Annotated in this window: 137 protein-coding genes, 3 pseudogenes and 3 riboswitches (1 of these 143 running past the window's edge); of the genes and pseudogenes, 34 read left to right on the top strand and 106 right to left on the bottom strand. The window is 35.9% G+C overall.

Features of this window, described 5'->3' with window-relative positions; translation table 11 throughout:
- The 4 genes from BAU27_RS18540 to rnz all read right to left on the bottom strand — a co-directional run.
- Positions 1–517 (bottom strand): L-serine ammonia-lyase, iron-sulfur-dependent, subunit alpha (locus BAU27_RS18540; RefSeq protein ID WP_175546550.1); only part of this gene is annotated, 517 nt, incomplete at its 3' end.
- 18 nt (positions 518–535) lie between these two features.
- Entirely contained in the window at positions 536–1,195 is a 660-nt protein-coding gene (gene sdaAB / locus BAU27_RS18545) for an L-serine ammonia-lyase, iron-sulfur-dependent subunit beta (RefSeq protein WP_002088527.1), read from the bottom strand.
- Positions 1,196–1,235: 40 nt separating this feature from the next.
- Complete coding sequence (locus BAU27_RS18550) at positions 1,236–1,559, bottom strand: hypothetical protein (RefSeq protein WP_071747049.1); 324 nt, start codon at positions 1,557–1,559, stop codon at positions 1,236–1,238.
- Positions 1,560–1,937: 378 nt separating this feature from the next.
- The gene (rnz, locus tag BAU27_RS18555; RefSeq protein ID WP_071747050.1) at positions 1,938–2,861 is read right to left on the bottom strand and encodes a ribonuclease Z; all 924 of its coding nucleotides are present in this window, start codon (positions 2,859–2,861) and stop codon (positions 1,938–1,940) included.
- A 189-nt stretch (positions 2,862–3,050) separates the two neighbouring features.
- On the opposite strand from rnz, the gene BAU27_RS18560 reads away from it, so the two are divergent.
- The 3 genes from BAU27_RS18560 (at position 3,051) to BAU27_RS18570 (ending at position 7,470) form a co-directional block, all read left to right on the top strand.
- Positions 3,051–3,302 (top strand): DUF3932 family protein, encoded by a 252-nt coding sequence (locus BAU27_RS18560; protein ID WP_002145851.1) that lies wholly within the window; start codon positions 3,051–3,053, stop codon positions 3,300–3,302.
- Between the two features lie 187 nt (positions 3,303–3,489).
- Positions 3,490–3,657, top strand: a riboswitch (M-box (ykoK) riboswitch).
- 330 nt (positions 3,658–3,987) lie between these two features.
- Positions 3,988–6,693: a magnesium-translocating P-type ATPase gene (gene mgtA, locus BAU27_RS18565; protein WP_071771616.1), complete on the top strand. Its 2,706-nt coding sequence runs from the start codon at positions 3,988–3,990 to the stop codon at positions 6,691–6,693.
- Positions 6,694–6,768: 75 nt separating this feature from the next.
- Entirely contained in the window at positions 6,769–7,470 is a 702-nt protein-coding gene (locus tag BAU27_RS18570) for an MgtC/SapB family protein (RefSeq protein WP_071771617.1), read from the top strand.
- Positions 7,471–7,511: 41 nt separating this feature from the next.
- Here BAU27_RS18570 and BAU27_RS18575 read toward each other — a convergent pair whose 3' ends face one another.
- Positions 7,512–8,750 carry a DNA polymerase IV gene (locus BAU27_RS18575; protein ID WP_071771618.1) on the bottom strand — a complete coding sequence of 413 codons (1,239 nt, stop codon included), beginning with the start codon at positions 8,748–8,750 and terminating at the stop codon, positions 7,512–7,514.
- 142 nt (positions 8,751–8,892) lie between these two features.
- Between BAU27_RS18575 and BAU27_RS18580 the strand changes: the two genes are divergently transcribed.
- Positions 8,893–9,099: a hypothetical protein gene (locus BAU27_RS18580; protein WP_071771619.1), complete on the top strand. Its 207-nt coding sequence runs from the start codon at positions 8,893–8,895 to the stop codon at positions 9,097–9,099.
- A 47-nt stretch (positions 9,100–9,146) separates the two neighbouring features.
- Here the strand turns inward: BAU27_RS18580 and BAU27_RS18585 are convergent, their stop codons facing one another.
- Together BAU27_RS18585 and BAU27_RS18590 are read right to left on the bottom strand one after the other, a co-directional pair.
- A complete protein-coding gene (locus BAU27_RS18585; protein ID WP_071747055.1) occupies positions 9,147–10,265 on the bottom strand; it encodes a tripeptidase T in 1,119 nt (372 codons plus the stop codon).
- Positions 10,266–10,392: 127 nt separating this feature from the next.
- On the bottom strand, positions 10,393–10,938 hold the full coding sequence (locus tag BAU27_RS18590) for a GNAT family N-acetyltransferase (protein WP_071771620.1): 546 nt from the start codon (positions 10,936–10,938) through the stop codon (positions 10,393–10,395).
- 188 nt (positions 10,939–11,126) lie between these two features.
- Between BAU27_RS18590 and prli42 the strand changes: the two genes are divergently transcribed.
- Positions 11,127–11,219 (top strand): stressosome-associated protein Prli42, encoded by a 93-nt coding sequence (gene prli42 / locus BAU27_RS32385; RefSeq protein ID WP_000549036.1) that lies wholly within the window; start codon positions 11,127–11,129, stop codon positions 11,217–11,219.
- 91 nt (positions 11,220–11,310) lie between these two features.
- Here the strand turns inward: prli42 and BAU27_RS18595 are convergent, their stop codons facing one another.
- The 19 genes from BAU27_RS18595 to BAU27_RS18690 form a co-directional block, all read right to left on the bottom strand.
- Positions 11,311–11,550: a DUF3894 domain-containing protein gene (locus BAU27_RS18595; protein ID WP_071747057.1), complete on the bottom strand. Its 240-nt coding sequence runs from the start codon at positions 11,548–11,550 to the stop codon at positions 11,311–11,313.
- Positions 11,551–11,680: 130 nt separating this feature from the next.
- Positions 11,681–12,241 carry a L,D-transpeptidase gene (locus BAU27_RS18600; protein ID WP_071747058.1) on the bottom strand — a complete coding sequence of 187 codons (561 nt, stop codon included), beginning with the start codon at positions 12,239–12,241 and terminating at the stop codon, positions 11,681–11,683.
- A 16-nt stretch (positions 12,242–12,257) separates the two neighbouring features.
- The gene (locus BAU27_RS18605; RefSeq protein WP_071771621.1) at positions 12,258–13,226 is read right to left on the bottom strand and encodes an aromatic acid exporter family protein; all 969 of its coding nucleotides are present in this window, start codon (positions 13,224–13,226) and stop codon (positions 12,258–12,260) included.
- Between the two features lie 100 nt (positions 13,227–13,326).
- On the bottom strand, positions 13,327–14,049 hold the full coding sequence (locus tag BAU27_RS18610; RefSeq protein ID WP_071771622.1) for an amino acid ABC transporter ATP-binding protein: 723 nt from the start codon (positions 14,047–14,049) through the stop codon (positions 13,327–13,329).
- Positions 14,042–14,701 carry an amino acid ABC transporter permease gene (locus BAU27_RS18615; protein WP_001046912.1) on the bottom strand — a complete coding sequence of 220 codons (660 nt, stop codon included), beginning with the start codon at positions 14,699–14,701 and terminating at the stop codon, positions 14,042–14,044. Before BAU27_RS18615 ends, BAU27_RS18610 begins: the two co-directional genes overlap by 8 nt.
- A gap of 35 nt (positions 14,702–14,736) precedes the next feature.
- Positions 14,737–15,516 (bottom strand): transporter substrate-binding domain-containing protein, encoded by a 780-nt coding sequence (locus BAU27_RS18620; RefSeq protein WP_071771623.1) that lies wholly within the window; start codon positions 15,514–15,516, stop codon positions 14,737–14,739.
- A 248-nt stretch (positions 15,517–15,764) separates the two neighbouring features.
- Entirely contained in the window at positions 15,765–16,178 is a 414-nt protein-coding gene (locus BAU27_RS18625; protein ID WP_002015097.1) for a BrxA/BrxB family bacilliredoxin, read from the bottom strand.
- A gap of 143 nt (positions 16,179–16,321) precedes the next feature.
- Complete coding sequence (locus tag BAU27_RS18630; RefSeq protein ID WP_071771624.1) at positions 16,322–16,729, bottom strand: YjdF family protein; 408 nt, start codon at positions 16,727–16,729, stop codon at positions 16,322–16,324.
- 126 nt (positions 16,730–16,855) lie between these two features.
- Positions 16,856–17,314 carry an NUDIX hydrolase gene (locus tag BAU27_RS18635; RefSeq protein ID WP_071771625.1) on the bottom strand — a complete coding sequence of 153 codons (459 nt, stop codon included), beginning with the start codon at positions 17,312–17,314 and terminating at the stop codon, positions 16,856–16,858.
- Between the two features lie 69 nt (positions 17,315–17,383).
- The gene (locus tag BAU27_RS18640; protein WP_071771626.1) at positions 17,384–18,088 is read right to left on the bottom strand and encodes a DUF421 domain-containing protein; all 705 of its coding nucleotides are present in this window, start codon (positions 18,086–18,088) and stop codon (positions 17,384–17,386) included.
- 106 nt (positions 18,089–18,194) lie between these two features.
- Positions 18,195–19,373: an FtsW/RodA/SpoVE family cell cycle protein gene (locus tag BAU27_RS18645; protein WP_071747065.1), complete on the bottom strand. Its 1,179-nt coding sequence runs from the start codon at positions 19,371–19,373 to the stop codon at positions 18,195–18,197.
- 339 nt (positions 19,374–19,712) lie between these two features.
- Positions 19,713–21,029: a dihydrolipoamide acetyltransferase family protein gene (locus BAU27_RS18650; RefSeq protein ID WP_071771627.1), complete on the bottom strand. Its 1,317-nt coding sequence runs from the start codon at positions 21,027–21,029 to the stop codon at positions 19,713–19,715.
- A 15-nt stretch (positions 21,030–21,044) separates the two neighbouring features.
- Positions 21,045–22,028, bottom strand: coding sequence for a 3-methyl-2-oxobutanoate dehydrogenase subunit beta (gene bfmBAB, locus BAU27_RS18655; protein ID WP_000290071.1), 984 nt, complete (start codon positions 22,026–22,028; stop codon positions 21,045–21,047).
- A gap of 13 nt (positions 22,029–22,041) precedes the next feature.
- A complete protein-coding gene (gene bfmBAA / locus BAU27_RS18660; protein ID WP_000852549.1) occupies positions 22,042–23,043 on the bottom strand; it encodes a 3-methyl-2-oxobutanoate dehydrogenase subunit alpha in 1,002 nt (333 codons plus the stop codon).
- Between the two features lie 27 nt (positions 23,044–23,070).
- Complete coding sequence (gene lpdA / locus BAU27_RS18665; RefSeq protein WP_000090438.1) at positions 23,071–24,492, bottom strand: dihydrolipoyl dehydrogenase; 1,422 nt, start codon at positions 24,490–24,492, stop codon at positions 23,071–23,073.
- A gap of 4 nt (positions 24,493–24,496) precedes the next feature.
- Entirely contained in the window at positions 24,497–25,600 is a 1,104-nt protein-coding gene (gene buk / locus BAU27_RS18670; RefSeq protein ID WP_060632217.1) for a butyrate kinase, read from the bottom strand.
- Between the two features lie 87 nt (positions 25,601–25,687).
- On the bottom strand, positions 25,688–26,788 hold the full coding sequence (locus BAU27_RS18675) for a leucine dehydrogenase (RefSeq protein WP_071747067.1): 1,101 nt from the start codon (positions 26,786–26,788) through the stop codon (positions 25,688–25,690).
- Between the two features lie 35 nt (positions 26,789–26,823).
- Positions 26,824–27,723: a phosphate butyryltransferase gene (gene yqiS, locus BAU27_RS18680; protein WP_071771628.1), complete on the bottom strand. Its 900-nt coding sequence runs from the start codon at positions 27,721–27,723 to the stop codon at positions 26,824–26,826.
- Between the two features lie 195 nt (positions 27,724–27,918).
- The gene (locus BAU27_RS18690) at positions 27,919–29,991 is read right to left on the bottom strand and encodes a sigma 54-interacting transcriptional regulator (protein ID WP_071747070.1); all 2,073 of its coding nucleotides are present in this window, start codon (positions 29,989–29,991) and stop codon (positions 27,919–27,921) included.
- Between the two features lie 136 nt (positions 29,992–30,127).
- Here BAU27_RS18690 and BAU27_RS18695 point away from each other — a divergent pair, with 136 nt between their 5' ends.
- Entirely contained in the window at positions 30,128–30,361 is a 234-nt protein-coding gene (locus tag BAU27_RS18695; RefSeq protein ID WP_001190193.1) for a DUF2627 domain-containing protein, read from the top strand.
- 51 nt (positions 30,362–30,412) lie between these two features.
- On the opposite strand, the gene BAU27_RS18700 is transcribed toward BAU27_RS18695, so the two are convergent.
- Positions 30,413–31,141, bottom strand: coding sequence for a glycerophosphodiester phosphodiesterase (locus tag BAU27_RS18700; RefSeq protein WP_071771630.1), 729 nt, complete (start codon positions 31,139–31,141; stop codon positions 30,413–30,415).
- A 50-nt stretch (positions 31,142–31,191) separates the two neighbouring features.
- Between BAU27_RS18700 and BAU27_RS18705 the strand changes: the two genes are divergently transcribed.
- Positions 31,192–31,338, top strand: a complete 147-nt coding sequence (locus tag BAU27_RS18705; RefSeq protein ID WP_001247671.1) for a YycC family protein — start codon at positions 31,192–31,194, stop codon at positions 31,336–31,338.
- Positions 31,339–31,486: 148 nt separating this feature from the next.
- Here BAU27_RS18705 and BAU27_RS18710 read toward each other — a convergent pair whose 3' ends face one another.
- From BAU27_RS18710 to accB, 19 genes and pseudogenes are all read right to left on the bottom strand, one after another.
- The gene (locus BAU27_RS18710) at positions 31,487–32,059 is read right to left on the bottom strand and encodes a PRK06770 family protein (RefSeq protein WP_071771631.1); all 573 of its coding nucleotides are present in this window, start codon (positions 32,057–32,059) and stop codon (positions 31,487–31,489) included.
- A 250-nt stretch (positions 32,060–32,309) separates the two neighbouring features.
- A pseudogene (locus tag BAU27_RS32940) lies at positions 32,310–32,408 on the bottom strand (sporulation transcription factor Spo0A); the annotation flags it as partial.
- A gap of 227 nt (positions 32,409–32,635) precedes the next feature.
- Entirely contained in the window at positions 32,636–32,821 is a 186-nt protein-coding gene (locus BAU27_RS32945; RefSeq protein WP_254797973.1) for an ANIS5 family metal-binding protein, read from the bottom strand.
- Positions 32,822–32,947: 126 nt separating this feature from the next.
- On the bottom strand, positions 32,948–33,517 hold the full coding sequence (locus BAU27_RS18720) for an imm11 family protein (RefSeq protein WP_071771633.1): 570 nt from the start codon (positions 33,515–33,517) through the stop codon (positions 32,948–32,950).
- A gap of 34 nt (positions 33,518–33,551) precedes the next feature.
- Positions 33,552–34,824, bottom strand: a pseudogene (locus BAU27_RS31905) (WXG100 family type VII secretion target).
- 577 nt (positions 34,825–35,401) lie between these two features.
- Positions 35,402–36,196, bottom strand: coding sequence for a sporulation transcription factor Spo0A (spo0A, locus tag BAU27_RS18730; protein ID WP_000411416.1), 795 nt, complete (start codon positions 36,194–36,196; stop codon positions 35,402–35,404).
- A 287-nt stretch (positions 36,197–36,483) separates the two neighbouring features.
- Positions 36,484–37,776 carry a SpoIVB peptidase gene (spoIVB, locus tag BAU27_RS18740; RefSeq protein WP_071747073.1) on the bottom strand — a complete coding sequence of 431 codons (1,293 nt, stop codon included), beginning with the start codon at positions 37,774–37,776 and terminating at the stop codon, positions 36,484–36,486.
- 118 nt (positions 37,777–37,894) lie between these two features.
- Complete coding sequence (gene recN, locus BAU27_RS18745) at positions 37,895–39,634, bottom strand: DNA repair protein RecN (RefSeq protein ID WP_071771634.1); 1,740 nt, start codon at positions 39,632–39,634, stop codon at positions 37,895–37,897.
- A 271-nt stretch (positions 39,635–39,905) separates the two neighbouring features.
- On the bottom strand, positions 39,906–40,355 hold the full coding sequence (gene argR / locus BAU27_RS18750) for an arginine repressor ArgR (RefSeq protein ID WP_001032581.1): 450 nt from the start codon (positions 40,353–40,355) through the stop codon (positions 39,906–39,908).
- Positions 40,356–40,497: 142 nt separating this feature from the next.
- On the bottom strand, positions 40,498–41,337 hold the full coding sequence (locus tag BAU27_RS18755; protein ID WP_071771635.1) for a TlyA family RNA methyltransferase: 840 nt from the start codon (positions 41,335–41,337) through the stop codon (positions 40,498–40,500).
- A 3-nt stretch (positions 41,338–41,340) separates the two neighbouring features.
- Positions 41,341–43,233 (bottom strand): 1-deoxy-D-xylulose-5-phosphate synthase, encoded by a 1,893-nt coding sequence (gene dxs / locus BAU27_RS18760; RefSeq protein ID WP_071747076.1) that lies wholly within the window; start codon positions 43,231–43,233, stop codon positions 41,341–41,343.
- 308 nt (positions 43,234–43,541) lie between these two features.
- Complete coding sequence (locus BAU27_RS18765) at positions 43,542–44,435, bottom strand: polyprenyl synthetase family protein (RefSeq protein WP_071747077.1); 894 nt, start codon at positions 44,433–44,435, stop codon at positions 43,542–43,544.
- Positions 44,435–44,665 (bottom strand): exodeoxyribonuclease VII small subunit, encoded by a 231-nt coding sequence (gene xseB, locus BAU27_RS18770; RefSeq protein ID WP_000428422.1) that lies wholly within the window; start codon positions 44,663–44,665, stop codon positions 44,435–44,437. Before xseB ends, BAU27_RS18765 begins: the two co-directional genes overlap by 1 nt.
- Entirely contained in the window at positions 44,655–46,013 is a 1,359-nt protein-coding gene (gene xseA, locus BAU27_RS18775; RefSeq protein WP_071747078.1) for an exodeoxyribonuclease VII large subunit, read from the bottom strand. Before xseA ends, xseB begins: the two co-directional genes overlap by 11 nt.
- A 26-nt stretch (positions 46,014–46,039) precedes the next feature.
- Positions 46,040–46,900, bottom strand: a complete 861-nt coding sequence (gene folD / locus BAU27_RS18780; RefSeq protein ID WP_071747079.1) for a bifunctional methylenetetrahydrofolate dehydrogenase/methenyltetrahydrofolate cyclohydrolase FolD — start codon at positions 46,898–46,900, stop codon at positions 46,040–46,042.
- Positions 46,901–46,923: 23 nt separating this feature from the next.
- Positions 46,924–47,316, bottom strand: a complete 393-nt coding sequence (gene nusB, locus BAU27_RS18785) for a N utilization substance protein NusB (RefSeq protein WP_000830246.1) — start codon at positions 47,314–47,316, stop codon at positions 46,924–46,926.
- A 348-nt stretch (positions 47,317–47,664) separates the two neighbouring features.
- Entirely contained in the window at positions 47,665–48,057 is a 393-nt protein-coding gene (locus BAU27_RS18790; protein WP_000807630.1) for an Asp23/Gls24 family envelope stress response protein, read from the bottom strand.
- 22 nt (positions 48,058–48,079) lie between these two features.
- Entirely contained in the window at positions 48,080–49,432 is a 1,353-nt protein-coding gene (gene accC / locus BAU27_RS18795; RefSeq protein WP_071747080.1) for an acetyl-CoA carboxylase biotin carboxylase subunit, read from the bottom strand.
- Positions 49,433–49,448: 16 nt separating this feature from the next.
- A complete protein-coding gene (accB, locus tag BAU27_RS18800; RefSeq protein WP_000472877.1) occupies positions 49,449–49,937 on the bottom strand; it encodes an acetyl-CoA carboxylase biotin carboxyl carrier protein in 489 nt (162 codons plus the stop codon).
- Between the two features lie 469 nt (positions 49,938–50,406).
- Between accB and BAU27_RS18805 the strand changes: the two genes are divergently transcribed.
- Positions 50,407–50,601, top strand: coding sequence for a DNA recombination protein RecO (locus BAU27_RS18805; protein WP_071747081.1), 195 nt, complete (start codon positions 50,407–50,409; stop codon positions 50,599–50,601).
- Between the two features lie 58 nt (positions 50,602–50,659).
- On the opposite strand, the gene BAU27_RS18810 is transcribed toward BAU27_RS18805, so the two are convergent.
- The 9 genes from BAU27_RS18810 to BAU27_RS18850 are packed head-to-tail and all read right to left on the bottom strand — an operon-like array spanning position 50,660 to position 56,181.
- Positions 50,660–51,316 (bottom strand): SpoIIIAH-like family protein, encoded by a 657-nt coding sequence (locus tag BAU27_RS18810; RefSeq protein ID WP_000914727.1) that lies wholly within the window; start codon positions 51,314–51,316, stop codon positions 50,660–50,662.
- A 15-nt stretch (positions 51,317–51,331) separates the two neighbouring features.
- Positions 51,332–51,994: a stage III sporulation protein AG gene (spoIIIAG, locus tag BAU27_RS18815; protein WP_071771636.1), complete on the bottom strand. Its 663-nt coding sequence runs from the start codon at positions 51,992–51,994 to the stop codon at positions 51,332–51,334.
- Entirely contained in the window at positions 51,984–52,616 is a 633-nt protein-coding gene (spoIIIAF, locus tag BAU27_RS18820) for a stage III sporulation protein AF (protein WP_071771637.1), read from the bottom strand. The genes spoIIIAG and spoIIIAF overlap by 11 nt, the downstream gene beginning before the upstream one ends.
- Positions 52,617–52,628: 12 nt before the next feature.
- Positions 52,629–53,801: a stage III sporulation protein AE gene (spoIIIAE, locus tag BAU27_RS18825; RefSeq protein WP_071747085.1), complete on the bottom strand. Its 1,173-nt coding sequence runs from the start codon at positions 53,799–53,801 to the stop codon at positions 52,629–52,631.
- 10 nt (positions 53,802–53,811) lie between these two features.
- Positions 53,812–54,195, bottom strand: a complete 384-nt coding sequence (spoIIIAD, locus tag BAU27_RS18830; protein ID WP_079998460.1) for a stage III sporulation protein AD — start codon at positions 54,193–54,195, stop codon at positions 53,812–53,814.
- Between the two features lie 23 nt (positions 54,196–54,218).
- Positions 54,219–54,422, bottom strand: a complete 204-nt coding sequence (gene spoIIIAC, locus BAU27_RS18835) for a stage III sporulation protein AC (RefSeq protein ID WP_000020914.1) — start codon at positions 54,420–54,422, stop codon at positions 54,219–54,221.
- A gap of 14 nt (positions 54,423–54,436) precedes the next feature.
- Complete coding sequence (spoIIIAB, locus tag BAU27_RS18840; protein ID WP_002122444.1) at positions 54,437–54,952, bottom strand: stage III sporulation protein SpoIIIAB; 516 nt, start codon at positions 54,950–54,952, stop codon at positions 54,437–54,439.
- On the bottom strand, positions 54,946–55,872 hold the full coding sequence (spoIIIAA, locus tag BAU27_RS18845; protein WP_071747087.1) for a stage III sporulation protein AA: 927 nt from the start codon (positions 55,870–55,872) through the stop codon (positions 54,946–54,948). The genes spoIIIAB and spoIIIAA overlap by 7 nt, the downstream gene beginning before the upstream one ends.
- 27 nt (positions 55,873–55,899) lie before the next feature.
- Positions 55,900–56,181 carry a YqhV family protein gene (locus BAU27_RS18850; protein WP_071771638.1) on the bottom strand — a complete coding sequence of 94 codons (282 nt, stop codon included), beginning with the start codon at positions 56,179–56,181 and terminating at the stop codon, positions 55,900–55,902.
- 189 nt (positions 56,182–56,370) lie between these two features.
- On the opposite strand from BAU27_RS18850, the gene BAU27_RS18855 reads away from it, so the two are divergent.
- Together BAU27_RS18855 and BAU27_RS18860 are read left to right on the top strand one after the other, a co-directional pair.
- The gene (locus tag BAU27_RS18855) at positions 56,371–56,949 is read left to right on the top strand and encodes a GNAT family N-acetyltransferase (RefSeq protein WP_071771639.1); all 579 of its coding nucleotides are present in this window, start codon (positions 56,371–56,373) and stop codon (positions 56,947–56,949) included.
- Positions 56,930–57,250, top strand: coding sequence for a hypothetical protein (locus tag BAU27_RS18860; protein ID WP_071747089.1), 321 nt, complete (start codon positions 56,930–56,932; stop codon positions 57,248–57,250). The genes BAU27_RS18855 and BAU27_RS18860 overlap by 20 nt, the downstream gene beginning before the upstream one ends.
- Before the next feature lie 35 nt (positions 57,251–57,285).
- Here the strand turns inward: BAU27_RS18860 and efp are convergent, their stop codons facing one another.
- From efp to BAU27_RS18880, 4 genes are read right to left on the bottom strand one after another with little or no spacing between them, the layout of a single operon-like run.
- Complete coding sequence (gene efp, locus BAU27_RS18865; RefSeq protein ID WP_000626521.1) at positions 57,286–57,843, bottom strand: elongation factor P; 558 nt, start codon at positions 57,841–57,843, stop codon at positions 57,286–57,288.
- 21 nt (positions 57,844–57,864) lie between these two features.
- Positions 57,865–58,926: a Xaa-Pro dipeptidase gene (pepQ, locus tag BAU27_RS18870; RefSeq protein ID WP_071771640.1), complete on the bottom strand. Its 1,062-nt coding sequence runs from the start codon at positions 58,924–58,926 to the stop codon at positions 57,865–57,867.
- Between the two features lie 4 nt (positions 58,927–58,930).
- Positions 58,931–59,371, bottom strand: a complete 441-nt coding sequence (aroQ, locus tag BAU27_RS18875; RefSeq protein WP_071747091.1) for a type II 3-dehydroquinate dehydratase — start codon at positions 59,369–59,371, stop codon at positions 58,931–58,933.
- 55 nt (positions 59,372–59,426) lie between these two features.
- On the bottom strand, positions 59,427–59,912 hold the full coding sequence (locus BAU27_RS18880) for a YqhR family membrane protein (RefSeq protein ID WP_071771641.1): 486 nt from the start codon (positions 59,910–59,912) through the stop codon (positions 59,427–59,429).
- Between the two features lie 244 nt (positions 59,913–60,156).
- Here BAU27_RS18880 and BAU27_RS18885 point away from each other — a divergent pair, with 244 nt between their 5' ends.
- Positions 60,157–61,077: a DUF1385 domain-containing protein gene (locus BAU27_RS18885; protein ID WP_071747093.1), complete on the top strand. Its 921-nt coding sequence runs from the start codon at positions 60,157–60,159 to the stop codon at positions 61,075–61,077.
- Between the two features lie 79 nt (positions 61,078–61,156).
- Entirely contained in the window at positions 61,157–61,558 is a 402-nt protein-coding gene (locus BAU27_RS18890) for an SA1362 family protein (protein WP_002129056.1), read from the top strand.
- Between the two features lie 79 nt (positions 61,559–61,637).
- On the opposite strand, the gene BAU27_RS18895 is transcribed toward BAU27_RS18890, so the two are convergent.
- The 3 genes from BAU27_RS18895 to splB form a co-directional block, all read right to left on the bottom strand.
- A complete protein-coding gene (locus BAU27_RS18895; RefSeq protein WP_071747094.1) occupies positions 61,638–62,285 on the bottom strand; it encodes an HAD family hydrolase in 648 nt (215 codons plus the stop codon).
- A gap of 53 nt (positions 62,286–62,338) precedes the next feature.
- On the bottom strand, positions 62,339–62,767 hold the full coding sequence (gene mntR, locus BAU27_RS18900) for a transcriptional regulator MntR (RefSeq protein WP_071747095.1): 429 nt from the start codon (positions 62,765–62,767) through the stop codon (positions 62,339–62,341).
- Between the two features lie 145 nt (positions 62,768–62,912).
- Entirely contained in the window at positions 62,913–63,938 is a 1,026-nt protein-coding gene (gene splB, locus BAU27_RS18905; protein ID WP_071771642.1) for a spore photoproduct lyase, read from the bottom strand.
- 156 nt (positions 63,939–64,094) lie between these two features.
- Here splB and BAU27_RS18910 point away from each other — a divergent pair, with 156 nt between their 5' ends.
- The 3 genes from BAU27_RS18910 to BAU27_RS18920 all read left to right on the top strand — a co-directional run bounded on the left by BAU27_RS18910 (position 64,095) and on the right by BAU27_RS18920 (position 66,132).
- Positions 64,095–64,412, top strand: a complete 318-nt coding sequence (locus BAU27_RS18910) for a PadR family transcriptional regulator (protein ID WP_000556081.1) — start codon at positions 64,095–64,097, stop codon at positions 64,410–64,412.
- 5 nt (positions 64,413–64,417) lie between these two features.
- A complete protein-coding gene (locus BAU27_RS18915) occupies positions 64,418–65,089 on the top strand; it encodes a DUF1129 family protein (RefSeq protein WP_071771643.1) in 672 nt (223 codons plus the stop codon).
- 200 nt (positions 65,090–65,289) lie between these two features.
- Positions 65,290–66,132 carry a hypothetical protein gene (locus BAU27_RS18920; protein WP_071771644.1) on the top strand — a complete coding sequence of 281 codons (843 nt, stop codon included), beginning with the start codon at positions 65,290–65,292 and terminating at the stop codon, positions 66,130–66,132.
- A gap of 28 nt (positions 66,133–66,160) precedes the next feature.
- On the opposite strand, the gene BAU27_RS18925 is transcribed toward BAU27_RS18920, so the two are convergent.
- Entirely contained in the window at positions 66,161–66,997 is an 837-nt protein-coding gene (locus BAU27_RS18925) for a lipoate--protein ligase family protein (RefSeq protein ID WP_071771645.1), read from the bottom strand.
- A 170-nt stretch (positions 66,998–67,167) separates the two neighbouring features.
- Here BAU27_RS18925 and BAU27_RS18930 point away from each other — a divergent pair, with 170 nt between their 5' ends.
- On the top strand, positions 67,168–67,551 hold the full coding sequence (locus tag BAU27_RS18930) for a rhodanese-like domain-containing protein (protein ID WP_071747101.1): 384 nt from the start codon (positions 67,168–67,170) through the stop codon (positions 67,549–67,551).
- A gap of 36 nt (positions 67,552–67,587) precedes the next feature.
- On the opposite strand, the gene BAU27_RS18935 is transcribed toward BAU27_RS18930, so the two are convergent.
- A complete protein-coding gene (locus BAU27_RS18935) occupies positions 67,588–68,124 on the bottom strand; it encodes a DNA polymerase III subunit delta (protein WP_071771674.1) in 537 nt (178 codons plus the stop codon).
- Between the two features lie 317 nt (positions 68,125–68,441).
- Between BAU27_RS18935 and BAU27_RS18940 the strand changes: the two genes are divergently transcribed.
- The 5 genes from BAU27_RS18940 (at position 68,442) to BAU27_RS18960 (ending at position 71,091) form a co-directional block, all read left to right on the top strand.
- Complete coding sequence (locus BAU27_RS18940; protein ID WP_071771646.1) at positions 68,442–69,419, top strand: LacI family DNA-binding transcriptional regulator; 978 nt, start codon at positions 68,442–68,444, stop codon at positions 69,417–69,419.
- Positions 69,420–69,516: 97 nt separating this feature from the next.
- Entirely contained in the window at positions 69,517–70,098 is a 582-nt protein-coding gene (locus BAU27_RS18945; RefSeq protein WP_071747103.1) for a TetR/AcrR family transcriptional regulator, read from the top strand.
- Positions 70,099–70,169: 71 nt separating this feature from the next.
- A complete protein-coding gene (locus BAU27_RS18950; protein WP_000312348.1) occupies positions 70,170–70,502 on the top strand; it encodes a DMT family transporter in 333 nt (110 codons plus the stop codon).
- 1 nt (position 70,503) lies between these two features.
- Positions 70,504–70,818 carry a DMT family transporter gene (locus BAU27_RS18955; protein WP_000312621.1) on the top strand — a complete coding sequence of 105 codons (315 nt, stop codon included), beginning with the start codon at positions 70,504–70,506 and terminating at the stop codon, positions 70,816–70,818.
- Positions 70,819–70,833: 15 nt separating this feature from the next.
- The gene (locus tag BAU27_RS18960; RefSeq protein ID WP_071771647.1) at positions 70,834–71,091 is read left to right on the top strand and encodes a DUF3975 family protein; all 258 of its coding nucleotides are present in this window, start codon (positions 70,834–70,836) and stop codon (positions 71,089–71,091) included.
- Between the two features lie 16 nt (positions 71,092–71,107).
- On the opposite strand, the gene BAU27_RS18965 is transcribed toward BAU27_RS18960, so the two are convergent.
- The 12 genes from BAU27_RS18965 to gcvT all read right to left on the bottom strand — a co-directional run bounded on the left by BAU27_RS18965 (position 71,108) and on the right by gcvT (position 80,144).
- Positions 71,108–71,293, bottom strand: a complete 186-nt coding sequence (locus tag BAU27_RS18965; protein WP_071771648.1) for a hypothetical protein — start codon at positions 71,291–71,293, stop codon at positions 71,108–71,110.
- A gap of 246 nt (positions 71,294–71,539) precedes the next feature.
- A complete protein-coding gene (locus tag BAU27_RS18970) occupies positions 71,540–72,133 on the bottom strand; it encodes an ABC-2 transporter permease (RefSeq protein ID WP_071771649.1) in 594 nt (197 codons plus the stop codon).
- A 13-nt stretch (positions 72,134–72,146) separates the two neighbouring features.
- On the bottom strand, positions 72,147–72,770 hold the full coding sequence (locus BAU27_RS18975; protein ID WP_071747107.1) for an ABC-2 transporter permease: 624 nt from the start codon (positions 72,768–72,770) through the stop codon (positions 72,147–72,149).
- Between the two features lie 32 nt (positions 72,771–72,802).
- Entirely contained in the window at positions 72,803–73,435 is a 633-nt protein-coding gene (locus BAU27_RS18980; RefSeq protein WP_071771650.1) for an ABC-2 transporter permease, read from the bottom strand.
- A 14-nt stretch (positions 73,436–73,449) separates the two neighbouring features.
- A complete protein-coding gene (locus BAU27_RS18985) occupies positions 73,450–74,118 on the bottom strand; it encodes an ABC-2 transporter permease (protein WP_071747109.1) in 669 nt (222 codons plus the stop codon).
- Positions 74,099–74,971, bottom strand: coding sequence for an ABC transporter ATP-binding protein (locus tag BAU27_RS18990; RefSeq protein ID WP_071771651.1), 873 nt, complete (start codon positions 74,969–74,971; stop codon positions 74,099–74,101). The genes BAU27_RS18985 and BAU27_RS18990 overlap by 20 nt, the downstream gene beginning before the upstream one ends.
- A gap of 3 nt (positions 74,972–74,974) precedes the next feature.
- Positions 74,975–75,349, bottom strand: a complete 375-nt coding sequence (locus tag BAU27_RS18995; RefSeq protein WP_071747111.1) for a GntR family transcriptional regulator — start codon at positions 75,347–75,349, stop codon at positions 74,975–74,977.
- 116 nt (positions 75,350–75,465) lie between these two features.
- The gene (locus tag BAU27_RS19000; RefSeq protein ID WP_000535934.1) at positions 75,466–75,657 is read right to left on the bottom strand and encodes a hypothetical protein; all 192 of its coding nucleotides are present in this window, start codon (positions 75,655–75,657) and stop codon (positions 75,466–75,468) included.
- Between the two features lie 70 nt (positions 75,658–75,727).
- On the bottom strand, positions 75,728–75,931 hold the full coding sequence (locus tag BAU27_RS19005) for a DUF3929 family protein (protein WP_000262494.1): 204 nt from the start codon (positions 75,929–75,931) through the stop codon (positions 75,728–75,730).
- Between the two features lie 276 nt (positions 75,932–76,207).
- A complete protein-coding gene (gene gcvPB, locus BAU27_RS19010) occupies positions 76,208–77,683 on the bottom strand; it encodes an aminomethyl-transferring glycine dehydrogenase subunit 2 (RefSeq protein ID WP_002122485.1) in 1,476 nt (491 codons plus the stop codon).
- Positions 77,680–79,023: an aminomethyl-transferring glycine dehydrogenase subunit 1 gene (gcvPA, locus tag BAU27_RS19015; RefSeq protein WP_071771652.1), complete on the bottom strand. Its 1,344-nt coding sequence runs from the start codon at positions 79,021–79,023 to the stop codon at positions 77,680–77,682. Before gcvPA ends, gcvPB begins: the two co-directional genes overlap by 4 nt.
- Positions 79,024–79,043: 20 nt before the next feature.
- Complete coding sequence (gcvT, locus tag BAU27_RS19020) at positions 79,044–80,144, bottom strand: glycine cleavage system aminomethyltransferase GcvT (RefSeq protein ID WP_071771653.1); 1,101 nt, start codon at positions 80,142–80,144, stop codon at positions 79,044–79,046.
- Positions 80,145–80,533: 389 nt separating this feature from the next.
- Between gcvT and BAU27_RS19025 the strand changes: the two genes are divergently transcribed.
- Entirely contained in the window at positions 80,534–82,216 is a 1,683-nt protein-coding gene (locus tag BAU27_RS19025) for a DEAD/DEAH box helicase (protein ID WP_071747113.1), read from the top strand.
- Positions 82,203–82,997: a YqhG family protein gene (locus BAU27_RS19030; RefSeq protein ID WP_071771654.1), complete on the top strand. Its 795-nt coding sequence runs from the start codon at positions 82,203–82,205 to the stop codon at positions 82,995–82,997. The genes BAU27_RS19025 and BAU27_RS19030 overlap by 14 nt, the downstream gene beginning before the upstream one ends.
- Before the next feature lie 50 nt (positions 82,998–83,047).
- Here the strand turns inward: BAU27_RS19030 and BAU27_RS33235 are convergent, their stop codons facing one another.
- Both BAU27_RS33235 and BAU27_RS19040 read right to left on the bottom strand, forming a co-directional pair.
- On the bottom strand, positions 83,048–83,179 hold the full coding sequence (locus BAU27_RS33235; protein ID WP_000064673.1) for a hypothetical protein: 132 nt from the start codon (positions 83,177–83,179) through the stop codon (positions 83,048–83,050).
- Positions 83,180–83,277: 98 nt separating this feature from the next.
- Entirely contained in the window at positions 83,278–83,505 is a 228-nt protein-coding gene (locus BAU27_RS19040; protein WP_071747114.1) for a hypothetical protein, read from the bottom strand.
- A gap of 72 nt (positions 83,506–83,577) precedes the next feature.
- Here BAU27_RS19040 and BAU27_RS19045 point away from each other — a divergent pair, with 72 nt between their 5' ends.
- Positions 83,578–83,694 (top strand): GTP pyrophosphokinase, encoded by a 117-nt coding sequence (locus BAU27_RS19045; RefSeq protein WP_071747169.1) that lies wholly within the window; start codon positions 83,578–83,580, stop codon positions 83,692–83,694.
- 129 nt (positions 83,695–83,823) lie between these two features.
- A complete protein-coding gene (locus BAU27_RS19050; protein WP_071771655.1) occupies positions 83,824–84,456 on the top strand; it encodes a VC0807 family protein in 633 nt (210 codons plus the stop codon).
- A 136-nt stretch (positions 84,457–84,592) separates the two neighbouring features.
- Here the strand turns inward: BAU27_RS19050 and BAU27_RS19055 are convergent, their stop codons facing one another.
- From BAU27_RS19055 to comGA, 10 genes and pseudogenes are all read right to left on the bottom strand, one after another.
- Positions 84,593–84,793, bottom strand: a complete 201-nt coding sequence (locus tag BAU27_RS19055; RefSeq protein ID WP_071747116.1) for a YqzE family protein — start codon at positions 84,791–84,793, stop codon at positions 84,593–84,595.
- 38 nt (positions 84,794–84,831) lie between these two features.
- On the bottom strand, positions 84,832–85,329 hold the full coding sequence (locus BAU27_RS19060; RefSeq protein WP_071747117.1) for a shikimate kinase: 498 nt from the start codon (positions 85,327–85,329) through the stop codon (positions 84,832–84,834).
- Positions 85,330–85,484: 155 nt separating this feature from the next.
- On the bottom strand, positions 85,485–86,135 hold the full coding sequence (locus BAU27_RS19065; RefSeq protein WP_071771656.1) for a 2OG-Fe(II) oxygenase: 651 nt from the start codon (positions 86,133–86,135) through the stop codon (positions 85,485–85,487).
- A gap of 172 nt (positions 86,136–86,307) precedes the next feature.
- Positions 86,308–86,679, bottom strand: coding sequence for a competence type IV pilus minor pilin ComGG (comGG, locus tag BAU27_RS19070; protein ID WP_071771657.1), 372 nt, complete (start codon positions 86,677–86,679; stop codon positions 86,308–86,310).
- Positions 86,676–87,137 (bottom strand): competence type IV pilus minor pilin ComGF, encoded by a 462-nt coding sequence (comGF, locus tag BAU27_RS19075; protein WP_071771658.1) that lies wholly within the window; start codon positions 87,135–87,137, stop codon positions 86,676–86,678. The genes comGG and comGF overlap by 4 nt, the downstream gene beginning before the upstream one ends.
- The gene (locus tag BAU27_RS19080; RefSeq protein WP_071747121.1) at positions 87,121–87,417 is read right to left on the bottom strand and encodes a competence protein ComG; all 297 of its coding nucleotides are present in this window, start codon (positions 87,415–87,417) and stop codon (positions 87,121–87,123) included. Before BAU27_RS19080 ends, comGF begins: the two co-directional genes overlap by 17 nt.
- Complete coding sequence (gene comGD, locus BAU27_RS19085) at positions 87,410–87,865, bottom strand: competence type IV pilus minor pilin ComGD (RefSeq protein WP_071771659.1); 456 nt, start codon at positions 87,863–87,865, stop codon at positions 87,410–87,412. Before comGD ends, BAU27_RS19080 begins: the two co-directional genes overlap by 8 nt.
- Complete coding sequence (gene comGC / locus BAU27_RS19090) at positions 87,862–88,161, bottom strand: competence type IV pilus major pilin ComGC (protein WP_002145747.1); 300 nt, start codon at positions 88,159–88,161, stop codon at positions 87,862–87,864. Before comGC ends, comGD begins: the two co-directional genes overlap by 4 nt.
- 11 nt (positions 88,162–88,172) lie before the next feature.
- A complete protein-coding gene (comGB, locus tag BAU27_RS19095; protein ID WP_071771660.1) occupies positions 88,173–89,210 on the bottom strand; it encodes a competence type IV pilus assembly protein ComGB in 1,038 nt (345 codons plus the stop codon).
- A pseudogene (gene comGA / locus BAU27_RS19100) lies at positions 89,197–90,240 on the bottom strand (competence type IV pilus ATPase ComGA). The gene comGB and the pseudogene comGA overlap by 14 nt, the downstream one beginning before the upstream one ends.
- Positions 90,241–90,445: 205 nt before the next feature.
- On the opposite strand from comGA, the gene BAU27_RS19105 reads away from it, so the two are divergent.
- From BAU27_RS19105 to BAU27_RS19115, 3 genes are all read left to right on the top strand, one after another.
- Positions 90,446–91,141 carry a helix-turn-helix transcriptional regulator gene (locus BAU27_RS19105; protein WP_071771661.1) on the top strand — a complete coding sequence of 232 codons (696 nt, stop codon included), beginning with the start codon at positions 90,446–90,448 and terminating at the stop codon, positions 91,139–91,141.
- Positions 91,142–91,272: 131 nt separating this feature from the next.
- The gene (locus tag BAU27_RS19110) at positions 91,273–91,515 is read left to right on the top strand and encodes a DUF2626 domain-containing protein (RefSeq protein ID WP_002015110.1); all 243 of its coding nucleotides are present in this window, start codon (positions 91,273–91,275) and stop codon (positions 91,513–91,515) included.
- 107 nt (positions 91,516–91,622) lie between these two features.
- Positions 91,623–93,017 (top strand): L-cystine transporter, encoded by a 1,395-nt coding sequence (locus tag BAU27_RS19115; protein WP_071747137.1) that lies wholly within the window; start codon positions 91,623–91,625, stop codon positions 93,015–93,017.
- 80 nt (positions 93,018–93,097) lie between these two features.
- Here BAU27_RS19115 and BAU27_RS19120 read toward each other — a convergent pair whose 3' ends face one another.
- Entirely contained in the window at positions 93,098–93,490 is a 393-nt protein-coding gene (locus tag BAU27_RS19120) for a hypothetical protein (RefSeq protein WP_071771662.1), read from the bottom strand.
- A gap of 88 nt (positions 93,491–93,578) precedes the next feature.
- Positions 93,579–93,794, bottom strand: a complete 216-nt coding sequence (locus BAU27_RS19125) for a DUF3912 family protein (protein ID WP_071747139.1) — start codon at positions 93,792–93,794, stop codon at positions 93,579–93,581.
- Between the two features lie 252 nt (positions 93,795–94,046).
- Between BAU27_RS19125 and BAU27_RS19130 the strand changes: the two genes are divergently transcribed.
- Positions 94,047–94,358, top strand: coding sequence for a hypothetical protein (locus BAU27_RS19130; protein WP_071771663.1), 312 nt, complete (start codon positions 94,047–94,049; stop codon positions 94,356–94,358).
- A 35-nt stretch (positions 94,359–94,393) separates the two neighbouring features.
- On the opposite strand, the gene BAU27_RS19135 is transcribed toward BAU27_RS19130, so the two are convergent.
- The 6 genes from BAU27_RS19135 to BAU27_RS19160 all read right to left on the bottom strand — a co-directional run bounded on the left by BAU27_RS19135 (position 94,394) and on the right by BAU27_RS19160 (position 102,094).
- Complete coding sequence (locus BAU27_RS19135) at positions 94,394–94,882, bottom strand: hypothetical protein (RefSeq protein ID WP_071747140.1); 489 nt, start codon at positions 94,880–94,882, stop codon at positions 94,394–94,396.
- Between the two features lie 78 nt (positions 94,883–94,960).
- A complete protein-coding gene (locus tag BAU27_RS19140) occupies positions 94,961–95,335 on the bottom strand; it encodes a nucleoside 2-deoxyribosyltransferase (protein WP_071747141.1) in 375 nt (124 codons plus the stop codon).
- 95 nt (positions 95,336–95,430) lie between these two features.
- On the bottom strand, positions 95,431–95,691 hold the full coding sequence (locus tag BAU27_RS19145; RefSeq protein ID WP_083596079.1) for a DUF3966 domain-containing protein: 261 nt from the start codon (positions 95,689–95,691) through the stop codon (positions 95,431–95,433).
- Between the two features lie 95 nt (positions 95,692–95,786).
- Positions 95,787–96,845 carry an undecaprenyldiphospho-muramoylpentapeptide beta-N-acetylglucosaminyltransferase gene (locus BAU27_RS19150; RefSeq protein WP_071747142.1) on the bottom strand — a complete coding sequence of 353 codons (1,059 nt, stop codon included), beginning with the start codon at positions 96,843–96,845 and terminating at the stop codon, positions 95,787–95,789.
- A gap of 18 nt (positions 96,846–96,863) precedes the next feature.
- On the bottom strand, positions 96,864–100,262 hold the full coding sequence (metH, locus tag BAU27_RS19155) for a methionine synthase (RefSeq protein ID WP_071771664.1): 3,399 nt from the start codon (positions 100,260–100,262) through the stop codon (positions 96,864–96,866).
- On the bottom strand, positions 100,262–102,094 hold the full coding sequence (locus tag BAU27_RS19160) for a bifunctional homocysteine S-methyltransferase/methylenetetrahydrofolate reductase (RefSeq protein ID WP_071771665.1): 1,833 nt from the start codon (positions 102,092–102,094) through the stop codon (positions 100,262–100,264). The genes metH and BAU27_RS19160 overlap by 1 nt, the downstream gene beginning before the upstream one ends.
- A 70-nt stretch (positions 102,095–102,164) precedes the next feature.
- A riboswitch (SAM riboswitch) is annotated at positions 102,165–102,274 on the bottom strand.
- A gap of 202 nt (positions 102,275–102,476) precedes the next feature.
- Positions 102,477–102,587, top strand: a riboswitch (SAM riboswitch).
- Between the two features lie 94 nt (positions 102,588–102,681).
- Between BAU27_RS19160 and metI the strand changes: the two genes are divergently transcribed.
- From metI to BAU27_RS19180, 4 genes are all read left to right on the top strand, one after another.
- The gene (gene metI, locus BAU27_RS19165; protein ID WP_071747145.1) at positions 102,682–103,794 is read left to right on the top strand and encodes a cystathionine gamma-synthase/O-acetylhomoserine thiolyase; all 1,113 of its coding nucleotides are present in this window, start codon (positions 102,682–102,684) and stop codon (positions 103,792–103,794) included.
- Positions 103,791–104,954, top strand: coding sequence for a cystathionine beta-lyase (gene metC / locus BAU27_RS19170; RefSeq protein ID WP_071771666.1), 1,164 nt, complete (start codon positions 103,791–103,793; stop codon positions 104,952–104,954). The genes metI and metC overlap by 4 nt, the downstream gene beginning before the upstream one ends.
- A 108-nt stretch (positions 104,955–105,062) precedes the next feature.
- Complete coding sequence (locus BAU27_RS19175) at positions 105,063–105,548, top strand: cysteine hydrolase family protein (RefSeq protein WP_071771667.1); 486 nt, start codon at positions 105,063–105,065, stop codon at positions 105,546–105,548.
- A 397-nt stretch (positions 105,549–105,945) separates the two neighbouring features.
- Entirely contained in the window at positions 105,946–106,236 is a 291-nt protein-coding gene (locus BAU27_RS19180) for an ArsR/SmtB family transcription factor (RefSeq protein ID WP_000894375.1), read from the top strand.
- A gap of 144 nt (positions 106,237–106,380) precedes the next feature.
- On the opposite strand, the gene BAU27_RS19185 is transcribed toward BAU27_RS19180, so the two are convergent.
- Together BAU27_RS19185 and BAU27_RS19190 are read right to left on the bottom strand one after the other, a co-directional pair.
- Entirely contained in the window at positions 106,381–107,493 is a 1,113-nt protein-coding gene (locus BAU27_RS19185) for a class I SAM-dependent methyltransferase (RefSeq protein ID WP_071771668.1), read from the bottom strand.
- Positions 107,494–107,502: 9 nt separating this feature from the next.
- A complete protein-coding gene (locus BAU27_RS19190) occupies positions 107,503–108,132 on the bottom strand; it encodes an MBL fold metallo-hydrolase (RefSeq protein WP_071771669.1) in 630 nt (209 codons plus the stop codon).
- 170 nt (positions 108,133–108,302) lie between these two features.
- On the opposite strand from BAU27_RS19190, the gene BAU27_RS19195 reads away from it, so the two are divergent.
- Positions 108,303–108,476 (top strand): DUF2759 domain-containing protein, encoded by a 174-nt coding sequence (locus BAU27_RS19195; RefSeq protein ID WP_000524846.1) that lies wholly within the window; start codon positions 108,303–108,305, stop codon positions 108,474–108,476.
- An 80-nt stretch (positions 108,477–108,556) separates the two neighbouring features.
- Here the strand turns inward: BAU27_RS19195 and glcK are convergent, their stop codons facing one another.
- The 8 genes from glcK to pstA all read right to left on the bottom strand — a co-directional run.
- Positions 108,557–109,540 (bottom strand): glucokinase, encoded by a 984-nt coding sequence (gene glcK, locus BAU27_RS19200; protein WP_071747149.1) that lies wholly within the window; start codon positions 109,538–109,540, stop codon positions 108,557–108,559.
- Positions 109,541–109,559: 19 nt separating this feature from the next.
- The gene (locus BAU27_RS19205) at positions 109,560–109,760 is read right to left on the bottom strand and encodes a YqgQ family protein (protein ID WP_000623706.1); all 201 of its coding nucleotides are present in this window, start codon (positions 109,758–109,760) and stop codon (positions 109,560–109,562) included.
- Positions 109,761–109,863: 103 nt separating this feature from the next.
- Positions 109,864–110,442, bottom strand: a complete 579-nt coding sequence (locus BAU27_RS19210) for a 5-formyltetrahydrofolate cyclo-ligase (RefSeq protein WP_071747150.1) — start codon at positions 110,440–110,442, stop codon at positions 109,864–109,866.
- 106 nt (positions 110,443–110,548) lie between these two features.
- Positions 110,549–110,698: a 50S ribosomal protein L33 gene (gene rpmG, locus BAU27_RS19215; protein ID WP_001265616.1), complete on the bottom strand. Its 150-nt coding sequence runs from the start codon at positions 110,696–110,698 to the stop codon at positions 110,549–110,551.
- 69 nt (positions 110,699–110,767) lie between these two features.
- Positions 110,768–113,119 carry a sugar phosphate nucleotidyltransferase gene (locus tag BAU27_RS19220; RefSeq protein ID WP_071771670.1) on the bottom strand — a complete coding sequence of 784 codons (2,352 nt, stop codon included), beginning with the start codon at positions 113,117–113,119 and terminating at the stop codon, positions 110,768–110,770.
- Positions 113,120–113,418: 299 nt separating this feature from the next.
- On the bottom strand, positions 113,419–114,075 hold the full coding sequence (gene phoU, locus BAU27_RS19225; RefSeq protein WP_071771671.1) for a phosphate signaling complex protein PhoU: 657 nt from the start codon (positions 114,073–114,075) through the stop codon (positions 113,419–113,421).
- A gap of 229 nt (positions 114,076–114,304) precedes the next feature.
- Entirely contained in the window at positions 114,305–115,120 is an 816-nt protein-coding gene (gene pstB / locus BAU27_RS19230) for a phosphate ABC transporter ATP-binding protein (protein WP_070144871.1), read from the bottom strand.
- A 28-nt stretch (positions 115,121–115,148) separates the two neighbouring features.
- Positions 115,149–115,343 carry the final stretch of a phosphate ABC transporter permease PstA gene (pstA, locus tag BAU27_RS19235; RefSeq protein ID WP_071771672.1) on the bottom strand. Its footprint extends 672 nt past the window's final position, so 195 of the gene's 867 nt are visible here — the last part of the coding sequence; the start codon falls outside the window, past its right edge; its stop codon occupies positions 115,149–115,151.

A 115,343-nucleotide genomic window follows, 5' to 3' on the forward strand; every position in this document is an offset into this window, starting at 1 on the left:
CTGAACCTACTTCAGCTTGGCAACCTCCTGCAGCGCCGGAAATACAAGCATTATTCGCAACAACCATACCGAAAGCTCCTGCTGTAAATAAAAATTCAATCATTTCTTCGCGTGTCGGCTGTAATTTTTCTTGCAGTGCAAAAAGTACACCTGGCACTGTTCCAGCAGATCCTGCTGTTGGTGTTGCACAAATGATTCCCATCGCCGCATTTACTTCATTTGTTGCGACAGCTTTACTCACTGCGTCCAAAATCGTATCTCCAGATAAGCCTTTTCCACTCTGCATATACGCTTGGACTTTCACAGCATCCCCGCCAGTTAAACCAGTTGGTGATTTTACACCACGAATACCGCGTTCTACTGCTTGTTCCATCACGACTAAATTCTTTTCCATTCCAGCAATTACTTCTTCACGTGTGATACTTCTTGTTTCCATTTCACATTGAATCATAATTTCTGCGATTTTTACATTTTGCTCTTTAGCTTGCGCCACTAGTTCCGCTGCGTTCCGAAACATGGTGTGTCCCCCCTGCAATTAATCCATAATAGTTACTTGACAAATATTTTGTTGCCCATTTATTTCCGCGATTACTTCATCTGCTAATAATTCATCTGTTTCAATGACCATAAGCGCTCTTCTTCCTTTTTCTTTACGAGAAACACTCATTGTACTAATGTTAATCTCATGCTTAGCAAGAATTGAAGCTACAGCTGCGATAGCACCGAAGCGATCATTATTTACAATAAGTAGTGCTGGACTCGTGCCTGTTAATTGAAGATCGAATCCGTTTAATTCTACAACTTCAATTTTACCGCCACCAATTGAGCAAGCAACAACTTCAATTTCCTCTTCACCTTTATACAGACGAATTTTCGCTGTATTTGGATGCGGAGCATTTGCATCTTCTTCAATGAATTCCACTTCAATCCCGCGTTCTTTTGCAATATCTAACGCACTTGGAATACGTAAATCATCTGTTTCAAATCCTAGTATTCCACCGATTAGCGCTACATCCGTACCGTGACCACGGTATGTTTTTGCAAATGAACCATATAATGAAATGCTAACTCTCTCTGGCTCATGCCGAAACAACTGACGAGCAACTTGCCCCATTCTTGCCGCGCCTGCTGTATGTGAACTTGATGGGCCGATCATAACTGGACCAATAATATCAAACACTGAGCGATACTTCATCATAACTCCCCCTAAACCTCTATGAAAAAATTATTTTCTACTATTCTATTAAGCTACCGAAACGGTTGCTTTTCCAGTCGTACCACAAATTTGTTCCGTTGTACGAATTGGATAGTTTTTGAATAACAATGAACCAATGTATCTTGAAATAATACCAGTTATAATAATAAATACGAAACTTAGCATTACCTTCATTTAAAAATAATATAAGATAATCCACAATAAAGTCTGGTAGCAATCCAAAGTTTAACACAGAACCCCTTACAAGCATAGCATAAACAAGTGAAACTCCCATTGCTTTCATACCTTTTGGTGCTTTAAAGCTAAAGAGTGAAAAAAGACTTAGTACAAATAATAGTAATATCCTTTTATAATCTCTATGTTGCTCTCTCTCTGCTTAGTCAACTTCACTTGTTACGACAAATGGCTAAAACGCATGTAGCCTACAATAAATTATAATCTGCCCTCATTATAGCTTGTTTTTAATAAAACGCTTACTTTTAATGAATTTTAAAAGTTCTGAATAAAAATCTTTTTTTGCTATTTGTACCACTCGTAAGTCGTCTGACTTATATAACAGTTTTTCTAGATAATCGGTATTATGTATTTTCATCCTATATCTTCACTTCTTTAAAACTTTCTGTGTCATCCAATATAAACATAAAATTATAACAGTTTTATTTTAAAATTTTTTTAGAAATAAAAAATGGCAACCTTTCGTCACCATTTTTTCACAACATTATTATCTTTCTACTGGAAATGATTTTAAATCCGTAGCTATTTCTGTATTAGAAAATAGCTCTCTTGCCTCTTTCAATAATTCCTTATATGTATCTCCTTGATAACGAGAACTAATATGAGTCAATATTAATCGTTTTGCATTTGCCTGAAGTGCAATACTCGCAGCTTGCTTAGATGTGGAATGAAAATAGTCATACGCTTGTTGTTCATCTTCTGCCGCAAAAGTTGCTTCATGAACAAGTACGTCTGCGCCTTGTGCCAGCTCTCTACTCGCTTCACAGTATCTTGTATCACCTAAAATGGTAATAATTCTTCCCTTTTGAGGTGGACCGATAAAATCTTTTCCATTTAGTATCGTACCATTTTCTAACTCAACTACTTCTCCATCTTTTAAACGTTTAAAGAGTGGACCGGGTTTCACACCCATCTCCAGCAATTTATCGACTAAAAGAGCACCTTGTATATCCTTCTCTACAATACGATATCCAAAACATTCAATACCATGTGACAATCTTTTCGTTTCCACATAAAATTCATTATCTTCAAACACAGTACCTTCTTCTGTTATCTCAACAATTTCAAGTGGATATTTTACATGTGTCGTACTTACTGATAATGCTACTTCAATAAATTGTTTAATTCCTTTTGGCCCGTATACTGTTAACGGTGTTGTTCCACCTTGAAACGAACGGCTTCCTAATAAACCTGGCAATCCAAAAATATGATCGCCATGTAAATGCGTAATAAATATTTTTTCAATGCGTCTTGGGCGCACAGATGTATGTAAAATTTGATGCTGAGTCGCTTCACCACAGTCAAATAACCAAGTCTGTCCTCGTTCTTCTAACAATTGCAAAGCAATTGCCGAAACGTTCCTTCCTTTCGAAGGAACACCTGCACCAGTTCCTAAAAATACAAATTCCACTTTCTTTCCTCCAGCTCTTTATATAATCTATCTCTCATCTTACGGAATGTTATTTCAAATGGCAAATTGAATTTGCATAACCAATCATCTAGACAACTATATAACACGAATATTATAAATAAAAAATTTAACAATTGTTCGTGTTTTGTAGTAGAATAATACTATCACATTTCAAGGGAGCGTTTTATTATGAAAGAAGTATTTCGTTTACAAACTGATTTTTCATCTTCATTTGATCGCTGGGTAAGTTCTTTCGTTTCTGATCACCCAGCACAACTAGAGTGGACGACTTTAAAAGAATTAATTCATGAATATACAACATCTCATACAAATGAGACGTTACCAACATATATTTCTTCAGCTTTAACATATTACGCACAACGCGTTTCAACGACAAATAGTTCAGAAATTGTCATTTTTGAAAATGCTACAATTTCATAATCTATAATAAAAAGCACTGTAATCAGTGCTTTTTATTTATGTTCATTAAAGTATTTATTTTCCCACCTTATTTCAAAAAAACTCCTCTTATTTCCTACTATATAGCCATCATAAATCTATTTAATTTTTCAAAAAAAAGATATTGACACTACAAATTTACAGTGCTAACATTCAACATGTAATTGAATATGGTCTCTGTTAGGTGAGGCTCCTGTATAGAGAAACGCTGCTGCCCAAAAATGTCGAGAGACGCCAATGGGTCAACAGGAAAGGTCGGAATGAAGGCCTTTTTTAACGTAGCTGGTTTCAGTACCTATGCTATACAGTGCTAAAACTCAACGAGGGAGAGGTGCGTATGTTTTGTCATACACAAAAACTGTTTTTATCTATGTTTACTAACAGTCTTTGTTGTTGACTCTTTTTGACTACGAATTCAGACCTTTACTCGTTGTGAGTAAAGGTCTTTTTATGTCTTTATGCACCTTACTATGAAACAAACATAGCATATTCAGAAACTACTAATTGTACGGAGGTGAGGAACAGTGACAAGTGATGATTCGGCCCAGATACCCATATGTTTTACGTTAATTTTTCACCATGTAGGTAGGAAAGAAACTGTTCCTCCCAATTTTAAATAGTCGAGTAACAGATTGTTTCCTCCTTCATGAAAAAGGAGGAACTACCAATGTTAAATTTAAACAGACAAGAAACGAAGCATGCTTACAATCGAGATAGCATGCAAACAAATAACAAAGTATTAGTGGAAGTTGCAACACAAGATATAAACTCTGCATTAAAACTTCTAGAAACAACAGAAAATGGACTCTCGAAACAAGAAGCGTCTCGTAGACTTTCTTTATATGGTCCGAACGAAATTGCTCATAATAAATCATTGCCGTGGTACATTCAATTTCTGCTGGCATTTAAAAATCCATTTATTTTTGTTTTATTAGCTCTTGGAGCACTCTCTTTTTTCACAGATGACATACAAGGAACAATTGTCGTATCTGTAATGGTACTGCTAAGTTCAACGATTCGCTTTTCACAAGAATTCCGCTCTCAAAAAGCCGCAGATAAGTTAAAGGCTATGGTTCGAACAACCGCGAGCGTCTTTAGAATAGATGGATTTGTACACGAAACAAAAAACGTAACGAATTTAAATCGAAATTATACAATAGAAATTCCAATTGAAGAACTTGTACCTGGCGATATTATTTCACTTTCAGCCGGTGACATCGTTCCAGCTGATGTGCGTATTTTATCAGCTAAAGATTTATTTGTTAATCAGTCTTCATTAACCGGGGAAGCACTTCCTGTAGAAAAATACGAAAACTGCTACCATACAGAAAATAAGCATATGTTACCGAAAAATATGAAAAAAAATTTCAATCCACTCGATATGGAAAACCTGTGCTTTATGGGTACGAATATTGTAAGCGGTAGCGCAAAAGCTGTTGTCGTTTCAACAAGTACCGATACGTATTTCGGCTCTTTAGCGAATAAAGTAATTGGAAAGCGCATAGAAACAAGCTTTGATAAAGGTGTAAACAAAGTAAGCTGGCTCTTAATTACATTCATGCTTATTATGGCCCCCATTGTCCTTCTTATTAATGGATTCACAAAAGGTGATTGGCAAGAAGCTTTCTTCTTCGCTATCGCTATTGCAGTTGGTCTTACACCTGAAATGTTACCAATGATTGTAACTGCTAATTTAGCTAAAGGTGCTGTTAACATGTCTAAGCAAAAAGTTATTGTAAAACAGCTAAATTCTATTCAAAACTTAGGTGCGATGAACATTCTTTGTACAGATAAAACTGGAACTTTAACAGAAGATAAAGTTGTCCTAGTTCGTCATTTAGATCCTAACGGAAATGAATGTGATCGTGTATTACACTTTGCCTATTTAAATAGCTTCTATCAAACGGGATTGAAAAATTTAATAGATAAAGCTGTTATTGAGCATACAGAAGAAAAACAAAAGTTCGACCCTTCAACGTTTCAAAAACTAGATGAGATTCCATTTGATTTTGCTCGCCGTCGCATGTCCGTCATCGTCAAAGATATCTCAGGTGAACATACAATGGTTTGTAAAGGTGCCGTAGAAGAAATTTTATCAATTTGTAATTACACTGAATCGAATGGACAGATTGTTCAACTTACCGAGGAAATACGTTCAAATGTCAAACAACTAAGCGAGAAATTGAATGGCGAAGGTATGCGTGTGATTGCTGTAGCCTATAAAAAAGATAGAAAACTAAATGATAAAGAGTACGCGGTAAAAGATGAAACTAATATGATTCTCGCTGGATACATTGGCTTTTTAGATCCACCGAAACCATCTGCAGCTGCTGCTATTCAAGCATTACAGAAACATGGTGTACAAGTAAAAATTTTAACTGGTGATAATGAAATTGTTACAAAAAAAGTTTGTAAAGAAGTGGGATTAAATATAGGAGAGCCTATCCTTGGCTACGAGATCGATCCTTTACCAGATAAAGCATTAGCAAAACTAGCCGAAGAAACAACAGTGTTCGCAAAACTAAATCCAATGCAAAAATCTCGCATTATTCGTGTCCTACAAGGGAACGGTCATACAGTAGGTTATATGGGGGATGGTATTAATGATGCCGTAGCACTACGTGATGCTGACGTTGGAATATCTGTTGATACTGCAACCGATATCGCAAAAGAGTCTTCCGATATTATTCTGCTTGAAAAAAGTTTAACTATATTAGAAGCTGGTATTTTAGAAGGACGCACTACGTTCGGAAATATTTTAAAATATATTAAAATGACGGCTAGCTCAAACTTTGGAAATGTATTTAGTGTGTTAGTAGCGAGTGCTTTCATTCCCTTTTTACCGATGCTTGCCATTCACCTTTTAATTCAAAACTTGCTTTATGATATTTCACAGCTGTCTATTCCATGGGACAAAATGGATAAAGAGTTTTTAGAAAAACCGAGAAAATGGGATACTGCAAACTTACGGAACTTCATTATTTGCATCGGTCCAATTAGTTCCATATTTGATATTATCACATACGTAATCATGTGGAATGTCTTCGGTGCAAATACACCTAGCGAACAATCGCTATTCCAATCCGGTTGGTTTGTCGTTGGGTTACTAACTCAAACATTAATTGTCCACATGATTAGAACACAGAAAATTCCGTTCATCCAAAGTACTGCATCAATACCAGTTCTCTTATTAACCGCTTGTATTATGGCAATGGGAATTTATATTCCGTTCTCACCACTTGGTGCAGCAGTTGGTTTACAAGCATTACCACTAAGCTACTTCCCGTGGCTAATAGGAATATTATTAGGTTATGCTTTCTTAACACAATTTCTGAAAAGAGTTTATATTAAAAAGTTTCATAGCTGGTTGTAAAAATAAGAATGAGTGGGTACTCCCCACTCATTCTAAAAAACATAACACGTACTTATATGTATGGAGGTGACCATGATGGTATGGTATGACATTGTATTAAGATTATTAATAGCAATCATTGTAGGAGCTTGCATCGGAATGGAAAGACATTGGAGACATCGAATGGCTGGTTTGCGGACAAATGCTCTCGTATCACTTGGTGCCTGTATATTTGTTTTATTGTCCGTCATGCTTGATCATGATGCTAGCCCATCACGTATCGCTGCCCAAGTTGTTAGTGGGATTGGCTTTTTAGGAGGCGGCGTTATTATCCGCGACGGTTTTAGTATTAGAGGACTAAATACTGCGGCTACTTTATGGTGCGCAGCTGCTGTTGGCACTCTTACAGGGGCTGGCTTCCTTCTTGCAGCTATATTAGGTGCAGCCGGCGTTTTACTAGCAAATATACTACTTCGCCCAATCGCTCTCTTTATGAATAAAAAATCAAAAGAAGAATCACCTGAACAAACAAACTACTTCCTTTCTCTTACTTGTTCAGAAGAAAATGAAGCACATATTCGTTTTTTACTTATGCATATGGTAAGTACAGAAGGTCTCGGTTTAAAAGAGTTATATAGTGAAGATGTAGATTCTAATCAAAAAGTCTGTATACAGGCTACATTACATTGCAAGACAAATGCGGCTATCTTAATTGAAAAAATAGTAAGTAGAATGTTATTAGAATCTGGCGTTACTGCTGCTGGGTGGAAGACTTCTTTAGATTTAGAAGCGAGTTAAATATGAAAGGTGCCATGATATTTACTGCTTCATGACACCTTCTACATAAACTTATTTTCTAACTTTTGTTGAAACGACTTCTCTTGCTTACGTAGTAGTTGACTACCTCTCTGTAAAAGCGATGTTCCATACTTATCATTAATTTGATCAATGACAGCAAGTAGCGGTTCTTTTTTCGCATCCTCTTCAAATGAAAACAAATCTAATTGTTTCACCGATTCTGTCTTCCACTCTATTTCAGTAGCTGTAACACCTAGTAAACGAACGGAATCACCGTCCCAATGTTGCTTCCATAAACGGGATGCTGCTTGAAAAATATCGCATTCTTCCCAAATCGCATTTTTCAATTGCTTACTCCGTGTTACTGTTCGCCTATCATGGTATTTAATCATAATTTGTATATTATAGCTGACAAGGGTTCGCTTTTGTAACCTTTTACTCACTGACTTTGATAAACGTTCTAACATATCAAGTAATTCTTTCTCTTCATCCATATCCTTTGAAAAGGTCATCGAATTACCGACACTTTTATGCTGTCCCATTTGACTCGGATCAACTTCCCTATCATCCATACCTTTTGCACGTCTTTGTAAATCAACACCGTGCTTTCCAATTTTAGCGCGAATGATATGCTCGTCTCCCTTTGCCAATTGTTCAATTGTCTGTATATGAATATCATTTAATTTTTCAGCTGTTTTCTCTCCGATTCCATGCATCTCTGCAACTGATCGTGGCCAAATAATTTCTGGAATATCACGTTTTCGAAGCACAGTAATACCAAGTGGTTTTTTCATATCTGAAGCGGTCTTTGCTAGAAAAAGATTTGGAGCAATTCCAATACTACACGGAAGCTGTAACTCTGTTAATAACGCCCCTTGAATCATCTTTGCTATTTCAAGAGGCGAACCGAGTGCATAGCAATCTGTAATATCTAAATACCCTTCATCTATAGAAACTGGTTGTATCTTTTCTGTAAAACGGGAAAGAATTTGAAACATTTGAAATGAGGCTTCGCGATATAATGTAAAATTAGGACGCCTCACAACTAATTGCGGGCATAATCGCTTTGCTTCCCAAAGGGGCATCGTCGTACGTATCCCATATGCTCTCGCTTCATAACTACATGTTATGATAATCCCTTTTCTCTCTTTTTCATTCCCGGCAATCGCTAATGGCTTTCCTTGTAATGATGGGTCATGAGCAATTTCGACAGATGCGAAAAAACAATTCATATCTACATGTAAAATAACACGACCATTTTTCGGATACATTTCTCGCATACTACTCACCCCTTGAAGAACATTTGTTCCTTCATTATATCAAATTTCTTTACACGTTATAATAATTATTGGCTTTTCTCTATCTATTTTTTGTTATACTGTACGTAACAAATGGATATTATTGTAAAGGAGATGAATCGTTATGAAACAACATAATAAACTCAATTATGTATTTATTATTATTATAGTAATCCTTGCGATTAATTATTTGTTACTTCCCCTTTTTAACATTAACATTTACGTTTTAGGAATCTTCTCTCATTTCATACGTTTTATAACAACTTATGTACTTCCGTGGGTCTTCTTATATTGGCTTATCCGCCTTGTGAAAGCAATTGAATCAAAATAAAAAAAGACGTGTAAACCATAATTGGTTCACACGTCTTTTTTTATTACTTACTTCGCTACTTCTTCAATAATAGCTACAACTAATTCTGCTGTTTTCGCTAATTCTTCAACAGGAATTTTTTCATTTGTTGTATGAATTTCTTCATAACCAACTGCTAAGTTAACTGTTGGGATACCGTGTCCTGCGATTACGTTCGCATCACTTCCGCCACCACTTTGGTGAAGAGAAGGTGTACGGCCAATGTTTTCAGCAGCGCGTTTCGCAACTTCTACAACGTGATCTCCATCAGCAAACTTAAAACCTGGGTACATAACATTTACTTCAACGTCTGCATGACCACCCATTTCTTTTGCAGTTGTTTCAAATGCTTCTTTCATTTTTGCAACTTGCGCTTCCATTTTCCCATTGATTAAAGAACGAGCTTCCGCAAAAATTTGAACATGATCGCAAACGATATTTGTTTGTGTGCCACCTTCAAAACGCCCAATATTTGCAGTTGTTTCAGAATCGATACGACCAAGTGGCATCTTTGCAATTGCTTTTGCTGCGATAGTAATTGCAGATACACCCTTTTCTGGTGCTACGCCAGCGTGCGCTGTTTTCCCACGAATAATCGCATTCACTTTCGCTTGTGTTGGCGCTGCAACTACGATTTCACCAACTTTTCCATCGCTATCTAATGCATAACCATATTTTGCTGTAATGCGCTCGCGATCCAACGCTTTTGCACCAACAAGACCAGATTCTTCTCCAACTGTAATAATAAACTCAATTTTACCATGAGGGATGTTTTTCTCTTTTAAAACACGAATTGCTTCAAACATAGATGCTAAACCAGCTTTATCATCCGCTCCTAAAATAGTAGTCCCATCTGATACGATATATCCATCTTTAATAGAAGGCTTAATTCCATTACCAGGAACTACTGTATCCATATGAGAAGTGAAATAAATTGTATCAACACCGTCTTTTGTTGCTGGTAAAGTACAAATTAAGTTACCTGCACCATGACCAGTCACGCCCATCGTGTCATCCTCAAATACTTCTACACCTAAAGCAGTAAATTTCTCTGTTAACACTTTGCAAATTTCTGCTTCAAATTTTGTTTCAGAATCTACTTGTACTAACTCCATGAATTCATTTACTAAACGTTCTTGATTAATCATAAGACTGCGCCTCCTGCACTACCATTATGTATGTAACAATATTAATTATAACAGAATTTCGCAAAAGTTTCGAAATACAAGACAAAAAACAGATGGTTCACACATCTAGATACCCATCTGCTTTCTATTACTCGTTTAACAACACCCAGCGCATATGATCTTCCCAAACACCATTAACCATTAGCATTTTTCGAGATACACCTTCATATTGAAATCCTATTTTCGTCACTACTTGTATAGATGCTAAATTACGCGGCATGATCGGTGCTTCTATACGATGTAAATGAAATTCTTTAAAGGTAACTTGAATTGCTTTTCTAAGCGCTTCTGTTGTATAACCTTTATTCAATTCTTCCTTATCTAATTTATAGCTAAGTATACAAGATTGATAAATTCCGCGAACAATTAGATTAAATGAAATACATCCAATAATTTTTGTATCATCACCCTTTTTAAAAATCCACAGTCTGATAATTTTACCTTCCGCGAACTCTTTTCTATCCTTTTGTAACTTTTTCTTTTGATAATCTAACGTGAAAAAATCCTCTGGTCTATATTCTTCCCACGCTTTTAAAAACTCACGATTTTTGTCGTAATATTGAAGAACTTTTTCCGCATACGACTCATCAATTTCTCTTAAATGTAAACGCTCTGTTTCGTATATTTTCATCATCGTATCTCCATTCTTCATGCTTGCATAACAAAAACTAATAATCTACCTTTTAACATATTCTCTACGTATGCTCAAATTTCCTGTAATATTTTGCACCCCCTTCCCGAATTTTGTCCTTTCTCTCCCCTTGTCCATAATTTCATTTCTCGTTACAATGAAATTGTACTGATTTGCAAGGAGGTTTAACTATGCATAAAAAAGCTCAAAAAATTATGGTTTATATAATGCTAATTTCTATGCTTGTAACAACATTACTTACTGGCGCAAGTATGTTTTGGTAAAAAGGACGATTCACTCGTCCTTTTTTTTACTGCTTACACATACAAAATAGACCATCTCGAAATCGAGATAGTCTATCTTGTATTGAACATTTTATTTTATATATAGTACAACTGCTACAATGCTAAAGGAAAAAGCCATTACAAGCGCTATTACAAAGCTTGTATATTGTTTCTGCTGAAATGCCCCAATAACAAAAGTAAGATTGAGTAATGCCATAAATACAATCGCTACAACGTAAGAACATATATTAAAAGTTGCCAATATGAATGTAATAACAAATAGAAAACCCACAAAAAACTGCATATAAGAAATTTTCGGATTCAAGTACATATAAGCAACCCCTTTATCTATTTTTACCTCGATTGGTGTGGGCTAATAATCAGCGGGTAATAACCTCCCACTGATTAAAGTTTCACTTTATCTTTCTATATTTTCATTAACGCATGGTTATGTACACATGTCAAGACAACTTATAATAAAAGAAAAAGCCAACTTTTGTGTCGACTTTTTCATATGCAATGGCACCTTTTTCTTTTGCCAATTGCTGAAATGATTTTTTCGATTTCACAATCCATACTTTCGTTCCAATCGGAATACGATCAAATAAATATTCCACATCGTTTTTCTTCATTCTTATACATCCTTGTGAAATATACTTTCCAATTGAACTAGGTTGGTTTGTTCCATGTATTCCATATTTACTCCCATCAGTTCCTCTTGCATTAAATCCAATCCACCTTGATCCAAGTGGATTTTTTGGTGATCCACCTGGAATATCCTTTGCAATATAGTACGGATCCTTCGCCTTCATTACAATATCAAAAGTTCCTTCTGGGGTTAATTCATTCGTTTTTCCTGTCGCTACTGGAAAAACCTTTTGGATTTTCCCATCGTCAATATAAGCTAACTTATTCGTCGCTTTATTTACAATAATAAAAGGATCTCCGGTACGCGGATTATCACCAAGAGGCCAGATCGGTGATAAAGAAAGACATAATATGAAAGAGAGAAGATACGGCATATGTAATTCCTACCTTCTATATAAGTTCTTTTATATTATCCTTTCCCTTAAAGCGACTTTTAATGAGTAAATATTGCTCCATTTCATACACAAGTTGAACAAGTTTCGCACGTATCTCAAATTCTTCACGTGTAACTGGCAATGGCATGTCTCTAAATAATTCTCGCATTTCTTGAAGCTGTCTTAAGGAAATAACCCCAGTACTCTCCGGGCTAATGGCATTTCCAATGTTTTCAACCACATCCGCAATCATGTCAGCTTGTTCATATGTCCATGATAAAGAAGCTGCTAATGGTATCATCCGCTCTAAAATTTCGAACTGTTGCATGCGCATATTAAAATAACGATAGTAATAGCCATCTTCTCGCATAAATGCATTCTCAAGTTTCTTAAACGATAAATCCCTTGCTTCATTTAGCATATTTTCAGTTTCAATAAGTTCTGCCCCGCTCCAACTACTTTCTCTGTTTCGTAAATACACGACCATTTCAAACAAAATTGTTTTAAAATTACTTTCTATTTTATCCTGATACTCTTTTAGCTTATTTTCACTACTTGGCATATACATATTCACTAATAAAGCCACGCTAATCCCTATCGTTAATATCGCAATTTCATTTCCAACAATAAGCCATGTAATTTGTTTCAATGAATATAAATGCATCACAATAACTGAACTCGTGACAATACCTTCTTGAATTTTAAGCATAACTGCAGTCGGAATAAATGTAAGTAATAATATGCTAATTGCAAGTGGTGTATATCCAATTGTTTCAAAAATACAAAACGCGAATACCATTGATAATACACAAGCTAAAAAACGATGTAACGACACTTGAAGTGATTTACGTTTCGTATTTTGTACGCATAATATAACTAAAATACCCGCTGAACTATAAAATTCTAACCCTAATAACTGAGCAATAAAAACTGCGGCGCCTGTCCCTATTGCTGTTTTTACTGTACGGTATCCAATTCTGAACATAGCATTGCTCCTATATGTATAAACGTATTTACAGTTAGTATAAAAAAAGGATGACACAATGTCATCCTTTTCTACTTATTATTCACGTAACCTTGACATATTACAATATTTTTTGTAAAAATTGTTGCGCACGCTCACTTTTCGGTGCTGCAAAAAATTCTGCTGGCGCACTATCTTCTACAAGCTTTCCACCATCTAAAAAGAGAACGCGGTCTGCTACTTCTTTTGCAAATCCCATTTCATGTGTAACGATTGCCATTGTCATTCCTGTCGTAACTAATGATTTCATAACTTCTAACACTTCTTTCACCATTTCTGGATCTAGCGCAGAGGTCGGTTCATCAAATAACATAACTTCCGGTTCCATCGCTAGTGCCCTCGCAATTGCTACACGTTGCTTTTGTCCTCCTGAAAGACGATTGGGATATGCATCTTTCTTATCTAATAACCCTACTTTTTCTAAAAGTTTCTCAGCTTTTTTTTCAGCCTCTTGCTTCGTCACTCCTTTTACATTGATAGGGGCATAAGTAATATTTTCTAATACAGTCATATGAGGGAATAGGTGAAAATGTTGAAATACCATTCCGACATTTTCACGAACGTGCATAATATTCGTTTTCGGATTCGTTACTTCTTCCGTTCCAATCCAAATGTGACCATCTGTCGGCGCTTCTAATACATTCATACAGCGTAAAAATGTTGATTTTCCAGATCCAGACGGTCCGATAATTGCAACAACTTCTCCTTTTTCAATTGTTGTTGTAATTCCTTTTAATACTTCATTTTTTCCAAATGATTTATGAAGGTTGTCAATTTTAATCACTTTTCTTCATTCTCCCTTCAATTGCCTTCCCGACTAATGTAAGAATAATTACTAATATATAATAAATAAGTCCAACAAACAGTAATGGTTCAAGATATTTAAATGTTTCACCGCCTACAATATAAGCACGGCGCATTAAATCTGTTGCTCCAATTACAGTTACTACAGCCGATTCTTTCGTAAGAGTTGCAAACTCATTTACAAGTGCTGGTAATATATTTTTTAAAGCTTGAGGAAAAATAATATTTCTCATCATTTTCCCGTAAGGAATCCCTAAAGCCATCGCTGCTTCTGTTTGTCCTTTATCGACCGCTTGAATGCCGGCACGAATTACTTCTGACATATATGCACCTGAATTTAAGCTAAATGCAAGTACAGCTGCTAAAAAGGCTGGTATCTCATATCCAATCATTTGCGGAACACCGAAATAAATAATCATTAATTGCAATACAAGTGGTGTACCACGAAATATTGAAGTATATATATCTGCTGCAATATTTAATGCTCGTATTCTAGCAATTTTACAAAGTGCTAATAACGTCCCTAAAATAAATCCCGCTAAAGCTGATGCGGCTACAATTTTCAATGTAACTTCTAAGCCCTTTAATATATATGGTATTGAAGGCGTAATTGCCGAAAAATCTAGATTCATCCTTTTCATTCCCCTCACAGAAAGGTGAAGGCAGCTTATTTTCCGCTGCCAAACCATTTCTTCACTAATTTATCCATTTCTCCATTTTCTTGCATTTTCTTAATTACTTTATTAAATTCTTCTGTTTTATCACTGTTTTTCGGAAGGGCAATTGCTGCACCTACTTCTTCTGGTGCTTCTTGAATTTCAACCCCTTGTAATTCTTTCATTTTTTCTAAATAATTTTTTGCAACTGTGTCTTCTATAATTGCAGCGTCAAAACGACCAGCTTTAATTTCTTGTACGATTTCTGGTATACGGTCACGTCCCTCAGCTTTGAAATCGACTTGTTTCTGAAATTCTTTTGCCTTTTCTTCTTGAATTGATCCTGTTTGTACCCCTACTGTTTTACCTTTTAAATCTTCTAATGATTTAATATTAGAGCCCTTTTTTGAAACAATCATATTTTTAGCAACAAAATAAATATCTGTGAAATCAGCATTGTTTTTACGCTCTGCAGTTGGTGTCATACCTGCCATAACGAAATCAACTTTTCCTGAGCTAAGAGATGCTAATAAACCGCCAAAATCCATGTCTTTCACTTTCACTTCATATCCAAGTTCTTTTCCGATATATTTGGCAATATCAACATCAAAACCGATAATTTCATCACTTTTTGAAGCTTCCACGTATTCATACGGTTTATAGTCTGCTGAAGTCCCCATAACGAGTACTTTTTTATTTTTGGCATCCGTCTTTTCTTCCCCATTACTACAAGCACTGAACATACTTACAATTAAAATAAGTGCAAATGATATTGATAATAACTTCTTCATCTTTCTTCCCCCTAATAATGTATATTTAAAAGTTTAATAGTATATTTATTCTTTGTTTGTATTGTATCAGTACTTTTATTTTTATGCAACATTTAAAATAAAAATAAACACAAAAACATTATTAAGTTCGTTTTATATGCATAAAAACATGCATAAAATAACATCCCTATGCATGTCTAATCATTATAAAAACTAAATAAAATAGCGGTACGTCCACTTGTTCGTGAACGTACCGCTTTTTCTCTTCCTTATAGTTCTTCGCAATTGTCTTCGAAGTAAGATTGTAGTTTTGCAATTACTTGCATTGGTTCATGACCTTCAATTTCATGACGTTCTACCATCGTTACAATTTTTCCATCTTTCAATAAAGCAAATGATGGAGATGAAGGTGGATACCCTTCAAAATATTCACGAGCTCTTGCTGTTGCTTCTTTATCTTGCCCCGCAAATACCGTTACAAGGTGGTTAGGACGTTTATCATAATGTACGGAATGTGCAGCAGCAGGGCGAGCAATGCCACCTGCACAGCCACATACAGAGTTTACCATTACAAGTGTTGTACCATTTCTTTTAAATGCTTCTTCAACTGCTTCTGGTGTCGTCAATTCTGTATATCCTGCAGATACAATCTCCTCACGTGCTTGACGGACAACATCATTCATAAAAAAGTTAAAGTTAATCAATCTTTTCCCTCCTCTAATTCTACCTATTTGTATCTTACCAGTTAATGTTTAGAGAATACAAGTAAGTTTACTTGTATTTCAGCATAGAAAAGGTGTTAGAGCTCTTGCTCTAACACCTTTTCTTAATGACCTCGATGTTTTTGCTTTGCCTTTTGTACTTTTATTAAACGTCTTCTTTGCTTTTCAGCTTCTCGTTTCTCTTTAGAGTGCACTCGCTTTTCTTGTTTATGCAACTCGTAAGATAAACTAATTGCCTCCTGCGCCTTTGTAAAACGTTTTACAGTTACTTCTTTTGTTGCTTGTCGCATGATACGCTTTATACTTTTTGGACGCTGTTTTTCTTTAACTTCCACACCACATCTTGCAAAGTGCTGAAAATATGCTAACAGTGGACCATTTACAAATATAAGCACTTCTTCGTCTGACGGTTCCGTTCCAAAAGTATACCTCGCACCATACAATTTACCTTTTTCTTTACATGTAATAATTCCTACAAAAAATTGACCATCATGATATACTGTCAACTCCATCGACAGCCCCTCCTAAAAAATATTAGAAATACTGGACATCCCGGAGGGGGAAGGTTACTGACATGAAATCATGCGTCTGGACTACCAACTAGAACTGTGTTTTTGTATTTCTTCTACTATTGTATCTTACTTTTCCATAATTTTCATATATTCCACAATCATTTTTTTATGCGATCCTACAATATAGTCGGGTAGTTCTGTTACTGGGAAGAATTTAAGCTGAACCGCTTCTTCTTTATTCATAACAAAGTTACCTTCATATTCATCGGTATAATAAGCTGTCGTTACGGATTGAAATTCATCACCGTTTGCTAATTTTGTAAAATAGTTCGCTCCAGAAAATACATTGATTAATCGAAGGTTCTTTACTTCTATTCCTGTCTCTTCGTATACTTCACGGTAAGCTGTTTCCTCTGGTGATTCACCAAGCTCCATTAACCCGCCAGGCAGCCCCCATTTTCCGTAAGGCTCTGTTCTTTGCTGTAATAATACATATCCGCTTTCATTTATAACGAGTACAACAGCACCAACTAAAATTAAAGGGCGATGACCAACTATTTTTCGTAATTCTTCTACATATCCCATCGTATCCCTCCTTTTTCGTTGTCCACACTATTGTATCATATGTATGAAACGACAAAATGCGTATATTTTTCATTTTTTTAACAAAATATTTATTTTATATGCTTCATCTACCGTAGCTAACATAATGGACTCAATTTCTACATTCTTCTCTAAACGTTCTTTCGCCCACTCTTCTGTTTTTCCTAATAAAGCAAGAACATCTTGCTGAACCCTCCCATCCTTTACTAATACAAAAGAAACTGGAGATTTTTTTCCCGCCACTTTAAGATCAAGCCGCGAAACTGCTTCATATTCTGGATACTGAAATAGAGAAACAACACCGCTCGCTTCCCATAATGCTAATTTAATCGTTTGAATATCGCTCACATTTCGCATGCGAAGTTCCGAAAATAAATATTCCACCGTAATTCTCGCCTTTTTCAAATTACTAAAATCAATGGAACCATTGTGTATAAGAATAATAGGCGCAGGCTCTAAAAAGCGTCTCCATCTATCCCATTTCAACATTAAAACAGAGCTTATGATGTGAAGTACAACGAGTATAAACGTTGTAATCATCGAACCGAGTAATCCAACTTTTTCATCAGATAGCGCGTTAGAAATATTCCCACCAAGCAATAACACTAATACAACATCTAAAAATCGAAGTTGTGCGATGGACCTTTGTCCCATCGCTTTCGCGACTAATATTAAAAATATGTACGCTATAATAGCTCGAACAACCCATTCGCTATTAGAAAGGTGCCGTGCTCCTTCAAAAATATGCATATACATCACATTGCACTCCTTAAACATTCCAACCTACAAGTCTGTTTTAGTTTGCAACGTTTAAGAGCATATATGTAAAAAAGCTGGTTCGTTTTTACACGAACCAGCTTTTTTACTTAACCGAAAACATATATTTTTTATATGTTTTCCGTACCGATAATATGAGCCCCATCATAATCATATTCGAGAATAAGGAACTTCCCCCATATGATAAGAAAGGTAACGCAATACCTTTTACAGGCATTAATCCAACGATCATACCGATATTTTGGAATATTTGAACCGTTAGTATTCCTATTGATCCAGCACATAATAATGTACCAAATAAATTATCAGCAGAATAACCGATAATAATTGTTCGATATAGTAGTAATAGGAACAAGAACACAACTAACGCCGCTACTATAAATCCACCTTCTTCAGCAATTGTAGCGAAAATAAAGTCCGTGTGTTTCTCCGGAATATAGACGCTCCCTTCACCGTACCCTTTACCTTCCATACCTCCACTACCTACAGCTAAAATCGATTGCTGCGTTTGATAGCCTTCATTTGCATTTTCAAATGGATCTAGCCAACCTATAATACGTGATTGTTGGTGAGGTTTTAACAGAGTAACTAATTTATTAAAGAAGAAATCTGGATATTTTACAAATATAAATATTAATGTAGACAATATGGTCACCGGAATGACTGTACATATCGCAATTAATTTCTTTTGAATTCCTGACATAAATAAAATACATGCGATAGCTGCTGCATATAAGAACACCATCCCTGTGTCTGGTTGGCTATATACAACGGCCATAGGTGGAAGAGATACTAACATAATTTTCCCGACTAATTTCAAATCAGTTTGGAATGTCCGGGCCATATACTGAGCATTATGTTTCACCGCTAAACTGGCTATTATGAGTAGCAATGAAATTTTGAAAAACTCCGATGGCTGAATTTGTCCAGCTACTGGAAAAACAAACCATCTTTTTGCACCTAATTTTTCAGGTGTAAAACTGGAAACCGGTAGTATTTTCAAAAGAATAAGTGAACCAAACCCAGCGATATAAAGTGGCCAAGACAATTTTTGCCATTGATCTAAGTCGATGCTTGCAACAAGAAGTAACAATACAACCCCAATTATGTAGTTAACTCCCTGCTTCATAGCAAAGTTTGCATCTCCATACTGTCCAGTTTGCTGACTGCTATATATAGCGGCTATACTCGTAACACATAACGCAAACAAAATTAAAATTAATTTTACATCTAAACTCTTAAAAAACTCGGTACTTCTTTTCATGACATCCTCCTGAAACATTGTTACAGCAAAATAAAAAACCAGGAGTCAACATTCTTCATGTTTTGACGACTGATTACACATTATCTATAAAACACTTATATAGAATAACTCTCTTTTTCATACAATACAATATATTATACTACAGTTTCATCAGTAAGATTTGCCAAAAAAATTATTCTTTTCTTATTTTATATCTATATACCATATATCAGCAATGTATTTTCGTAAATTCCTAATACATAATCGTCCATTGTAAGATTACTGGGAAAAGTGTTGTACATATAGTAGGAGCAGAAGAAGAAATAAGATGATAAAAAGCTCGCCTAAGCGAGCTTTTTATTAATATATAGACGTATTATTTTCTGCCGTGTTTTCTAAAATTTCTTTTACACGTCCTAAGAACTTACCACAAATTAAACCATCAAGTACACGATGATCAAGTGATAAACATAAGTTAACCATGTCACGAGCACCGAACATACCATTATCCATAATTACTGGTCGTTTTACAATTGATTCAACTTGTAAAATAGCCGCCTGTGGGTAATTAATAATGCCCATAGATTGAACAGAACCAAATGATCCTGTGTTATTAATTGTAAATGTTCCGCCTTGCATTTCGTCCGCTTTTAACGATTTCGTGCGTACTTTTCCTGCAAGTTCTGTAATTTCACGAGCGATACCTTTAATTGTTTTCTCGTCCGCTTGTTTAATTACTGGTACAAATAACTCTTCCTCTGTTGCAACAGCGATAGAAAGGTTAATGTCTTTCTTCTGAACGATTTTATCGCCAGCCCACATTGAGTTAATTTGAGGGTATTCTTTTAACGCTTGTGCAACTGCTTTTACGAAGAAAGCAAAGAACGTTAAGTTAAAGCCTTCACGCTTTTTAAAGTCGCCTTTAATTGAATTGCGGTATGACACAAGGTTTGTCACATCTACTTCAATCATCATCCAAGCATGTGGCGCTTCGTGTTTACTACGTAACATGTTCGCTGCAATTGCTTTACGCACACCTGTTACTGGAATTTCGATATCGCCAGGCATTGTTGGAACAGAAACTGGTTTCGCAGCTTCTACTTTTTGTGCTACCGGCGCTGCTTTTGGTGCTTCTGGACGCGCTTCTACTACCGCTGCTACAGCTTCCTCTTTTTTCGCACCAGCTTGCGGAATATTTCCAGATTCCACTAGCTTTAAAATATCTTTACGAGTAATACGTCCATTTGATCCTGTACCTTCTACTAGATCTAAATCAACATTATGCTCGCCCGCAAGTTTTAACACAGCTGGTGAAAAACGTGGTTTTCCATCAGTTGGTTGTTTCGCTTTCGGTGCTTTTTCAGGCGTAGTTACTTCTGCCTTTGGTTCTTCTTTCGTTTTTTCCTCAACAGCTGTTGCAGCTACTTCATCTGCGCCTTCTACTTGAATGACACAAACAACTTCACCTACTGCTAACGTATCGCCTTCACCAGCGATTAGCTCTTTCACAATACCAGTGAAAGAAGATGGTACTTCTGCATTTACTTTATCAGTCATTACTTCTGCAAGCGGATCATACTTATTTACGTGATCGCCAACATTAACGAGCCATTTACTAATTGTGCCCTCTGTAACGCTCTCCCCGAGCTGAGGCATTGTAATATTTTCTACAGCCATGTATAGTCCCCCCGATTAAAATTCCGCAAGTTCACGCATTGCTTTTTCAACTTTATCTGGATTTACCATAAAGAATTTTTCCATTGTTGGTGCATATGGCATTGCCGGTACGTCTGGGCCTGCAAGACGTGCGATTGGTGCGTCTAAATCAAACAGACAATTTTCAGCAATAATTGCTGCCACTTCACTCATAATGCTTCCTTCTTTATTGTCTTCTGTTACAAGAAGAACTTTACCTGTTTTAGAAGCAGCTTCAATGATTGCTTCTTTATCTAATGGATACACAGTACGTAAATCAAGAATGTGTGCAGAAATGCCATCTTGTGCTAATTTCTCAGCTGCTTGAAGAGCAAAGTGAACACATAATCCGTACGTGATAACAGTAATATCATCACCTTCACGTTTTACATCTGCTTTTCCGATTGGTAATACATAGTCATCTTCTGGCACTTCACCTTTAATTAAGCGATATGCACGTTTATGTTCAAAGAATAATACTGGATCTTCATCACGAATTGCTGCTTTTAATAAGCCTTTTGCATCATATGGTGTAGAAGGGATAACAATTTTTAAACCCGGTTGGTTTGCAAACATCGCTTCTACAGATTGTGAATGATACAATGCACCGTGAACACCCCCGCCAAATGGCGCACGAATTGTAACTGGACAAGTCCAATCGTTGTTAGAACGATAACGAATTTTTGCTGCCTCAGAAACAATTTGGTTTACTGCTGGCATGATGAAATCAGCAAACTGCATTTCAGCGATTGGGCGCATACCATACATTGCCGCACCAATTGCTACCCCAGCAATTGCAGATTCTGCAAGCGGTGCATCAAGTGCACGATCTTCACCAAATTGATCATATAAACCGTGTGTCGCTTTAAACACGCCACCTTTTTTACCAACATCTTCTCCTAAAACGAATACTTTCTCATCGCGTTCCATTTCTTCGCGCATCGCTAATGTAATAGCATCAATATAAGACATTACAGCCATGAAACGTTCCCCCCTATTCTGCGTATACGTGCTTCAATGCATCTTCAGGTGCTGCATACGGAGCATTTTCTGCATATTCTGTTGCTTCATTTACGATATGCATAATTTCGTCTAACATTTGTTTTTCAAATTCCTCAGTTAACACGCCAGCTTCTTTTAAATAAGCTGCAAATGTTATAATTGAATCTTTTTTCTTTGCTTCTTCTACTTCTTCTTTATCACGATAAACACGATCATCATCGTCACTAGAATGTGCTGTTAAACGATATGATACTGTTTCAATTAAAGTTGGGCCTTCACCACGTCGGCCGCGGTCTGCTGCTTCTTTTACAGCTTTATATACTGCAAGCGGATCATTTCCGTCTATTGTATATCCAGGCATACCGTAACCAATTGCACGATCTGATACGTTTTTACATGCTAATTGTTTTTCAACCGGAATAGAGATTGCATATTTGTTATTTTCACACATGAAAATAACAGGTAGTTTGTGTACACCAGCAAAGTTTGCCCCTTCATGGAAGTCACCTTGGTTTGAAGAACCTTCTCCAAATGTAACGAACGTTACTAAATCTTTCTTCTCCATTTTTCCAGCTAGCGCAATACCAACTGCATGTGGTACTTGTGTTGTTACTGGAGATGAACCTGTAACAATACGATTTTTCTTTTGACCGAAGTGACCAGGCATTTGACGACCACCAGAGTTTGGATCTCCAGCTTTCGCGAAAGCTGACAACATAAGCTCTTTAGCTGTCATACCAAACGCTAGTACAACACCCATATCACGGTAGTATGGTAATGCATAATCTTTCTCTCTATCAAGAGCGAACGCTGCTCCAACTTGTGCAGCCTCTTGTCCTTGACAAGAAATTACGAATGGAATTTTACCTGCACGATTTAATAACCACATACGTTCGTCGATTTTACGTGCAAGTAACATCGTACGGAACATTTCTAATACTTGCTCATCACTTAAGCCAAGCTCTTCATGGCGCTTTTCTTTTACTTCTGCCATTTTTCATAACCTCCTAAATCCACATTTTTATGCGTGTAACGCTTTTCCATCTACAGCTAGTGCTGCTTCACCAATCGCCTCAGATAATGATGGATGCGGATGAATTGTATGTGCTACTTCCCAAGGTGTTGCATCAAGTACTCTTGCAAGACCAGCTTCAGAAATCATATCTGTTACATGTGGTCCAATCATATGAACACCAAGAATGTCATTTGTTTCTTCATCAACTACAAGTTTTACAAATCCATCTGATTCTCCGTATACAAGTGCTTTTCCGATTGCGCGGAATGAGAACTTACCTACTTTTAACTTATAGCCTTTTTCTTTCGCTTCTTGTTCTGTTAAACCAACAGAAGCAACTTCTGGACTGCTATATACGCATTTTGATACCATAGAGTAATCAATTGGTGTAACTTCTTTCCCTGCAATATGTTCTACTGCAACAATTCCTTCATGAGAAGCAACGTGAGCAAGTTGTAAGCCACCGATTACATCTCCAATTGCGTAAATATGAGATTCTTTCGTTTGATAAAACTCATTTGTTTGAATGTATCCTTTTTCCACAACGATATCCGTATTCTCTAAACCAATATTTTGCGTATTGGCTTGTCTTCCTACAGATACAAGCATTTTTTCTGCTTTAAATTCTTTATTCTCACCGTTATGTTCAGCTTGAATTGTTACTCCATTATCTTTTACCAATGTTTCTGGTAATACTTTTGCACCAGTCACCACTTTAATACCTTTTTTCTTGAACAGACGTTGCATTTCTTTTGAAACGTCCTGGTCTTCTAGTGGTAATATCGTTTTTGCATACTCTAACACTGTAACTTCTACACCGAAGTCAGCAAGCATAGATGCCCACTCAATACCAATTACACCGCCACCAACGATAATGATCGAACTAGGAAGCGTTTCCATTTTTAGGGCATGATCTGAAGACATTACATACTCTCCGTCTAACTCTAAACCTGGTAATGAATTTGGACGAGAACCCGTTGCAACAAGTACATTTTTTGGAATTAACATTTCATTCTCTTCTCCACTTGCAAGTTCAACTGAAATTGTCCCTGGCATCGGAGAGAAAATAGATGGGCCAAGAATACGGCCAATACCTTCAAACACATCAATTTTACCTTGTTTCATTAAATGTTGAACGCCTTTATGGAGCTGCGTTACAATCTTCTCTTTACGCTCTTGTACTTTTGCAAAGTTTAGCTCTACATTACTTGCAATAACTCCGAACTCTTCGCTTTTTTTAGCAGTCGCGTATACTTCTGCACTACGTAAAAGAGCTTTACTAGGAATACATCCTTTGTGTAAACAAGTACCACCAAGATTTTCTTTTTCAACAAGTGCTGTTTTTAATCCTAGTTGTGATGCGCGAATAGCAGCAACATATCCACCTGTACCGCCGCCAACGATGACTAAATCATATTCTCTTGCCATTATCTCAACCCCTAGCTACTGTTTGTTTTTCTCTTACAACATACTCTTTCGGCGCTTCTTCTTCACGTAATACACGAAGTGCTCCTTCTGCTAACGCTTCTAACTCATCTTCTCCTGGATGTACGATAACATCTGCAATCCAGTCCACTCGTTCTTTTATTTCATCGACAAGAATTTTACTGTATGCAAGTCCACCAGTTAATACGATTGCATCGATTTTCCCGTGAAGCACAGCACTAGCTCCGCCAATTTCTTTTGCAACTTGATATGCCATTGCTTTATAAATAAGAGTTGCTTCAGGATCACCTTTTTCAACCATTTGTTCTACTTTAATTGCATCATTTGTACCGATTAGACTTACAAGCCCACCTTGTCCGACAAGCTGTTTCACCATTTCGTCTCGGTAATACTCACCAGAGAAACACATTTCAACTAGTTGTCCTACTGGTACTGTACCAGCACGCTCTGGGCTAAATGGTCCTTCTCCGTTTAAACCATTATTTACATCGATAACTTTTCCTTTTTTATGAGCACCAACTGTAATACCGCCGCCCATATGTGTAACTAATAAATTTAAATCCTCGTATTTGTGATTTAATTGGTCAGCTACTTTACGAGCAACTGCTTTTTGATTTAATGCATGGAAGATACTTTTGCGTTCCATACCAGCAATACCACTTATACGAGCAATCGGCTCCATCTCATCTACAACGACAGGATCCACAATGAATGCAGGAATATTTAATCCAGAAGCAATTTCATAGGCTAAAATGCCTCCGAGGTTTGAAGCGTGATGACCACTAAACCCATTTTTCAAATCTTCTAACATCGCATCGTTTACTGTATACGTACCGCCTTCGATTGGACGAAGTAATCCACCACGCCCACAAACAGCGTTTAATTTTGAAATGTTAATACCATGAGAATGTAGAACTTCTAAAATCGTTTCTTTACGAAACTCATATTGGTCGATAATTCGCTTATATTTTCCAATCTGTTCTACGTCATGACGAATCGTTTCTTCTAGAACAGGTCTTTCATTATCAAAAACACCAATTTTTGTGGATGTACTACCTGGGTTAATAACAAGAATTCGATTTACAGACAATGTTGCTACCTCCACTAATAAATTTAAAAGGAAGTGGAAACCTCATAAGAGGTAACCACACCTTTTGTAAAAGTTATATATGAATGATTAGCGACGGCTAATAATGTCGTGACCGTTGCGTAAGTATGTGCTACGAGAGTTTTTCAAACTTGCAATGCGCTCTTCAGCTAGACGATCTGCTGCTACATAAGTTGCTATACCATCACGTTTTGAAATTTCGATTACTTTTGCAATTGTGTCATAGATAGACTCAACACGTTTTAGTGCACGTTCTCTATTGTATCCATATAACTCGTCTGCTACGTTAATTACGCCACCTGCATTAATAACATAGTCTGGTGCGTATACAATACCCATTTCATGAATGATGTCGCCGTGACGATCTTCTTTTAATTGATTATTTGCAGAACCTGCGATTACTTTTGCTTTAAGTTGTGGAATAGTTTCATCATTAACTGTTGCACCTAATGCACATGGTGCGTAAATATCACATTCAACACCGTAAATTTCATTTGGCTCAACTGCTGTTGCACCGAATTCTTCTACTGCACGTTGTACAGCTTCTTTATTAATATCTGTAACGATTAATTTTGCTCCTTCAGCGTGTAAATGTTTGCATAGGTGATATGCTACGTTACCAACACCTTGAACAGAAATTACTTTTCCTTCTAGACTATCTGTACCGAACGCTTCTTTTGCAGCTGCTTTCATACCACGGTAAACACCGTATGCAGTTACTGGAGATGGGTTACCAGAAGAACCGAATGAAGGTGAAATACCTGTTACAAAGTCAGTTTCTTCGTGGATAATATCCATATCATCTACTGTTGTGCCAACATCTTCAGCTGTAATATAACGTCCGTTTAATCCTTGAATGTAGCGTCCTAATGCACGGAACATCGCTTCGCTTTTATCTTTACGTGGATCACCGATAATTACTGTTTTTGCACCACCTAAGTTTAAACCAGCTGCTGCATTTTTGTATGTCATCCCTTTTGCAAGACGCAATGCATCTTCAATCGCCGCTTCTTCAGAATCATATGTCCACATTCTTGTTCCACCAAGAGCTGGTCCAAGTGTTGTGTCATGGATTGCAATGATTGCTTTTAAACCAGATTCTTTATCTTGACAAAATACCACTTGCTCATAATCATATTTTTCTAAGTATTCGAAGATTTCTAATGTCATTGTCGTTTCCCCCTAATTGTTTTACCCTATTTGGTTTATTTTGAAGCAGTCGCAACTGCCAATGCTAATGAATATACTTTTGTTTCTGCTGAATCAGCACGTGATGTTAAAACAATCGGTGCTTTAGCGCCAGCAATCATAGCTCCTACTTTTGCATCTGCAAAGTATACGAGTGATTTATATAGCACATTTCCAGCTTCAATCGTTGGGACGAGTAAAATGTCTGCCTTACCTGCTACATCACTTACTATGCCTTTATGTTCTGCTGCAATTTGTGATACTGCATTATCTAAAGCAAGTGGTCCATCAACGACACAATTTTTAATTTGTCCGCGGCGATTCATTTGAGTTAACATCGCTGCATCAATTGTCGCTTGCATCGCAGGATTAACAACCTCTACCGCTGCAATTGGCGCTACCTTCGGCAAATCTATTCCTATTGCCCGGGCAACTTCTACAGTATTTTGTATAATAGCAGCTTTTTGTGTTACATCAGGTGCAATGTTCATCGCTGCATCTGTAACAAAAATAAGACGATCGTAATTTGGAACTTCAAACGCTGCAACGTGTGAAAGTACGCTGCCCTTACGAAGTCCCCACTCTTTATTTAATACGGCTTTCAAAATATTTGCAGTTGGGATGTTCCCCTTCATAAGCACATCTGCTTCGCCATTTCTTACAGCTTTAACAGAAAGTTCTGCAGCCTCAGCACTTGACTTTACTGCAATCACTTCAATATGTTCTGAAGTTTGTAATCCATGCTCTTGTAGCATCCCCATTATTTTTTCTTGATTTCCATATAGACGAAATTGAGCTAGCTGTAATTTAATTGCTTTCGCTACAGCTTCAATTACTTCATGATCTTCAGCTACTGCTACAGCCACAGTTTTTTTAGGCTGTCCTGCCGCTTGATCAATTAAATGTTCTAACTTCATATTTTGTAATCAACCCTTTCCGTCGTCCCTCGTCTATTCATTAAGCAAATACCGTGCCAACTTTCAAAAGTGGTCTTACCAATAATGAAAACGCATTCAAAATGCAGTAAAATCAATACTTTGGAAAATAACGAAATATTCTGTCTTGTTTTGTCGCTTTTTGTATACCATGCAATAAATTGCACGGTACGCAATTTATTGCATGCTATTTTTTGCACAGTCGTACTTTTCTAGCTTGTAATATAAGTTTCGAACTGAAATTCCTAACGCTTTTGCAGTCTTCGTTTTGTTCCCGTCAAATTTATCTAAATATTCACGGATAATATTCCCCTCAAATTCTGTCACTAGGTGTTCAAGGGCCTTCTCTTCTAATTCAGGTAATAAATTATTTTGTTTCGTCTCTACTTGTTCTTCTTTATGTAAAGGCGGTAAATGATGTACGTCAATATATATCTCGTTATAATTCATAAAGATAACAGCTCGTCCTAAAATATTTTCAAGCTCCCTAACATTTCCTGGCCATTCATATGATTGTAAATACGAAATGGCTGAATCGGTGAGCCCTTCTACATTACGACCATAATCTTGATTAATTTTTTGAATTAACCTTTCTGCAATCGCTGGTATGTCTCCTTTACGCTGACGAAGGGAAGGAATTTGAATCGGGATTTTATTTAAACGATAATATAAGTCCTCTCTGAACTTTCCTTCTAAAATAGCTTTTTCTAAATTCACATGCGTCGCAGCGATCACTCGAACATTAATAGGTATCGCTTTCGTTCCCCCTACTTTCACAATTTCTTTTTCTTGTAGTACACGAAGAAGCTTCGCTTGCGTATTTGCAGATAACTCTCCGATTTCATCTAAAAAAATACTTCCATTATTCGCTTCTTCAAAGAACCCTCGTTTCCCGCCTCTTTTCGCTCCAGAAAACGCGCCTTCCTCATAACCGAATAATTCACTTTCTAATAATGTCTCGGAAATAGCAGCACAGTTTACTCGGACGAACTTATTGTATTTTCGATTACTACCGTTATGAATAGCGTGTGCAAACAACTCTTTCCCTGTACCTGATTCCCCTCTAAGTAATACCGTGGCTGGTGTATTTGCTCCAAGTTTTGCTTGTTCAATAGCTGCCGTCGTTTCATCTGAATCGCCAACAATATCATCAAATGAATATTTCGCTTCTAACGTTCGAATAATTTGTCTTGCCCTATTCAATTCATTTGTTAACTTTTGAATTTCTGATACGTCGCGAATTACCCCGACGCTTCCTTTCAATATTCCATCAACAATAACTGGCGCTACGTTTACAATTACATCCCGCTTCTTTTGCCCAATCTTCATATGTATTCCTCGTACCGCCCGGCGTGTCCGGAGTACTTTCATATGCATACTTTCACCTTCTACAATATCAGTTGTAGCCGGCTGCCCCAGAATATCTTCTTCCGTCAAACCCGTTAACTTCGTATAAGCAGGGTTTATAACTAACCCTCTTCCTTTCTCATCGACAACCGAAATCGCTTCTTCAGATGAGTTAATAATTGCCTCGAGTAGCGTTTGAATTTCTTTTAAGTCTGTAACTTCTTCCGCTAAATCTACAACTTCTGTAATATCTTTAAAAATCGCAAATGCCCCTTGAACCTCTCCACCTTCTTTTAATATCGGTATACGCGTTGTAATGATCTTCTTGTCATTTTCTAACGTCAGTTCATAGTTCACTTCTATTTGTTTCGTACGTATAATACGAAGCAACTTACTCGTTGGAATAACTTCTAAAATATATTTCCCTACCGCTTCTTCTTTTTTATATCCGATAATACGCTCTGCGCTTTTGTTAAACAGACGGACTTTTCCCTCTCGATCAATAACAATCATACCGTCATGTGTAGAATTTAAAATTAATTCTCCTTGTTGCGTTTGTTCCTCTAACTGTCCAATCAAGCCTTCCTTCTCATGCGCTAATCTCGTAACAATTTTCGCAATATCCCCTGGTATAAGAAGAGTATCTTTATGCTTACTTTCCAATAACACTTTATGTAAATCATAATCACCTGTCATATCAAACATTACATCAATATGCATAGAAAGAAACGGAGTTACACTATCACCAATCGAAATCCCATATTCCTTTGCGATTTGTAATCCTTTCGCAATTGGATTAATATCAATAACCCCTATAATTTGAAATATATTCGAATTTTGCAACAGACTTAGCAGCGTACTCCCACCTTCACCTGCTCCAACAATTAACACATTTTGTTTCATACATTACACTTCCTCTCGAAGTATCTCTGCAAAATTTTTCACATTCTTATCTTACTCGTTCAGCAACCTCTTGACAAACCCCCATTCCATATAACATCATTAAAATATACAAAATAATCTGAAAAGGAGCGTTTATATGCAGCGTTACCTCGCTCTATTATTAGCACTCATCCCCATTTCATTAGCCGTGCTTGGTATTAAACTAATGAGAGATACTGTATTTGGGATTTTGTTCTCCCCAATCCCTATATTATGGTTACAATTTTTAATCGGCGCTCTTTGCTTTGCACTCGGGTTTTATATCTTCGGCGGCTTCGTCTTACACAGAGATCGTAAGAGAAATAAAGTACAAGCACGCTTCAGAAGATAAAACAAAGTTTTCACATATCATAAATAAAAAATGAGACCATTATATTAGGTCTCATTTTTTTATCGGTAATAAAGTTCTTGCTGTTTCAGGATAATCAGTAATAATCGCTGATATATTCATATCAAAATATTTACGCATAAGCGTTTCTTCATTTATCGTGTAAGGACGAACCTCCACACCACTTTCCATCGTTAATTCAGCGATAGCATCTTGAAGATAACGATAATTCGGATGTACTGCAGTAGCACCCATCTTTTTTGCATATGCCCACGGGCTATGCAAACCTTCGCGATACAAAATAGCTGTTTGAATATCAGGAGCCATCATATGACATCGCTTCATACTATAGTGATTAAAAGAAGAAAATACAATCCAATCCTCTAGACTAAACTTACGTACAAGTGTTATAACCTCTTCTTCTAAACCTCTGTATGGGATTTTATTATTTTTCAGTTCAATATTGAGTAGCAATTTCGTTTTTACGAGCCATTCTAACACCTCTTCTAGAAGAGGTATTTTGCAAAAACCTACTTTGTCACCGAATTTATAACTCGCATCCAACTTACATAAATCCTCATATAAATAATTTCGAACCTCACCTTTTCCATTTGTTGTCCGATCCACCGTTTCATCATGAATAACGACAACTTTTCCATCTTTCGTGAATTGAACATCGAGTTCAATTCCATCTGCTCCGAAAGCCTCCGCCGCTTCAAATGAAATCATTGTATTTTCCGGATACGTTCCCGCTGCACCACGATGTGCAAATATAAGAGTCATCCTCACTCCCCCAATCTTATGCTATACTATACGAAAAAGGAGGTACTTCTATGAGACCATTACAAATTTCTCCAGACACTGCAGTCCGCCTATCAAAAGCGTTAGGTGTTCCACTTGAACAACTTATGCATATGCCACAGCATATTTTAATCCAAAAATTAGTTGAATTAGAAAAACAAAATAAAGACGAAGAATAATATAGTCCTGTTTTGCAGGGCTTTTTATTATCATCTATTATATCATGGATAACTTACCCACTAAAATTATGAATGCATGGAACAACAAAATAAAAAGCCTCTATAGAGAAGCTTTTTTCTACAAATTGCAATTTTAAGTTCCACCAACCTATTGAAGGTCTCCAGATTTATGTAATTCACCTGTTACTACATCTCCAAAATTGTTTAAAGAAAAAGTTTGCTCTTCTAGCGAGTCCATAACTCCTGTCGCTTTTCCGATATTACCACCTTGTAGTTTCCAAAAGTAGTTATGATCGTCCACAACTTTACTAAAATCTTTGTTTATCCATCTTTCAGCAATCGCTAAAAGTTCTTCTTTCGTTTCAAAAGCACTCTCATTTAAGATACTTCTTACTTTTTCAGCATTCTCTTTAGACATCGGGATTGCTCCCCATTTTTGCTCAGCTATTACTTTTTGGTGGGTCATACTGTGCATCGCTTTAACCACTTCTTCTTCAGTAGAATCTTTTGTAATTTGGAGTTTCGCACTTGCACCACCAATCTCACCAAACTGCGCTTCTTTTTCTTTTGGAACTGTTTTATATTCGCTTGTATCTATTTCAGCACTAGCTTGTTTTTCCACCGGATTATCTGCAAGTTCCAACATTCCAAAAGTTATACCAACAGTAAGCCCGACTAAGCCTATTGCACATCCAATCCAAATTAAAATTTTCTTTTTCATATAAATACCCCCAAACATTTCCAGTTTGTCCCTTAACAAATTCTATATCAAAAAATATCCCTTTATAGATAATTTTACTAAATGTATGTTTTATTTTCCATATAAATCAATAAACCACCTTTGAATGTGTCATAATCATATTTCTTATGAAATACGACTTCAATATTATTCTTATAACAAAATAAAAGATCAACGAGTGTTTTAAACTCATTGATCTTTTATAAAAAAATTTATTTTGAATATACTACTCTCAACTAGCCTTATGTTCAAGTCTTACCTTATCCGCAACCATTGCGATGAACTCGGAATTCGTAGGTTTTGCTTCTGACATTGATACAGTATAACCAAAAGCTTTAAACGTTGATATGTATACGTTTCTAACATTTTCTTTTCGTCCAATAAATACGCTAAATTTCACGCCCTTTATTGGTTTAGTTTTTCCTAATTCATTGGTAACATTACGTTACTAATGTGTATAGGAATATAAATCAAATGACATTCGTGTACTATTATTCATTTCATCGACTATCTGGTACGACTTTATTCTATTGTTTCAACTTTATCTCAAAATATAAATCAATGTATAGATGATTGACGATTCTTAATCATTGCTAACGGAACTTGAACACTTCCATAAGACACGCCACAAGTGAAAATATGTCCTATCATACTCATTATAGCTTCATGTTTTTCTTTTTCAGTTTTGGACTTATTATTCAGTATCGTATCTATCATTTCTTCGCATTGTTTATATTTCACCATTGCTTCAGCTTAAATCAGTTCAAAAATTTCTTTTTCATTTCCATCATAATTGTTTAACATTCTTAGAATTTCTGAAACCTTTGCATCCATGTTACTAACTCCTGTCAGTTATTTTAGGACTGTCTTTTACATGTTTGCTTCTGAATCCCATACCTCTACAAATTCAAAACCTTTTAAATCACTTTCTAACACTGTATTTTTAAATTCTTTAGATACAAAAACAGCAGTAGGATGAATCCTTTTATTTACATATACTTTAAAAATCACTTCATTTTGAATAACATTAGGAGTAAATGCAAATTTTTCACACCCTATTATTAAACCTGTAATTAGTTTTTTTAAAATTGCTTTATCACTATCAATTGCATCTAATACATTTAAAACATGAACTACATAATATACTTCACCTGTTGTATTGTTAATAAGTGGAAGAAACTCAACATTAGCGCCTATTAAAGGTTCTAATAATTTTTTCGCTTGTTCGCTAACCATTGGTGCACCAGTTTCTCCCCAAAAATAAGGAAAATCACTATGATTTCCTTCTTCTAGACATTCAATAAATATTTCTCCCCATGAATCTAGTAAAATTGTAGTGGAGTTGAATTTTCCTTCAAAATATTTCTTATCCTTTTTATAATTTAATAGTTGGAAAGACTCATAGTTATCAGATGAACTCTTCAATTCCCAAATTTTCATTTTCCTTCTCCTTTATATTTAATCTATTCATAAATTATTTCGGGCTATTTAATTTTAAGCCGCCATCTAATAAACGTGTTCTTATGTCATGTAAAGCTGCAACAGCGTCTGCTTGAGTACCACCATATTCTTTAACTTCTTTTAGTACCTTAGTTACCTCTTTCATATAATCCGTACTATGATTACCTATATGTAACACTTCAGTAGTCACATATTCATTTACTTTATATGGTAAAAACACTCCATTAGCAGCAGAATCATGGTGTATTCCAAATTCTTTTAATAATTTTTGTGCTTCAATAGCCCTTTTATCATTCCAAGGTGTTAGATGATGTGCTGCATTAGAATATGGGGGTGGTTCAATCCCTGCATCCTTAAGTTCTTCACGTAATACTTTAGATGCTGTATACGAATCGGGATAATCATTTTTTACATCTACTCTATCAAGAACTTTATCCGCATAATCTTTTATTACTTCTTGTACACCTTTAACTCTACTTCTTCCACCAGTTTCGGAAAACATAAATGTATCACGGGCTTCTTGTAAAGCTTCAAAAGTTTTTATCTGATTGCTACCAAAGCCACTAGTACCCGCGAATGCAAATCGGTCTTTCAATGGTAATTGATTCGAAACAGACGAGATACCTTCTGATACCTTTGCTAAATTCGTACCCTTTGCAAGTGTAGTGACTTTGCTTATTCCTTTATCACCAATAAGTCCTAAACCAACTTGAGTTAAAGCATAACTTCCCCATTTTGCACGACTTTCTGCGTCACCATTTATTACATCATTAATAAATGAATCCGACAATACATTATACATGGTACTAAGTGTATCAATAGGATGCAAGGCTGCGTTCCCCATATTTTGCCACGTTTCCCATTTACCAAGTGCCTTAAATCCTTCTATAGTATCTTCAACGGCTTCCCCTGCACCTTCTACAATACCATCTCGAATTTTTTCGAAAGTAGATTTTTCAGGTAGCTTACCACACATTGCCCCCTTCTTCTATCTTTCCATCAACTAAATTACCATCATAACGTTCATCAGCATTACGAAACTTTTCAGCAGCGTGCATTAGTTCTTCTGCAATCTTATCAAATTCCCGAAACACATTAAACATTTGAGGTTTTGTTTCATTAAACATCTGATAAAACCTTTGACTCGTTGCACCATTCCACATTGAAGCTACGTATTCCGTTTGGTTATATAAATCTTTATGTATCTGTTCTAATCTATTTTTAGTTTCAAGAACAAGCTTTGCTGACCGTTCTAGCCGTTCTGGCGTAACCTTTATTTGCGTCATGCTACCCCTTCTCCATACAATATTTTACAAACGAATTATATCACGTGAAACTATTTTACTGTACTAAATATTCGGATTTTCTAACCAAAAAAATTTAATCCCACTCCTTTTAAAGAAGTTGAAACGAAACAGTCTGCTATATAAAGCAAATAAATACGAGAATCCTACCAAAATATAGCCTCCCTTAATTTCCTCTTTGCTGAATCAAGTGTTCGCCTTACTCTTTCAGGGTGAGTTATCCCATGTAAACACCCTAAGTCTCTATATGATAAATAAGGACTTTCTATATACATCGTTATTAAATCCGCTTCTTTTTTCATGCATTTTCAAATTTATTAAGGGTAGATCGTGCCATAGATTTTATTAAATAATCATTCAACTTTGCTTTAATCTTTATTCTATTAATCTACAATTGAAAGTTATTCATACAACAAAAAACCTCCTAATTATTGGAATCTAAATTTCAATCCAATAATTAGAAGGTTTTTAAATTAACCGCCAATTACCTATATACTTTATTGCCTACATATGTAATTGGCGGTTATTAAATTTTGTTATGACATTAATACGACAACATTTACGAAGCCTTATGTTCAAGTCTTAGCTTATCCGCAACCATTGCAATAAATTCGGAATTCGTAGGTTTTGCTTTTGACATTGATACAGTATAACCAAATAAGGACGAAATAGAATCAATATTCCCACGGCTCCAAGCCACTTCAATTGCGTGACGGATTGCGCGCTCGACACGACTTGCTGTTGTATTATATTTCTTTGCGATATCTGGATATAATACTTTCGTAATAGATCCTAGTAATTCGATATCATTGTACACCATAGAGATTGCTTCTCGTAAGTACATGTACCCTTTAATATGAGCGGGTACACCAATTTCATGAATGATACTTGTAATACTCGCATCTAAGTTTTTCGGTTTTCCATCGATCGTTGTTGCTGATCGGAAAGATGGTAATGGACGTTTAATGGTAGCATTTGCCTTACCACTCACTTGACGAATATGACTCGTTAAATTCTCCATATCAAATGGTTTTAATATGAAATATGATGCACCTAAATCAACCGCTTTTTTCGTCACATCTTCTTGTCCAAATGCTGTCAACATAATAACGCTTGGTTGTCTTAACCTTTCAATATGTCGCATTTTCTCTAGCACAGCTAGACCATCTAAATGTGGCATAATAATGTCTAAAACGAGTACATCAGGCTGCTTGTCTGTCAATAAGTTTAAACATTCTTGACCATTGTAAGCAGTTCCGATCACTTCCATATCATCCTGAGCAGCAACATAGCTCTCTAGCATTGATACCAATTCTTTATTATCATCCACAAGACATACTTTAATTTTCTCCACAGTTTTTCCTCCCTTACCGAATCGATTCTTCCGACATGTGTAAGCTTCTAGGCTACATGAATTGTTCGACAATTGTGTGAAAATTCCCTTTTAAAGTTTCTTACTTTCCGATAAAAACACAAAAAAATATATTTATCGCCCATTTACTTTCTTTCGCAACACATTCCATCATAGAATTACAACGAAACGTTCAACCCTTTTCTTATATTTTACAACAAAAAACAGCTCTTGCGGAGCTTTTACAAAATTTCAACGAATTTTTCAATAGAAAAGCGAGCTAATATGCATTAGCTCGCTTTTTTCTCTTGATCATAAATATTAATTCCAGCCTCATGTAACATCCATTCAATATGAACACCGTATCCTGACGTTGGATCATTTACAAATACATGTGTAACAGCACCAATTACTTTCCCATTTTGTACAATTGGACTTCCACTCATCCCTTGTACAATACCACCCGTTTTTGCTAGTAAACGTTTGTCTGTCACTTTTATAACCATACCTTTTGTAGCTGGGAACTTTTGCGGTACCGTACTAACAACTTCAATATCAAACGCTTCAACTTTATCTTGATCAATAACTGTTAATATTTTCGCTGGTCCTTCTTTTACTTGATGGGATAATGCGATAGGCATTGCTTTATCCATTATGCCGTTTGTCATATTTGTATTTAATTTTCCAAAGATACCATACGGGCTATTTATTGTAATATTACCAATCACTTCACGATCCGGTGAAAATCTTGCTAATTTTTCTCCTGGATTCCCGTGACTTCCTCTTTCAATAGAGGTTACGGTCGAGCGCATAATTTGTCCATCTTCTACTTGAATTGGCTTTTTTGTATCATTATCAGAAATGACATGACCAAGTGCCCCGTATTTCATGGAATCCGGATGAACAAATGTCATTGTTCCAATTCCAGCTGCCGAGTCACGAATATATAAACCAATACGATAAGACGATTCCCCGCTGTCTTTTTGTGGCGTTAACTTAGTGCGAATGTATTTTCCATCTCTTAGCAAAACAAGATTAAGCGGTTCACCTGTTTCTCCACTATTATGAATAAATGGCGCTACATCACTCATTCTTTCAATTGTTTTCCCATTAATTGCAGTAATCATATCCCCAATCTGTACACCAGCTGTTTCACCAGGAGATACTTTACCCTTTTCAGTTTGAATTAAATGATGGCCTACAACAAGTACACCTTTTGTGTTCAATTTCACACCAATCGATTGTCCACCGGGGATAACTTTAAAATCTTTTAATACTTTTACATTTACTTTTTTCACTGGAAAACCAGCGAGTTGAAACACCATATCAGCTTCACCATTTTGGTGAGAATTCACCATAAGCTCTTGTTCATTTGAACTTACTGTAAATACATTACGATTTGTAGATGAAGCCTTAAAAACTGGTAATGATGCTATTTCTGATTGTTGTCCTTCAAAAACAACAAGTTGCTTCGGGGATGAAATAAACGTTCGAAGCGGTTTAAAACACCCAATAAAAACTAAAGAAACAAGGAGACAAAGACCTATTATTTTTCGAAATCTTTCTAATTTCAATTTGTTCACTCTCCTCGCTCCTACCCCACATTCAGCCTCTTGGCTTCACTTTTTAATCTCTCCTTGCAGTGCTTTATTTATAACCGGAAGAATTAAGAAATCATCATTTGAGAAAAAAAGCTATCCATTACTGGATAGCCTCTGCTGTCTGTTTGAAATGATGTGCTTGCGTAAGTAACTCTTTCGCATGCTCTGTCGTTAAATCTGTAATTTCCACACCAGAAATCATCCGAGCAATTTCTGTTACTTTTTCATCCGTACTTAGCACCGTAACAGATGTAATCGTCCGATCATTCGCCACTTGTTTTCTAATAAATAAATGCGAGTCCGCCATTGAAGCTACCTGAGGTAAGTGCGTAATACAAAGTACTTGCGAGTTTACCGATACACGATAGATTTTTTCCGCAATAGCCTGTGCAACCCGACCACTCACACCTGTATCCACTTCATCAAAAATAACTGAAGCAACACCTTGATGCTTAGAAAAAATACTTTTTAAAGCCAAAATAATACGAGATAACTCTCCGCCAGAAGCAACCTTTGAAAGCGGCTTTAACGGTTCACCAGGGTTCGTCGAAATATAAAACTCCACGTGATCGTAGCCATCCGCCGTAAGTTTCACCGGTGTTCCTTCCACAAGAGGTTCTTCTGCATTTCCTTCCCGCTTCATTATTCTCACTTCAAATTTTGTTTTTTCCATATATAATTCTTTTAATTCTTGATGAATAGCGTTTGTAAGATGGTCTGCCAGTTCATGACGCATATCACTTAACAACGTTGCTTCTTTTAAGATAACACCTTCTAATTCCTTTAGCTGCTTTCTCGTCGTTTCAATATGTACGTCTTTATTTTCAATTGTAAAAATTTCTTGTTCAATTTTATCAGCATACGCTAAAATCTCTTCTACAGTATTTCCATACTTTCTCTTTAACATACGGATTTCATTCAACCGTGTTTCAATTTCATCTAAACGTTTCGGATCATATTCCATCATATCTAACTTTTCTCTAAGCTGATATGCAACTTCTTCTAATAAGTAATAGCTATTTGCAATTGAATCATGGTTTTCTTGATACGCCTCATCTAAATGCGTAATACTCTCCATTTGGCTCATTGCATTCCTTACATGATCTAGCCCTTGGCTGTCCCCACTCAACGAACGATACGCATCCCCTAACGCTTTATAAATCTTTTCAAAATTGGATATTTTCAATCGTTCCTCAGTCAATTCATATTCTTCATCCATTTTTAAATCTGCCTTACGAATTTCTTCATGTTGGAATTGAATTAAATCTAGACGATGAGCCATTTGTTGTTCATTTTCACTTAAAGATTTCAGCTGTTTTTTTAATTTTTCATAGTCCCCGTATACGTTCTGATATGTGTCTAATTGTTTAACAATACGATCTCCATCAAAATGATCTAGCATAAACATATGACGCTCTTCATTCATTAAATCTTGCGTTTCATGCTGTCCATGTATATCAACAAGCGTTTTTCCAATCTCTTTTAATATACTAAGTGTAACAAGCTTCCCATTTACACGGCATACACTTTTTCCGTTCGCAGCAATATCACGTTTCAAAATAATCATGCCATCTTCTATTTCTATATCTAATTCTTCTGCCTTTGCGATACATGGATGTTTATCATCTTCTACATAAAATAAACCCTCTATTTCAGCCTTTTCTGTTCCATATCGAACAAACTCCGCTGAACCACGGCCGCCAACAAGCAAACTAATCGCATCAATAATAATCGATTTTCCAGCTCCTGTTTCACCACTTAAAACGGTTAAACCTTTTTGAAAAGAAATATTTAATGCCTCAATAATAGCAAAGTTTCTGATCGATAATTCCGATAACAATGCCCCATTCACCTCGTTATAAACTAATCCCCTACTAAGGGCTTTTTTTAAGTACTCTTCATTCAAATAGTTATACTATATGTTTATATGTATAAATTACTCATCTAACCCGCTCCATTGTACCAAACATTCGTTTTACGGGTCAATCCACCTATTTTCTAACTTTATTTAAAGAAAATATTATATTGCATTTAATAATTCATATTTTTAACCAATAAAAATATCTTGTTTACTTTCCACTTTACAGAGGAAAGTAAACAAGATTTTTTTGTTACAGCATATTTAAGAAACGATCAGAGACAACACCTGTATCTTCAGGTGTACGGCAAATAATTAAGCAAGTATCATCACCACAAATGGTTCCGATAATCTCATCCCACTCTAAATGATCAATAAGTGCCCCAAGTGAATGAGCGTTACCAGGCAATGTTTTTAGCACAAGCATATGTCCTGCCGTGTCTAATTTTACAAATGAATCCACTAGATTTCGTTTTAATTTTTGCAACGGGTTAAATCGTTGATCTGCTGGTAAGCTATATTTATAGCGTCCATCATGTAATGGCACCTTAACTAAGTGCAGTTCTTTAATATCGCGCGATACTGTTGCTTGCGTTACATTAAATCCCTCATTACGTAAAATATCAACTAGTTCATCTTGTGTTTCAATTTCTTTGTTCGCAATAATTTCCCTGATTTTAATATGGCGCTGACCTTTATTCATACATTTGCACCTCACACTATCTCTTACCATAGTTTAAACATTGGTATACTTCACTTATTTATGTTAACGTATAATTCGTTTCTTGTACACAATTGTTTTTACAATCATTATACAATTACAACAAAAAGAGGAACAACATATGTTATTCCCCTTTCCCTTTTTGTTTTAGAACGTCATGCGCTTCTGTAACAACTTGCTCAATAGAAACCGGCGAATGATTTTCGCCATTCTCACGCTCTCCATGCCATTTTAGATGGATTAAAAATTCAATATTACCATCCCCGCCCGTAATTGGCGAGAATGTTAAACCTTCGACATCATAGCCTTCCTTCAGAGCAAAATCGACAATCATTTCCACGACAGCTTCATGTACTTTTCTATCACGAACAATGCCTTTTTTCCCAACTTGGTCTCGTCCAGCTTCAAACTGCGGTTTAATTAATGCAGCTACGTCACCATTTAACATAAGCATTGTTTTTAAAACCGGCAATATTAGCTTTAATGATATAAATGAAACATCGATACTTGCAAACTGCGGTAAACCGCGCTCTAAGTCTGCCGGTGTCACGTAACGGAAGTTCGTTCGTTCCATCACAACAACACGCTCATCTTGACGCAATTTCCACGCAAGTTGATTATATCCTACATCTAATGCATAAGATAACTTCGCTCCATTTTGAAGCGCACAATCTGTAAAGCCACCAGTTGATGAACCAATATCTATCATAACTTTATCTTGTAAATCAAGTTGAAATGTCTCTAATGCCTTTTCAAGCTTATAACCACCACGGCTTACATATGGCATAACTTGCCCTTTCACCGTAATCTCTGTATCTTGTGAGATTTTCTCTCCTGGCTTATCGAGTCTCATTTCATTCGCATATACGAGCCCTGCCATAACAGCACGTTTAGCCTTCTCACGCGTTTCTATAAGTCCTCGCTCTACTAATAGTACATCTACTCTTTCTTTTTTTACGCTCATTTGTTACGCCCTTTTTTGTTTTGATGGAATCATTGTATGAATACGGTCTACAACAGCATCTGTCGTCAAACCAATTTCTTCCAATAATTTTGTTACACTACCGTGCTCTATGAAACGGTCTGGAATACCCATTCTTTCAATTAATGCACTATGGTATCCATTTTCAGATGCAAATTCAACTACTCCTGTTCCAAAACCTCCGATTAAACAAGCTTCTTCAATCGTTAAAATCGGTATATTTTTTCCTAAAAGCTCATGTAAATATGCTTCATCCATTGGTTTAATAAAGCGAGCATTCACTACTTTGACTGAAACTCCAGCCTTTTCAAGACGCTCAGCTGCTTCCATTGCCATCGGAATTGTCGTACCAAACGTTAAAATTGCTGCTTGTGTGCCTTCTTTTAACGTTTCCCATGAACCAATTGGAATCGCCTTTAATTCTTCATCCATATGAACGCCAAGTCCATTACCGCGCGCATAACGCAAAGCAATCGGTCCATCTTCATATTGCATCGCCGTATAGACTAAATGTTGACCTTCATTTTCATCTTTCGGCATCATAAGCACCATATTCGGCAAGTGACGTAAAAACGCGATGTCAAATACACCTTGATGCGTTTCACCGTCTGCTCCTACTAATCCAGAGCGATCTATTCCAATGAAAACATTTAAATTTTGACGACAAATATCATGAACAACTTGGTCATATGCTCTTTGTAAAAATGTTGAATAAATTGCTAAGAATGGCTTCATCCCTTGTGTTGCCATACCAGCCGCCATTGTTGTAGCATGCTGCTCTGCAATACCTACATCAATCATGCGATCCGGAAATTCTTTTTGGAATTTCTCAAGTTTCGATCCAACAGGCATTGCAGGCGTAATTGCAACGATACGTTCATCCGTTCTCGCTAGCTTAAGCACTGTTTCACTAACAACAGCACTCCATGCTGGTGCAACTTCCTTCGGTTTAACGAAGTCACCTGACTCGATTTTATACGGTCCTGTTCCATGCCAAGTTCCAATAACGTCACTCTCAGCTGGTTTATAACCTTTTCCTTTTTTCGTAATTACATGAACAAGTACTGGGCCTTTTGTTTTCTTTGCATATTGCAACGTTTCGAATAACTTTTCATAATCATGCCCATCGACCGGACCTAAATATGTAAAGCCTAATTCTTCAAAAAAGACGCCTGATACTAGTAAATATTTTAGACTATCCTTTATTTTCTCTGCTGTCGCAGCAACTTTCCCGCCAACTGCTGGGATTTTCTTCAATATATACTCTAATTCATCTTTTACCCAATGGTACTTCCCTGCGGTACGTAAACGACCAAGTACATTATGAAGCGCACCGACGTTTGGTGCAATTGACATTTCATTGTCATTCAAAATAACAATCATGTCCGTTTTTTCATGACCAATATGGTTTAATGCCTCTAAAGCCATTCCGCCTGTTAATGCACCATCTCCAATGATTGGTATAACGTATTCTTCCGTTTTCTTTAAATCACGCGCTAGAGCCATTCCCATTGCAGCAGATAGTGACGTCGAACTATGACCAGTTTCCCAAACATCATGCTCACTCTCGCAGCGTTTTGGGAAACCACATAGACCTTGGTATTGCCTTAATGTGCCGAATTCTTTGGCACGCCCTGTTAAAATTTTATGTACATAGGATTGATGTCCTACATCCCATAAAAACTTATCTTTCGGACTATCAAATAATTTATGCAGAGCAATTGTGAGTTCTACTACACCTAAATTAGGTGCAATATGTCCACCTGTTTGAGAGAGCTCTTCAACTAAAAACTTACGAATATCCTCACTCAACCCCTCTAGTTCACTAATAGACATATCTTTCAAAAAACTAGGGTTTTGAATTTGCGTTAGATCCACACGGATCACTCACTTTCATTTCATAATCTGTCAACATGTCAAATATTATAAGAAACATTTACACAACACAAGAAATTCTCTTTCTATTCTTTTTATCTTGTCCTGCTTTCAGAAAACACTTCCATTTTTTTCACTTATCATATTATACATCATATTTCTTTACGCGATGAAAAAAATAGCCGCTAACACGAAGTGATAACGGCAATGTAATCTACATATATTTTTGCCAATAACAAGAAAAGAAAAACCTTTTCCTACATTTATATCATAAAATGATGAATGACTCAACAAATGAAAACGCTGTTATATTAGTTATTACGTTTTGCGATTAAATCACAAATAGATAGTAAATATTCATCTTGTAATTGCAAGGAGCTAATAGAATCTTTTGCTTTTGCAATTGTCTCCTCTAAAATAGATTTCGCTCTATCTACAGTAAATAACGTCGTATATGTGCTCTTTTCGTTGGAAGCATCACTACCAATCGGTTTTCCAATCTCTTCTTCTGTTCCTTCTACATCCAAAATATCATCTCTAATTTGGAAAGCTAGACCGATATATTTCGCAAATGCAAGTAGCTTCTCTTCTTGCTCTTCTGTCGCATTAGAAATTATCGCTCCTGCAAGTACAGCAAACTCAAGCAGTTTACCTGTTTTATGCTTATGGATGTACTCTAATTCATTAATTGTAAGTCGTTTTCCTTCAGCTTCCATATCTGCTACTTGTCCAGCAACCATTCCTTCAGGTCCTGCTGCTTTCGCAAGTTCAAGTACAAGCCTTACTTTTTTTTCAGCAGAGATTTCTTTATGCTCATAGGCCATAATAACTTGAAAAGCATATGTCAACAAACCATCTCCTGCTAAAACTGCCATTGCTTCACCAAATACTTTATGATTTGTAGGCTTTCCTCGTCTTAGATCATCATCATCCATACAAGGTAAATCATCGTGAATTAACGAATATGTATGAATCATTTCAAGGGCACAAGCTGCACCCACTCCAAGATTTTTTTCTTTCCCAAACGCTTGTAACGTTGCAAATAAAAGTAACGGGCGGAGACGTTTCCCACCCGCTTCCAAAGAATATGCCATCGCTTCACGAAGCACATTTGGACATTGTAATTCATTTGCATAGCTTACAAGCTTTTCTTCTACGAAAGTTTTACTCTCTTTCAAAAAAGCATCAAAAGCTATATGTGTCACTATGCTTCATCTCCTAAAGCAGTAAACGGTTTAAGCTCTCCATCTTCCCCAAGGATAACTGCCATTTGTTCTTGTACATCTTTCAATTTCTCATCACAAAGCTTAGATAATTCCATACCTTCTTTAAAGTAAGAAATCGCTTCTTCTAAAGGTACATCACCTTGTTCAAGCTTAGAAACGAGATGCTCAAGTTGCGAAATTGCTTCTTCAAAACTTAACTTATTTTCCACTATTCAATTCACGCTCCTCTATGCTTGATACGCTACAATCTAGTATTCCATCTTGTAATTGAACTGAAACAGCATCTCCAAGGCTAACATCTTTCACACTTTTTAACACTTGCTTCTCTTCATCATATACAAGCCCATACCCTCTCATCATTACTTTGAGTGGACTTAATGCTTCAAGCTTTTGAGCAGCTCTCACAAATGCAAACTCCTTCATCTGAAGTAAGGTTTGCATTTCACGTTGCAATTGCTTTTGCAACGTTTCAATTGCCGTTTTCGTTTGTATAATTTTTTGAGATGGGTGGTGCTTTTCTAAATAAAATGAAAGTTGCTTTAATTGATTTACTTTTTTATCTATATAACGCTCTTTCGCTAAAACAAGTTGTTCAAGAGCCCTGTCTAGCTGCTCTTCTTTTTGTTCATACACTTGCCTTGGATAACGGAACGCATAAGATTTTTGTAACACTTGTAGTTTTTCTTCTTTTTTATGTACTCTCTCTCTCATTGCTCTTTGCAATCTCAGAGTTCTTTGTAATACCTTTTCTTGTAACTCTATAATATTAGGTACCGCCAGCTCAGCTGCTGCAGTCGGTGTTGGTGCACGTAAATCCGCAACAAAATCTGCGATTGTAAAATCGGTTTCATGGCCTACAGCCGAAATAATCGGAATCTCACTTGTAAAAATTGCTCTTGCAACTACTTCCTCATTAAAGGCCCATAATTCTTCAATAGAGCCTCCACCACGTCCTACAATTAAAACGTCAATATCTCCCATTTCATTCGCTGTACGAATCGCTTGTACAATCGAGGGAGCTGCTGACTCCCCTTGTACAAGTACTGGAAACACAATAACATTCCCAATTGGGTAACGACGTTTAATTGTTGTTATAATATCGCGAATCGCTGCTCCTGTTGGCGACGTGATTACACCTATTGTTTTAGCATACGGAGGAATTATTTTTTTATAAACTTGAGAAAACAAGCCCTCTTCCTCTAAACGAACTTTTAATTGCTCATAAGCTAAATGCAAGTTTCCAATTCCATCAGGCTGCATGTCTTGAATATAAATTTGATAAGAACCACTCGCCTCGTAAACAGAAATCTTTCCTTTTACAAGTACTTTCATTCCATTTTCCGGTCTGAATTTAATGTTACGATTATGACCCGCAAACATAACCGCTGCAATTCTTGCATTTTCATCTTTCAATGTAAAATACATATGACCACGGCTATGATATTTGAAGTTGGAAATTTCTCCTTTTAACCAAACAGACTGCAAATGCGGATCATACTCTATTTTTGTTTTAATATAGCGTGTTAATGCTGTAACGGTTAAATATTGTTTCTCCATTGCTCTCTCCTCATAGCCGATTCAACTTATTGACAAACAACACCTGCACGCTTTGCAGACTCCACAGTGTTGTGAAGAAGCATTGTAATAGTCATTGGGCCGACTCCTTTTGGCACAGGCGTAATGTATCCTGCAACGTCTAATACGTTATCAAAATCAACATCACCACAAAGTTTTCCTGTCTCTAAACGGTTAACACCAACATCAATTACAACTGCACCTTCTTTAATATAATCAGCTGTTACCATCTTCGCTCTTCCAACAGCTACGATTAAAATATCAGCTAACTTCGATAATTCTTTTATATTTTGCGTCTTTGAATGACAATATGTGACAGTTGCATTTTCATTTAAAAACAGTTGTCCCACCGGTTTACCAACAATATTACTTCTTCCGATTACAACAACATGTTTTCCAGAAATATCAAGATTTGTTTCTTTTACTAATTCCACAATACCGTGCGGTGTACATGGAAGGAATGTATCTTGTCCCGTCATCATACGTCCAACGCTGATTGGGTGAAATCCATCTACATCCTTTTCAGGTGAAATTCTTTCAATGATAGCTTTTTCTTCAATATGTTTTGGTAAAGGTAATTGTACTAATATGCCATTAATACGGTCGTCTCCATTTAAGCGATCGATTTCAGCAAGCAAACGCTCCTCAGTAATCGTTTCAGGAAGTTCAATTAGCTCTGAATAAATCCCTACTTGCTCACAGCCTTTTTCTTTTCCTTTTACATAAGAACGCGATGCTGGGTCTTCTCCAACTAAAATAACTGCTAATCCTGGTACAATCCCTTGCTCTTTTAACTTCACAACTTCTTCTTTTAATTGTGCTCGTTTTTTCTCCGCAACTTCATTTCCTTTGATGATTACTGCTACCATTTTAAGATTCCCCCTTAAAGAAATTACAGTGTATCTTTTATATTAGATAAAACGCCGTTAATAAAACGACGAGATTCCTCATCCCCAAATGTTTTTGCAATTTCAATCGCTTCGTTAATTGTTACATTGTGTGGAATTTCTTCCATGTATTTCATTTCATACACAGCTACACGTAAAATACTGCGATCGACAATACTAATACGCTCAAGCTTCCACTTCTTTAAATTTTGACGAATTGCTGCGTCAATCTCTTCTTTGTTGTCTACAAATCCTACAACAAGTGATTCTAGAAACTCATTTGTTTCTTCACCTTCATCTAGCGTATTTTCCACCGCTACTTTCGGTTCTAATTCACCTGTAATATCCATTTGGTATAATGCTTGCATAGCTCTTTCTCTAGCCGTCCTACGTTTCATTGTAACTCTCCTTTATACTTCAAGTCTTTCCTTATGCTTTGTTATATTATTATAATTTATAAGCCGTCAATTCACTTACTCTTGTAGTTTTCATTGATTTTCCAACCTTATAATACAATGATAATAACACAATTTATCGTTTCACACACGGGGTACAAGGCTGAAAAATAATAAAAAGATTAACTTCAAGTTCCATATCTTATCACAATGTACGTTTTTTGGAAAAATGAAACATTCTCTTTTATATTTCTTATTTTTTGAAATAGTATAATAATTTAGAGGTTTTTAATTTGTGAAGAAATGCAACGATAAAAAAGGCACCTATGTTACTAGGCACCTTTTTCACTCTTACACTGGTTCGATTTCTGTTTTTTGTGTTTCGAATGTTACGCCAACGATGTGAACATTCACTTCTTTTGGCTCAAGTCCTGTCATTGTAAAGAGTGCCTGGCGTATATTGTCTTGAATTTTTTGTGCAACAACTGGAATTGCTACACCAAAATACATAACAACATAAAGGTCAACAATAATATCTTCGTTTGCTAACTCAACCTTTACACCTTTACCGTGATTTTTCTTCCCTAACTTCTCAACAACATCTGTAGCAAAATTACCACGCATTGCCGCTACACCTTCTACTTCAGCAGCTGCAATACCTGCAATTACTTCGATTACTTCTGGTGCAATTTCTACTTTTCCAAGAGTTGTATCTTGACCCATATCTAACATATGTTCAGCCATGAAAAAAACCTCCTTTAATGTATCACTGCGTCACAAGTTCATGCTCTTCCAAAAATTTCGTGTTAAACTCACCTTTTACAAAATCAGGATGATCTAGCAATTGCAAATGGAACGGGATTGTTGTATGTACGCCTTCAATGACAAACTCACTGAGTGCTCGCTTCATTTTTGCAATTGCCTCTTCACGTGTTTTTCCGTGAACAATTAATTTAGCAACCATCGAATCATAGAAAGGTGGAATTGAATATCCCGGATATACAGCTGAATCGACGCGAATACCAAATCCGCCTGGTGGCAAGTACATTTCTACTTTACCTGGAGATGGCATAAACTTTTTGGCAGGGTTTTCCGCATTAATTCGACATTCAATTGCCCAACCATTAAATTGTACTTCTTCTTGCTGTAACGATAACTTTTCTCCAGAAGCAACACGAATTTGTTCTTTAATTAAATCCATCCCTGTTACCATTTCTGTAACTGGATGCTCAACTTGAATTCTCGTATTCATCTCCATGAAATAAAAGCTTTTCGTTTTATATTCATAAATAAACTCAACCGTACCAGCACCTGTATAATCAACCGCTACCGCTGCTTTAACTGCTGCGTCACCCATTTGCTGACGAATATTTTCATCAAGTGCAGGTGATGGACTTTCTTCTAATAGTTTTTGCAAACGGCGCTGAATTGTACAATCACGCTCTCCTAAATGAATGGCATTTCCATGTGTATCTGCCATTATTTGAATCTCAACATGGCGGAAATCTTCAACGTACTTTTCTAAGTATACACCAGGGTTCCCAAAAGCGGTACTAGCTTCTTGCTGTGTAATTTGAATTCCTTTTACAAGCTCTTCTTCATGGCGCGCAACACGAATACCTTTTCCGCCGCCACCTGCAGTCGCTTTAATAATAACTGGATATCCAATTTGATTAGCAAGCTCGATCGCTTCTTCGGTATTTTTAATAATCCCTTGTGAACCTGGTACAATCGGAACCCCTGCTTCTTTCATTGTATCACGTGCAACGTCTTTTGTGCCCATCTTTGAAATAGCTTCTGGGCTTGGACCGATAAAAATCAAGTTACACTCACGGCATAATTCTGCAAAATCCGCATTCTCTGCTAAAAACCCATATCCCGGATGAATTGCATCACAACCTGTTAATTTCGCAACACTAATAATGTTCGTCAAATTTAAATAGCTTTCTTTCGAAATCGTTGGTCCAACACAATACGCTTCATCTGCAATTTGCACATGAAGTGACTCTTTGTCTGCTTCTGAATAAATTGCAACTGTTTCAATATCCATTTCTTTACAAGCACGAACAATTCGTACAGCAATTTCCCCACGATTGGCTATTAATACTTTTTTTATCATCACAAAGACTCCCTTATTACGCTTTTACAAGAAATAGCGGTTGTCCATACTCAACAAGCTGTCCATTATTAACAAGAATTTCAACAATTTCGCCCTCTACATCTGCGTCAATTTCGTTAAATAATTTCATAGCTTCAACAATACATACGATAGAATCTTTCGATACTTTGTCCCCAACACTTACATATTGAGGTGTATCAGGCGAAGAAGAGGAATAAAATGTTCCTACCATCGGTGATGTGATTTTATGTAGGTTTTCATTTTGAACAGCTGTTTTCTCTTCTTGTTTTGGCACTTCTACTTGTGCTGCCGCTACTGTTGTTTCTACTTCAACAGGTGCTGCTGGTTGCATGACTTGTTTTGTTACAGGTGCTTGCACAGTAACTACTTCATTACCACGTTTTTTCATTTTAATTGTTGTACCGTCTTTTTTGTATTCAAATTCATCAATATTAGAGCTATCAATTAATTTAATTAATTCACGAACTTCTTGAATTTTAAACATGTAAAATCCACTCCCATACTCTTGTTTATCCCGTTTTTACAGATTCTCATCACTAAAATTAGATTGACTGTAAAAATACGATGTATTCTATTAGAAAATTCATTTCATTTACTAATAGAAATATTTACTATTCCCATCTTACGATAAATTTTTTAAACATTCCAATTTATATTTCTTTATAATAAATCGAAACTCCTGTGAAAATATTATTCCACTAAAAAATTATTACCTAGTAATAATACCAAGTTTCACACAAAATTGGCAAGACCACTTCCTAAAAAAACATTTTTTACTTTTTCAAAACTTCACATTGTAAACACGTAATTCCCTAACCACTCTTCTTTTTTCTAAGATAAAAAACATATTTTTACCAAATATTATTTTTTTGTTTACGTGCCGTTCATTCTTCCTTCATATAAGAATAGTATGTTCAAAGTGTATAAAATTTATTGTAGTGAGGTGTGGACATATGATATGGCTCATTCTATTCTTGCCTGCCGTAGTGATTTGGGCATTTGTCCTCTTCATCCACGTCAAATCTGGAAAAAGTAATCACCATTATCATGAACCATTAATCTTTTACTCACAGCGTATTTCCCCGTTTCCAATTGAAAAGACTAAATACAACAAAGATGAAATAGAAAAAAGCTATCGAAATCGATAGCTTTTTTCTATTATTCTTTTATCTCATTTGAAGCAGCAACACCTATTATAATTTCAATTTATTTTACTGATGGATCAAATTTCACACCTACATCTTTTGGACCACCTTCACTTCTTACAAGCTGAATAATTTTATTCGCTTCTTTTTGTGAATGCTTTGCTGATTTAACCGTTACTTTAATGTCCGTTCCATCAGCTCTTACAAGAGCATCTTTATATCCACCTTGAGATTTAATCACTGTCTCAAGTAATTGTTGCTTCGTTTCCATTGTAGTGATTGCATCAAGATTATCTTTCGCTTTACTCTTTTCTTCTGCTGAAGATTTCGATGACTTCATTACATTTTGTAGCTTTTCTTTCTCTACACTACGCTGATCTTCCATTTGCATACGTAGCGCTGTGAAATTCTCATCGCTTGATTGAACTGTTACGCTAGCCTCTTTTTTACTTGTTTCTTTTTTGTCATTCTCTTTTTTGTCTGTTTCTTTATTTGTAGTTTCCTTGCTTGTACTTTCTTTTGTTGTCTCTTTATTTGTAGTTTCTTTCGTTGTTTCTTTTGTAACTGCTTTATCAGCACCTTGCTTTTCTTGTCCCATCTTTTCACCCGTTGCCGGTGCTGCTGTATTCATTTTTTCAGGAGTTGTTACGTAATAAACAGATAGTACAACCACTAAACTTAACATCGTTAATAGCCAAACCGTTTGTTTTTTTAACACTTTATTTCCTCCCTATCAATTTTTCGGTGATACTGAAACGCGATGAGATGGTACATCTAACAATCGCGTCACAGCTTCTTTTACCATTGCTTTTATTTGTATATTATCCACTCCCTTTGCTACGACAAGAACACCTCTTACTTGCGGTTTCTCTGTTCGCAAAACAATTGGAGTTTCTTTATCACCTTCACGTATAATGACGGTCTTTTCATCAAGAGACTCGTCCTCTACTTCCCTTTTACCGCCTGCTTTATCAGTTTCACCTGTTGTTTGCGAGCGTTTCACTGTATTTTTCTCGAGTATTTTTTCTTCAGATGAATCTAAGTTCACTTTAATAGTTACATCTTTTACTCCAGCTATCTCTTCTAAAGAAGCTTTCAATTCTTGTTCATACGCTTTTTCATATTTTTCTACATTTGACATATTATCATTGTTTTTTTGTCCGAAAGTTGGTACATCTTTATCTTGGTTTTGACTTGTCTTTTCTTTAAACACAGGCACTTCTTCTTTTTTAGGTGCAAAGAAATTACTAGAAAACATAAGCACAATCCCAAGTATGAGTAGGACAAGCAAAAACTTAGGTGTTACTTTTCTCCCCTTCTCATTACTTTCTTTTTCATCCCCATTCAATAAGTTTCGAAAAAATGAGAACCTCGAATTTTTATCTTTATTGTCCATTTACGCTACCTGTCCTCCCTTCCATCTGAACTTGGATTTGTTTATCCTCTAGTTGCCACCTGCTTGAAAAGAAATTTTCCATTTCTACATTCGTTTCTTCTAATTTTTTTGGTGGTTCTTTCGTATTAATTTCAATTGACTTTACTGTTTCGATTGCATCATTTTTACTACGCTCTTTTTCTTTCAACGTCACAACAACAGATTGAATATCTTTCGCTGACTTTACTTCTTCTGCATGTTTCACTGCGACTATTTGTATTTCAGAGACTGTCATACCATACTTTTTCTCAAACTCTTTTCCTACGTCTTTTTTCATTTTGGTAGCCATCTCTTCTAAACTATATGCACGTGTTAGAGCTTGTATTTCTTTTTTCTTCGAATCTATCGAATTTTTTACTGATCCATCTGCTACGTACTTTTCTTCATTGAAATTTGCGATAACTTCATTTACATCTGTTTGTAACAACTTAAATAGAGGCGTTAAAATTAATACAACTAACAATAGACTTACAACGAATTTAACGTACTTTTGTAAATTTGAATTCGGAAGAATAAGATGAAGCATTGTCGCTAAGAGTAAAAAAACGATAATATTTCTAATCCACTCTGTAACAAATTGCATACTCTTCACCTCCTATCGCATCATGAGCGTAATGTTCCCCGCAGCAATAATAATCGTGATACTTAAAAAGAACATAAACGACACGATAGCTAAACAAGCAAATACGTAAATGATACTTCGTCCGATAATATCTAAACATTGAATAATTGCTCCTCCGCCAACTGGTTGCAATACTGCCGCTGCGAATTTATAAATAAATGCGATACAAAATATTTGAATCGCTGGAAAAGCGACAATTAGGCACAGAATGACGAGCCCGATAATCCCGACTGTATTTTTTAATAATCCAGATGCACTAATAACGGTATCCGCTGCTTCAGTAAACATCCTTCCTACTACAGGAATGAAGTTTCCTGTTACAAATTTAGCAGTTTTCACAGCTATGCCATCAGCAACAGCTGAAGCGGTTCCCTGTACAGATAATACCCCTAAAAAAACCGTCAAAAAGATACCCATAATCCCAACGCTAACGTTTTGCAAAAGCTTGGACAATTTCGTAACTTTATATTGATCACTCATCGTGCTTACAATACTTAATATAGTTGCAAGTAATAAAAGTGGTAGAACGATATAATTCATAAGAAGCCCACTCGTATTCATTAAGAAAATGATGATTGGATGGAAAAATGCTACAGACACGACACCGCCACCAGTCGCTATGAGTGCAAGTAAAATTGGTAATAATGCTAGTATGAAATCTACCATTGTTTGTATCGTCTCTCTTGCATATGTCATAACAACATAAAAACTATTTAAGGCGAAAATAATAAGTACCATGTATACGACTGCATCCGCAATTTTACTTACACTACTCTTTGAAAAAGAAGATTGTAGTGATTGCAACAATGCACTGAAAATCGTAAGCATAATGAGCGTTCCAAGTAACTTTCCATTTGCAACAAGCTCGTGAAATAAATATTTTAATAGACCTATCATCCACTCTTTTATGGAGAACTCTTTTTCTCCCTTTACAAACTCCATAAAGCTTCCTTTTTGACTCTCTGGTAAATAGCCTCCGTACTTTGTAACAAGCCCGTCCCAAAATTGCTTCACATCTTCAATTCCGAGCTTATCCAATTGTTGATCAACGACGTTTGTTTCTATAGGAGAAGCTTGTACAACAATCGGTAAAGAAAAGAAAAGGAAGCAAGCAAACAGCAGCTTAGCTCCGAACTTCCTCAACATGCACTCCCCCTTATCCCGTAGGCAAAAATCCGAGAATTGTTTCAATTACAACCGTCAAAATGGGAATTGCCATAACGAGAATCAAAATTTTTCCAGCTAATTCAATTTTCGAGGCGATTGCACCTTGACCAGCATCTTTTGTAATTTGTGCACCAAACTCAGCGATATAAGCAATCCCTATAATTTTTAATAATGTTTCTACATATACGTTGCTAACCTTTGCTTCACTCGCCACTCTCTCAATCATTTGCAAGATAGAATGAATTTGATCGATTAAGAGAAGAAACATTACGCTACCAACGAACACAATAAATAACGATGTAATACTAGATTTATGCTGATTTAAAACCGCGGCTAAAAACGTAGCAACGAGGCCTAATCCGACAATTTGTATAATTTCGATTCGAACCGCCTCCTTTACTGGAAGAGAAAGACACTTTTAATCTTGTCGAACAGAGTATTAATTAAAAATGCAACATGAAATAAAATAACGACAAAACCGACAAGGATAACCCAATTTGCAATATCCTCTCGCTTTAATTCTTTTAGTACGGTATGAATGAAAGCTAAAACAATGCCGATTCCGGCGATTTGAAATATTAATCCAACATCAATGGACATCGCCTTTCTCCCCCCTATAGCAGTAAAATTACGATAAGTAGCCCTGCTAACACTCCTAAACTCTTTATCATTTTTTCGTATTGTAGTTGTAAAGCTTTTGCTTCTCCTTCTTCTCTCTCCAAATGTGTAATACATAACCGAATATGTTTTTGTTGTGATTCACGATCATGTTGTCCAAGTGTTTCACCAAATTGTTGCAGTATTTCATACTCGGTTTGTTTAAACGCCGTTAATGTCCAGTTCTCTTTCAAACTATCGATCCAAGCCTCTCTAACTGTTTGTTCCCCGTTCTCTAGACGCCTCGCAAAGCTTTGAAATATCCAATTTAATGGCTTCGGCATTTGTTTAACCAATCGCTCAGCCGCTTCAGATAAAGGCGTGTGCCCATACATAATCTCCGCTTCTAATGATTGCAATGCCGCTTTCAATAATCTAAGTTGCCGCGGTCTCTCACTGTATCGTTTAGCGTATGAAAATCCGAAAAAGGTACTGACCGCAACTATTAATACCGCACCAAATATTTTCACCATACGCCTTGAGCCTTTCTATGCGGTAATACTGGCTTGCCATATTTATCTTTCACTTGCATAACCGTTCCTGGCCCTCTCGCTTTTGACAATTCCACAAACCTATCAAATACGCCAAGTTCCAGCACCGCCTGCAGCGATGGACGTTTCACAACATCATCATAAGAAAATCCGTGTGCACTTATAAAAAGCTGAACGCCTGCATGCACCGCCTCCATAATCGCTTCACTATCTTCTTTACGTCCAATTTCATCTACGATCAAAATATCTGGGCTCATAGAACGAATCATCATCATCATTCCTTCAGCTTTTGGGCAAGCGTCTAATACATCTACTCGCGTGCCAAAGTCATATTGCGGAATCCCCTTTACACAGCCGGCAATTTCTGATCGTTCATCAACAATTCCCACTTTACAAGAAGGAATTTCCGAAGCACTAACACCTTGACTCATGCAGCGTGCCACATCTCTTAATAATGTTGTTTTCCCCGTTTGTGGTGGGCCAATTACCATCGTGTTTAACCATCTTGATGCATAAAGGTATGGCAGAAGTGGCTCAGCAATCCCTATTTTTTGACGAGCAATACGAATATTAAACGAAGAGACATCCCGGATCATTTTCACTGCACTTTTTTCTGTAATGACTTTTCCCGCCAGGCCAATTCTATGTCCCCCTCGTAGTGTCACATATCCACGTTTCAATTCCTCTTCCATCGTATAAATCGAAAATTGACTCAATTTATTCAATAAGTAGATTGCATCTTCCGCTGTAGCAACATAGTCATAAAAAAACACTTCACCATGTGCGATACACTCTAGTGGCCTTCCAATTCGAACGCGAATTTCCTCTAGAGAATCGTATTGCTTACAACCTTCAACTAACTGTTTCATCGTTTTCGGTAATACTTCTAATACTTCTTTCATAAGCTTCTCCCCACTATAATCGACTTACTATTTCAACAACGCGATAAAAATGCAGCCAATTCCAAGTGCTAGAAAAAAGAGTTTCAGGAAAGAAATTTCACTTGCTACACTCGCTATGCCAATTGTCATTGTTAAAATTAATACGGTCGGTCCAACAAACGCCAACATACCATTTATAAACAATGCTTTTTTCGCATCATTCACGTAAAGCATAAGCAAAGCGGCGAATATTTCCGCGCTTCCTGAAAACACCCGAAGTAACCCCATCACAAGTACGGATGTTTCCATTGCCGCTAGCCACTGTTTCATTCTCCCACCTTCTCCCATAACGGTTACTATTGCCGTATGCTCAAAAAGAATATATTTGTACAACCATATGCAGAGGTTGTCTATTTCAGAAGTAAAAACATAATTATTCTCTAACGCCTTATTTAAATCTGAATATTCTTATTTTTTATGGTGTATTATGATATATTTAATTTAAAAGGGGTATAAACGATGCGGCACGTTACTTTATTACCACTTGATTTACGCTATGCAAATGTGATTTTTGAGCTATCAAGTGAACCACACGTAAAAAATGCATTAGGAATACAGGTAGAAAAAGTCGAAGACACGAAGGCATTTCTTCTTTTTGCAATAGAAGAAGAGCGCCAAAAGAAGTCTTTATCGAGAGTGATTGTAGATGAAGAAAATGAAATAATTGGCCTCACCACACTTAAACATATTAATTATGAGAAAAAGCACTCTCACATTGGCAGTTGGCTCGGCTATCCATACTGGGGAAAAGGATATAATGAGGCCGCTAAAAAAGAAATCTTTAAAGTCGCTTTCTTAGACTTACAACTTACATACGTATTCGCTGGTGCTAAAACGACTAACATTCGCTCGTTAAGAGCACAAGAAAAACTACCTTATATTTCATTGCATGTGGAAAACAAGTTTCCAGGCGAACATACTGCACTTGAGAAAGAAGTAAAGTCACCTTGCTCACTACATGTCGTATCACGCAAGAATTTTTTAAATTGGCTGGACGTACAAAATGAGGGGGGAAAATATGAAGGTATTAAAAATTAGTTTAACAATTATAGTAGAATTAGCCATTATTTATCTTTTTTCCAAGATGGTCTCTTGGTCCTTTATGGAGAGTTTTTTCCTAGGAAGCTTAGCCATATTTGCAATTACGTGGTTAATTATTATGAGTAACCATAGAAACAATATTACAGATCACGCAATAAGTAAGACATTAACTGGTGTGGAGACTGGTGAAATAAAACCATTTCAAATTGTTTTCACTCCATATATCGCGGGTACTCTTTCACTTGTCTTAGTTAGTTTTGTTATAACTGCCATTTACTATCTACCCTACTTTCTATAAAAAAAGCACTCGTGATGATCACGAGTGCTTTTTTACTATGCACGAGAAACGTATTTACCTTCACCAGTGTTGATGATAAGCATTTCGCCTTCGTTAATGAAGATTGGTACTTGTACAACAAGACCAGTTTCTAATGTAGCTGGTTTTGTTACGTTAGAAGCTGTGTCACCTTTAATACCAGGTTCTGTCTCTGACACTTTTAATTCAACAGTATTCGGAAGTTCAACACCAAGTACTTCATCTTGGTATGTCATAATAGATACTTCCATGTTTTCTTTTAGGAATTTTAATTCGCGCTCAATTTGGTTTTCACCAAGTTCGATTTGCTCATAAGTTCCGTTATCCATAAATACGTGAGACTCACCACTCGCGTATAAGTATTGCATACGACGGTTTTCGATGTGTGCTTTTTCTACTTTTTCACCTGCACGGAATGTTTTCTCTTGAACAGATCCTGTGCGAAGGTTACGTAGTTTAGAGCGAACGAATGCAGCACCTTTACCTGGCTTTACGTGTTGGAAATCCATTACTTGCCAAAGGGCATTGTCCACTGAGATTGTTAAACCTGTACGAAAATCGTTTACTGAAATCATGTAAAAAAATCCTCCTGTGTATTACAAAATAATAAGTTCTTTTGGTGATTTCGTTATTACTTCATTACCTTCACTTGTTACAATGATATCATCTTCAATACGTACCCCGCCAACACCTGGAATATAAATACCTGGTTCTACTGTTACAGCCATACCTGGTTCAAGTACTGTATCAGAACGGAACGCTAAACCTGGTGCTTCATGGATTTCAAGACCGATTCCATGACCAGTAGAGTGTCCGAAGTATTCACCATATCCTTTTTCCGTTATGTAATCACGCGTTAATGCATCCGCCTCACGGCCCGTTAAACCAGCTTTAATACCGTTCACACCACGTAGTTGTGCTTCTAAAACGATATTATAAATTTCTTTTAATTTATCAGATGGCTCACCGACTGCAATCGTACGAGTAATATCAGAGCAATATCCTTTGTAATAAGCACCGAAGTCTAATGTAACGAAATCTCCTATTTCTATCACTTTTTCAGATGCCACGCCGTGCGGTAATGCCGAACGAAGACCTGAAGCAACGATAATATCAAACGAAGAAGATGTTGCTCCTTGTTTTCTCATGAAAAATTCAAGTTCATTTGACACTTCAATTTCAGATACTCCCGGGCGAATGAATGATAGAATATGCTCAAAGGCAGCATCTGCAATCTGTGCAGCTTCCTTTAATATCTTAATCTCTGAATCAGTCTTTATCAAGCGTAACTTTTCTACAAGCCCAGAAGTTGGGATAAATTCAGCTTCGATCGCTTCATTATGCGTTACGTAAGAGCTATATGTAAGGGTATCTTGTTCAAATCCTAGTTTTTGAATTCCAAGTTCTTTAACTTGTTTCGCAACTTCATCAAGAATCAATCCTGCATGCTGTACAATTTCATACCCAACCGCTTGCTTACCAGCTTGCTCTACATAACGGAAATCTGTAATAAATAGAGCACGTTCTTTTGAAATTAGTACAACACCAGCTGTTCCTGTGAAATTCGCCATATATCTACGGCTATGTTCATTCGTTAATACGATACCGTCAATACCAGCATCATCAAACGCACTTCTTAATCTCTCGATCTTTTCCATTACTTTATGCCTCCCTCAATTTCTCCATTAATGCAAATAACGCTAGCTTATAACCATAAAAACCAAATCCAACAATTTGCCCCGCACAAACAGCCGCTGTCACAGATTCATGACGAAACGACTCACGCCCGTGAATGTTAGAAATATGTACTTCAATAACTGGAATCGAAACACTTGCGATAGCATCCCGAATCGCATAGCTATAATGCGTAAATGCACCTGGATTTAGAATGATTCCTTCATATATGTCATCAGCCTCATGAATAATATCAATAATAGCTCCTTCATGATTCGATTGAAAACATTCTAACTCCACTCCCATTTTCTCTGCTTCTTGTTTCATATCTGTTTCAAGCGTCGCTAACGTTCCTTCTCCATATACATTTACCTCTCTGACACCAAGGCGATTTAGGTTAGGACCATTTACGAGGAGTAACTTTTTCATTTTCTTAAAACTCCTTAATATTAAAGAATGTCTATACGACATTTTAACATACGAATCACTTGTTTGAATAGTTTGTCTTCTCGAGCCCTTCTCCTCTATTTGTATTGTTCGCTTCGAATGCAACAGAGTATGAAATAAAGACACCATATAATATAAAGATACATGCTGTTGTTATGATTGTTTCTTTCGGTAAATGAAGTGCACTTTTAATAACTGGTGCCATTATCCCCATTCCAAAAAATAATAATGCCCACCAAAATAAACCGTATAGTATACCAGGTAATACGCCTTCAAACTTTTTAAAAAAAGCTTTATAGAGCAAGGCCACTAAAATTGAAAGAAGTCCCATACAAACGATGCCTAGTACATTTCCCCAAACCCCTTCTTTCCAATCTCCAAATGCAAACGGTAAAAGGAAATAATTAGGTCCAGCTTCTGTAAACGAGAATATATGAAGGAAATACCATATACTTCCCCAAAACAAGCCACCAAATAAACCAATTTGTACAAAGTTCCTTATCGTTGATTGTTCTTGATTCACATTGACACCTCCGCTCAATAGTATGCCCGAAACTATTTTGAAGCATGTTTAAATTCTGCGAAATTTGTCTATAAAAAGAATAAGAAATGTCCTACTCTCGTAACATTTCCCCTTGTCATCTGCTTGTATTTGTCGATAAAATAAAGGAAACTCGGTGATTGTCTTATTTCAAAATGGCAGGACCAAGTATGACAATTACCTCTTTTTCTACATAAGAGAGAAACAAATACAGGTTGGTGTTAACATGGCAGAAGAGTCAAAACAAATATATGGCGGGCAAGCAGTCATAGAAGGAGTTATGTTTGGCGGTAGAGAATATACTGTTACAGCGGTTCGTCGTAAAGATAAATCGATTGAATTTTATCGATTACCACGCGTTCGTAATAGAGCATTATCTATCCTAAAGAAGATTCCATTTATACGAGGTATTGCCGCTATCGTGGACGCAAGTGCGAATGGAGCGAAGCATTTAAACTTTGCTTCAGAACGATTTGATGTCCACCCAGAAGAAGATGAACAAATTGCAAATACAAAAGAAGAACAATCAAAATTAACGATGGTATTAGGAGTTGCAGCAGTTGGCGTTTTATCATTCATATTCGGTAAAGTAATTTTCACAGCAGTTCCTGCACTATTAGCTGAACTAACGAGACCGATTTTCCCATCTCATACAGGGCAAATCATTGTCGAAAGTGTCATTAAGCTCATGTTACTATTGAGCTATATATACTTTATTTCTTTAACCCCACTTATTAAGAGGGTGTTTCAGTACCACGGTGCAGAGCATAAAGTAATTAATGCTTATGAGAATAATCTTCCACTAACTGTAGACAATGTTCAAAAGCAAACTCGCCTCCATTATCGCTGTGGCAGTAGCTTTATAATATTTACAGTCATTATTGGAATGTTTGTTTATTTCCTAGTTCCTACAGATCCACTTTGGGCAAGGGTAGTAAACCGAATTTTATTAATTCCAGTTGTTCTCGGCATTTCTTTTGAAGTATTACAATTTACCAATCGATTACGAGATGTCCCTGTTTTGCGAGTACTTGGATATCCAGGATTATGGCTGCAACTATTAACAACGAAAGAACCAACAGATGATCAAGCGGAAGTTGCAATCGCATCGTTTGAAGAATTATTACGTTTAGAAAACAAACAATAATTATTTAAAAATGGTGTTCAACTCCTTTCCTCATCGTTAATATACTAATTTTAATATATGTTTTTAGGAGGTGTCCCTTATGAACGGTCGTTCGTTTACATTCGCTATATTTGTGCTTATTATCGGATTAGCAATATTCGGCCTTGTTTCATCTGTTATTACAGATCCAATGGGAGTATTGAAAAACATTGGTATCATGTTAGCTGTCGTCGGTATCTTTTACTTACTCTACAAAATGTTTACAAACTCTAGTGGTTCTGCAAATTCGCAAAGCTCATATAAGCGTGCAGCGAAACAATCGAACCGCAAACACGGGAAACAAAATGTAGCACCCCTAAGTAATTCTTTCTTGAAACGAAATGCTTCTGATGACAAGGGGAAAAAGGGTAATTCTCCATCGTTGAAAAGAAAAAGAAAACAATCTCATTTAACTGTCATTGAAGGTAAAAAAAACAAAAAGAAAGACCGTGCTTCCTTTTAGGAAATACGGTCTTTTTTTATCTCAATTAGTACGGGCAAATAATCAGTGGGGATGAGAAAAGCCCCGACTGATTAAAGTTTCACTTTATATGTTGAAGTACTTCTTTCAAACTTTTTTCTTTCATACTTTCGATACGAAGGTGATGGTTTTCAAATTGCAAATTTCTTGTCACATCATTAGGTACGACGACACATTTTAATCCCGCTGCAATCGCTGCTTTCAATCCATTTAATGAATCCTCAAACACAACAGCTTCCGATGGTTCAACTCCTAATTCTTCTATCGCAACTTTATAAAGAGCTGGATCTGGTTTTACCTTCTCGACATCTTCTCTCGTTTTAATCACTTCAAAATACTCTCTAATCTGTAGCTCTTCTAAAAAACGAACGACCCACTCTCTAGATGAGCTAGAGGCTAATGCGATTTTTAATCCCATTTCTTTCGCTTCTTCTAAATATTCTTTTACCCCGTCACGCGCTTCTGGTATTTTCATTTTCTCTTTATGTAAAATTGTTACTTTTTCCTTTAATGTATGCTCATTAAACTTTTCTTTTAATTGCTCTTTTAAAAATGCATAAAGTACTTCATCTGTCGTTCCAATACATTTTGCAAATTCCTCTAAAGGTAACTCGCCGCCGTATTCACGAACAGCATCTCTGAAAGAGTGAAACCATATTGTTTCTGTGTCCACAATTAATCCATCAAAATCAAAAATAATTGCTTTCATTATTCTCCCGTCCTTTTCGATTGAAATAAAAAAGGAAACGCCACACGTTCCCCTTAATTACTTTTCTCTTCATTTGCTTTTTGAACACCACGAAGTGTTTCTACTCGAACTTTATCTTGTTCAAAGTACTGTACTAAATCACCGATACGGTCAATTGATTCCCAACTTAAATGATGTTCAATTCCTTCTACATCATTATAAATTTTGCTTTCATCCACACCGATAATGCGCATAAACTGTTCTAACAATTCATGACGATATACAAGACGTTCTCCGATTTTTTTACCTTTTGATGTTAATACAAGCCCTCTATATTTTTCATAAATTAGATATTCGTCCTTGTCTAATTTTTGTACCATTTTTGTTACAGAGGATGGATGTACACTAAGCGCTTCAGCAATATCAGATACACGGGCATAACCCTTTTCATCAATCAACAAATAAATTTGTTCAATATAATCTTCCATACTAGGGGTAGGCATCGGTTTCCTCCATCCAATTTCATTTTGCTTATTCCGTACGAAGCAATCAATAAAATGATACACCAGAAAGAATAACGTGACAAGGTGGAAACGAGCCTAAATATATAAAACAAAAAAAGAATCCATATTCAGATACAGATTCCCCTTATGTAAAATATTGAATTTCTGCATCAGGAAAATACTCATGTATATAACCTCGTATTGTTTCTTCTAATACTTCCGCATCATCCTTTTGATATACATATTTCCCAATACCGTATCGTCCCCATTTATATTTCCGCTTCTCTTCATCCATTTCAAGCTTTGTATTTGGATAACGCTCTTGAATGACCTTTTTTGCCGGTTTCGTAAAGCGATGTTGAATTAATTCGAACGTTAAATTTGGTATCGTCATGTCTTTTAACGCATTGTACAATCGTTCAAACAATTCACGGTACCCTTCTTCCCACCCTTCATGCATATAAAGTGGAGCAACAATAAAACCAAGAGGATAATTAGCCCCCGCTACTTTACGTGCAGCCTCAATTCGTTCTTCAAATGGTGATGTCCCAGGTTCAAAATTTTTAATCACATAACGTGAATTAATACTAAATCGAAAACGCGTTTTCCCATTATGCTTTGCATCTAATAAATGATCAACGTGCGAATATTTTGTAACGAAACGTAAACGTCCATGTTCACTTTCTCCGATAAACTCTATCGCCCGCTTTAATGCATGTGTTAAATGATCAATTCCGACGATGTCTGATGTACATGCCGCTTCAAATCTTGTTATTTCAGGGGCCCTTTCATCCATATATTGCTTTGCCTTCTCAAATATTTCATCTAGATTCACATACACCCTTACGTAAGGTTTACTACCAAGTGTCGTTTGCAAATAACAATAATGACAATGTCCCATACACCCTGTTGCAAGCGGGATTGCATATTCAGCTGATGGCTTTGATGTATCAAACTTTAATGTCTTCCTCACCCCAACGACTAGTGTCGCTTTTGCATTACGATACTTTTGCAATTCATTTTCGCCTGGCAAATTTCTAATTTGATTGTGTGATGTCGTTTCACGAATTTCTAATCCCATCTTCGTAAACTTCTCATAAAGCTCTTTTCCAAGCGAATATTCGAGTGCCCTCGGTTCAAAGTAAACGATTTTTGGCATAAATGGTTTCATCTGCTTCCCTCCTCTCGTTAATATGGGAAACAAAGTAAAATTAACACAGATTAAAGTTTTCCACTTCAGTAACTTGCGTTGCAAGTTACTGAATGTTATAATTTGGATAACAGCTACCTTGCAACGCAAGTTACCTGGGTAAAAGGTGGTGAAATCATGCACAGCCAAATGTTAAAAGGTGTGCTCGAAGGTTGCATCCTATACATCATTTCACAAGAAGAAGTGTACGGATATGAACTGAGTACAAAATTAAATAAACACGGCTTTACATTCGTAAGCGAAGGAAGCATATATCCGTTATTGTTACGTATGCAAAAAGAAAAATTGATTGAAGGAACATTAAAAGCCTCCTCACTCGGTCCAAAGCGTAAATATTATCACGTAACCGATAAAGGATTAGAACAGCTTGAAGAATTTAAAAAAAGCTGGGGAATGGTTTCAACGACCGTAAACAACTTATTACAAGGGGAGTGATAGGGATGAATGCGCAAGACATGGTTGAATTGAACAATAAAAAACGTGAACTTTTAACACCTGAAAACGAATCTACTTACGGTGATATGTTAGTATATCTTCGATTATCTAACGTACCCGAGCGACAAATGGAAGAACTTTTACTAGAAATATTAGATCATCTTATCGAAGCACAAACAGAAAATAAAAATGCTTACGACATCTTTGGAGATGATTTACAATCTTATTGCGATGAACTTATATCAGCTTCACCAACCCAAACAAATCTAGAAAAAACTTCTTTAATTGGATTTTCTATTAGTTTACTCCTTGCTATACAGTTTGGAATCGATGCCCTTGTATCATTTTTCATTTTAATCTTCGGGAAGAATACCGAACAATTAAACCCAGCTTTTAGCATCCCTGGAACTACTTTGTTTGTTTCACTTATTATACTAGGTATACTTTTCATTTTACATTTATTAAAGCGCTATTCCTTTAATCAGAAGATTAATTGGAAAAGAAGGATTCTCTTTGGTTTCGCCTTTGCTACTCCATTTTGTTCAGCTGTATTCTTAAATATTTATTTCAAAAAGCAACCCTATCTCATTTATCATCTAACCTTTTGGCAAAACGCCTTAATCGCTATTCTATTTTTTATTTTATATAAATTACTATACAAAAAAACAAATTTTTAACAGCCTTTCAAAAGGCTGTTTTTCTTCTGTCTAATTTTACAAATTGAAAAATTTCATAAAGAAAATAAGAAAAATGCAAAATAATTAAAGTTAATTGTTGACGTGATGCTTTTATTATCGGTATCATAAATCTTCGTGAGCAATTATTTTTCGTTATACGATTTTTTTATTATTACTGAATTTTTGAGAGGAGAAATTTGATGTCAGTTAAGAAGAAAACGCAAGTACGCACCGGCAAAATGGTACGTGAACTAATGTTAGCAGACGAAGATGTAAATGCTTCGCTAATTATGGTATATAGTGAAAACGGTGTAAACGCAGAAATTAAAATCGAGGGCTTAACGCCAAAATGTAACGAAGAATTATTTTTGAGCGGAAACGTGGATTGGAACAAGAGTGTTATTTATAAAATTGTTGATTTCACTGGGAACGCTGAGGTTGGTAAAGTTACATTAACAGCGATGAACAAAAACAATGTTTCTCTAGAAGTTGAACGCGTTATGTGGAGCAAAGAAAATAAAGAAGCTGCTGAGCAAGAAGAAACAGTTGTAGAAGCTACTCCGAAAAAAGAAGTAGTTGTAGAAGCTCCAAAAGCAGTTACACCAGCTCCAAAGCCTGTTACGCGAGTAGAAACACCTACTGCAGCACCTAAACCTACTCCGGTACCAACGCCGAAGCCAGTAAGTGTTGAAGCAGCTGTAGAATTATCTACTCCAGCACCTGTGAAAAAAACAGTACCTACTCCAGTTAAAAAGCAAGAGACAGCTCCGGTTACTCCTGCAAAACCGAAGCAACCTGCTTTGACTGAAACAAATACAAAACTACAAGAAAATTATGTTAAACTTGTGAAAAAGACAATTGAAGTTTGTCAAGATTACGAGCTTGGCATCGACATAGATGATTCTATTGAAGGATTAAAAGAAGAGCTACAAAGCCAAGGTATTAGCGTTACATTCGACAAAGAAATTATGGACGTTGTAAATCGCCTTCGTTCTTTACAAGATAAAGGAATCAAAGTAGAAAAAGTACTTAATTTACTATAAAAATAAGGAGATGGCGGTCGCCATCTCCTTATTTTTTATAATTCCATTCGTTACTTTCATACTTCTCTTTTGCTAATGTTTGAACTTCATGAAGCTGTTCTTCTGTTAGTTCATACGGAACAAGCTCTATATCTAATCCTTTTTCAAATCCAGTTTCAAACGCTTTAATTAACTGTTCAATCGTAAATGTACGAGCTGTTAATTCATTAATCGCTACCGCTTTAGAAGAAAACATATTTTTCATACGCTCTTTTACACGTTCATTCGGGAATAAAAATAGATCGTATAACTCATCTAAATCTATTTCTAACGGAATCGAACCGTGCTGTAAAATAACACCTTTTTGACGTGTTTGAGCACTACCTGCGATTTTTCTTCCTTCAACTACAATTTCATACCAAGATGGTGCATCAAAACATACTCCTGAACGCGGATTTTTTAAATTCTCACGATCCTCTTCTGTTTTCGGAACTGCATAATACGCTTCTAATCCTAATGCCTTAAAACCGTCTAATAACCCTTGTGAAATAACGCGATACGCTTCTGTAACTGTTTTTGGCATATTTGGATGATCTTCAGACACAATAACACTGTACGTTAATTCTTTATCATGTAATACACCCCTGCCGCCTGTTTGACGACGAACGAAACCATATTCTTTTTCGTTAACTACATCCATATTAATGTCTTTTTCAACACGCTGAAAATATCCTACTGTTAATGTCGGCACTTCCCATTCATAAAAACGAATTGTTGGCGACATTTTCTTTTCACTTTGCCAATTTAATAAACATTCATCTAACGCCATATTAAATGCTGGTGAACATTGACCAGAGTTAATATAACACCATTTTTCTTTTCCCATCCTGCACCTCATATAACCAATTATTTTTCACATTCTCTAGTCTACCAAATTCGACAAAATTTGTGAAAGAATACGAAATTTCTTCTTATATGCGAATGAATCTGTTGCATAAATACATATGGGCATTATAATATTGAAAGTAGGATTAGAAAAAAGGGAGCGATAGCATCGTGTCAACAAACTTGATTATTATACTAGCCGCAATTGCAGCATTCATCGGCTACACTGTATGGATGTATTTCTATCAGAAGAAATTAATTAAAACACTTTCAGAAGAAGAATTTCGCGCTGGCTACCGTAAAGCACAGCTTATCGATATTCGCGAAGCAGATGAATTTAACGCGGGACATATTTTAGGCGCGCGTAACATTCCATTATCACAAATTCGCCTTCGCTACAAAGAACTCCGCGAAGATCAACCTGTTTATTTATATTGCCAAAGCGGATTCCGTACAGGTCGTGCAGCTCAATACTTAAAGAAACAAGGCTACAAAGATTTCTACCAATTAAAAGGTGGATTTAAATCTTGGTCAGGCAAAATTAAAAAGAAATAACATACAAAAACTAGCTGTATAATTCAGCTAGTTTTTTCATTCCATATTGTTCGCAATGTACAGTAGATTTTGTTTAATCACATCTTCATCTTTCTCATCTACATTACGATATAATAGCTGATATTCAATCCCCTTCTCTTTCCATATAAGCGTAGCAAATTCGTCCCCTCGCTCGTAATCATCCTTATTTTTAAAATAAGCAGGCGCTCCATTATTCAATTTCATTTGTTCTTGAAATCGATTCTCTTCTACGAGGTATGGAAAACTGTAAGAAAAGTTGGCCACTATTAATTCTATATAATCATGCCTTTCTTTCTCTTGTTGCTTATATTTAATCGTTAAGACAGCATTCTTCTTTCCCATCGTTCTTACCTCTCCATGCACATCACTCGTAATGTCATAAGGTAAAAACGTTGGAACTTTAAACTTCGCCGGAAAATATTTTGGAAGTTCCTTTAGCGGAATCGGATCAGTAACACGGTCCTTAGCCGCTCCTATTGTTCCCACAAATGTTTTTTCTTCTTGCATTGTTTGCTGAAATGAACATGAGCTAAGTAATATACTAGAAAACACGAAACAAACGATTCCTTTTTTCAATTTGTTTCCGCCCTTTCATACCGCTCTCTTAACGAACGAAGCGTTTATACTCTCTTCTATTCGCTTCGTTATGAAACGCCTCCTCCGAAAACTTTCCACGTTATTCTCACACATTTTGACAAAACTTCTTTGCATACATACAAAAAAAGACCCCGCTACTCTCACGCCCAAATAAAAAGGTTACGCGAATAACAGAAGTCATGTTTATAACATAGTTTGTGAAAAGCTTTTCAGGTCAAGATTTTTTCATTCTTATTATTTTCCCCTTATAATTAAGTAAAGAGGTGATACATATGGCCAATATAAAACAGATTGCAAAAACTGCTGGTGTATCCATAGCAACTGTTTCCCGCGTCCTTAATAATCACCCTTACGTAAAAGAAGAAAAACGTAAGCGTGTTCTAGATGCAGTTGAAGAATTGAACTATGCAAAAAATATTAATGCTATTCATTTAATAAAGGGAAAAACATATACAATCGGGGTTATGCTCCCTTTCATTAATGTTCCATACTTCAGTACCATTATTGAAGGAATCGGAAACGAAGCATTAGCAGCTGGATATCATATTAATTTATGCCAAACGAATTACGATAGCATTGAAGAAGTTCGTGTTCTTGAAATGATGAAAATGAAACAATTCGACGGGATGATTATTTGTTCTCGAACGAGTTCATGGGAACAAATTGAACCGTTCGCAAAATTTGCCCCCATTATTTCATGTGAAAAAATGAAACATCCACTCATTTCATCTGTCTTTGTAGATCATTATGAAGGATTCCGCCTTGGTACTTCCTATTTACTCCGTAAGGGCCATGAAAAAATCGGCATTTGTTTAGCAAGAGAAACAAGCGTTAATTCAATCGAGCGTAAAAAAGCTTTCGCCGATACTCTTCGTCACGAAGGAAAAACAGTGCACCCTGATTGGATTTTTCATCAATGTTATACGATGCAGGACGGGGCAAAAATACTTCATCGTATTTTAAACATGAAAAATCGTCCAACCGCTATTTTTACAGCGAACGATCAAGTTGCAGCTGGTTTATTAACAGAGGCGCGAAAACATAGCATTCGAATACCTGAAGACCTTGCTATCCTTGGATTTGATAACCATGAAATTTCAAAAGCATTAGAAATTACAACTATTGAACATCCCGGGCTCACAATGGGCTCACATGCTTTTTCTTTATTCCATAAACAAATTCAAAGTGAGCAAATTATCGGCAGCGCAGAAGAACTTTCATTCCATTTAATTGAGCGAGAAACAGTCTAAAAAGGAGCGTTACCTATAACGCTCTTTTTCAGCTTTTCCCCTATTGACTTTATATTTTCCATCTCATATAATAAACCTAACGAACGGTAGGTAGGGGATGAAAATGACAGCAAACCGCATTAAAGCTGTAGCACTTTCTCATTTCGCACGCTACGGCTACGAAGGAACTTCATTAGCAAATATTGCTCAAGAAGTTGGGATTAAAAAACCATCGATTTACGCACACTTTAAAGGAAAAGAAGAGTTATACTTTACATGTTTAGAGGCTGCTCTTCAAAAAGATGTACAGAGCTTCACAGATGATATTGAAAAATTTTCAAATTCGTCCACTGAAGAATTGCTCTTACATTTATTAAAAGGTTACGCAAAACGATTTGGTGAAAGTGAAGAATCAATGTTTTGGTTACGAACTTCTTATTTTCCGCCTGATGCATTTCGCGAGCAAATTATTGATAAAGCAAATGTACACATTGAGAACGTTGGAAAACTTTTATTCCCTGTATTTAAAAGGGCAAGTGAGAAAGATGAGCTGCATAACATTGAAATAAAAGATGCCTTAGAGGCTTTTCTATGCTTACTTGACGGTCTTATGGTTGAACTACTATACGCAGGTTTAAATCGTTTTGAGACACGTTTAGACGCTTCTTGGAAAGTATTTTGGCGCGGACTTTCAAACTGACGGATTGCTCTTTTGCAATGCGTCGTTTTTAAGCCCTTTACCTAACGACTGGTAGGAAGGAGAAATGACATATGGCATGGATTTATGTAATCTTAGCTGGTATTATTGAAATCTTTTGGGTAATTGGATTAAAACACGCAGAGGCACCACTTGAATGGGCTGGTGTTGCATTATTAATTACAATAAGTTTCGTTTTATTATTTAGAGCTTATAAAGATTTACCTGTCGGCACTGTATACGCAGTCTTTACAGGAATTGGAGCTGGCGGAATCGTTCTTACAGAGATTTTCATCTTCGGAGAACCTTTCTCTATTGTAAAAGTATTATTAATCGGTTTAATCTTCTTCGGAGTAATTGGCTTAAAACGAGTAACAGAAGAAAAAGAAGCGAAGGAGGCCGCATAAAATGGCTTGGGTATTTTTAATTCTAGCTGGTATTTGTGAAATTATTGGTGTACTCTTTATGAAAGTAGCCACTGAAAAGAAAGGCTGGGCACCAAAAGTTATTTTAATCGCTAACTTCGGCGTAAGCTTCTTCTTCTTATCCCTTGCGATGGACACATTACCGATGGGAACTGCTTACGCAATTTGGACTGGAATCGGAACTGCCGGAAGTGCACTTCTAGGCATTCTTATTTTCCGCGAATCAGCGGATTGGCGTCGTCTTGCCTTCTTAAGCTGCATTCTATGCGGTGCTGTTGGCTTAAAACTATTAAGCTAACGTGAGGTGACTGTCATGTGGAAAGAAAAAGGAAAACAGATGTTAGCATGGATCACACTCGGGATTATCATTCTATTGCAAATAAGTTTTCATATAATAGAATGGTTGTTTCATAAAGTATTATCCATTCTTACATTCCTTCCTAACATGGCACTTGAATTTGCATCTATCGCTTGGTCAATTATTGCTTCCATTGCAATCGTGATTATATGGAGTATCGTCAAGCTATGGAATAAGTTATTTAAAAAGGACAGTTCTTCTGAAAAAGAGTAACTGTCCTTTTTTATATTCATTCAGATTTTCTGTAGAAGTTTGATGCGATAATACAAAGCAGACCAACTATGACAATACTTATACCAACCCCTTTATGCAAATTAGGAAATGGTGATGGTATATCTGAATAAAAATTTGATAACAAAAGACCCAGTGAAAAAAACAATACCCCTATTCCAAATAACAATTTTCGTTTCCCCATTGTTCCCCCTCCAATTTTTTTCATACACTCCTTTCTTTTGGACATACTACCGAAAAAAGGAGTGAATCATATGCAAAATTCTATACATAAGCAAATCCTATTTTTATTTTTCCTCTTTCTCATTCTCGTTATCGTTTTCAGCTTTATATTACATACTCCGAAAGATGTGCCAAGTAACGTTTCCGTTTATAAACTATTGCTCTCGTATTGCCGTTATTGAAGAAGGTGCCTTTTATGAGGCACCTTTTAAAATTCTTTTCTTTCATATAGCTTCATCGAAACAAAGACAGATACTATTAACATGAAAATTGAACTAACAAACAACAAGCTGTTATACAGTTGAATCTGTTCTATGTTGATTTGAAAGAATGTCTCCAAAATAACAATCGGCGCTATGCATATGAATATCGTAATAAAAACAGTTTTTTTATACCCTAGCCAAAACGATATCGGTAAAACAAAGCTTAAATATAATAAAATAAAGCTAATGCTAGCAATCAATGTCGTTTCAATAAATTCAAATACATTCGCCCCATTCTTCATTCCAATCGTGAAACAACCAATCGCTACGCTTATGAAAAGAACGATAATTGCTACTATATATTTCGCAAACACAATTTGTTTTCGAAATATTGGCAAACTATTAACTATTACTTCACTCTCATTTTTACTATCCACTTCAAATGTTTTTACGGTTGCCCCAACTGTAATGATTACTGACATAATTATGAACAAATTTTCCGTATCTGTTAAGGCCATATAAAAGAAAACCGGATACAGTATGTACCAAATTAAAAATTTCCATTGAACGATGAAATCTTTTAAAATTAGTTGTTTCAAAGCTATCCTCCCCTTACAAATCACGCTCACTATACAAATTAATTGAGAGTAACATAGACATGATATATAAGAGAAGCAGCCCTGCTATAAAACAAACATTTACGACTAGACTTGTGCTCCAAGCATTCTCTATATCTAACCATATGCTACTTACAATCACTCCACTTAATCCCCCAATTATGATTCCAATAAGAAAAGCGACCTGTTTCGTACTGCTATATCCCACCGAAAATTCAATCGGAAGTACAATCACGCTATAAACAACACCACCTGTTATTCCTCCCAGAATCGCTCCCCACAACATAAATCCAGTTATATGTTCATTTTGTAACTGGATTAAACCAACTACAAGTGAGAAGATGCCACCTAAAGCAACTAAAATGCTGACAAATATATATTTTGCTATGACAATTTCTTTACGCTCAAATGGTAAACTATTTACTATCATTTCACTTTTATTTCTAGCCTCATAATTCGTCGACCATATCGTTCCAAGGATGGGTATAGATATACTAAGCGTCATAAGGAAGTTGTCGCTACCAAAATCAACAATTACAAGGAAGAGCAAGCATATGAATCCAACAACCCCTAACTTTCTTTGCAACATCATATCTTTTAAGACTAGTTGCTTGATCATGTATTACACCTCCTAATATGAAAGCGTCCCTTCTATAACTCTGCCTCCTGAAACATTTTCATTGAGAGTAACATTGATATGACTATACTTACTAACACTCCGATACTAAGAGCACCCATTGCTAGTGTAGCATCTTCAGATTGAAGTACTTTTAGCATGATTATTTTATCACCAAAAATATTGCACATAAGACCAATCGTACCCATTAAAGGAAAAATCATAATCACATTCAAGACAGTAATAGCTTTATATCCTCCAATGTAATTAGTAGGTATCGTTACTACACAATAAATCAAAGTTGCTACTATTGCTGAAAAGATTGCATATCCAGGCATAACTATATCTCTGTTCAATAGAATATTTCCTAATATTACGACTATAAAAGTTGTACTCAAACCAGCCATAATAAATAATGAGCTTGAAATATATTTAGCTATAACTATCTCTGTTCTCGTTATAGGCAAACTCACTAATACTTTTTCTGTTTTACTTTTCTCGTCATAATAAAAAGAAATATATATAATCGTACTACATGTTATAAATAATCCTATTGCAATTCCCATTGGTTGGACGGGATTCCTAAAAACAGAGAAAATAGGTATTAAAAAATATAAAAGAAACATCTTCTTCTGTAAGAAAAACTCCTTCAAAATCAACTGTTGCATCTGAATTCTCCTCTCTACAAATCACGCGTTTCATAAATTTTAATTGTAAGAAGCATAGAAGCGATGTAAATACTAACTAATGTAATGAATCCAACTATAAATACACCAGTATGCATAGGATTCATTATCCACTCAATGAATGAGGGTGCTGTTTCATTCAGCCCCTCACTAATAAACATCCAAAGAATTACACCCACTCCCATTGATGCTGCTGATACTATACTTCTTACTACCTTCGATTTTGTACCGTAATAACTAGGGAAAAGTATCACAACAAAAAATACGGCGTAAACAGCTCCATTTATTACTTCATACCATGGAATTTCAATGTATAGATTAGGATGGTATGCACCGATATCACCAATAACCACAATGCCTCTTATAAGAAAAACAACTAACATCGTAGAGAGTATGCCGCCTACTATGAATATTGCACAGGAAATATATCTAGCAATAATGATATCCTTTCGACTTACCGGTAAACTATTTATAACAATGTCACTTTTATTTCTTTCATCCATAAAGATTAGCGTCATAACAGAAGAAAGTGTTATAAATAAACAACTCATCGAAAATAACAATTCACCACCTGGATCTAACATAAATAACACAAGGGGGAGAACAAGATTCACTAACCAAGTTACCCGAAAAAAGAACAAATCTTTATAGATGAGCTGACGCATAAGCACCTCTCCCTTTCGCAGTGTAAACGATGATATCGTCTAATGTAGGCTTTTCTATTACAACCTCATTTCCAAACCAATCGATAATTGCTTGTTTATCCTTCGCTAAACCTTCGAAACCAAACTTATTTTTTCGTAATCCAACAAACAGCTCTTTTCCTTCTCGATTTAATAAATCATTACTTCCCTTTACGATTACGTAGTTCTCCATTAATTCATCTTTTTCACCAGTAAATATAATTTCTCCATCGTTGATGAACGTAATATAATCTGCGATGCGCACTAAATCTGTTGTAATATGCGTTGAGAATAATACAGATACTTCATCTTCCATGACAATTTCTTGCAACATATCAAGTAATTCACTTCGGACAACTGGATCTAATCCTGCTGTCGGTTCATCCATAATGATAAACTCTGCGTGGTGCGAAAGTGCGATGGCAATCGCAAATTTCATTTTCATCCCTTTTGATAGTTCTTTAATTTTTTTATACTTTGGAACTTGTAATCTCTGCATATATGATTGATATTGATTTTCGTCCCACTTTTTATATAACGGTGCAATAATACGCTTCATTTGTTCACACGTTAAATCTTCGTAATAATGATTTTCATCATATACAAAACCGATATTTTGTTTTATTTCCTTTTCGGCTTTCTTATTGTCTTTGCCAAAAATTTTTATATCGCCACTATCTTTTCTAATTAAATTCATAATCATTTTGATCGTCGTACTTTTCCCCGCTCCATTCGGTCCAACAAATCCCATAATATATCCACGTGGCAATGTAAAACTTATATTTTTCACTGAGAAGTCTTGATAAGTTTTACAAACATCTTTCAGCTCTAACATCTCTTATTCCCCCTTGTATAAATACGCAATCATCTGTTGTAAATCTTCAAGTGAAAGCTGCAACACTTTACTTTCATTCACAATCTCTTCCGCTTTACTTTCCAATAGATGTAGCCGCTGTTCTTTTAATAGTTCATTACTTTTACGTGAAACATAAGTCCCCTTGCCAGCAACAGTTTCTATATATCCTTCTTTTTCAAGCTCCTCGTACGCACGCTTCGTTGTAATTACACTAATTTGTAATTCTTTCGCTAAGCTACGAATAGACGGTAACTGATCTCCACCCTTTAAACCACCATTTAAAATAAGCTGGCTTAATTGTTTCCTTATTTGCACATAAATAGGGTCTTGGGAAGAATTCGAAATAATAATATTCATGTTTTCCTCCAGTGTGTATATACTGTATATACCTTATATACACAGTATATACACACCATCCTATTTTTGGCAAGAAAAAAAGACCAACATTTTCCTGTTGGTCTTTCGTATATGTATCACTTTTCAAAGCGATCTAACATTTCGTCTCTCATTCCGAAACTAACAACCGCAATTCCTACATACATAAATAGAAGGAATGCCGGATGAACTGTATTGTACCAGCTGCTATCAACAATTAAATAAATTGTTAACGCCACAACAAGAACAAAAGCTAAAATAAACATATAAAAGTGTCTTGTACTACCCATGATAAACTCCTCTCTGCTCTCTTCACCATTCAACAGTATATTTTATCGAATAATTCGATATGACTCAAGGTTAACTTTCTGTTATGTAATCAAGTTCCACCTTTACAATGTCCTCACATGCTATTGAAATGATCGTTCCCTGTTTATCAATCGCTGTTACTTCTCTATTGTCCATTACACGATGAGCTACTCTTTCTAGCACTTTCCCTTGGTCTCGGTAACAAAATTCTTTTATATCTTTAATTGTTTCTCCATTTTCTAAATGGTATACCATTCTATAACATCGATATCCCACACTTTCACCCCCGTATTGCTCGTTTTTTCACATATACATAAAAATGAGTAATTTTTGCCTCATCACATCTTCTTAATTTCAATAAAATTCTAACAAAAATAAATACTTTTATCAAACCGACTTTTTCAACAAAATCATCTATAAAACTGCTTCTTTACAGCAATATGAAACAAAAAATAATAATTTTTAACACTTTTTTCATCCTACCTGCACAAAAAAAAGAACCCGCATATAGCGAGTTCTTTTTTATTCGAATCAAACTTGTACAGGAGCTAGCTTTTCATAACGTAAAACAGGTTTACGTGCAGCCAATGTTTCATCCAAACGTTTAATTACCGTTGTATGTGGCGCTTCTTGTACAACTTCTGGATTTTCTTCTACTTCTTTAGCGATTTGAATCATCTTATCAATGAAACCGTCTAATGTTTCTTTTGATTCTGTTTCTGTCGGCTCAATCATAATACATTCTTCCACATTTAATGGGAAGTAAATTGTTGGTGGATGGTAACCGAAATCAAGCAGACGTTTTGCAATATCTAATGTACGTACACCAAGTTTCTTTTGACGACGACCTGATAATACAAATTCATGCTTACAATGTCTATCGAACGGAAGATCATAGAATGGAGCTAATCTTCTCATCATATAGTTCGCATTTAATACAGCATATTCCGTTACTGCACGCAAGCCATCTGGACCCATAGAACGAATGTATGTGTATGCACGAACGTTAATTCCGAAGTTACCATAGAATGGTTTCACACGTCCAATTGCTTCTGGACGATCGTAGTTGAAGTGGTAACCATTTTCCGTTTTTTCTAAAATTGGTTTTGGTAAGTACGGAATTAAATCAGCTTTCACACCTACTGGACCAGAACCTGGGCCACCGCCACCATGCGGACCTGTAAATGTTTTATGAAGGTTTAAATGCACAACGTCAAATCCCATATCTCCTGGGCGTGCTTGACTTAATACCGCATTTAAGTTTGCACCATCATAGTATAATTTACCGCCTGCGTTATGGACGATTTCTGCCATTTCTAAAATATTTTCTTCGAATAGGCCTAATGTATTTGGATTTGTTAACATAAGTGCTGCTGTTTCTTCATTTACAACACGTTTTAAATCATCTAAGTCAACAAGACCATGTTCATTTGATTTTACTGTAATTGTTTCAAAACCAGCTACAGTTGCAGATGCTGGATTTGTTCCATGAGCAGAGTCAGGAACAATTACTTTCGTACGGTTAAAGTCACCATTTGCTTCATGATATGCACGGATTAACATTAAACCCGTCCATTCACCATGTGCACCAGCTGCTGGTTGTAATGTAACAGTATCCATACCTGTAATTTCAATTAAATGTTCTTGTAAATCGTACATTAATTCCATTGCACCTTGCACTGTTTTTTCATCTTGAAGTGGATGAATATTTGCAAAGCCTGCGAAACGAGCTACATTTTCATTGATTTTCGGATTATATTTCATCGTACAAGATCCAAGTGGGTAGAATCCAGAATCAACACCGTGGTTACGGTTTGAAAGCGCTGTGTAGTGGCGCATAATATCAAGTTCAGATACTTCTGGAAGCTCTGCATCTTCAACGCGAATATAATCGCTCTCAAATACATCTTCTAATTTAACTTCTTCTACATCTAATTTGGGTAAGCTATATCCTACGCGTCCTTCTTTAGTCACTTCAAAAATAAGTGCTTGGTCTTGGTTCTTCATTGGATAGCCCCCATTTCATTTACAAGTGTGTCAATTTCCTCTTTTGTACGAAGCTCTGTTACTGCTACAAGCATATGATTTTCATGCTCTTTATAATCACGGCCTAGATCGTAACCACCGATAATATTCTTTTGTAATAATGCATCATTTACTTCTTTAACTGGACGTTTGCAATCTACAACGAACTCATTGAAGAATGGACCAGCGAACGTTACAGAGAAGCCTTTCGCTTCGAATTGACGTTTTGCATATTGTGCTTTAGAAATGTTTTGACGTGCCATTTCTTTCACACCTTGTTTTCCAAGCGCAGTCATTGCAACTGATGCTGCTAATGCATTTAACGCTTGGTTTGAACAAATGTTAGACGTCGCTTTATCACGGCGAATATGCTGTTCACGTGCTTGTAACGTTAATACAAACCCACGTTTACCATCTGAATCTACAGTTTGTCCAACAAGACGTCCTGGAATTTTACGCATAAATGCTTTCGTTGTTGCAAAGTAACCACAGTGTGGTCCACCAAACTGCGTTGGAATACCAAATGGTTGTGCATCACCGATTACGATATCAGCACCAAATTTTCCTGGTGGTGTTAATGCGCCTAATGATAATGGATTTGAAGAAACGATAAATAATGATTTTTGTTGATGAACGATTTTTTCAATATCAGCTAATTTTTCAACTTGTCCGAAGAAGTTTGGATATTGAACGATTACACAAGCAACTGTATCATCTACTTCACTTTGTAATACGTCTAAATCAGTTACACCATCTTTATGATTAATTTCAACAACTTCAAGATGTTGACCTTTTGCATACGTTTCAAGTACTGCTCTTGATTCTGGATGAACTGCGCTAGATACAAGAATTTTCTTTTTACGAGTATGGCCAGCTGCTAGCATTGCCGCTTCAGCTAAAGCTGTACCTCCGTCGTACATAGAAGAGTTTGCTACATCCATTCCTGTTAATTCACAAATCATTGTTTGGAATTCAAAGATTGCTTGTAATTCCCCTTGTGAAATTTCTGGTTGGTATGGCGTGTAAGCTGTATAAAATTCTGAGCGAGAGATAACGTGATCTACAATTACTGGAGCGTAATGATCATATACACCTGCTCCTAAGAAAGAAGCGTACTCTTTTAAGTTAGCATTTTTACTAGCCATTTGAGTTAACTCTTTTAAAAGCTCTGGCTCTGATTTTGCTTCTTTAATTTTTAAATCCCCTTTAAAACGAACACTCTCTGGAATATCAGAGAATAACTCATCGATCGTTTGAACGCCGATCGTTTGTAACATTTCTTTTTTGTCTTCTTCTGTCATTGGAAGATAACGATGCAACATGAAATCTACCCCTCTCCCCGTTACTTTGAACGTTTATAAAATGGTGTTGGAACAACTACTGCTTTGACGCGTTTATTACGAATTTCAATTTCTACTTCTGTATCAACTGCTGCGTATTTTACATCAATTAGTGCTAAACCAATGCTTTTCTTTAACGTTGGAGATTGTGTACCACTCGTTACTTCCCCGATTTTTTCTTCTCCAATAAATACAGGGTAATGCGTACGAGGAATTCCACGTTCGATTACTTCGATGCCGACTAACTTACGAGGCGCACCGTTTTCTTTTTGCTCTTTTAACGTTTCTTTTCCAAAGAAGTCTGCTTCTTTATTTGGTTTTACCGCAAAGCCAATTCCAGCTTCAATCGGTGTAATATCTTTTGATAATTCTTGACCATAAAGTGGTAATGTTGCTTCGAAGCGAAGTGTATCACGAGCACCTAAACCACATGCTTTTAAGCCTTCTTCTGCTCCAACTTCAAGAAGTTTCTCCCAAAGCTTTGCAGCATCTTCACTCTTACAGTAAATTTCAAATCCATCTTCACCTGTGTAACCTGTACGAGATACAAGTGCTGGAATTCCATCTACAAGAATATCGTTTTTAAATTTAAAGAACTTAATTTCTTTCAAATCTTCTGACACAACTTTTTGTAAAATGCCTTCTGCTTTTGGTCCTTGAATTGCAAGCTGTGCAACTTCACTAGAAACATTGACTACTGTCGCATCGCCATTTACATGGCTAGCTAACCATTCGTAATCTTTCTCGATATTTGATGCATTGATTACTAATAAATAGTCTTCTTCACCACGTTTGTAGATTAATAAATCATCTACTGTACCACCATTTTCGTAGCACATAGCTGTATATTGTGCGCCTCCTACCTTTAAGGTAGAAACGTCATTTGTAACAACACGTTGTAAAAATGCTAAACTATCTACACCCTTTACCTCAACTTCTCCCATATGAGACACATCGAACAAACCTGCCGCTGTACGTACAGCTTCGTGTTCTTCTTTAATGCTTGAAAATTGAACTGGTAATTCCCAGCCACCAAAGTCGATTGTTTTCCCACCATACTTCGCGTATACATCAAATAACGGTGTACGTTGTAATGTAATCATGCTCTTTCCCCCTTATGCTCTGACAAATCAATAAAAGTTGCTTTCCATATCTAAACATTTTCATTCTGAAAAGATAGGATATACGGAATCTCATCACATTTTTTTATGAAAGCGTAAATAAAAAGTTACTTTCTTGGATAAAATACGAAAGATTCCACACATTTCACACCATTATCCTAACATCATTCGCTATATTTCATCAATATTCTAGCATAAAAAATAATTTAGAATTTTTTATTCTTATTCTTATTAAATAGAACTTTTGAGATTTATCCCTTTATCACTGCTTATTCTTTAACTTTTAATAATTGTGATAATGCCTTACAACAAGGCTTATAATAAATATTTTTTAATAATAACTTTAGTTTATAAAAGGTGGGAGCGTCTGAATGAATGTCGATATTTCCGTAGATCGAACGTGGCAAAATAATTTTTTAAAAAGAATTGATGAAGATGGCCCTTGGACAAATTGGGATTTATATCAATTAGCTTATAAAACTGAAAAATCATTACTCGTCCCTACTTTTGATGGATTACAAGCACCAAAACACTTATCACATTTCACGCCACTTCCGCATCAATTAGAAGTTGCTCAAAATGTTATTGAACAAATGAATGGTAAAGCGATTTTGGCAGATGAAGTTGGACTTGGAAAAACAATCGAAGCTGGACTTATTTTAAAAGAATATATGGTGCGGGGACTTGTAAAAAAGGTACTCATTCTAGTTCCAGCTTCTCTCGTATCTCAGTGGGCATATGAACTAAACACAAAATTTTTTATTCCTGCGGTCGCTCAAAAGAAAAGTTATTCTTGGGAACAAGCTGATGTCATCGTTTCATCAATTGATACTGCGAAACGGTCGCCGCATCGCGATATCGTTTTAAACTTAGAATATGACCTTATTATTATTGATGAAGCACATAAACTAAAAAATAATAAAACAAAAAACTATGAATTTGCACAACGATTAAAAAAGAAGTTTTGTTTATTACTAACCGCTACTCCTGTTCAAAATAAAATCGATGAAATCTTCAACCTCGTTTCTTTATTAAAACCAGGTCATTTAGGCAACCAATCTAATTTTGAAGAATATTATGCTTCAAAAAATCGCTCGGCTGAATCTGATGAAGATTTAAAAGCTCTCATCAACAAAGTAATGGTCCGAAATCGACGTCATAATACTGGAATTGATTGGCCAAAAAGGCATGTACGTACAATTTTTGTTGAGTTTAATGAAGAAGAACAAGCGCTATATAACGCGATTGAAAATTGGCGAGGACAAGATGCCTTCACGTCTGCTTTCTCATCTTTAACTTTAAAACGGGAAGCATGTAGTAGTCGCGAAGCTGTTTACTATTCATTAAAAAAGCATGTAGAAAAAAGACAGAAAGAAAATGAACACTACATAAAGGAACCACATATTGATGTGTTAATGGACAAAATTAATCATATTCCTTTCAACTCAAAAGCAAATAAAGCTCTAGAGCTTATAAAGGAAATTGACGATAAAGTCATCATTTTCACTGAATATAGAGCGTCACAAATGTATTTACAATGGTTCTTACAACAACATGGAATTTCCTCTGTTCCATTTCGTGGTGGATTTAAACGCGGAAAGAAAGACTGGATGAAGGAACTTTTCCAAAATCATGCTCAAGTGTTAATCGCGACCGAAGCCGGCGGTGAAGGAATTAACTTACAGTTTTGTAGCCATATGATCAATTATGACTTACCGTGGAATCCAATGAGACTCGAACAAAGAATTGGACGTATTCATCGTCTTGGCCAAAAAAATGATGTTCATATTTATAACTTAGCAACAAAGCATACTGTTGAAGAACATATTTTAAAACTACTGTATGAAAAAATTAATTTATTTGAACGAGTAATCGGTGAACTCGATGAAATTTTAACGAGAATCAACATGAAAAATATCGATGCTCATATTCAAGAAATTTTCGCACAGTCAAAAAGCGAAGGAGAAATTCGAATCAAAATGGAAAACTTGACATCTATTATCGACTTTGCGAAGCGCAATGAAGCTGAGGTGCAGGACTATGCAGCAAAATGAAATTCATAATTACTTATATAACTTTTTTGAGGCGAATAACTGCGAAATTTTAGAACATTCCCCTCACCTATTAGACGTGCAGTTAACAATTGAAATGGATAAGCTATTAATGAACCGTCCTTTCTATTGGCACTATCTTGAAAAAACAGGAGGCGTTCCGAATCCGATGCGCCTTACTCTTATTACAAATCCGGAAAACGAAGAAAACGATGGTGAACTTATTCATTACGGTTCACCACGTTTGCATAAAATCTTTGAAACGACAAAAGAACTAGGCTCATACATACGGTTATACGAGGACGTGAAACATAACGGGGCAACACATACCCCACTCCACCCTTGGCTTGGTGTAAATATAAAAGTATCTTATCAATGCGACCGAAAAAAAGACATCCTTCATTCCATCGGTATTCACCTTATTTCTGGAACAATGATCGCGAACTTCCATGACACTTTAACAGGGATAAGAGTCACCCCGAAAATACCTGATTTTTGTTTTACGCTTTCCCCTATCATTAAGCCACAAAGTGGTTTACAACGTATAGAGGACGCTTTAAAACATATAATCGCAGAAGATGACCATACGTGGGCAAAAGAAGCAAGAGTGCGTTGGAATCACGATTTAGACCTTTTAAATCGATTTTACGAAGATAGCGATGAACTTCCAGAAAGCTATGAAATTGAAAAGCAGGCATTACAAGAACAATACGAACCACGCATTACAATGCAAATTATAAACGGCGGCCTCTTTTATATTACCGCAAATCATTTTCTATCTTAAAAAAAGCTCCTTCAACTGTAGAAGGAGCTTTTTTTAGATGTTTTTCCATCCTATTCTCTATCGTCATTACGCTCTCGTTGTTTTTTCTCTGTCATACGTTTTTGATATGCACGATCCTTTGCACTCACATGATTAGCATCAGTCGGCAGATTTTCTTTTGAACGTCCAATTCCATTGCTCATCTTTTCCACTCCTTTTTAAGTCTTTCAAAATACACCCTTATTTTCAGCTAGAGGCACAATCCTTATACAAAAAAAATAAGAGCAGCCATTGGCTACTCTTACTCACTCACATATTTTTGAAACATATCATGGATGCCTTTATTTACGAGGTTCGAGATCTGCTCGTCAGATTTATTCGGATAACGATCACGCAATCTGATAGATGCCTTCACCATTAAATTTTCTAATACAGAACGGCCACCTTCTCCATAAATAATTTCAGCGTACTTAACAAGCCTACCATCCTCTAGTGTTGCTGGATTATGATTGAAGAAAAATTTACTCATTGTCTCCACCTCTCTCTTTGGTAACGTTTACATTTATATAGATTATTTATGTTATTTATTTCACAATATTGTATGCATGTATATTTAATTAGTTTCATTATAAAGCAACATATCAATAGTAAATATGTGATTTTCCGTCCATTTTGTGAACAAAACAAAAATGAAAGCGTTTCCTTTATTATATACTAAAAAAACTTACTACGCTAGGGACAATTTTATTAATCTACTAATCATCTACTTTTCTTTTTTTTTATTAAAGCTTATACAATTTTCAGAAATTATATTATAAAATATATGTATGACTTAAGGAGGATTTATATGAATCAAAATAAAAAAGCTATATTAGATCTTGTCTTTTATCTCGTATTCCCATTCCTCATTTGGAAATTTGCAAAACCTTATATCGATCCTTATTACGCGATGTTAATTTCCTCTGTTCCGGGGATTATTTATACACTGTATACCTTTAAAAAAGAAAAACAGTTTAACGTGACAGGGTTCTTTATTTTAATTACACTCATTTCTAATACGACGGTAGATTTATTATCTGGATCAGCCGAACGAATGCTATGGAATGATGCATATTATCATATCGTACTTGGCTGCATCGTTATATGTACAATCTTTATAAAAAAACCACTGATGTTATATTTCGCTGCAGACATTGCTGCATTGCAAGGTCATGACCGCGATAAAAGTCGTGAGCTTTACCGAGATAGCCGTATATATCCAGCACTGCAATATTTAACACTATTTTTCGGTCTTCAATTTATATTAAAGAGTTTCTTGAAAATCTATTTCATCTCTGTTTTCGGTGTAGATGGATATGGTGAAATGAGAGCTATTATGACCGCTGTTGGGTGGGGCATTTCTATTTGTATTGGAATTGGATTTTTATGGGTAAACAATAAAATACATGCAGTTACTGAAGAAAAAGAATCTGTGCAATAAAGTGAAACTTTAATCAGTGGGGGTTTTGTTCATCCCTTACTGCCCGTTAATGCGGGATAAACAAAAAATCCCCTAGCATCTTGTTATACTAGGGGATTTTTATTGGCTATACGCCTCACAAGTGAACGAAGAATGATTAACTTGATTTTTTTCTCTTATTTTTTACATTTCGATAAAACAAAGCAGCGCTCAATGGCATAACACCAAACCATTTGTTTAAGAATGGCTCTTTCTCCGCACGACGTTGTTCTTTCTTTTGTTTTCGATCCTCTTTTGGAGCATCCATATACGACACAAATTGCTGTGTCACAAAGCGTACATAATCATTAGTAGACATATTATCATCACCTCTACTTGATTAGTATGTCCACTTTTTTATTCATTAATCTTTTCCTTTAATTCATTCATGATTTGCTTTACCGACTTACTAGTCGTATCAATATGAATATGTGCCTCTTCATAATAAGCTCGACGCGATTCGAATTTCGTTATAAATGCATCTATATCTTTCTTCTGAAATAGTGGACGTGTCGTATCTTCGCGAAGCCTTTCTGCAATTACATGTGGATCACAATATAAATACACGACAGTTCCATTTTCCTTCATCCACTTTCGATTTTCCTCTCGTTCAATAATCCCTCCACCAGTTGTAATAATTACATTCTGAACCGGTAGTGACCGTAACATTTCACTTTCATATTCCCGAAAAACCATTTCGCCTTCTTCTGCAAAAATATGCCGAATCGCTTTCTCTTTCTGCTCTTCGATTTTTTGATCTGTATCTACAACTTCCATATAAAGTTCTTTACTTAACGCTTTTCCAATTGTTGTTTTCCCGGCTCCCATATAGCCAGTTATGTATATAGATTTCATTTTCGTTCCTCTCAATCCTCCGTTATTATTTGTTATTATAACGAAAGTTGTTGCTTTATTTAATAAAAAAACGTTTTGTTCTTCTTATGCTATGAAGAACAAAACGTAACATACTCGCTATTATCGTGCAGTCAAATAAGCTAGCTAGCTTATTTTTACTTATAAGTACCTCTTCTCACCCACTGCGTTGCAATCCATTTCTCGCCCTTCGTAACAGGTGCCCCTCCATGTAACGTAAGCTCATTTAGTGATTGATCTTGATAAAAATACTCAAAGTATACTGCCATTCCCTTTCTAGGGTGTACAGAAAGATTTAATTTCGGAAAGAATGTTTCTCCGCCTTCTTCTACATCATTTAAGTACATTATAAGCGTACTGATACGATTATTAGCAGCTGATCTACTATGTTCCGCAAAATAATCATAGTGCGCTTTATATTGTTGATCCACTTCATAATTTAAAATGTGCAATCCTTCTCCATGCGCCACAGGAACATTCATGATAGATGAAATTCGTTTTTCAATCGTCGAAGTAAGTTCATTGTCTTCCAAAAATGCACCGCTACTTGTTCGAATATCATTTACATCACGGGATGAACCAACTTTAGAACGTTCCATCTTATTTTTAGATAATTCGATTAATTCATCGCACTCTTCATCACTTAGTACATTTCCTAATACGACAATAAGAGGTTCTTCGAATTTTGAAATAATTTGTATTTCCCTATCCTCTGTCATAATCGTATTTCCTTTATGATCAAAAATAGTTTGTTCCTTATTTTCACCTATTTGATTGTTATTTGTCATTTCCTTATCTCCCTAGAAAAAATGATTGGATAGCATGAATATATCATATTCTTTCTACCTTTCTCTTTTTTGAGAAAATTTAAACTTTTGACTGTAATTTTATCCCTTCCCTCAAAGAAATTAACTCACTCCACAATAGGAATTAGTGGTTCTCTCCCGCGTATTTTACACACTATCCTTCTACCCAATCAAATATTTTATTATCTCTTTTCCTATAGCGAAAGCTCACTGTATAGAAAACTCTCTGCTTTGTAACACATTGCAACGAAATGATAATAACATCATTTTCAAAGATGTACTTTCCACTCGCTTCTCCTCTTTCATACTGAAACAAAAAAATATCCTCTTTTTCTTTTTGCTGTAAGTCTCTTTTTATATCTGAAATAGCTCGATCAATAAGTTCCTCCATGAAAAAATTTTGTTCTATTTCAGCATAAAACTCTTTATCCAAAAGTAATATATTCGTTTCGCACATCAAAAAAGAAATTAATAAAATAAGAAAAATAATTGTTCCTGGCATTGCAAATCCATCTTGGTTTCTCATGTTTCTATCTCAATTTCACTATAGCGTACAACCACGCCTTCATATATTTCACCACCTATATCTTTCACACGTATATATAGCAACTGAGGTGTTAATCTATATGAAATCGCTTCAATCCTTTGTAATATAACTTCCCTTCCGCGCATATTTACTTTTCTTATTAAATTACTATTCACTTTTTCATACGTCACCTCATCCTCATTACGAAGTTGGAAACGCAAAATATTCCCATCATTTTCTCGTTCTATCTTCCTCCCACTCATTACTTCACGAAACTCTAATTGCGTTTGTCCTAAAAACACATCCCACTCCCAGTCATTTAATCCTTTTGAATGTGTATTTTCTATCCCCATAATATGAAGACGCGGTAAAAGTAAAAAGAACATCGATAAAAGCAACAAACATGCGATCATTTCTATTAAGGTAAATCCCGCTTCCTTTTTATCTTTTCTCTGCATAAAGACATTGCTCCATCGCTTTTTCTCTCATATCTTTCCACACCGCACAAACTTCATCTCCTCTCCAATATGTGTAATATACAATCCCTTTTATGACTTGCTCTTTTTCTCGCTTTTCCTCATCCTCATACTTAAACAAGGCCGCTTCTTTTTTTAATAATATTAATGCTTTATAGCTCATGTTTATATTTTTTCTTTCCTGCATAATTAATAATGTTTGCGGGAGTAATAACGATACCGCCACCATTATTAAACTTAACGCTACAACCATTTCAACCATTACTGATCCTTTTTGACACTTCACGATACGTAAATCTCCCTCTTCCAAGCTGAAATACAATCTCATATTTATACCCTTGATAGGAAAGTAAAATCGTACCACCTCTATTAATATTTCCGCTCGGATTATATGTCATTGGATTTGGAAAGGTATGCAAATCCAATTGGATATCTTTATTGTATTCTCTCTTAACAATTAAAAAATCCGTCTCTGATTCCGAAATATAATACATCTTTTTCCCTTTAAACCAGCGTAACGTATATTTTTTTTGACGCTTAATTGCCAACTGCTGCATATACAAAATATCATTTGAAAACTGTTTCAAAAACTGCTCAACTCTTTGTTTTTCATGTAATGAAGTAACGTTAAAATGCGTAACAATACTCAGTACAGAAACAGCAAATAAAACAAGTAGCATCTCTAAAAGAGTAAAACCCTTTTGCTTCACGATTTCCCTGCTGATACCGTGCCATCATCAGAAATATGGATTGGTTTACCTTTCGGACATTCATCAACAGCAATATATTTTTTAGTTTTTAATTCCTCGATTGTAGGTATTTTATTATTTTCGAGTTGATATGCCTGTATTTGTGCTTCTACAGATTTCACGTAGGCTTCACACCCTTTTTCCTGCACCGAGGATCGCTGCTTAACTACATTTGGAATAATTAATAGTAATAATACAGTTATGACAACCATAACTAACAACATTTCTAAAAGAGTAAAACCTTCTTCATTCTGCATGTAAATGCCCCCTAAATAGAATTCATCATTTGAAACATCGGCATAATCATCGCTAAATACATCAGAATGACTATAACCCCAAGACATGTAAATAAAATAGGTTGAATCACAAATAACATACGTTTAATTTTTTGTTCTACCTTTTCAATAATGAGCTCACTGTAATCACCAAGCTCATTTGCTAAATTACCGTTTGCTTGTCCATGCGTAATGATATAAGAAAGTTCTTTCTCGTAATAACCGCTTTTATCAATAATAGATTGTAACGGTTCTCCTGCAATTAATTGCCGCTCAATTCGGGCTGCCTCATACTGAAAGAACGGATTATACTTTTGCTTCATCATTATTGTTAATGCTTCGTGTACTGACAATCCACCGTGTAATAAACCACTTAATTGGGTGGAAAAATAATGCGAATGATTTAAAATAAGAAATGTTTTCATAAGGGGAATACGGATCATAATCTTTACCTTTTGAATAGGCGGAAGTTTTCGGAAATAAAATATATATAAACTAAAGCCCGTTATAACGATAAGAAAAATACTATAAATGAAGTAGGGTAATAATTTAATTACAACTAAAATTTGCTCCGTAAGTGGTGGTGCCGTCGAATGTAAAGAACTGTACATCATTTCAAACTGAGGCAATAAAATGAGGTTAAAAACAGAAAGCATAATCATTAAAAAGAACGATAAAAACATAGGATATCTCATTACTTTCATCATATCTTTCCTATATTTATCCTTCTTGTAAAGAAGTACACTACCTTGTTGCAAAGCAAAAGAAATGTCACCATGTCGCTCTGCATAAAACAAATAACTTAACACCTCAGGGTGAAACATTAATTTGTGAAAAGAAGCGTGCAAACTTTGTCCATTTTTCAATCCCTCGATCATACGCTGTAACTGTAATTTCTTCTCTAATGGTAGTTGCAACTGCAAAAATTCTAACGCCTGCAAAAGGGAGTAACCTTTCTCTAATAAATCACTTAATCTTTTCCATAATAATGCTTGATCACTTAAACTCCATTTTCTCCTAAACATATACATCTTCTTCTAAAAAGCCTAAAGCATACCCTTTTCGAACCGACGATTCCAACGTTTCATAGTGATACGTAACATGTTCTCCACTTGCTTCTTTAATCGCTTGTTTTAATTCATATCCATATAACAGTTCATAAATACTTGCCTGTCTCACTTGCCTCATTGATTTACATAAAGTTGAACACTTCCCTCTGCAAAATGGACATTTTAATTCGACGAGCCGCTGAGCAGCTACTGCTAATAATGATTGTTCAATTTCTTCCCTTGTAATACCATAATCCATAAATCGTAGTATCGCTCCTTTCGCATCATTTGTATGCAAGGTTGTCATTACTAAATGTCCCGTCAAACTGGCCCTTACAGCTACTTTTGCTGTTTCTTCATCACGAATTTCGCCAACTAAAATAATATCTGGATCATGACGCAAAATAGCCTTTAATCCCGTTTTATATGTGATACCAGCTTTTTCATTTATTTGAATCTGTAATAAACCGTCTTTTCTTTGCTCAACTGGATCTTCCAGTGTAATGATGCGACGTGTTTGCCATTTTCTAGCTACTTCTAATAACGCATACATTGTTGTTGTTTTTCCAGAACCAGTCGGCCCAGTAAATACGAGTAATCCATGAGAATGCTTTAAAAAAGAGAGTAATTTTTCCGCTGAACTTGGAAATAACGAAAGATGAGACAATGGCTGAACAGATGCTTGTAAATGGAGGCGAATAACGAGACTTTCTTGATATACTGTTGGAAGTGTTGAAAGGCGTAAATACACTTCTTGTCCATCAATTTGTAAGTCCAACTAACCATTTTGAGGTTTTCTCCTCTCTCCTATATCCATTGATGCTAAAAACTTAAAGTGCGAAACAAGCTTTTTGCCAAATTCCTTTTCAATACACCGTTTCGTAATTAAATCTTTTCCTATACGTAATTAAATTGCCACATCCTTCTGCCTGGGCACAATATGTAAGTCCGATGCTTGCACCCTACAAGCTTCTTTCATAATCGTATTCGCAAAAAGCTCGATACCATTCATCAAATTTCCCTCCTCACCATGTATATATCATGAAGAACTGGAAAAGAAAAATTAGGACTTTTGTATTTTCACTAGGATAAAAAGGGAAAATATGTTTGTGAAATTATGAACAATTTCCGAATTATTGTCTGAAATTACCTATATGGAAGTTTATCTGTATTATAATGTTAATATCTTGGATAAAGTGATAAAGGTGGAGATCCTAATGGAACAAGCTTTAAAAATTACAGGTGTGTTATCTGACCCTACTCGTTATTACATTTATAAATATATTTCTCAAAAGCATAGTTACGTAACTGTACAAGAAATCGCAGATGAGTTTGACATTCATCCAAACGTAGCTCGTTTACATTTATCTAAATTAGAAGATGTTAATATGCTCAAATCAGAAACAAAAAAAACTGGGAAAGGCGGAAGACCAAGCAGACTATACGTCTTGTCTCAAGATGTCATCCAGTTACAATTCCCATTTCGCGATTATCAATTATTAGCACAGATAGCATTTAATTCACTGCTAAGCCTAGGTAGCGCTGGTGAAAAAGCGCTATATGAAACAGGGAAACAATTCGGCAAAGAATTAATGCAACAACATATGCATCGCTTAAATGTAAGTGCAGAAGCATTGACGATAGAACAAAAAATGCAAATCGCAAAAGAAGCATTCTCAACAGCTGGTTTATCTCCTGCTTTTGAAATAAGTACGGATGGTACAAAAATTTTCTATGATGTACACAATTGTCCATTTAAAGAAGTTGCTGCGCATCATCCGACTGAAATTTGTAATATGCACGGAGATATGATGAAGGGGATATTTGAAATCCTATTCCCGGACGTGGAATTAACACGGAACGATAGTCTACTAGATGGATGCAAATCTTGTAACTATAAGGTTCAAATTTAGTTTTTCAACTAAGAAGAAGTCAATATTATAATTGGCTTCTTTCTTTTATATGAATGAATATTTACAATAGTTAGAAAAATAAACTATAATGAAAAGAGGTTTTACTTTTTTTAGAAAAGGAGGGAGATGGCATGGAGCGCATGTTTCGCGTTCTCGGCTTTTGGACTGGAATTTTCTCGGTTATGTTTTACGTAGGGGATATGCATTCGACCGCACTACTATTTTTAGGACAAACAGGATTCTTCGTACTTTTAAGTTATTTAAAATTAACAGAGCGTATGTATATATACGTATTCGGGGCATATTTAACCGTTTTCTTCATCGGATTTACATGGTACACAACATTTTTACTTGTCCCTGGAGCTGGGCATTAAGAGATGGCAAATTGCCATCTTTTTTTTAATTCCGTAATTCCCTAGTTGACTTATAGGTTTTATTACCTTATATTCTATATAACAGATTGGAATTAGGGGGAATCAACATGAATACACTGCTTGTCGGAATTAACGTTGCAGTCATGCTCATTTTAGTTGGCGTATTGTATTATATGCAACGTAAGCATGTATCTTTTAATAAACGTGTATTTACTGCTTTAGGAGTCGGAATTATCTTCGGTCTTATATTACAATTTATTTATGAGCCTACTTCTAAAGTAATTATCGACTCAAATAACTGGTTTGGTTTAATTGGTAACGGTTATGTAAAATTGCTTCAAATGATTGTTATGCCACTTATTTTAGTATCTATTATTTCAGCATTTACAAAATTACAATTAACGAAAAACCTTGGTAAAATCAGTGGTCTTATTATCGGAATTTTAATTCTTACTACAGGAATTGCCGCAGCTGTCGGTATAGCTGCAAGCGCAGGATTTGATGTATCAGCAACAGGTTTACAACAAGGTGATGCAGAATCTGCTCGTCTGAAATTAGTAGAAGAAAGATTTACTTCTATTGAAAAGACAACAATTCCAGACAAATTATTAGAATTGTTACCTACAAATCCGTTTCTTGATTTAACAGGTGCTCGTCCAACATCAACAATTTCTGTCGTAATATTTGCAGCCTTTATCGGTATTGCCTTTATAGGTGTAAAACGAAAATATCCAGAACAAGCAGAGCTATTTAAGAAGATGCTTGATGCTGTATATGCAATCGTAATGCGTATGGTAACGTTAATTTTACGCCTTACTCCATACGGCGTATTAGCTCTTATGGCAAAAACAGTTGCTGGTAGCGATATAAATGCTATTTTAAAGCTTGGTAACTTCGTGTTAGCGTCTTACGTGGCACTTATCGTAATGTTCGTTATTCACTTATTATTAATTGCTCTATCTGGTTTAAATCCAATTCAATATTTGAAAAAGGTGTTCCCTGTATTAACATTTGCATTCACATCTCGCTCTAGTGCTGGTGCAATGCCATTAAATATTGAAGCACAAAAAGAAAAGCTTGGTATTTCTGAAGGAATTGCAAACTTCGCAGCTTCATTCGGGGTATCTATCGGTCAAAACGGTTGCGCAGGTATTTACCCAGCAATGCTTGCTATGATGGTCGCTCCAACTGTAGGAATTGATCCATTACAACCACAATTTATTTTAACTTTAATCGCTGTCGTTGCTATTAGCTCATTCGGTGTTGCCGGCGTTGGTGGCGGTGCAACATTCGCAGCATTAATCGTATTATCTACAATGAACTTACCAATCGGTATTGTCGCTCTAGTTATCTCAGTTGAGCCATTAATCGATATGGGGCGTACAGCTCTTAACGTAAGTGGTTCTATGACAGCAGGTCTTATTTCTAGTAAATGGCTTGGAGAATTAGATCACGATACGTACAATCAAGACGAGGTAAAAACTGGTGAGATTGCTTCATAATAAAAAAGGACGCTAACAATTTATACTGTTAGCGTCTTTTTTATTATGTTCCATCTCTATACATCTTATCTTGAAAATTATCACTCCAAGTATTCTTCTAGTTGCTCTTTTAACTCTTCCTCAATCTCATAATAAGATTCATCAACAAGTTCCCCTATTTTCTTACTCCCGAAAATCCTCGATTGAATTGGCATTCCTAAAAAAATATTTTCGCATTTCCAAATTGGAATATTATAAAATCCAATCATCTCTTTTTCTTCATCTAATATAGCTATGGCAACTGATGAATAATAACCCACCTCAAAAGGATGCTCTTTATCTTTAACAAGTTCCATAGATAGTTCCATGTTTTTCTCTATATATAAATATGAATACTCTTTAAAAAGTTCAAGTGATATTCGCTCCATTTCATTCTCCATACATTGAATCTTCTCTTTCAACTCCAATGTAAGCTCCTGTGCTTTATATTTCATTTCCGCCTCCTTAAACGTAGAAAAAGAGAATACAATAACATATTCTCTTTTTCTCAAATATATTTCATTATCTCACAGCCCGTCCCTTTCACAAATAACCATTTTGCTCGCACCATGTATGAAATTGTCCTACGTCTACTCCAACTAACACGATATCCTTTAGCTCTACATCAATACTTTGTTCTCCAATTACAATAGCAAAGTGGGATTCTAATTGTTTTTCGCTTTTCTTTACAGTTCCAATTCGGTTCCGATACGGTCCGTCTTTTATATATGCTTTTTGTCCTACAATATCAAAGTTCAAGATTCTCACCTCTTTTACTGCGCTCAAATTGGAAATACAATCTCCACCTCGAAAAATTTCCTTTCATTGCACTATTTCTCTATATATATGACGAAACAATAAAAGAGTCCTTCCTTCTTTACAATTATTTTTTCTTTGTTTCATTTTTATGATTGAAACGTAAAGTTTATAATAAAATACACTTGGAAGCGCTTTCTGTGTAGTTTTTTATGTTATAATATAAAAGTAGAACTTCGTAAAGAGGGTTAAAAAATGAATACAAACATGATTAAAAAAGTAATTGAAGCATTAAAAGTATATGGCTTTCAGGATGTATCATTCTGTGAAGAAACGAAGCAATTCTTATTTCATAACGAAACCGATATTATGAGCGGCTATGCAAAAATAACATATAGTAGTCAATTCGAAAAATTTAACGTGCAAATTCATCCAATTGAAACACATCACCAAGCAGAGTTACAAGAGGTTGAAAGACATATACAAGCTTGCATACGAAAAGTAGAGTATTTAAATGCACTTCTTACTGGACAAACAAAGCTAGCTGATAAAATTATTATTATGTAAAAAAAAGAACGTGATATCCTCACGTTCTTTTTTCATTATACGTTCATCTTTTCCTTCAGTTGTAATCCTGTAATGGATTCTAATACATCCATCGCTTCTCCAAACGTCATATCAAAAATCGTCTTATCCTCTATGTATGGAAACTGTCTGAAACGCTTTTCTAACATCTTCACAGCATCTGATGTAAAGTTTGCACTATCAACACCAAATTCTGTTTCAAGAAGTACGATCCAATCTAACACATGAAAACCTAATCCATTTACGAATGAAATCAGCTTTTCTTCTGGCTGTGAAGCTAAGAATACGTATCGCTCCATCTCACTGAACAATTCTTCGCCTAAAACTTCTGCTAATTCATCATCATGTTCGCGTTCAATAATCTCTTCATATCCGTAATCATCAGTAAGCTCTTCCACTTCTTCACTATCTGCAAAAAGCAATTGGCTAAGAAGCGCACCTTTCTTAAATTCACTGTTTTGTACAACTTCTAAAAAACTTGTTTCCCATCCATTTTCTAATTTCATATGTATAACTCCTTTATATACTTTACTTATCATCACTGTACCCAAAAGATCACTTTTATAACCTTTAGGTAATTACTATTATTCCATATACTTCATAACATAAGATGCAAACTCGGCTGCATCTCCTTCAAAAATATTTATCTCCGGTAAATGATAAAACGTTGTTTGCAGCGGGTTTCCTTCATGATATACATATATCTTTTTCTCTAACGCAATCGCCATTCCAAACTCTGTATGACTTCCATTTCCGCCATCTAATATAAGTAAAAAGACATCTGCTTCTCGGATCGCTTTTTGTTCTTCTTCACCAATTTTTTGCAATTGTTCTCTATTAGTTGCTCTTTCATTTTTCGTCCAATCATATGTATGATGCCATCCTTCTTCTTTCAACTGGCTTGATACGAAACGTACAAGATGCTTATTTTGAAATCCCGAGGCAATATAAAATTTCATTTATGTCCACCCTTTAAATACGTATGGGGAAACTCCTTTTTAGCGTTAATGGTTGTAGAAATAATTAAGGAAGACCGCAAAAAAAATCCCCATCTTTAGAACTTATTTGCGTTTAAATGATGGGGTGCTTCATGGTCTTCTTTTATTTTTTGTTTTTTATAACTTTCATCAGCTAACATTTCTAATTCAGCTGTTATCTCTGATTTTTCAAGCTCTCGTTCTTGTGAAAATTTCCGTGAAATATAAACAATAACACTACCAACGTACAACACAAAGCATATAATAAGTGCAGTATTTTCATAGAGACTTAGCTCCAACACAGTCACTCCTAATCCATTCGTATTTTCACGCTTAATCAATTGGAATTTCCCTACTAACCATTTGTTATTGTAACATAAATATATCAATTCTTGGAATCTTTCATCCTATTAAAAAAGGCATGATTATATAATCATGCCTCTGAAATATGTTGAATGATAGTTTTAATTGCTTCTTTTCCATTATATTTTTTTAATGCTGTTTTATACGTCTCATTATTATGAGATAGCTCCTCTATATGCTTTATAAGCGCGTTCACCGTTACATCCTCTTCATATAATACCGATGCATACCCTTGTCTTTTAAAGGATTCCGCATTTAAAATTTGGTCTCCACGGCTTGCAAATTTCGATAACGGAATTAAAACCATTGGCTTTTGCAATGTTAAAAACTCAAAAATTGCATTGGAGCCCGCACGCGAAATAACAAAATCTGTTGCCGCTAATATGTCTGGCAACTCCCCATGTACATATTCAAACTGTCTATATCCTTCTTTATTTTGTAAACTTTCATCGAGATTACCTTTTCCGCAGAGATGAACAATTTGATACTTTTTAAGAAGTTCTGACAACGCCTCTCGAACTGTTTCATTAATTTTCTTCGCGCCTAAACTTCCTCCCATGATCGTAATAACCGGCTTTTTACGTGAAAACCCTAGAAACTCTAAACCTCTTTCACGATTTCCGCTTACTACGTCTTCACGTACAGGCGATCCTGTATATACTACTTTCTCTTTTGGTAAGTGCTTCGCAGCTTCTTCAAATGTAACAAATATTTTCGAGGCAAAACGGAGCGCAATTTTATTTGCTAGTCCTGGTGTCATATCGGATTCATGCAATAAAACTGGCACCCTATTTAACCATCCTCCAATTACGACTGGTACAGATACGAAACCACCTTTTGAAAAAATTACATCCGGTTTTAGTTTTCGAATTGTTACATACGCATCCATAACACCCTTCATTACGAGAAAAGGATCTTTTATATTTTTCAAATCAAAATAACGACGTAGCTTCCCGCTTGCAATACTATAGTAAGGTATTCCTTCTTTTTCTATAATCGTTTTCTCAATCCCTTGATGAGAACCAATATAAGAGATATCCCAGTTCTGCTTTTGTAAATGTGGAATAATGGCTAAATTAGGTGTTACATGCCCTGCCGAACCGCCACCTGTAAAGACTATTTTTTTCATACGTCTCCCCCTTCTACACTATAGTACACTAAAATACCTTGCCTCAGGGTGAGAAAATACCATAGCCGTTACAGACGCTTCTGGCTCCATCATAAATCCTTCTGTTAATGAAATACCTATTTCTTCTGGATGAATTAAGCGAAACAATTTTTCCTGGTCAGCAAGTTCTGGACATGCTGGATAACCAAATGACACGCGAATGCCTCTATATTTTGTACGGAAACGTTCTTCCATCGTCAGTTCAGGTGAGTCTGGAATGCCCCAACGATCACGAATGAGCATATGTGTTTTTTCAGCAAGTCCTTCTGCTAATTCAAGCGCTAACGATTGAATGGCATGACTGCGTAAATAATCACCCTTCGCCTTCCACTCTTCAGCGATGTCCCGAACTCCTTCCCCAACAGTAACAGATAAGAAAGCAACATAATCCATTTCATCTCCAATCGGCCGTAAATAATCACCTAAAGTACGGTATGGGGCCTTTCCTTGTCTAGGGAATGTGAAACGCTCTATAATACGCGTATGATCTTCTGGATCATATATTACAATGTTTTGTCCGTCGCTTTGTGCTGGAAAAAATTGATACACTGCTTTCGGGCGTAACCAAGATTGTCCTTCTTGTAATAATTCATCGATTAAATCATTTAATTCGTGCGCTCTTCTATCTCCTTCTTTCAGGAGTTTTTTTACATTTCCTTTTAATCCAAGATGATGTCCAAGTAGCATTTGTCTATTTAAAAACGGCGCGAGATGTGCAACTGGAATATCGCGTAATACAATTCGTTTTGTTGAATCAGGTATCATAACCTCCGCCTTCGGTAATGGCTCAATTACTGCTAGAATTTCCACTTGTTTCTCTTCTTTTTTAACGATATGAAGATGACGTTCTTTTTTATCCTGTTTCATCTTCTCACGTTCTTCTTCTTTTTGAAGCTTATTAATAATATCAAGCCCCGTCATCGCATCACTCGCATAGCATACGAGCCCTTTATATGATGGAGAAATACGATTATCTGTAAATTTTCTCGTTAGCGCTGCACCACCGACAACGATTGGAATATCAATATTTGCCGCTTTTAAATCTTCAGCTGTTGTTACCATTTGTTGGGCTGATTTTACTAACAAACCAGAAAGACCAATAATATCAGGCTTCTTCTCTTGTACTTCTTGAACAATTCGATCCGAACGAACATTAATCCCTAAATTAATAATTTCATATCCGTTATTTGATAAAATAATTTCAACGAGATTTTTCCCAATATCATGTACGTCACCTTTTACAGTCGCTAATAATACTTTCCCTTTTTTCGCGCTATCACTAGACTCCATATGTGGCTCTAAATAACTTACGGCAGCTTTCATACTTTCAGCACTTTGCAATACTTCAGCAACGATAAGTTCATTACCATTAAATAATCGCCCCACCTCGTCCATTCCTGTCATAAGTGGACCATTAATAATATCAAGAGGTTTTCGTCCTTCTGTAAGCGCGAGACCTAAATCTTCATGTAATCCTTGCTTCGTACCTTCTACAATATAATTTGCTAATCGTTCATCAAGCGTTAGTGTTTCTTGTATAACGACATCTTTCTTTTTAGCAACACGATAAAAGTTTGTAAATTCTTCTAACGTCTCTTTCGTCGTTTCAAATAATAATGCATCTGCAAGACGTTTTTCTTCCTCTGGAATTGACGCATAGCGCTCTAATTTTTCCGTGTTAACAATCGCATAATCTAATCCTGCTTTCGTTGCATGATATAGAAAGACCGAATTTAATACTTCACGGCCCGCGGGCGGTAAACCAAATGATATATTACTTACACCCAAAATCGTTAAACATTCTGGTAACGCCTCTTTAATAAGACGAATTCCTTCTATAGTCGCTGCCGCTGAGCCTATATATTCTTCATCACCTGTCCCTACAGGAAACACAAGCGCATCAAAAATAATATCAGATGGACGTATACCATACTTCTTCGTTAGTAACTCATAGCTTCTTTTCGCAATTTCTATCTTTCGTTCTGCACTAACTGCCATACCATCTTCATCAATTGTCCCTACAACTATAGCAGCACCGTATTTCCGAAGAAGAGGTGTCACTTTTTCAAACCGTTCTTCTCCATCTTCTAAATTAATAGAATTGATAACACCTTTTCCTTGAATATAAGTTAGAGCTCTTGCCATAACATTTTCATCTGTTGAATCAATCATAATCGGTACTTTTAATACTTTCGTAACTTCTGCCAAGAATCTTTCCATATCTTCTATTTCATCACGGTCAGGGTCTGCCATACAAATATCAATAATATGAGCATTCTTCTTCACTTGCGCTCTTGCCACTTCAGCTGCCTCTTCAAATTTCCCTTCTGCTACTAATCTTTTAAACTTGCGTGATCCAATTACGTTCGTCCTTTCTCCAACAAATAACGGTCTCATAGAATCATCATATTGCAACGCCTCTAATCCACTAACTCCATGCCCTTCTCGTTCATGTTGTTCACGTGGCTTAAGAGATGCTAACGCGGATTTCATTGCACTTATATGTTCTGGTGTTGTACCACAACAACCACCAATAATATTAACCCAACCTTCTTCGGCAAATCGCTTTACTTTTTCCGCGAGAGAAGATGGAGATTCATGATAGTGTCCATCTTCATCAGGAAGACCTGCATTTGGATAACAAGAAATATAACACCCCGATAAATCAGATAAGGAACGAATATGTTCCCTCATAAATTCCGGACCAGTCGCACAGTTTAATCCAACCGATAATGGCTTCATATGCTCTATCGATAAATAAAAGGCTTCTATCGTTTGCCCCGCTAAAGTCGTTCCCATCGGTTCAATCGTTCCAGAAATCATAATAGGAACCGTTTTATTTAGTTCATCAAAAGCTGCTTGAATTCCAATATACGCAGCTTTCACATTACGCATATCTTGACTCGTCTCCACAAGTAGTACATCAATTTCGCCCTTCAATAACCCTCTCGCCTGCCTTGTATAGGCTTCAATCAGTTCCTCAAATGTAACTCCTCCTGTAACACTAATCGCTTTCGTTGTCGGCCCCATCGCACCTGCAACATATACTTCCTTCCCGCTTTCTTTAACAGCTTGCTTCGCCAATAGTGCTGCCTTTTCATTTAGTTCTTCATCTAAATGAGACAACTCATAATCACTTAATACGATATTCGTCGCACCAAATGTATTTGTTTCAATGATGTCAGCTCCAGCTTCAATATAAGCTTTATGAATCTTTAAAATAACATCTGGCCTTGTTTCTACTAAATATTCATTACACCCTTCGTACTCTTCTCCTCCGAAATCTTCCGCAGTTAAGTCCTCTTGCTGTATCATCGTCCCCATTGCACCATCTAATATTAGAATGCTATTTTGTAATCTTTCTTCTATACACTTCATCAATTAATACCCTCTTTCACTTCTTGCTTTGCTCTTACATATTTCACGAGATGTTCTGTAATTTCATATTTTAAAAATGGTGTAATAAGATAAACACCGTTAAAGTATTTCATCGCCGTATCGATTAACTCTTGTGAAATACGAATCCCTTCCTCAATAGCCGCCTCTTTCGTTTCATGTCCATCCATTCTTTGTCTTATCTCTTCTGGAAGAGTAATACCAGGCACTTCAAAATGAAGAAAATCTGCATTCCGCTTACTTACTAACGGCATAATCCCAATAAAGATAGGTTGTTCCAAATGCTTTGTCGCTTCATACACTTCCTCAACTAACGCTATATCGTAAATTGGCTGAGTTAAGAAATATTCCGCTCCAGCATCTATTTTCCGTTCCATTCGCTTAACCGCTGCTTTTAAATGTCTTACATGCGGATTAAACGCACCGCCGACAGAAAATCTTGTTGCCGGACCAATGGATTTCCCTAAAATGGAACGCCCATCGTTCATTTCTTTAATCATTTTTATGAGCTCAATAGAGGACAAATCATATACAGAAGTTGCACCTGGGAAATCGCCAACACGCGCTGGATCACCAGTTAAAGCTAGCACTTCCTCCATCCCTAACGCCGATAAACCTAATAAATGAGATTGTAGTCCAATGACGTTATGATCTCTACACGTTAAATGAGTCAATACCGGAATATCATGCTTTGTTAATAACGCACCCATTGCCATATTCGAAACGCGAGGCGATGCTAATGAATTATCTGCTAGAGTAATAGCATCTGCCCCAGCTCTTTTCAGTGCTCTTGCCCCTTCAAAAAAACGCTGCGTGTCTAATGTTTTCGGTGGGTCTAGTTCCACTACAACTGTCGTTTGTTTCTTTGCTTTCTCTGCTAGAGTGACGTAAGATTTCGAACGTTTCTCGTGTGTATGAACTACTTTTGGTCTTTGAATCGTGTCCTTTTCTATTACAGGTATAGCATTTGCAATAGCGCGCTTCATACTTTCAATATGTTCTGGAGTAGTACCACAACAACCACCCAATAACCGAATACCTTGCTCAATAAATTTCGGTGTCATCGCTTCGAAATAAGCCGGACTTCCCTCATATACGTAACGTCCCTCCACATAATTCGGGAGACCTGCATTTGGATATGCTGACAAGTAGCCATTTTGAGGAATCGATATCATTTTAAAAGCTTCCGTCATATGAAGTGGTCCTAGTTGGCAGTTCAATCCAACAACATTCGCACCGTAATCTAAAAGCTGTTTTAATATTTCATTTACATCATTTCCATTTTGAGTCGTACCTGCCTCATGTAACGCTAATTGGGCTACAATTGGAATATTCGTTTGTTTTCGTAACACCTTAACAGCATGAAGTAGTTCAAATTCATCATAGAAAGTTTCTAATAACAATCCATCAACCTGTTCTTCTAGTAAAGCACCTGCCTGCTCAAGTAACATAAACTCCCTTTCCATATCAGTTGTTGTAACAGCTCCTATATGTTTCATACCACCAATTGTTCCTAAAATTGCATTTCTGTCTGTAACAGATGCTTTCGCAATCTTCACTGCTGCTTTATTAATTTGAACAACTTGATTCTCTAAGCCATACATACGTAATTTCGCTTCATTTGCTCCATACGTATTCGTCTGGATAACATCCGCTCCAGCAGCTACATATTGTTTATGAATCGATATAATTAAGTCTGGATCAGACAAATTCAATTCTTCAAAACTACTTTGTAAACCATGCGAATGTAATAACGTTCCAACCGCACCATCACCTATTACAATTCCTTTTGATAATAAATCTAGTAATTTCACGAATCTCCCTCATTTCTATCAATATAAAAACCCCCTCTTCACTTTGAAGAGGGGGACATAATTGTTCCGCCTCTTATTATGCAAAACATTCGTTTTGCAGGTATTAGCACCGTTTCAAACATTTCGTTTGCAGGTTGCCGGGTTTCACAGGGCCTTTCCCTCCACCGCTCTCAATAAGAGTTGTCTTTATTATTTTATTTATGTAGCTAAAAGGAAATACGTTCCCCTTTTAACAATGTTTGTTAATTTTTTATAAATTTAGCATGCACAAATATAAAAGTCAATGACACTTGCGGAAAAATAAAAATTATTTAAAATAAAGTTGCAATTCAATTAACTTTTGTTGTAAAGTTAAAAACATAATAAAAATTTCATACGAACATTCTTATCTAGAGAGGTAGAGGGACTGGCCCTATGACGCCTCAGCAACCATTAACAATTTGTTAATAAGGTGCTAATTCCAGCAAATTGTGAAAGATTTGACAGATGAGAAGAAGACTCTATTCAATCCGAAAGCCTTCTTCTTAGAAGGCTTTTTTTATTTTATATTCAACTACTCGTTCAATTTAAAAAGGAGGAATTTTTACATGTCAACTATCGAAACAAAACTAGCACAAATCGGAAATCGTAGCGAAACTACAACAGGAACTGTTAATCCACCCGTTTATTTCTCAACCGCTTATCGTCACGAAGGACTTGGTAGATCTACCGGATTTGACTATTCACGAACTGGAAATCCAACTCGTGGTCTTTTAGAACAGGCAATCGCAGATTTAGAATATGGCGAACAAGGTTATGCCTGTAGTTCAGGTATGGCAGCTGTTCTCCTCGTCCTTTCATTATTCCGTTCTGGAGATGAACTTATTGTATCCGAAGATTTATACGGGGGAACGTATCGCTTATTTTCCGAACACGAAAAAAAGTGGAATGTTCGATGTAGATACGTAAATACACAATCTATTAAACAAATTGAGCAAGCTATCACAACTGAAACGAAGGCTATTTTCATAGAAACTCCGACTAATCCATTAATGCAAGTTACTGATATTGCCGCTGTCGCAACTGTAGCGAAAAGACACGGACTACTTCTTATCGTAGACAATACATTCTACACTCCTTATATACAGCAACCATTAACAGAAGGTGCCGATATCGTACTTCATAGTGCAACGAAGTATTTAGGAGGGCATAACGATGTACTAAGCGGACTTGTCGTGGCAAAAGGAAAAGAACTTTGTGAAGAAATTGCTCATTATCATAATGCCTCCGGTGCTGTCTTAAGCCCATTTGACTCATGGCTATTAATTCGTGGTATGAAAACTTTAGCGCTTCGCATGAGACAACATGAAGAAAATGCGAAAACAATTGTTGCTTATTTAAATGATGAAGACGGTGTGACAGATGTATTTTATCCAGGAAGAGGCGGTATGATTTCGTTTCGTCTTCAAGATGAAACATGGATTAATCCATTCTTACAATCTTTATCCTTAATCACATTTGCTGAAAGTCTTGGTGGTGTAGAAAGTTTAATGACTTATCCAGCAACGCAAACGCATGCTGATATTCCTGAAGAAATTAGAACGGCAAACGGTGTATGTAATCGTCTTCTTCGATTCTCCGTCGGCATTGAAAATAGTAACGATTTAATTCAAGACTTAAAGCAAGCCATTAAACTTGTAAAAGAAGGTGTAAGCATATGAGTTATTCTATCGATACACTCTTACTACACAACCAGTATAAACATGATACTCAAACAGGAGCTGTTAACGTTCCCATTTATAACACATCAACATTTCACCAGTTTGACGTAGATGCTTTCGGGAAATACGACTATAGCCGATCGGGTAATCCAACTCGTGAAGCTCTTGAAGATATCATTTCTTTATTAGAGGGCGGAACAAAAGGATTCGCATTTGCATCAGGAATTGCAGCGATTTCCACTGCATTTCTCCTTCTTTCACAAGGTGATCACGTACTCATTTCAGAAGACGTATACGGAGGCACTTACCGAATTATAACTGAAGTACTCTCTCGTTACGGTGTTTCACATACATTTGTAGATATGACAAATATGGAAGAAATAAAAGAAAACATTAAACCAAATACGAAGCTATTTTATGTAGAAACACCTTCTAATCCACTTTTAAAAGTGACAGATATTCGTGCTGTTTCTAAGCTTGCAAAATCTATTGGTGCTCTTACTTTTGTTGATAATACATTTTTGACACCACTATTCCAGAAGCCACTTGATCTTGGAGCCGATGTTGTTCTTCATAGTGCCACAAAATTTATTGCTGGCCATAGCGATGTTACTGCCGGATTAGCGGTCGTAAAAGATGCCGAACTTGCTCAAAAACTTGGATTTTTACAAAATGCATTCGGCGCTATTTTAGGACCTCAAGATTGTTCTCTCGTACTTCGCGGTCTAAAAACATTGCATGTACGCCTTGAGCATTCAGCTGCAAATGCCAATAAAATTGCACATTATTTACAAGAGCACGCTAAAGTTAAAAACGTCTATTATCCAGGATTACAAACACATCTTGGATTTGATATACAACAATCTCAAGCTACATCAGCCGGAGCTGTCCTATCTTTTACTTTACAGTCAGAAGATGCACTCCGCCAATTTTTATCAAAAGTAAAATTACCTGTCTTTGCGGTTAGTTTAGGAGCTGTCGAATCGATTCTTTCCTACCCAGCTAAAATGTCACATGCAGCACTATCGCAAGAAGCTCGAGATGAAAGAGGTATTTCTAATTCATTACTTCGTTTATCTGTCGGCCTTGAAAATGTTGATGATTTAATATCTGATTTTGAAAATGCTCTTTCTTATGTAGAAGAACCTGTAAATGTATAGAGAGAAAAGAAGATATGAAATTAAGTTTTCATATCTGCTTTTTATGCTGTCTAACATATTCGTTTTAATACTTTTCTGTCTGTATAGTTCATTAAAAAATAAAAGTGCATTATCGATTTACAAAATGGAGTATGTTATAGCGGAGAGCATTTATTTGATTTACAAAATTTACTTACAAAAGTAAATAAAAGAATTTCTTCATATAGAAAATCAAATAAACCAATCATTTTTGTTCAACATTGCGATGATGATTTAGTACCCGAAAAAAAAATTTGGGCTATTCATACCGATCTAGATGTTCAAGAACAAGATTTTTTTGTAAGAAAAACACATGCCAATTCATTTTATAAAACAAACTTAAAAGAGATTTTAGATCAATTATCTGTACATCGTATTGAATTTTGTGGTGCCCAAACAGAGTACTGTATGGATGCTACAATTAAATTTGCCCACGGACTGAGATACGAAAACTTCATGGTACAGAAAACAACCTCTACGTTAAATAATCCATTTATGTCCGCAAAAGAGACAATTGATTTTTATGAGAATATATGGAACCACAGATTTTTAAAGTTGATAAAGGATGAACTCTAGAATAAAGGACTCAAATATTTAATCATCACCATAAGAAAGCTGATTATAATCAGCTTCTTTTAACCTGTTTTATATTCTATATATATCATTATAATTCCTTTTTCATATTATTTTAAAAATTTCGTATATTCATTTGAAAGAATAAGAAAATCATGATAAAATTGTGTTACAAATATATCTATATCTTTCAATTTTTAAAACGCATCAAAATTTTCACCCAAAAGTGTCATTTTACAAAACCGTACAAATTGATCTATTTTATTTACATCAGGGTCTCTTTTCTTACAATTTCTTTACTTTAGGACTTTTTTTCTGCAACAACTGTTTTCTTTTCTTTAATTTTTTGGTATGTATAGTATGGTATGGTATAACAGCTCACACGGAGGTGGAAAAGAACATGTTAGAAACCTTTCAAAAAGAAATAGAACTATATGAAAGCAATGCAGAATTATTGAAAGTGCTTGCTCATCCTGTTCGCTTATGTATTGTAAAAGGATTAATTGAACGTGGCCCAAGCAATGTTTCTACAATGTACACTGGCTTAAACATGCCACAATCTACAATTTCACAGCATTTAGCAAAGTTAAAAAGTGCTAAAATCGTTTCTAGTGAAAGAAAAGGATTAGAAATTTACTACAAAGTAGAAAACGAAACAATTATTCAACTCGTTCGCGTATTATTAGGTTAGGGACTAATAGACAGAGAAAAAGAACGTATTCTATATTTTTCATCTCATATCTTTAATATAAATATATATCATGAGAGAAAATATACAATACTACATAAGTCGTATGAAAAAACAAGACACAGCAATATACTGTGTCTTGTTTTTTCATACTGTTAAATATTGATTCAAATGTAAATTCTGCATATCTTTTGTATGTATAACAACCTCAAAAGCACTGCCTAAGCCTCCGTTCAAAATCATAGAACGAACTGCTCGGTTTCGTTTTTGAGTTTCAGAAAAAGGATTCGTATCTTGATGACTCGTAAGATGTTCTAATATTCCTGCCGCTAACAAAAACTCTGATTGCTTCCTGTGCCATATCGTATGAATCCCTTGTAACTCGAAAATCATCTTCAACTCATCCCAATGAACATGGGTAGTTAAATCCATTTCTCCTGGATATGCAAGAGGGTTACGAATTAGCTTATGCTTATAATATCCTCTTAAACTTCCTTCATGATGTGCAGGATGCATCCATTCTTCTTTTGTATAACCATAATCAACTGTAATACATATACCTCGCTGGAACCATTCCGCAATTTCTTCTATATACTCTTCCATTGCAATAGGTACCTCAAATCGCTGCCCCTCTGCAATATGAATATTATACTTCAATAAGTATCGACCAATTCTTTTCTCTACTGGCCTAAATACTTCTGCAAGGTCCCCTTCCTCTGTATACGTGATACGTACTTCATACAAAATTCCATTTCTTTTCTCAACTACTTCAACAGGAAACGCATCAAATAGCTCATTCGAAAAAATAATTCCTTCGAAAGACTCTCCCATTTCAATATACGATGTATAGTACGATACATTATCAAATGAGCAAAGACTCTCCTGCTGTAATCTTCTATGAAAAGGGCTCACTTCAACAATTGAATAGTTTAAACTACTAAAGGTTTCCGGAGATAATTGTTTCCATTCTTGTAAAACATCATAGGCAAACTTCCCCGTTCCCCCACCAACCTCACAAATATTTGAAGAAACTTCCCCATTTTCAACAAGCCGAATGAAAAACTTAGCAAAAGTCTTCGCAAAGACAGAAGATACATTACTACTCGTAAAAAAATCTCCTTGTCTTCCAATTTTTTCACGTTCTCTCATATAATATCCATGTCCCTCTGCATATAATACGAGGTTCATATACGTACTGTATGAAATTGAATAATCCTTTTCTTTCCCCATCCATTCTCTTAAAATGAGCTCCATCCCCATAATAACTCCTTATTGTAAAAATGGATTATTTTCTTTTTCAAATCCAATGCTCGTCTCTGGACCATGCCCACATAGCACCGCTGTTTCATCTGGTAATACAAATAATTTCTCTTCAATACTTCCAATTAATTCAGCAAAGCTTCCGCCAGGCAAATCTGTTCTTCCAATACTCATTTGGAATAATACATCACCAGAAAATACGGCATTCGCCTCTTTACAATAATAAGAAATACTTCCTGGAGAATGTCCTGGTGTCTCAAAAATTTCAAAGTTAAAAGAACCGATCGTTAATGTACCTTCTGCATCAATAATTTGATCTGCTGGTTTCGCTGTAATACTGCGGTTCATCATAAAAATTTGCGATCCATTCACAGTTGCATCTCCTAACCAATCCGCTTCTTCTTTATGTACGTATACCGGAATACGAAAAGCATCTCTCACGGCATCAACAGCACCAATATGATCAAAGTGAGCATGTGTTAATAAAACCGCAAAGGGCTTTAACTGCGCTTCTTGTAAATATGTAACAAGTTTCTCTCCTTCATGACCAGGATCAAAAATAATACACTCATTTTGATCATTCGTTAAAATATAAGCATTTGTTTGTAATGGGCCTAAAGGCATTTGTGTCCATTTCATATAAAAATCTCCTCCAGTTATTGAACTTACTTTCAATGATACAACATTTCTTTCTCTTATGAAAAGAAAGGATGCTATCTCGACATTCATTTTTAAAACATGTACAATATAAAAGAGTAAATATTCCAAAAACTCATCGTAAGAAATGAGAAGACAGAGGAGGATATTGTATGGGCCTTGTTATTATTTTTGCGCTAGTCACTCTGTTAGCCGTATTTGCTACGCTTAGAACACTTCGCGAAAAGAATTTTTTCGCGGGCGGCTTTGCAATTGCAACTGTACTCGTTTTCGGGTGGTTTACGATCATGACTGTTCTATATAACGGGTACCCACCGGCAGCTTAATTCATTTTCATGCTATTCTTCATCAAGATTTTGCACAAAAAGAGGAAGGGTTTTCCCTTCCTCTTTTCATATTTCACAACTTATATCATCTTCGCTTCGTATTTGTGCTTTTTTACAAGCCAAGCTCCTCCGATAACACCTGCATCATTACCCAGTATTGCAATTGCTAACTTTGTGCTCTTTACAGCACGTGAGAAAGCATATTGCTCGAAATAACGTTGAATTGGCTCTAATAGTGCATCTCCAGCTTTAGATACACCACCACCAATAACAATTTTCTCTGGATTCAACGTACTAGCAAGGTTCGCTACAGCTAATCCTAAATAAGAAGCTACTTTTTCTACTACTTCGCTCGCTAGCTCGTCACCTTGTCCAAGCGCTTCAAACACATCTTTTGATGTAATACGCCCTTCTTCTGCTAACATAGAACGTAACATACTCTCTTTATCTGTCTCTTGTATTTTTTGCATAGCAACACGCACAATACCTGTTGCAGAGGCTACTGTTTCTAAGCAACCAGACTTTCCGCAATTACAAGGGAAAGGATTCTCTGTAACTACTGTAATATGTCCAATCTCACCAGCAGCACCACTAATACCGTGTACAATCTCACCATTAGCGATTACACCGCCACCAACACCAGTACCAAGTGTCATACAGATTAAATCTTTTGCTCCTTCGCCAGCACCTTTCCACATTTCACCAAGAGCTGCTAAGTTTGCATCATTATCAATAACAACAGGTAATCCTGTTTCTACTTCTAATAAATCTTTTAACGGATAGTTTTTCCACCCTAAATTAACCGCTTCATAAATCATTCCAGATGCCACATGTACAGGACCAGGAGCTCCCATACCAATACCGATCAACTTACTTTTTAATTCACCTAACTCTTCTAACTTTTTATCAATAGCTTTCGCTACATCAAGTGTAATATGTTTTCCTTGCTCATTTGTATTTGTAGGGATTTCCCACTTATGTAAAATTTCACCGTACACATTAATAAATGCTAATTTAATCGTTGTACCACCAAGGTCAACACCAACTAACCATTTCTCTTCCATGTTGCTTACCTACCTTTATCTAATTCTTATTTAGCTCTTTTTGAATTTCTTGCTTCAATAAAAATAAAGCTGTTTGATAGTCTTGTGGATCGATTAGCTGTGACTGATTTAATTCACGCAATTCATCTTGCATTAATTGTAAATCTGCAATTCGATCACCCGTATAAATAATCGTACCAAATTTCTTTAGCAATTGCTGAATATCATAAATAGATATCATTTCATCACCCTCTATGCTTACTTACTATAAAAAACTATAATAAGAAAACGTTCACATATTTTATTATAATCAAGAAGAAAAAGTCTCGTCAATTTTTATTTGTCTATACAAGCCCATTTATAACCATTGTTCCTTTTTCTGTAATAATTTTTTCTACATTTTTATCAAATGGTTCAACAGGAATATGTTTTACCATTTGAAAATCATAAGCTAATGATAGCGTTTCCCCTTTATAATGCACGAGATAACGATCATAGTAGCCACCACCATATCCAATCCGTTCCCCTCGCCGCGTATACGCTACTCCTGGCACGATAAGAAGATCAATTTCACACGCATTCACTTCTTCCGTAAACGCTGGAATCGGTTCACGTAAATTCATATATACTGTTTCTAATTGATCAAAATTACTAATTTTCCGGAAAGACATCGTTCTTGTCCCTTTATTACACTTTGGAACAACAATTTTCTTTCCTTCTTCCCAAGCTTTTTCGATAATAGGATATGTATTCACTTCATGTTCCATCGAGAGAGTGATTCCAATTGTTTTAGCTTCAATCCACTCTTTTTGTCCATACAACGAAACTGCAATTTGTTCCGATAAAGTTGTATACTGTTCTTCAGATAAAGAATTCATGCGTTCTATTATTTGTTTACGTAAACGTATTTTCTCTTCTTTCACACACTTTTCCCCCTTACAGTGACACTTTACTCTACGAGGATAGTGTATCACTTTTACGTAGGAATCGCATAAAAAAAAAGAAACAGTAGGAAAATATTCCTACTGCTTACTTTGTTTCACGGTGTAACGTAGACTTCTTGTCACGCTTGCAATACTTTTTAAGCTCGATACGCTCAGCGTTGTTACGTTTATTTTTCTTTGAGATATAGTTACGATCTCCGCATTCTGTACATGCTAGAGTAATATTTACACGCATTCTTATTTCCCTCCAGTACTAATAACTTAAATCAGACTATACCATAATACCACTTTTAAAATAAAAATTCTACACCTTTTGATATTGTCTAATTTTTTCTATAAGATTTTTCATGTTTTCCCTTGCTATCACTGGGTTTCTAGCATGTGAATACACTAAAAATTTTGGTTGTTTTGCGTCAGAAACGATATAAGACCACTCTTTTTCTGTATATTTGAACTGTACTCCTTCTAATATCCCGTCTTCTTTTCTTTCCATATCAGCCAATAATTTCCGCATTACTTTCCCTTTTTCCTTCCACGAACACACAACTTCATCACAAAGTAAATAGAGCGGAGGTGATTGCTCTATTATGCTAAAAAATGTTTTTCCCTGCAGTGCTATTAACTCAAACAATTTTCCTATTCGATATAAAATATCTCGCTTCCATCTTATTTGAAAAGACTTTTTTTCATCATACATATAAAATAGAAGGTAACAACCGCCCAATTTCAAAGACATTGGATAAATTTTATCTGCTGATTCAAATAATAAATCAGGAATATCTACTTCTTCAAAGTCAGTTCCTTGGTAAATATTACTATGATTATCATATAAATCGAATTGATTTCCTTGTTCAGAAAACATAAGCGCCATATTTGCTTTACTCGATTTCATCAAAGCTTTCACATGATCTTTTTGTTCCCCCGCATAAATCCATGTAACTGTGCACCCAAGCCTTTGCAGAAAGAGAATAAGTAACTGTTGTAACATATCATTTCTCTTATTAATAAGAAGATGAAACTTCTGTTTTTGTATTTTCTCTATATCAATGTGTTCTAATACTGCTTCTATATAATTATTTAAAGAAACATGAACCTGCTTACTTCGCCCCATTTCTTTCTCACATACGTAACGAAACGACTCAGACATATATAGTTGTTCGATCATTTTTTGCTGCTTATACGATAACATTCCATCCCTGCCATACATCTTTATAACAATCCCTCTATCACTTTCCACTTGAATAAAAACCCCACCTGCACAGTTCAAATTATGAATGGCATACTGAAAAAGTGACTCGTTCATTTCTTTACATTCCATCGTATGAATCCCAATACCATGAATAGCATGGAGGAATAAGTTTTTATAGGACGTTGTTTCTATATTTTCTTGACTTCCGATTAATATGCTCTCTCCTTTTAAAAAAAGAGAACCATAAGCCATTGCGGCTTTCACAATAAATTGAGGGGTAATCTCAACATTTCCTCTTCCGACAATCCGGCTTTTTTGTAACCATCCTGCCCCCTTTTCACTCTCTTGAACACCAGCAGAGCCTACTATTGAATGACTATCTATCACCTTATATGGCCATAGTTTTCCTTTTTGCTTAATTACTGTACTTTTCCCTATATGGCAATGGTCCGCTACGATACTTTTTTGAAAAAGTGTAACATCATCTTCAACCATTGTATGCTCTCCAATTGTTGTTTCTAGCAACTCACAATATTTTCCGATATGGGAGTTTGCAAAAACGATGCTTTTTTGCAGCTGAGAATAACTTGAAACGATACTATTTTTCCCTATAATAGAGTACGGTTCAATTACAGCCCCCGCACCAATTATTACCCCTTCTCCAATAAAAGAAGGACCATGAATTTTCGTCCCTTTTCCTATCGTTACACCTTCTCCCATCCACACCATTGGTAATACTTCTGTATATGGAATAGGCACCTTCAATTTTTTCGTCAACAAATCGAATTGAGCTTGCCGATATTGATCAAATGTACCAATATCTAGCCAATAGTCTTCTGATAAATATGCAAATAACACATTTTTATTTGCCAATAGTGGAAATACATCATGACTGAAATCAAAAAATTCCATGGATGGTATGTAAGAAAAAATTTCCGGCTCCATTATATAAATACCTGTATTCACAACATTAGAAACTACCTCATTCCAACTCGGTTTTTCTATATATCGTATAATTTCTTGTTCTTTATTCGTTACAACTAGCCCAAATGAGAGTGGATTTTCTACTTCTTTCACAAACATCGTTACCATTCTCTTCTTCTGTTCATGAAATGCAATTCCTTCTGATAATTGAAAATCAGTTAATGCATCCCCACTAATAACAACAAATGTTTCATCTAAAAAACTTTCCGCTTGCTTAATACTCCCTGCGGTTCCAAGTGGGGGAGAGTCTTCAAAATAATACAAGTTAACTCCCCATTTACTACCATCACCAAAGTACTGCTTAATAGCTGTACTCATATATTGAACGGTAATTGCAATTTCACGAATGCCATGCTGACGTAATAATTCAATATTATATTCAAGAACCGGCTTTTCTAACAATGGTAACATCGGTTTTGGAGTATTACATGTTAATGGTCTAAGACGTCTTCCCTTTCCTCCAGCTAAAATAACCCCCTTCATATACTTCAGCCTCCACTTATATAATGTTCAAGAACTCCGTATACCACATATATATTATTTATCCCGCATTAACTGCCCACAAATAGCGGGATAAATAAATGTACCTTTTAACTCTAGCAAAAAAGAAAGCGCTTACTATTAAATTAGCAAAATATTTATAAGACGTAATTAACACATATGTACTTATTTTTCCATTAATTATGATACATCTTATCATCATAAACTAAAGGAAACAACGAGCTTTTTTTGTCATGTTTTGACTAAAAAAAGCAGGTGATGTCTCATCACCTACTCTTTTCCTACTCATTCAATAAATAATGCTTTCCTTTTACTAAATAAAATACATTCTCAGCAATATTGGTAACATGGTCTGCTACACGCTCAATGTATCTTGCAACAAAGGATAGTTGTGTAATTTGTGTAATCGCTTCTGGTTGTCCAGGGATAGAGGAAATAAATTCACGAATCGCCTTCCCATAAATTTCATCAACTGAATCATCCATTTCAGCAACTTGTCTAGCAAAAGTTAAATTTTCTTGCTCGTATGATTCTAATGCTAAATTTAACATTTTATGAGCAATCTCAAACATTTCATCAAGATTCTGCAAGCTAACAACCACTTCTTTTTCTCCAAGACGAATTGTTGATTTCGCAATATTAACAGCGTGATCTGCAATACGTTCTAAATCTGTCGCTGTTTTAATTGAAATGAAAATTCTTCGTAAATCACTTGCTACAGGCTGCTGCTTTGTAATAAGCATAAGTGCAAGGTCATTTATTTCTTCTTCTAAATTATCCATGCGATAATCACCATCAATGACCTCTAATGCTTTCTCTACATCTCTTTTGTGAAGCCCTTCCATAGCAATTAATAAAGCTTCCCTTGCTAATTCACCAAGTTCAACTACCTTTTGCTGTAACGTCTTTAAATCATATTGAAACTGTTCTCTTACCATTGCTTCTTCCCCCCTCAATATTATGTGCATTATATATAAAGTGAAACTTTAATCAGTGTGGGAGTTTTTCATCCCCACTGATTATTAGCCCGCAAATAGCGGGATAAATCCCCTCCCCAGCCTCTTGTACGTTTATTAAGCCTTGAGGAAAGAGAAATATTACTCCCCCTATTTAAAGTGAGAAATGCCCTCTATTAAGAGGGCATTTACTCTTAGCCTTACAACGATATCAACCAAATCGTCCTGTAATATAGTCTTCTGTTCGCTTATCTGTAGGTGTTGTAAATAATTTATTTGTATCTGTATATTCCACAACTTCTCCACTTAAGAAGAAGGCAGTTTTATCTGAAATACGTGCTGCTTGTTGCATGTTGTGCGTTACAATAACAATACTAAAATCTTTCTTTAATTCCTGAATTAGTTCTTCTACTTTTAATGTTGAAATTGGATCTAACGCTGATGTTGGTTCATCCATTAAAATTACGTCTGGCTCAATCGCTAAGCAGCGTGCAATACATAGACGTTGTTGCTGCCCACCAGATAAACCATATGCATTATCGTGCAAACGATCTTTTAACTCATCCCAAATGGCTGCTCCGCGCAAGCTTTTTTCAACGATTTCATCAAGTGTTTTTTTGTCACGAACACCATGAATTTTCGGTCCATATGCTACATTTTCATAAATAGATTTCGGGAATGGATTTGGCTTTTGGAACACCATGCCCACATGCGTACGTAATTCTTCAACCGGATATGATTTATCGAATATATTTCGTTCTCTATATTCGATAACTCCCGTAGTTCGAACGATAGGTACTAACTCTACCATACGATTTAGCGTTTTTAAGTATGTTGATTTCCCGCAACCACTTGGACCGATAATCGCTGTTACTTCATTCTCATGAATACTTAAGTTGATATCTTTTAAAGCATGGTCTTCTCCGTACCATAAATTTAAATTTTTCGTATCAAATACTACTTTTTTTGGTGCTGTCTCAATCTTCTTCTCATTTTTCACCTGTACATTTACTACTGTTGCTACCATTTGAATTCCCCTTTCATCCACTTCCAACTTATTTTCGATTTCGTAACCATAAGACAAATATATTTATAAAGAGCAGTAATCCTAGCAAAACAATCATCCCAGCTGCTGCTACATACTGAAATTCCTCTTGCGGTCTACTCATCCAATTAAAAATTTGAATTGGTAAAACCGTAAATCTATCGAACATACTAAACGGAACATAATTTGCAAATGCAAGTGCCCC

This window comes from Bacillus sp. NH11B (assembly GCF_001884205.1).
GTDB classification, from domain to species: Bacteria; Bacillota; Bacilli; order Bacillales; family Bacillaceae_G; genus Bacillus_A; species Bacillus_A proteolyticus.

Bases quoted from the DNA above. Each gene is read 5' to 3' on its own strand.
- BAU27_RS18975 (WP_071747107.1), bottom strand. From the start codon at position 72,770: ATGATCAAGCAACTAGTCTTAAAAGATATGATGTTGCAAAGAAAGTTA.
- spoIIIAF (WP_071771637.1), bottom strand. From the start codon at position 52,616: ATGCAATTTGTTACAGAGTGGATTAGAAATATTATCGTTTTTTTACTC.
- glcK (WP_071747149.1), bottom strand. From the start codon at position 109,540: ATGGAAGAGAAATGGTTAGTTGGTGTTGACCTTGGTGGTACAACGATT.
- BAU27_RS18965 (WP_071771648.1), bottom strand. From the start codon at position 71,293: ATGGGGAAACGAAAATTGTTATTTGGAATAGGGGTATTGTTTTTTTCA.
- BAU27_RS18940 (WP_071771646.1), top strand. From the start codon at position 68,442: ATGGCCAATATAAAACAGATTGCAAAAACTGCTGGTGTATCCATAGCA.
- nusB (WP_000830246.1), bottom strand. From the start codon at position 47,316: ATGAAACGTAGGACGGCTAGAGAAAGAGCTATGCAAGCATTATACCAA.
- BAU27_RS19040 (WP_071747114.1), bottom strand. From the start codon at position 83,505: ATGAGTAAATTTTTCTTCAATCATAATCCAGCAACACTAGAGGATGGT.
- BAU27_RS18560 (WP_002145851.1), top strand. From the start codon at position 3,051: ATGAAAGAAGTATTTCGTTTACAAACTGATTTTTCATCTTCATTTGAT.
- mntR (WP_071747095.1), bottom strand. From the start codon at position 62,767: ATGCCTACCCCTAGTATGGAAGATTATATTGAACAAATTTATTTGTTG.
- folD (WP_071747079.1), bottom strand. From the start codon at position 46,900: ATGGTAGCAGTAATCATCAAAGGAAATGAAGTTGCGGAGAAAAAACGA.
- BAU27_RS18915 (WP_071771643.1), top strand. From the start codon at position 64,418: ATGAATGCGCAAGACATGGTTGAATTGAACAATAAAAAACGTGAACTT.
- BAU27_RS18695 (WP_001190193.1), top strand. From the start codon at position 30,128: ATGCAGCGTTACCTCGCTCTATTATTAGCACTCATCCCCATTTCATTA.
- BAU27_RS18790 (WP_000807630.1), bottom strand. From the start codon at position 48,057: ATGGCTGAACATATGTTAGATATGGGTCAAGATACAACTCTTGGAAAA.
- spoIIIAB (WP_002122444.1), bottom strand. From the start codon at position 54,952: ATGGTGAAAATATTTGGTGCGGTATTAATAGTTGCGGTCAGTACCTTT.
- BAU27_RS18585 (WP_071747055.1), bottom strand. From the start codon at position 10,265: ATGATTAATCAAGAACGTTTAGTAAATGAATTCATGGAGTTAGTACAA.
- BAU27_RS19130 (WP_071771663.1), top strand. From the start codon at position 94,047: ATGAATACAAACATGATTAAAAAAGTAATTGAAGCATTAAAAGTATAT.
- BAU27_RS18855 (WP_071771639.1), top strand. From the start codon at position 56,371: ATGCGGCACGTTACTTTATTACCACTTGATTTACGCTATGCAAATGTG.
- gcvPA (WP_071771652.1), bottom strand. From the start codon at position 79,023: ATGTTGCATCGTTATCTTCCAATGACAGAAGAAGACAAAAAAGAAATG.
- BAU27_RS19120 (WP_071771662.1), bottom strand. From the start codon at position 93,490: ATGAAATATAAAGCACAGGAGCTTACATTGGAGTTGAAAGAGAAGATT.
- pepQ (WP_071771640.1), bottom strand. From the start codon at position 58,926: ATGGAAAAGATCGAGAGATTAAGAAGTGCGTTTGATGATGCTGGTATT.
- BAU27_RS19080 (WP_071747121.1), bottom strand. From the start codon at position 87,417: ATGGTTGAAATGGTTGTAGCGTTAAGTTTAATAATGGTGGCGGTATCG.
- BAU27_RS18720 (WP_071771633.1), bottom strand. From the start codon at position 33,517: ATGAAAATTTGGGAATTGAAGAGTTCATCTGATAACTATGAGTCTTTC.
- gcvPB (WP_002122485.1), bottom strand. From the start codon at position 77,683: ATGAAGAACCAAGACCAAGCACTTATTTTTGAAGTGACTAAAGAAGGA.
- BAU27_RS18645 (WP_071747065.1), bottom strand. From the start codon at position 19,373: ATGAAAAGAAGTACCGAGTTTTTTAAGAGTTTAGATGTAAAATTAATT.
- BAU27_RS19135 (WP_071747140.1), bottom strand. From the start codon at position 94,882: ATGAAATTAGAAAATGGATGGGAAACAAGTTTTTTAGAAGTTGTACAA.
- BAU27_RS18925 (WP_071771645.1), bottom strand. From the start codon at position 66,997: ATGGGAAAAGAAAAATGGTGTTATATTAACTCTGGTCAATGTTCACCA.
- BAU27_RS18690 (WP_071747070.1), bottom strand. From the start codon at position 29,991: ATGAAACAAAATGTGTTAATTGTTGGAGCAGGTGAAGGTGGGAGTACG.
- BAU27_RS18950 (WP_000312348.1), top strand. From the start codon at position 70,170: ATGGCATGGATTTATGTAATCTTAGCTGGTATTATTGAAATCTTTTGG.
- BAU27_RS19110 (WP_002015110.1), top strand. From the start codon at position 91,273: ATGGAGCGCATGTTTCGCGTTCTCGGCTTTTGGACTGGAATTTTCTCG.
- BAU27_RS32945 (WP_254797973.1), bottom strand. From the start codon at position 32,821: ATGGTGAAATATAAACAATGCGAAGAAATGATAGATACGATACTGAAT.
- BAU27_RS18850 (WP_071771638.1), bottom strand. From the start codon at position 56,181: ATGAAACAGTGGCTAGCGGCAATGGAAACATCCGTACTTGTGATGGGG.
- rpmG (WP_001265616.1), bottom strand. From the start codon at position 110,698: ATGCGTGTAAATATTACTCTAGCATGTACAGAATGCGGAGATCGTAAC.
- BAU27_RS18595 (WP_071747057.1), bottom strand. From the start codon at position 11,550: ATGTACTTGAATCCGAAAATTTCTTATATGCAGTTTTTTGTGGGTTTT.
- spoIIIAC (WP_000020914.1), bottom strand. From the start codon at position 54,422: ATGTCCATTGATGTTGGATTAATATTTCAAATCGCCGGAATCGGCATT.
- BAU27_RS18895 (WP_071747094.1), bottom strand. From the start codon at position 62,285: ATGAAAGCAATTATTTTTGATTTTGATGGATTAATTGTGGACACAGAA.
- BAU27_RS19005 (WP_000262494.1), bottom strand. From the start codon at position 75,931: ATGGTATACCATTTAGAAAATGGAGAAACAATTAAAGATATAAAAGAA.
- BAU27_RS19185 (WP_071771668.1), bottom strand. From the start codon at position 107,493: ATGGGGATGGAGCTCATTTTAAGAGAATGGATGGGGAAAGAAAAGGAT.
- BAU27_RS19055 (WP_071747116.1), bottom strand. From the start codon at position 84,793: ATGTCTACTAATGATTATGTACGCTTTGTGACACAGCAATTTGTGTCG.
- metI (WP_071747145.1), top strand. From the start codon at position 102,682: ATGTCAACTATCGAAACAAAACTAGCACAAATCGGAAATCGTAGCGAA.
- BAU27_RS19180 (WP_000894375.1), top strand. From the start codon at position 105,946: ATGTTAGAAACCTTTCAAAAAGAAATAGAACTATATGAAAGCAATGCA.
- BAU27_RS19115 (WP_071747137.1), top strand. From the start codon at position 91,623: ATGAATACACTGCTTGTCGGAATTAACGTTGCAGTCATGCTCATTTTA.
- comGC (WP_002145747.1), bottom strand. From the start codon at position 88,161: ATGCAGAATGAAGAAGGTTTTACTCTTTTAGAAATGTTGTTAGTTATG.
- metH (WP_071771664.1), bottom strand. From the start codon at position 100,262: ATGAAGTGTATAGAAGAAAGATTACAAAATAGCATTCTAATATTAGAT.
- BAU27_RS18955 (WP_000312621.1), top strand. From the start codon at position 70,504: ATGGCTTGGGTATTTTTAATTCTAGCTGGTATTTGTGAAATTATTGGT.
- BAU27_RS19190 (WP_071771669.1), bottom strand. From the start codon at position 108,132: ATGAAATGGACACAAATGCCTTTAGGCCCATTACAAACAAATGCTTAT.
- BAU27_RS18885 (WP_071747093.1), top strand. From the start codon at position 60,157: ATGGCAGAAGAGTCAAAACAAATATATGGCGGGCAAGCAGTCATAGAA.
- BAU27_RS19220 (WP_071771670.1), bottom strand. From the start codon at position 113,119: ATGAAGGGGGTTATTTTAGCTGGAGGAAAGGGAAGACGTCTTAGACCA.
- BAU27_RS18985 (WP_071747109.1), bottom strand. From the start codon at position 74,118: ATGCGTCAGCTCATCTATAAAGATTTGTTCTTTTTTCGGGTAACTTGG.
- BAU27_RS18945 (WP_071747103.1), top strand. From the start codon at position 69,517: ATGAAAATGACAGCAAACCGCATTAAAGCTGTAGCACTTTCTCATTTC.
- aroQ (WP_071747091.1), bottom strand. From the start codon at position 59,371: ATGAAAAAGTTACTCCTCGTAAATGGTCCTAACCTAAATCGCCTTGGT.
- BAU27_RS18625 (WP_002015097.1), bottom strand. From the start codon at position 16,178: ATGAATGATGTTGTCCGTCAAGCACGTGAGGAGATTGTATCTGCAGGA.
- BAU27_RS18710 (WP_071771631.1), bottom strand. From the start codon at position 32,059: ATGAAAAAGAAAATTTTAATTTGGATTGGATGTGCAATAGGCTTAGTC.
- BAU27_RS19205 (WP_000623706.1), bottom strand. From the start codon at position 109,760: ATGATATCTATTTATGATATTCAGCAATTGCTAAAGAAATTTGGTACG.
- yqiS (WP_071771628.1), bottom strand. From the start codon at position 27,723: ATGAAGTTAGAACATTTAATTGATCAAGCGGCAGGACAGCCTAAAAAA.
- BAU27_RS19000 (WP_000535934.1), bottom strand. From the start codon at position 75,657: ATGGGTAGTACAAGACACTTTTATATGTTTATTTTAGCTTTTGTTCTT.
- BAU27_RS18705 (WP_001247671.1), top strand. From the start codon at position 31,192: ATGAGACCATTACAAATTTCTCCAGACACTGCAGTCCGCCTATCAAAA.
- BAU27_RS18920 (WP_071771644.1), top strand. From the start codon at position 65,290: ATGTCAGTTAAGAAGAAAACGCAAGTACGCACCGGCAAAATGGTACGT.
- BAU27_RS18860 (WP_071747089.1), top strand. From the start codon at position 56,930: ATGAAGGTATTAAAAATTAGTTTAACAATTATAGTAGAATTAGCCATT.
- BAU27_RS18575 (WP_071771618.1), bottom strand. From the start codon at position 8,750: ATGCGAGAAATGTATCCGAAAAATGGTCGTGTTATTTTACATGTAGAT.
- BAU27_RS33235 (WP_000064673.1), bottom strand. From the start codon at position 83,179: ATGAGCAATGGAATTGGACGTTCAAAAGAAAATCTGCCGACTGATGCT.
- BAU27_RS18640 (WP_071771626.1), bottom strand. From the start codon at position 18,088: ATGTATATGCATATTTTTGAAGGAGCACGGCACCTTTCTAATAGCGAA.
- BAU27_RS18620 (WP_071771623.1), bottom strand. From the start codon at position 15,516: ATGAAGAAGTTATTATCAATATCATTTGCACTTATTTTAATTGTAAGT.
- lpdA (WP_000090438.1), bottom strand. From the start codon at position 24,492: ATGGCAAGAGAATATGATTTAGTCATCGTTGGCGGCGGTACAGGTGGA.
- spoIIIAE (WP_071747085.1), bottom strand. From the start codon at position 53,801: ATGTTGAGGAAGTTCGGAGCTAAGCTGCTGTTTGCTTGCTTCCTTTTC.
- mgtA (WP_071771616.1), top strand. From the start codon at position 3,988: ATGTTAAATTTAAACAGACAAGAAACGAAGCATGCTTACAATCGAGAT.
- BAU27_RS19045 (WP_071747169.1), top strand. From the start codon at position 83,578: ATGCATGTATATTTAATTAGTTTCATTATAAAGCAACATATCAATAGT.
- BAU27_RS18910 (WP_000556081.1), top strand. From the start codon at position 64,095: ATGCACAGCCAAATGTTAAAAGGTGTGCTCGAAGGTTGCATCCTATAC.
- BAU27_RS18995 (WP_071747111.1), bottom strand. From the start codon at position 75,349: ATGAATATTATTATTTCGAATTCTTCCCAAGACCCTATTTATGTGCAA.
- BAU27_RS18890 (WP_002129056.1), top strand. From the start codon at position 61,157: ATGAACGGTCGTTCGTTTACATTCGCTATATTTGTGCTTATTATCGGA.
- spoIIIAG (WP_071771636.1), bottom strand. From the start codon at position 51,994: ATGGACAATAAAGATAAAAATTCGAGGTTCTCATTTTTTCGAAACTTA.
- BAU27_RS18700 (WP_071771630.1), bottom strand. From the start codon at position 31,141: ATGACTCTTATATTTGCACATCGTGGTGCAGCGGGAACGTATCCGGAA.
- BAU27_RS19050 (WP_071771655.1), top strand. From the start codon at position 83,824: ATGAATCAAAATAAAAAAGCTATATTAGATCTTGTCTTTTATCTCGTA.
- splB (WP_071771642.1), bottom strand. From the start codon at position 63,938: ATGAAACCATTTATGCCAAAAATCGTTTACTTTGAACCGAGGGCACTC.
- phoU (WP_071771671.1), bottom strand. From the start codon at position 114,075: ATGGTAAGAGAACAGTTTCAATATGATTTAAAGACGTTACAGCAAAAG.
- BAU27_RS18630 (WP_071771624.1), bottom strand. From the start codon at position 16,729: ATGGAGTTGACAGTATATCATGATGGTCAATTTTTTGTAGGAATTATT.
- bfmBAA (WP_000852549.1), bottom strand. From the start codon at position 23,043: ATGGCAGAAGTAAAAGAAAAGCGCCATGAAGAGCTTGGCTTAAGTGAT.
- BAU27_RS18590 (WP_071771620.1), bottom strand. From the start codon at position 10,938: ATGATGAAAATATACGAAACAGAGCGTTTACATTTAAGAGAAATTGAT.
- comGF (WP_071771658.1), bottom strand. From the start codon at position 87,137: ATGCAGAGAAAAGATAAAAAGGAAGCGGGATTTACCTTAATAGAAATG.
- gcvT (WP_071771653.1), bottom strand. From the start codon at position 80,144: ATGATTACATTACAACGTACACCGTTATTTGATGTATACGCGAAGTAT.
- spoIIIAA (WP_071747087.1), bottom strand. From the start codon at position 55,872: ATGAAAGAAGTATTAGAAGTATTACCGAAAACGATGAAACAGTTAGTT.
- BAU27_RS18600 (WP_071747058.1), bottom strand. From the start codon at position 12,241: ATGCCGTATCTTCTCTCTTTCATATTATGTCTTTCTTTATCACCGATC.
- BAU27_RS18605 (WP_071771621.1), bottom strand. From the start codon at position 13,226: ATGTTCAGAATTGGATACCGTACAGTAAAAACAGCAATAGGGACAGGC.
- BAU27_RS18635 (WP_071771625.1), bottom strand. From the start codon at position 17,314: ATGGGATATGTAGAAGAATTACGAAAAATAGTTGGTCATCGCCCTTTA.
- BAU27_RS19140 (WP_071747141.1), bottom strand. From the start codon at position 95,335: ATGAAATTTTATATTGCCTCGGGATTTCAAAATAAGCATCTTGTACGT.
- BAU27_RS19105 (WP_071771661.1), top strand. From the start codon at position 90,446: ATGGAACAAGCTTTAAAAATTACAGGTGTGTTATCTGACCCTACTCGT.
- BAU27_RS19030 (WP_071771654.1), top strand. From the start codon at position 82,203: ATGCAGCAAAATGAAATTCATAATTACTTATATAACTTTTTTGAGGCG.
- BAU27_RS19065 (WP_071771656.1), bottom strand. From the start codon at position 86,135: ATGACAAATAACAATCAAATAGGTGAAAATAAGGAACAAACTATTTTT.
- BAU27_RS19195 (WP_000524846.1), top strand. From the start codon at position 108,303: ATGGGCCTTGTTATTATTTTTGCGCTAGTCACTCTGTTAGCCGTATTT.
- prli42 (WP_000549036.1), top strand. From the start codon at position 11,127: ATGCATAAAAAAGCTCAAAAAATTATGGTTTATATAATGCTAATTTCT.
- pstB (WP_070144871.1), bottom strand. From the start codon at position 115,120: ATGGTAGCAACAGTAGTAAATGTACAGGTGAAAAATGAGAAGAAGATT.
- BAU27_RS19060 (WP_071747117.1), bottom strand. From the start codon at position 85,329: ATGAAATCTATATACATAACTGGCTATATGGGAGCCGGGAAAACAACA.
- comGG (WP_071771657.1), bottom strand. From the start codon at position 86,679: ATGAGAAACCAAGATGGATTTGCAATGCCAGGAACAATTATTTTTCTT.
- BAU27_RS18570 (WP_071771617.1), top strand. From the start codon at position 6,769: ATGGTATGGTATGACATTGTATTAAGATTATTAATAGCAATCATTGTA.
- BAU27_RS18960 (WP_071771647.1), top strand. From the start codon at position 70,834: ATGTGGAAAGAAAAAGGAAAACAGATGTTAGCATGGATCACACTCGGG.
- BAU27_RS18990 (WP_071771651.1), bottom strand. From the start codon at position 74,971: ATGTTAGAGCTGAAAGATGTTTGTAAAACTTATCAAGACTTCTCAGTG.
- xseA (WP_071747078.1), bottom strand. From the start codon at position 46,013: ATGGAGAAACAATATTTAACCGTTACAGCATTAACACGCTATATTAAA.
- argR (WP_001032581.1), bottom strand. From the start codon at position 40,355: ATGAATAAAGGTCAGCGCCATATTAAAATCAGGGAAATTATTGCGAAC.
- BAU27_RS18615 (WP_001046912.1), bottom strand. From the start codon at position 14,701: ATGAATCTAGATTTTTCGGCAATTACGCCTTCAATACCATATATATTA.
- BAU27_RS19150 (WP_071747142.1), bottom strand. From the start codon at position 96,845: ATGAAAAAAATAGTCTTTACAGGTGGCGGTTCGGCAGGGCATGTAACA.
- metC (WP_071771666.1), top strand. From the start codon at position 103,791: ATGAGTTATTCTATCGATACACTCTTACTACACAACCAGTATAAACAT.
- BAU27_RS18755 (WP_071771635.1), bottom strand. From the start codon at position 41,337: ATGAGCGTAAAAAAAGAAAGAGTAGATGTACTATTAGTAGAGCGAGGA.
- BAU27_RS18805 (WP_071747081.1), top strand. From the start codon at position 50,407: ATGATATGGCTCATTCTATTCTTGCCTGCCGTAGTGATTTGGGCATTT.
- BAU27_RS18675 (WP_071747067.1), bottom strand. From the start codon at position 26,788: ATGACATTAGAAATCTTCGAATACTTAGAAAAATATGATTATGAGCAA.
- accC (WP_071747080.1), bottom strand. From the start codon at position 49,432: ATGATAAAAAAAGTATTAATAGCCAATCGTGGGGAAATTGCTGTACGA.
- accB (WP_000472877.1), bottom strand. From the start codon at position 49,937: ATGTTTAAAATTCAAGAAGTTCGTGAATTAATTAAATTAATTGATAGC.
- efp (WP_000626521.1), bottom strand. From the start codon at position 57,843: ATGATTTCAGTAAACGATTTTCGTACAGGTTTAACAATCTCAGTGGAC.
- BAU27_RS18650 (WP_071771627.1), bottom strand. From the start codon at position 21,029: ATGGCTGTAGAAAATATTACAATGCCTCAGCTCGGGGAGAGCGTTACA.
- BAU27_RS19025 (WP_071747113.1), top strand. From the start codon at position 80,534: ATGAATGTCGATATTTCCGTAGATCGAACGTGGCAAAATAATTTTTTA.
- BAU27_RS18980 (WP_071771650.1), bottom strand. From the start codon at position 73,435: ATGCAACAGTTGATTTTGAAGGAGTTTTTCTTACAGAAGAAGATGTTT.
- BAU27_RS18580 (WP_071771619.1), top strand. From the start codon at position 8,893: ATGAAACAACATAATAAACTCAATTATGTATTTATTATTATTATAGTA.
- comGB (WP_071771660.1), bottom strand. From the start codon at position 89,210: ATGTATATGTTTAGGAGAAAATGGAGTTTAAGTGATCAAGCATTATTA.
- sdaAB (WP_002088527.1), bottom strand. From the start codon at position 1,195: ATGAAGTATCGCTCAGTGTTTGATATTATTGGTCCAGTTATGATCGGC.
- bfmBAB (WP_000290071.1), bottom strand. From the start codon at position 22,028: ATGGCTGTAATGTCTTATATTGATGCTATTACATTAGCGATGCGCGAA.